Below are 115,343 nucleotides of genomic sequence, written 5' to 3'. Positions count from 1 at the left end.
CCGCCGCGCGGCCGTGGTCTTCCCGGTACAAGGGAGTCCCACGGTCAAGAAGAGCGTTGGTTGTCTGGTCATCACCGCCCATCCAAGCAGCACGTGGAGCAGCATGTAGATATGGCGGCGAGGGATTTGGTGTTCGGGGTGGGCGACCGGGTGCGGACCTGGGGGCGGTTCGTGGCCAGGGCGGATGGTGACTGGTTGGACTTGGCGCGCGTGAGTTATGGGACCCCGAGAGCACCGGATTGGAAGTCACATCGGTCGGTTCGGTTGATCTGGGCGGATGCCGCCGGCTCGGCCGCGAACCCCGGGCTGGGCTACCTCTCGGTGGTTGGGATCTGGGGCGACGAGAGCATCGAGGTCGAGGAGTTGTCGGCGGAGATCCCGCCCCGGGAGACGCGGGCAGTCTGGCGGGAGCCACCGTGCCCGCCGCCGCCCGGTGGCTGGCGGCATGGCGTGGTCGAGCTGGATGCCGACGTCCACGACCGCGGACCGTCCGGACCGATCGTCCACATCACGATCTTCCGTCCCTCCGCAGATCAGGAGGTCCTGGTCGTCGCTGCCACCGACGTGGACGCGGTGATCCGGCAACTGTCGCCGAAACTGCCAGGACAGTTGTGCGTGGTGCCCAGCCGGTTCACCCGCGCCCAGATCGACGAGGTGTACGACGTACTGCACGCCCGTTGGCGAGACTGGCGCCTGGAAACCTTCGGCACCGGCTCGGACGACCAAGCTCAGCCGTACATCCCGGCGACGATGTTCCGGGTCACCGCTGACCTGGCTGAATGGGTCGACGCCTTGCCCGAGGGTCTGGTCCGTCTCGAGCCGACGCTGGTCCCGGCGTCAATGCCGTACATCAGGATTCGATGATCAGCCGCGCGATGAGACCGTCGCGGAGCGTGAAGCGGAAGTGCAGGTCCGCGACGCCGCCCGGGAAGTTGCCCTCGAGGCGATGCAGGACATCAAAGTGGTCCTGGTCGCCGCGATAGGCAGCGGTGACTTTGCTTGTATAGGTGTACTCGGTGGCTGCACGGGCCAGCCAGGTGCGGATCTCTGCCGGTCCGTGGTAGTCGCGGCCGTCGTCGGTCACCACGGCATCGGTGGTGTACTGCGCGATCGCGGTATCGAGGTCACGCGTCTGGTGCGCGGTCAGGTAGGTGGTGATCAGCTCGGGGAGTTCATCCGGCGTGATCTTGGTCGCTTGGGTCCAATCGAACTGTTCCATGCCGTCCAAGCTGGGCTCTCTCTCCGGGAGAGGGTCAAGTCGTGGACTCTCTCCCAGCGGGAGGGTGCACAGTGGGGGCATGCACGCTGGGCTGACCATCGGAGAGTTCGCGACCCTCACCCACCTGAGCGTGCGCACGCTGCGCCGCTACCACGAGTCCGGTCTGCTGGAGCCCGCGACCGTCGACGCCGCCACGGGCTACCGGTACTACGCTGCGGCGCAGATCCCGTCCGCACAGGTGATCCATCGGCTGCGGCAGCTCGACGTACCGCTCGCCGAGGTGAAGCAGATCCTGGCGACGGACGATCCGCTGCTGCGCGCCGACCTGGTCGCGGCACACCTGCGGCGGCTGGAGGACACACTCGACCGAACCCGCGCCGCCGTCGTGTCCCTGCGCACGCTGCTTCGCACCGACACCGATGAACTGCCGGTGCGCCTGCGCTCTGATCCGGCTCGCACGGTCGCCGCTATCCGCGGCACGGTTGGATTTGACGGCGTTCATCAGTGGTACGCCGCTGCCATGGCGGAGCTGGACGCCGCGTTCTCGCCCGACGAGCGGACCGGACCGCCCGGCGGCCGATACGCGAATGAGCTGTTCACCGAGGGGTCTGGCGAGCTGACCGTGTTCCATCCCGTCCGCGAACCGCGGGCGAGCGGGCGGATCGAGGTTGTCGAGCTCCCGGCGGTCGAGCTCGCCATCGCCGTACACGCCGGACCACACGACGACATCGACGTCACCTACGGCCGCCTGGGCAGCTGGGCAACCACCCACACGATGACCGTGGCCGGCCCAGTCCACGAAACCTACTTGGTCGGTCCCCGCGACACCGACGAGTCCGCCCAATGGCGCACCGAAATCGGCTGGCCAATCTTCCGCCTGACTCCCGGCTGATCGCTGGTCAGTCGCGTGCGGCGTTGCGGGGCATGAGGGCGACCAGGGTTATTCCCATCGCGCGAGCGAGGTGCCTTTCGGGCTGACGTGCAGTCCGTCCTGCAGGAGAGCGACAGTACAAAGAGCAGGCCGTTGCCGGCGGCGACATGTCGAGAGGGTTTACGAGACGTCTGGTCTGGTCATCAGGGGGTGTTGGAGGTGGAGGGTGAGGTTGGGGCCGGTTAGGGGGACCGTGTTCCAGGTTGTTGTGGCTGTGTTGGGGTTGATGGTGAGGCGTACTCGGTGGGGTGTGGTGATGACGTAGACGTCGGCGATGAAGGTGTTGGATTGCCAGGCGGCGGAGGCGATCACGGGGCGGCCTAGGGGTGCGGATTCTTGCCAGTGGTTGTGGCCGGCTTTGATCGTCAGGTTGCCGAGTTGTAGGAGCCAGCCGTCGGGGGTGGGAGTGACGGTGACGGGGGTGCCGGCGGGGAGGGCGGAGGAGGGGGAGGGGTCAAGGGTTGCCTTGATGGAATGGCCGGTTGTGCCTGCTACGGGTGGGAAGGACAGGTGGCGGAGGCGGTCGGCGAGGACGTCGTCGTACCCGGGGGTTGCTGGGGCGTCGTCGAGGAGGTGGTTCCAGAAGAGGCCGGGGAGGGCGTCGGTGGGGGCGACGGACGCGGTGAGGGCGATGACGAGGTCGTGGGACGGGACGACTACGCAGTACTGGCCGAAGGAGCCGTGGCCGTGGTAGCCGTGGCGGGAGATCCAGAACTGGTAGCCGTAGCCGGACTCGAAGTCGGGGTTCGGGAGCCAGTTGGGGAGGGGGAGGGTATCGATGTGGCGTTTGGTTGCCAGGCCTACCCATTCGCTCGGGACGAGTTGTTGGTCGCCCCAACGGCCTCTGCGGAGTAGCAGTTCGCCGAAGGCGGCGATGGCCTCGGTGGTGAGGTGTAGACCGTGGAATCCGAAGGCGGCGCCGCTCGCTACGCGGTCCCATTCGGCGTGATCGATGCCCATCGGCTTGAAGAGGCGCTCGTCGAGGAACTCGGGAAGCCCACAGCCGGTGACCCGTTCGATCATGCGCGCCAGGATGAACGTGGTCGCGTTGTCGTAGTCGTGCTGCGTCCCCTCGACCGCGACGAACGGCGCGCGCAGGAAGCCCTTCACCAGGTCGTTCGGCTCCAGCTCCCACGCTTCCTCGAGGCTGTCCTTGCCGTGTCCGGTCGTCATCGAGAGCAGGTGGTGAACGGTGATGCGGCGGCCCTGCTCCGAAATGTCGGCCGGAACGTGCTCGGGCAGTACGTCGACCACCCGGTCGTCCAGCGACAGCAGCCCATCGGCGATTACCAGACCGACGGCGATCGACGTGAACGACTTGGTCAGCGAATACAGCAGATGCGGGCGGTCGGCGGAGTACGGCGTCCACCAGCCTTCCGCGACGACGTGACCGCGGCGTACGACCATGATCGAGTGACATTCGATGGACCGCGCTTCGAGCTCGTCCAGCAGCGCGAGGATCGAACTGGACGACATGCCCGCGGCGGCCGGCGTCGCCCGCGGCAGGAGGAAGCGCTGGGAACCCATCCGGGCAGATTAACAAGGCGTACGGTCGTTCGATGGGGAGTTTCGAGGACGGGCTTTGGCCGCTGGTGGAGGGCTTCGTCGCGTCGCATGACGTGGCCGGCCTGGCGGTTGCGGTCGTGCGGGACGGCGAGGTTGTCTCGCGTGGGTTCGGCGTTCGGGACGTCGGCAGCGGTACGCCGGTGACGCCGGAGACGATGTTCCACCTGGCGTCGGTGTCGAAGCCGTTCGTCGCGACGGCGGTCGTCCGCAAGCTCGACCTGGACGCGCCGATCACCGAATGGGTGCCAGAGTTCACGCTGGCCGACGGCCGGGCCGGGGAGGTGACGGCGCGGCGCCTGCTGAGCCACACGAGCGGTCTGCCCGACGTGTCGGACTACGCCTGGCACGATCCTCAGCTCGGCGACGACGCCCTCAGCGAGTTCGCTCGCAGTCTGTCGGGTTGGCGGCTGCGGGACGATTCGGCGTTCTCCTACTCCAACGCCGGCTACGAGCTCCTCGGCCTGGCGTTGTCGAGGGCCATGGGCACGACGTTCGAGGACGCCGTACGGCGGGAAGTCCTCGCGCCGGCCGGGATGCGGAACAGTACCTTCCTCCGCGCCGACGTACCCGCGGAGCTGGCTGCGTCACCGCACGTGGGGATGCCGCTGGCAGTGCCCGGCGACGCCTATCCGTACACCAGGCGGCACGCACCCAGCTCGACCCTGCATTCCAACCTCGACGAGCTCTCCCGCTGGATCACGAACGCACCAGAACTCGAGCTGATGTCGCAGCCCGTGGTGCAAGTCGGTCGTCCGCCGTGGGAGGAGGCGATGGGACTCGGCTGGGCGCTCGGGACCTATCGCGGGCACAGGACTCTGAGCCACAGCGGACTCGATCCCGGCTTCGGGGCAAGGATCGTGCTGGTGCCGGACCGACGTACCGGCGTGGTCGTGCTGGCCAACTCCAACACCGTCCCCGCCTCGTCCATCACGAAGGCGGCGCTCGACATCGCCCTCGTCGGCGAGCCGGGCGAGGGCGTGACGGAGCTGCGTACGTCGCAACGCCCAATCGCCGGCCCCGTCGCCGAGACGCTCGCAACCGAAGGGCCGGACGCGGCGAAAGCGACGTACGCCCGGCTGACCGCCATCGAGCAACCCGGCTTCGACGACGGGTTCGAAGACGCCGTGTGGGGCGCGATCGAGCTACACCGGACAGACCTCGTCTGGCCCCTCCTCCACCTGTGGACCGACCTGCGCCCGGCCTCATCCGCCGCCTCGACGATGACCGCCTGGGCCCACGAACTGGACGGCGATCCCGACCTAGCCCGGACCGCCGCCCAACGCGCCCTCACCCTCGACCCCACGAACGACGAGGCCACCGAAATCATCAGCAGACTCAGCGCTTCTTGGTGAAGGTTAGATGGGTGGTGCCGGAGGAGGTGGTGATCGGCTCGATGTTGTAGGTGTCTTCGAGGGCCTCCAGGCCGTCCCAGAGGCGGACGCCGCGGCCGAGGACGATCGGGACCACCGCGACATGCATGTAGTCGACGAGGCCCTCGGCGAGGAAGTCGCGGACTACCGTGGCGCCGCCGCCGATGCGGATGTCGGCGTCGCCGATGACTTCACGTACCTGCGCAAGGGTCTCGGTGGGCGTCGCGTCGAGGAAGTGGAAGGTCGTGCCGCCCTCCATCTCGATCGACGGGCGGGGGCGGTGGGTCAACACGAACGTCGGTGTGTGGTACGGCGGATTCGGCCCCCACCAGCCCTTCCAGTCCGGGTCGTCCTGCCACCCGGGCGGGCCGAACTTGCCGGCGCCCATGATCTCGGCGCCGATACCGGGGTTGTGCTGCGCCGCGAACGCGTTGTCGGCGCCGAGCGTGCCGCCGGCCAACTGGTCCCCCGCGTGGAAGAACTGCGTACCGATCAACCACTCGTGCAGCCGCTCCCCGGCGTGCCCGAACGGCGTCTCGAGCGCCTGACCCTCACCGGTGCCGAACCCGTCGAGTGAGATCGAGAAGTTGTGAACCCTGACCTGTGACATGAGATAGCTCCTCAGTTAGGTGAGAAGCCGCGGTCCGGCCTCTCACCCCCCAGTCGGAGCCGACCGACAGACCTTGACACGCCCCGGATATCTCGTGCCGGTCACGCGCGACAGATGGTGATGTTGCCGCCGTGGGTGCGGGCTCGGACGTTGATGGTGCGGTCGGTTGGCTCGTCGGCGTCGAGTTCGTTGAAGACGCGGCCGATCGAGGTGTGAGCGTCCAGTTGGGCGGCGACACCGACCGGTACGCCGATCGCAAGCGAGCCTGTAGCCGTGTACAAATCGGCCGCTCCGGTGCCCAGTTGGCCGACCCGGATGTCGCCGCTTGCCGTACGGGCGTTGACCGCCGCCCGCGCCACGTCGACGCTGATGTTGCCGGTGGCCGACTTGGCGCGCAGGTCGCCCGCAACCGTGCTGACCTGGATGTCGCCGTTCGCGGTCTTCAGCTGGCAGGCGCCGACCTCGCCGTCGACGACGTAGTTGCCCTTGGCGGTGTAGCCCTGGATGTCGGACCCGGTCGGGAGCTCGATCAGGACGGTCACCTCGCCGTACTTCTTGGAGAACAGCGTCCGCAGCTTCGGGTGCCTGACCTGCAGTTTTCCGTCGGTGAACTCGATGACGACCTGCTCGGCGGCCTGTACGTCGAGGTCCCAGGCCGGGTCGACCGGGCGGACCTCGACGACGGTGTCGGTCCGGTCGCCGGCCTTGACGGTGACGTTGCCGAAGATGATGTCGACGTCGGCGGAGATCGGTGCGGGAGTGGTGAAGATCGGCATGGTGTCCGTCCTTAACGAGTCGGTGTTGACGACAACTCTCGTGAGGACCGCTGACACCGCGCCGCCATGAGCGGGAGACACAGCTCCTGACACGGTGTAGGTGGCGTGTCAGGTGCGTGTCAGGGCGGCTGCCGAAGGTAATCCCATGACAACTTCGGCGATCGCGGTCTCAGGACTGCGCAAGACATTCGGCGACAAGACCGTGCTCGACGGCATCGACTTCGAGATCCCCGCGGGCACCGTCTTCTCGCTGCTCGGCCCGAACGGGGCCGGCAAGACGACCACGGTCAACGTGCTGACCACGTTGATCAAGGCTGACGGCGGCACGGTCCGGGTGGCCGGGCACGACGTCGCCACCGAGGCCAAGGCGGTCCGCTCGGCGATCGGCGTCACCGGCCAGTTCGCGGCCGTCGACGAGCTGCTGACCGGCCGGGAGAACCTGCAGCTGATGGTCGACCTGACCCGCGGATCGACGAAGGTCGACAAGCGGATCGTCGACAGTCTGCTGGAGCGCTTCGACCTGGTGGAGTCGGCCGACAAGTCCGCGGCGACGTACTCCGGCGGCATGCGCCGCAAGCTCGACCTGGCCATGACGCTGGTCGGCAGCCCGCGGATCATCTTCCTCGACGAGCCGACGACGGGTCTCGACCCGCGCAGCCGGCGGACGATGTGGACGATCATCCGCGAACTACTGGCCGACGGCGTGACGATCTTCCTCACCACGCAGTACCTGGACGAGGCCGACGAGCTGGCCGACCGGATCGCCGTACTCAACCAGGGCAAGTTGGTTGCCGAGGGCACCCCCGAGGAGCTCAAGCGGCAGATCCCCGGCACGCACGTGCGGTTCCGGTTCGCCACCATCGACGACCTCGACGTCGCCGCCGGAATCCTGCCGGAATCGACCCGCGACGACGACGCACTGACCCTGCGGGTCCCGAGCGACGGCGGCACCAAGTCGGTCCGTGCGCTGCTCGACCGCCTCGACGAGCACTCGCTCGACGCCGAGGAATTCTCTGTCCACACCCCTGATCTCGATGACGTTTTCCTGGCCCTGACCGGCCACGACACCGCGGAGGTAGTCGCGAAATGAAGAACCCCTCAGTGGTGATGCTGCGCCGCAACTTCAAGCACATCGCCCGCAACCCAACCTCGGTTTTCAACGCAGTACTGATGCCGGTCGTGGTCATGCTGATGTTCGTCTACATGCTCGGTGACGCCTTCAGCGTCGGCGTTCCGTACGTCGATTACGCGACGCCCGGCATGCTCCTGCTGGCGGTCTGCTACGGACTGGGATCAGTGGCCACGTCGGTGAACTCGGACATGACCAAGGGCATCATCAACCGGTTCAAGGTGATGGACGTACCGCGGGGTGCGGTGCTGACCGGTCACGTGATCGCCAGCCTGATGACCAACCTGGTCGCGATCGCGGCGATCATCGGCGTGGCCTTCGCGCTCGGGTTCAACCCGTCGGCGAGCTTCGTCCAGTGGCTCGGCGTGATCGGCATCGTCGTACTGCTCGGTCTCGCGACCGGCTGGTTGACCGTCGCGCTCGGTCTGTTCGCCAAGACTCCGGAGACTGCGGGTCTGGCCTCGGTACCGCTGATCATGCTGCCGTTCTTCAGTAGCGCGATCGTGCCGGCCGACAAGATGGGTCCAGGCGTGAAGCAGTTCGCGCAGTACCAGCCGTTCACGCCGATCATCGAGTCCCTGCGCGGGCTGCTGAACGGCTCGGCGGCGACCGGCGACCTGCTCGCTGCACTGGCTTGGCTCGTCGGGATCGCGGTCGTCGGCTACATCTGGGCGACCTCGACGTTCAAGAAGCGAGCGTGACCCGGACCAGTTCCGACCAGTCCGCCTGCCGTCCCTCTTCAGTCGCCTCGGTGAACCGCGTGTCACCGAGGCGACTGCGCGTTTCCTGCTCGATCCGGGTCAGGTCGGGGTTAGACAGATCCGGCAGACCACCGACGACGGCGCTCGCCGCGAGGAGTCGGGCGGCCTGCTCGTCCTGACCGGTGCGCAACGCCAGATCGGCGATTCCGACGAGCACCTGCGCGATGCTCGGGATGTGGCCGGTCTCGGTCGCCGCCTGGACCGCGGCGGTGCGGTGCTCCCAGGACTCGTCGAGATCCTCGGCCAAGTACCCGAGCACGTCGTGCCGGATCGTCCGCAGGCTGGCCCGCTCGGCCTCGTGCCCCAGCATCGTCGTCGCCACGGCTAGTTGCCGTCTCGCCTCATCGGCATCTCCGCTCCAGCGCGCGAGCTCCGCCTTCGACAGCGCCAGCTCGACCAGCGCCTCCGGCCAGGCGACCCGTTCGGCCGCCCGTTGCGCCTCGGCCATCGCGGTCGCGCTCGACTCCAGATCACCGGCCAGCCAGTACAGCTGGGCCTGCCGCGACCGCGTCCGTACGACGTCCTCCGTGGCGCCGACCTCGGTGGCGACCGCGATCGCCTGTTCGCAGTACTCGCTCGCGGCCGCGAAATCGCCGCGGACAGCGACCCGGTCCGCCAGCTCGGTCAGCGCGAACGACATGCCCCACCGCTCGCCGATCGCGCGGAACTCGGCCAGCCCGGCCTCGAGCAGGGCGTCCGCTTCAGGGTCGCCGTCGCCGAGCATGATCCGCATCTTGCCGGTCTGCAGGCGGGCCAGCGCCCGTACCCACGGATCGTCGTCGCCAAGCAGCGATTCGAACGCCGAGACGAACGCGCTCGGCCCATCCAGCAGCCGTTCCAGGGCGGTCGACAGCTTCACGGCCGGGTGCGGGTTCCGGACCCGGCGGCTGACGTCGGCAGCCTTGCGGATCCATTCCTCCGCGTTGTACTGGTCGCGTCCTCGCCCTGACGTCAGCAGGTTCGTGACGAACGCGTACACCACGGCCAGGATCTCGTCGTCCACTTCACCTGGTACGCCGGGAGCCGCCATCAGGTACTCGTTGCCCTCGACCTTGTGACCGGCGAACCACCAGTACCAGCCGGCCGCCGCGCCCAGCCGCATCGCTCCGTCGGCCTCCTGAGCCGCGAGCGCGCCCCGCATCGCCGCGGCGATGTTGTCGTGCTCCGGTTCGAGAATGGCCAGCCATTCGAGCTGTTCGGCGCGGCGCAGATGCGGGTCCGCGGTCTCGGCGAGCTCGGTGAAGTACGCGAGATGGGTACGGCGGGTCAGATCCGACTCGCCTGCCTCGTCGAGACGCTGCTGGGCGTACTCCTTGATCGTGCCGAGCATCCGGTACCGCGGGGCGCCCTCGTCCTTCGTGACCACGAGCGACTTCTCGGTCAACGCGGTCAGCAGGTCGAGCACCTCCCACGACTCGACCTCGCCACCGGCGCAGACCTGCTCGGCCGCCTCCAGGCTGGCGCCGCCGGCGAAGACCGAGAGTCTGCGCAGTACCGATCGCTCGGCATCGGACAGCAGTTCCCAGCTCCAGTCGATCACCGCGCGGAGCGTGCGGTGCCGGGGGAGCGCCGTACGGCTGCCGCCGGTCAGCAAGCGGAAGCGGTCGTCGAGGCGGTTGGCGAGCTGTTCCAACGACATGGTGCGCAAGCGGGCCGCGGCTAGCTCGATGGCGAGCGGCATACCGTCCAATGCCCTGCAAATGCGGGCCATCGTGGCCAGGGTCTGCGCGTCCGCCGTGAGGTCTGCGCGTACTGCGCCCGCGCGGTCCTGCAGCAGGCGAACCGCCGGCGAGGTGCCGATCTCGCTGCCGTCAGCGGGGACGGCCAGCGGTGCAACCGGCCAGAGGGCCTCGCCGGTGATGCCGAGCGGCTCCCGGCTCGTCGCGAGGATCCGCAGCCGCGGGCATTCGCCGAGCACCCGGTGGGCGAACGCGGCCGCCGACTCGATCACGTGCTCGCAGTTGTCCAGGATCAGCAGCATCGCCCGCTCGCGGACGGCGGCGATGACTCGGTCCGTCGGGTCCGCCTCCGGTACGTCGCCCAGCAGTGCGTCCCGGAGCGCGAGCGCGGACAGGGTCGCTTGGGCCACGTCGCCGTCGGGGCCGATGGCCGCGAGTTCGACCATCCAGGCTCCGTCGGGAAGGTCGCCGAGCAGGGTACGCGCGGTCTCGGCGGACAGCCTGGTCTTGCCCGAGCCGCCCGGTCCGATCAGCGTGGTGAGGCGGTGCTCGGCGATCAGGTCGCGGACGGCGGCGACGTCGGCGTCCTTGCCGACGTACGTCGTGAGCTCCTCGCGGAGGTTGGTGTTGCGCTTCTCATCCCGTCGTACCAGCTCGCCGCGGAGGAGGGCGACGTGGAGGGCGGACAGCTCCGGTGACGGGTCGACGCCGAGCTCGTCGGCGAGGGTCTCTCTGGTGCGCTCGTACACGCGGAGGGCCTCGGTGTCGCGGCCGGAGGCGACGAGGGCGCGCATCAGGGCGGCGACCAGGCGTTCGCGGACCGGGTTCGCGGCGACGAGATCGGTCAGCTCGGTGACCATTTCCGCGCCGCGGCCGAGCAGGATCTCAGCGTCGTACCGATCCTCCATCGCGGTCAGTCGGAGCCCGTCGAGCCGGGTCACGGCCGCGTCGAACGCGCCGCTCTCGGTGAGACCGACATCCTGCATCGCGGGACCACGCCACAACTCCAGCGCCTCACGCAGCAGCCGGACACCCTGCGGATCCTGATCGGTCCGAGCCCGCGCGACGAGCCGCTCGAACCGCACGGCGTCGACCGCGTCGGGATCCACCTGCAGCCGATAGCCGTCCGTGTGCCCCTCAACCGAGCCTTCCGGCAACACCTTCCGCAGCCGGGAAACCAACCGCTGCAAAGCATTCGCCGCGTCGGCCGGCGGCTGCTCCCCCCAGATCCAGTCAACCAGCGTCGCCTTCTGCACCACCCGCCCCGGGTCAAGGGCCAGCGCAATCAACAACCCCCGCAACCGCGCCCCCGGCACGTCGGCGACGCCACCATCGCCCGTACGCACCTCGAACGGCCCCAACAACCCAATCTGCACCTGCGAGATTGTGCCACGCGCCGTCGGCCGGCAACTTCCCCGCTAGCGGACGGCCTTCTTGACCAGGGCGATGAGCTTCTTCTCGATGGCCGGTGTCAGCTTCATGACGGCGTACGACGTGGGCCAGAGGTCGCCGTCGTCGATCTTGGCCTCGTCGCTGAAGCCGAAGGTGGCGTAGCGGGCCTTGAACTTGGCGGCGTCCTGGAAGAAGCACACGTTCTTCCCGCCGAGAGTCCAGCCGGGCATGCCGTACCAGAGCTTCGGCGACAGCTCCGGCACCTCGGCCGCGATCAGGTCGTGCAGCCGCTGGGCCATCTCCCGGTCGCCGTCGGCCATGCCCGCGATCTTCGCGAGCTGCGCCTCGGTCGGGTCCTCCTTGCCCTTGAGCTCCTTGGCCCGCTCCTTCATCGCGTCGCGCTCGGCCTCGCTGAAGCCCTCGTACGACTTGGTCTTGGCGGTGGTCTTCTTCGTTGCGGCCATCGGAGTGTCCTCTCGGGTCGGTCTGAACACTCCAAACACTAGAAGCCGCCGTACGCCGGGCGCTTCTTGAAAACTGATCGATCAGGTCAAGGCGGTCAGGCCCGGGTGGCGCTGGGCAAGGTACGCGCTGCGAACGATCGTCTCCTTGTAGCGGGCGGCGGCGCGCCCGGTGAGGACGGTCTTGCGCGGCGAGTCGTCCGCGTGGACGAACTGGATCAGCGCGTCGTTGCGCCCGAGGCTGATGCACTGGTTGATGTAGCGGAACCGCAGCGGCTTGGGCTCATGCCCCTCCAGACGAGCCGTCAGCGACCGTACGGCGTGCGCCGCCGCCGGCAGACCGGTCGCGCAGGCCATCCGCAGCTCCTGACCGCTGGTACGGCGTACCGCTGCAGCGTCGCCGACCGCGTACACGTCCGGGTGGGACGTGGAACGCAGCGTCGCGTCGACCTGCATCCGCCCATGTTCGTCGACCGCGAACCCGGCCTCGGCGGCCAGCGGCGACACCTCGAAGCCGGTCGTCCACACCACGACATCGGCCGCCACACGATCCCCGTCGTCCAGCTTCAGCCCGTCGGCGTCCACCGCGGCGACGCGGGCGTTCTCGACGAGCTCGATACCGAGCCGGTCGAACGCCCGGTGCAGGTGCTTGCGGCCGCGCTCCGAGAGCGCGGAGCCGAGTCGACCGCTGGTGACGAGCCGTACGACGCGATCCGGGTACGTCTCGGCGAGCTCGGTCGCGGCCTCGATCCCGGTCAGTCCGCCGCCGACGACAGCGATCGTGCCGCTGGTCCGCAGGCGCTCGCGGAGCTGGCCCGCCTGGTCCACATCGGCCACGGTGTACGCGTATTCGCTTGCCCCAGGCACCGAGTTCAGGTCGGCGCGGCTCCCGAGCGCATAGATCAGCACGTCGTACCGCAGCTCGCGATCACTCAGCACGACGGTCCGGTTCGCGGCGTCGATCCGCTGCACGCGATCGGCCACGAACTCGACCCCGGTCCCCTCGAGCAGGTCCTTGATCGGCCGCTCGGGCAGCTGCTGCCCGGACGCGAGCTGGTGCATCCGAACCCGCTCGACGAAGGTCTCCCGAGCGTTGACGAGCGTCACGGCCGAGCCCGTACGACGGGCCGCCAGCTTGGCCGCGACGAGACCGGAGTACCCAGCTCCCAGTACGACGATGTGCATGTCCGCACTCCTTTCGACGAACACCAGACACCGCCCACGACCCCAGATGTGACGTGACGCCCACCACACTCATACGCGCCGGGCTCGGGTTGCTGGCGATCGAGCTGCGGGGGACGGGGGAGTTCATCGGGTACTGCGGACTCACCGTCGGGAATGCGACGTTCGAGGAGCCTGAGATCGCGTACGAGTTGGCGGCGCGGGCTCACGGGCACGGGTACGCGACCGAGGCGGCGCGGGCCGTGGTCGAGGCGGCTCGGCGTACTGGCCGGCGGCGGTTGTGGGCGGGCGTGCGGGAGTGGAACGCGGCGTCGTTCCGCGTGCTCGAGAAGGTCGGCTTCGAGCGCAGCGGCCGGGTCGACGAGGATCCGGAACGGGGTGCGTCGGTCTGGATGACCCGTTCCCTGGATCAGCCGTTGGCGTAGAGGCAGAAGGGGTGGCCGGCTGGGTCGAGGAGGACTCGGACGTCGTCCTGGGGTTGGAACTCGGCGAGGGTGGCGCCCAGCTCGACGGCGTGCTTGACCGCGACATCGAGATCGCCGACCTCGATGTCCAGGTGCATCATCATCTGCTGCTCGCCCTCGGTGGCCGGCCAGACCGGGCGGGCCCAGGGGGCGGACGTCTGCGACTGGAACGCGAGGTACGTCTCGGAGTTTCCGGGGACCGCGAGTGCGAACTCGTCGGGCTCGTCCTTGTGGATCTCCCAGCCGAGCACCGCGTGGTAGAACATGCCGAGCGCCTGCGGGTCCGGCGCGTCGATCACCGTCCCGAACCAGTGGCCCTTGTCCGAACGCCCTCGCAGCATCGCAGTACCTTCCTCCGTCGTGGTCTGCCTGACACTAGACCCGTGAACCGACAGAACGATCTCGCCGCCGAGGGGGAGCCGGAGAAGGAGTTCAACCCCGGCATCGCCGCCCGCCTGCCGCGCAAGACAGCCGCCGGCGGCGCCCTCATCCGCGACCGCGCCGGCCGCATCCTCTTCCTCGAGCCCACCTACAAACCCACCCTCGACATCCCCGGCGGCATCGTCGAGTACGACGAATCGCCGTACGAAGCTTGCCGCCGCGAGGTCAAAGAAGAAATCGGCCTCGACCTAGAAATCGGCCCCCTCCTGGTTGTCGACTGGGTCCCCGCCCTAGGCCCCTGGACCGACGCCCTCGCCTTCATCTTCGACGGCGGCGTCCTCGACGACACCCCCCTCACCCTCGACCCCTCCGAGGCAAGAGCCCACCACTACCTAACCCTCGAAGCCGCCACCCCCCACCTCCGCCCCTCCATGACCCGCCGCCTAACCCTCGCCCAACAAGCCCTAACCACAGGCATCCCCACCTACTCCGACTTCGGCCGGGAGCTTCATCCAGAAAAATAGTAGCCATGTACTTAGTAGCCATGTACTTTATCTCGTATGAGTGAAGCTACTGCTGGGCATCTGGTGTGGCGGTTGTCTATGAAGTGGCGGGTGGCGGTGGATCGGGCGTTGGTGCATCGGGGGTTGACGCATGCGCAGTACGTGATGCTCGCGTCGTTGTACGGGCTGGAGCGGGACGGGCGGGTCCCTAGTCAGCGGGAGTTGGCTGATCACACGGGGCTGGAGGCGTTGTACGTCTCGAAGTTGGCGCGGAGTCTTGATGCCGACGGGCTGATGCAGCGGACCCGGGATGCCGTTGACACGCGCACGATGCGGCTCGAGTTGACCGCCAAGGGGCGCGAGGCCATCGAGCCCGCCATCGCGGAAGTTGCCGCTCTGCTGGACAAACTGCTGGCGCCGCTCGGTGGCCGCCGTGGCGCGCGGACGAAGACCTTCGTGCGCGATCTCACCGAACTACTCGACACTCCACTGTGAGGAACAGTCATGCCTGATATCGAACTGCTCGACTCGACCATCCACTATGAAGACACCGGCAGCGGCACGCCGATCGTCTTCCTGCACGGCAATCCCGCCTCGTCGTACGTCTGGCGCAACATCACCCCGCTCGTCGGCGAAGGCCGCCGCCTCGCGCCCGACCTGATCGGGATGGGCCGCTCCGGCAAGCCCGAGCTGGAATACAAGTTCGCCGACCATGCCCGCTACCTCGACGCCTGGTTCGACGCGCTCGAGCTCGACGACGTGATCCTGGTCGGCCATGACTGGGGTGGTGCGCTCGCGTTCGACTGGGCCACGCGTCATCCCGAGCGCGTGAAGGGCATCGCGTTCTTCGAGAGCATCGTGAAGCCGATGGCGTGGGAGGACCTCTCGCCGCAGGCCGCGGAACGCTCCCGCCTGATCCGTACGACGGGACCCGGCGAGGACCTCGTCCTCGAGAAGAACCTCTTCGTCCGCCAAGCCTTCACCGGCGGCGTCCTCATCCCCGTCCCGGACGAGGACCTGCAGACGTACCTCGCGCCGTACCCCACGCCCGAGACCCGCAAGCCCATCCTCGCCTGGGCCCGCCAGATCCCGCTCGGCGGCGATCCGGCCGAGCTGGTCGAGAGGATCGAGGCGTACGACGCGTGGCTGGCGGCGAGCGTCGACGTACCGAAGCTGCTGCTCACCTTCGAAGGCTCACCGACGCTGCTCATCAACGAGGACTACAAGAACTGGTGCGAGGCGAACATCGCCGCGCTCGACGTCGTACATGTCGGCGAGGCCGGCCATCACGCCGCCGAGGACCGCCCGAAGGAGATCGGCACCGAGATCTCCACCTGGATCGACAAGCACGGCCTGCGCTAACCGGAGAGCAGCTCTCCACTTCGTGCTACGCTGATAACCGGAGAACAGATCTCCGTTAAGCAGCGAGGTGGAGCAGATGGCTGAGACGGTGCTGGTGACGGGCGGGACCGGGTACGTCGGCGGCTGGGCGATCGTCGCGCTGCTCGAGCGCGGGTACGCCGTCCGCACCACGATCCGCAGCCTCACAAAGGCTGACGCGGTGCGCGCAGCGGTCGGCGAACCGGGAGACCGGCTGACGTTCGCGAAAGCGGACCTCATGGACGACGACGGGTGGGACGCGGCAATGGCAGGCGTCGACTACGTGCTGCATGTCGCGTCCCCACTCGGCGACGAAACCTCGAAGGACCCCAACGCCCTGATCATCCCGGCCCGCGACGGCGCCTTGCGCGTACTCAAGGCCGCGACGAGAGCCGGCGTCAAGCGCGTCGTGATGACGTCCGCCGCCAACGCAGCCAGCCCAGCGTCGTACGCCGAGGACGGCATCACCGACGAGACCCTCTGGACTGTCGACGACCCGAAGCTGCCCGCCTACAGACGCTCGAAAACCCTTGCAGAGAAGGCAGTCTGGGACTTCATGGCGTCGTACGACGGTCCGACCGAGCTCACCACGATCCTGCCCGGCGCGGTGCTCGGCCCGATCCTCAGCGCGGATAACGTCGGTACGACGCGGATCATCCAGCGGATGCTGTCCGGCAAGATGCCCGGTACGCCGAAGATCGGGCTGGAGGTCGTCGACGTACGCGACCTGGTCGACCTGCACATCCGCGCGATGCTGTCATCCGAGGCGGCCGGCGAACGGTTCCTGGGTACCGGCGAATTCGTCTGGATGCGGGAGATCGCGGCCGCGCTCAAGGCCGGCCTAGGCGAGCAGGCCAAGTCGGTGCCGACCCGTGAGCTACCGAACTTCGTCGTACGACTGGCGTCGCTCACCGACCCGTCGTTGCGAGCGCTGACGATCTCGCTCGGCCGGCGCAACCGCCACACCACCGCGAAGGCGGAGCGCCTGCTCAGCTGGAAGCCGAGACCAGCGGCCGAGACAGTCCTGCAGTGCGCGCAGAGCCTGATCGACCACGGCGTAGCTGCATGACCCGCAAAGACTCGGTGCGCAATCGGCAGCGGCTGGTGACGTCCGCGCGCGAGGTGTTCGCCGAGCACGGGTTCGGCGCGACCCTCGACGACATCGCGCGGCACGCCGGCCTCGGCACGGGTACGGCGTACCGGCACTTCCCGAACAAGCACGCGATCGCCGCCGAGGTACTGCGAGAGGCCACCGAGCAGATCGTCGTCGATGCCGAGGATGCACTGAGCATCGACGACCCGTGGGACGGACTCGTGCAGTTCTTCGAACGCACCGCCGCCCGCCAGGCCGCCGACCGCGGTCTGTACGAAACCCTCACCGGACAGGGTGACTACGACGAGCAGGCCCGGATCTGGCCGCGCATCGTTGCCTCGGTCACCGAACTCTTCACGAAAGCCCAACGCGCCGGCGCGATCCGAGCCGACGCCGCTCCGCAGGACGTCGCCGCGATCTTCGCGATGCTCGGCCCGGCGTTCGCGATGAGCCGGACCATCGACCCCGAGCTGTGGCGCCGCTACCTGGCTCTCATGCTCGACGCACTCAAGCCATCCAACGGCCCACAGCTCCCGGTCGGCCCGCCTCCGGCCGAAGCCCTCGACGCGATGCTGCGAAGCGGCAAAGGCTAGAACTTCAGCCGCACGATCACATTGTCGATCGTGCTCGGCGTACCGCCGTTCTTGTCGTCGTTCGTCGAGGTCAGCCACAGCCCGCCGTCCGGCGTCCGCGTGACACTGCGCAGCCGGCCCCAGCGACCCGAGAACACGGCCTGCGGCGTACCCACACCGTTGCCGGCGGCATTGATCTTCGTGACCCAGAGCTGCTCGCCGGTGACGCCGGCGATGTAGATCCAGTCGTTGACGATCTCGATGCCGCTCGGCCCGGCCTGCGAGGTCGACCAGGTCCGCTTCGGAGCGATGTACCCGCCGCAGTCGCCGATCGTGCCCTCGCACGACGGCCAGCCGTAGTTCCCGCCCTTCTGGATCAGGTTGAGCTCGTCCTGACTGTTCTCGCCGAACTCGGCGGCCCACAGCTGACCGCGCGAGTCCCACGCGAGGCCCTGCGGGTTGCGGTGACCCCAGCTCCAGACGTACCGCGCGTTGCCGCCGCTGCTGTAGAACGGGTTGTCGCTCGGCGGCGTACCGTCCGGGTTCATCCGCAGGATCTTGCCGTTGAGCGAGTTCTTGTTCTGCGCGTTACCGGAGTTCTTCGCGTCGCCGACGGTCGCGTACAGCTTCCCGTCCGGACCGAACGCGATCCGCCCGCCGTTGTGGTACCGGTTCTTGGCCAATCCAGTGAGCACCGGCGACGACGTCGTAGCGAGCTTGCCGTCCTCGTACTTCATCCGCACGATCCGGTTGTCGCCGGAAGCCGTGTGGTAGAAGTACACCCAGTGGTCGGTCGCGAAGTTCGGCGACAATGCCACGCCGAGCAGACCGCCTTCACCGCTGGTCGTCACCACCCCCGGCACCTTCCCGAGCGTCGTCTTCTGACCCGACGCCGTCACCCGCAGTACTTCGAACCGGTCCCGCTCGGTCACCAGCGCCGACCCGTCCGGCAGGAAGGCCACACTCCAGCCGAGATCGACCTTCGCGATGTCCTTGTCGTACGCCGGAATCCCGCCGGCGCCACCGGTCGACGTACGAACCGTGACAGCGTTGCTCGCCGCGGAAGCATTGCCGTCAGGATCACGCGCCTTGACGGTGAACGTGTACTCCGTGTTCGCCGTCAACCCGGTGACCGTCGTGGTGAGCGAGCCGGTCGTCGCGACCTTCGTCGATCCCTGATACACGTCGTACCCGGCGATGCTGCCGCTGTTATCGGTCGACGCGTTCCAGGCCAGTGAGACGCTGTTCGCGGTGACGCCGGTCGAATGCAGGTTCCCGGGCACCGACGGTGGCTGTGTATCACCGCTGCCCGGCGTGGTGAACGTGACCACATTGCTCTGCTGCGAAGCGTTGCCCGCGGCATCGAACGCGCCGACCGAGATGTCGTACGACGTGTTCGCCGTCAAGGTGTCCACGGTCGCCGCGAGAGTGTTGCCGTCGACAACCTTCAGGACGTTGCCGCCGCGATTGATCTCGTACCGGACGACTCCGACGTTGTCCGTCGCGGCGGTCCAGTGGAAGGTCGCGGCGTTCGACTTGATATCGCTGACGGTCAGGTTGCCGGGCGCCGACGGCGGTGTGCTGTCATCGGTGGTCGGAGTGACGGTCAGCTTGTCCGCGTTCGGTCCGCCGTCGGCGCTGGTCGCGCGAGCGCGGATCTTGTTCGTGCCGGCGGTGAGCTGGAGGCGGACGGTCTTGGTCTGCCAGGTCGTCCACGCACCCGTTCCGGGGAACGTGATGCCGACCGCGCCGGGCTGACCGTTGACGGTGAAGTCCATCGGCCGGGTGGCCGCCGTACCGTTCGCGTATCGCAGTGTCACGTCGGCCGGCCCGGCCGGAGCCGACATCGTCCACTCGACATAGCTGCCGACGAGATTGTCGTAGTTGACGAAGCCGCTGCCGGTGTAGCCGGCGTGGTTGGACTCGACCACACCTTGCGAGATGGTCGCGTCCTCGGCCTGGTAGTCGGTGGCGGCCGCGGTTGCAGCCGGGGGAGCGCTGAACCCGAGCGTGGCGACGGCCAGCGCGGTGACAGCCCAGATCGAGCGGGGTCTCATGAGGTCTCCTGGATTTCCGGGGCGGAGGAGCTGCAGGGGACTAACTATTAGGAAAGCTTCCTAACGATCATGGGTTCTGTCAACAGCACGAAGCCCCCGCGGCCAGGCCCGCGGGGGCATCGCTTCAAACGGTCAGACGGTGGCGAGCACCGTCGGGCGGTAGAGGGTCAGACCCGAGGTCTCGTCGACCACGGCGACCCGGACGGACTCCGGTGTGGAGTCATGATGCGGTACGGCGAAGACGGCGGTCGCACGGCGGCCGTCGTACCTGGCGATGTAGCTGAGGTAGCGCCAGTCGTCGTCGTCCCAGTAGTCGTGGATGTCGGAGCGCAGATACCCGTCGACCGCGCGGTACGCCGGGCTGAGCAGCACCCGTCGTTGCGTGGCGACGAGTGGTGCGGTGCTGGATGCCGTACCGGCGTACGGATGGCTGAGCCTGATCCGGAGTCGGCGGATGGGCAGCAACCAGTAGCGGTCGAGCTCGGCGGACAGCATGACGAACACAGCTGCCTCTACGACCAGAACCAGCACGGCCGGACCTGCTGACCACCAACCGGTCGACGCCGTCGTCGCCAGCGCAGTTGTTGCTAGTAGCAACAAAGCGCGGGCGATGGCACGGCGGCCGACGGGTTTCGCCGACTTTCCGGCACATCCACAGGAGGCCTCAGGCACGACGACCTTGGAGTAGATGAGGAAGCCGGTGAAGCCGACCGACAGCGCGACCGCGGCAACTGCCTCGATCGCCCAGACGGGTGGTAGGAGAAGCGCGAGGGCGATGAGGGCTTCGACCGCGGCCACGGCTTGGTAGGCGGGTTTTGCCCGGGAATCGCCTACCAGACGGGGGAGTGCGGTGCGCTCTACCTGTTCGAGGTTGGTGAACTTGCCGTACGACGACCAGAGCAGGAGCAACCCGATCAGCAGCGGCTGAGCAGCCGCGAAACCGGTGCCCATCTCAGTTCGACGTGTAGATCGTCGCGATGTCGATCTCGTTGGTACCCGGTCGCCAGGCTCCGATCACCTGGGCGTGCCGGCCGACCTTGAGCATCGACAGGTCCGATACCGCCGGCGTGCCGTTGTACACGGCTGCCGTCGTACCGGACTGGACGTGTCCGACGACCTTCTGGCCGTGGTGGTCGAACTGCACGCCGGAGCGGCTGATCGACGTGATCCCGACGGTCAGGTTGACGATGTTGACCCAGACGGCCTCGGCGGCCAGTACTCCGTCCGGCAACAGCACGCCACGCGCGTACAGGCCGTCGCCGATCTTGGCCTGGTCGATCGTGGTCGGGCGGAGCTTCCAGACGCTCGTCACGCCGGTCAACTGGATCCGGTGCAGCCGGCCGTCGGATCCCTGTACCTGCAGGAGATCCTGGTTGCGGCCCATGATCAGGCCCTCGGCGAAGTTCGGGTCCGGCTGACCCGCGTCCGCGAACTGCTGGGACGACGCGAACGCCGTCTCCGGCGCGAGCGATCCCATCGCGGTGGCAGCGACCAGTCCGGTCGCGCCGAGAGCGGCGCGGCTGAGCAGCGAGCGGCGATCCATCGTGGTTGTCATCTCGGTTCTCCTCTCAGGCCGCGTTGATCGTCACGGGGGACAGGCCGCTGTTCAGGCTGAGGCCGAGCGCGCTGAACGCGGCCGGCGTGAAGTCGATGACCCGGTTCGAGGCGCAGTTCCCGCCGCAGCAGGTGCGCTCGCCGCAGAACAGGTCGGTCTGCGGACCGCAGTCGGCGATCGACGTGACGATCCGCTTACCGGTGCACAGACTGGTCGTGGCGTGCTGGAAGCCGCAGGTCCGCCGGGACATCCCGGTGATCCCGCAGCTGTCCGGATGGGTGATGGCGAAGCACGAGTCCGAGGTGTTCGGCCACGCGTGCTGCATGTTTCCCGAGTTACAGGTGCCGCAGGCGCCGTGCCCGGCGCTTCCACAGGGTCCCCATGCGTTCCCGCAACAGAACCATGAGGCTTCAGCAGTGATTCCGGCCATGACAGATTCCTCCTAGGCCTAGGGGCGGTAAGACCTAACAGGAACTGTTTGTACTCCGATCCGGCGGAATCTCCCAGAGCTCAGCGCGGAAATGGAAACTTTTTGCCTAGTGTTCGTGCGTGCTCAGGGTTTGACCGCGCAGCAGGAACCACGCCGCGACCGCTGTTGCCAGCAGGACGACCGCTCCCACCCCGGCGGCAGTTGCGACGCCATCGGCGAAGGATTGACGGGCCGCATCCAGCAGGGCGGCAGCGGCGTCCGGCGGCAAGTGCCCCGCGGCCTCGACGGCACCGCCGAGCGACTCGTGCGCTGCTTCCGGCGTACCGGCCGGGCTCGAGAAGCCGCGGTAGATGCCCGTGACGATCGAGCCGAGCAGCGCGATGCCAAGCGCGGCACCGAGCTCGTACGCCGTCTCGGACACCGCGCTCGCCGCCCCAGCCTGCTCCTTCGGTACGGCGGCCAGGATCACGTCAGCCGTGACGGTGAACGAGAACCCAGCTCCTGCCCCGACCACGAGCAACGCCGCACCGAGCAACGGATACCCGGTCGTTTGGCTGATCGTGGTGAGCGCAGCCAGCGCCACACCGATCGCAGCCAGACCGCCCGCGACCACCGCACGTACTGAGAACCGCCGCGCCACGCGACCCGCCAGCAGACCCGCGACGACCGCCCCGATCGCGGCCGGCAACTCCGCCAGACCGGCCTCGATCGGCCGCATGCCCTGCACCAACTGGAGGTACTGCGAGAGGAAGAAGATCAGCCCGGAAAGCCCAAGAATCGTGAGCAGATCGGCCAGCACCGCGCTGCTGAAACCACGGCTGCGGAACAGGCGCAGGTCCAGCAACGGGATCGGCAGCCGACGCTGACGCCGTACGAATCCGTAGAGCCCGGCCACGCCGATGATCAGCGCCGCGAACGCGGTCCAGCCGAAGCCGTGCGCCGCGAACTCCTTGATCGCATAGACGACACCGATCATGCCGACCATCGACAGCACGACGCTGACCAGATCCCAGGGACCCGGCGCGGGGTTGCGCGACTCGGGCAGCAGCTTCGCGCCGACGACCACCAGCACCGCCATCACCGGCAGGTTGATCAGGAAGACCGAACCCCACCAGAAGTTCTCGAGCAGTACGCCGCCGACGATCGGACCGACTGCCATCCCGGCCGACGCGGCAGCGCCCCAGATGCCGATGGCGAGGCTGCGCTCGCGCGGGTCGTGGAAGATGTTGCGGATCAGGGCGAGCGTGGCCGGCATCAACGTCGCGCCGGCGACACCGAGCAGTGCGCGGGCGACGATCATCAGCTCGGCCGAGTTTGCGTACGCGTTGAGCACGGAGATCGCGCCGAACGCCGTCGCGCCGATCAGCAGGATCTTCTTGCGTCCGATCCGGTCGCCGAGGCTGCCCATCGAGACGAGCAGTCCGGCCAGGACGAACGAGTATGCATCGCCGATCCACAGCAGTTGCGTGCCGGACGGCTGCAGCTCCTCTGTGAGGAAAGGAGTTGCGAGGCCGAGGACCGTCGCGTCGACCGCGACCAGCAGCACGGCAAGCACGAGTACGCCGAGTGCCAGCCAGCGCCCCGGCCGGGTGACCTGCTGCTTCATTGCGTACTCCGTACTGCGCCGCCGAGGAGCAACTCGGTGATGTTCGAGGTGAAGTCATTGGATGCGACCCGGCCATCGGAGACGGCCCAGGCCGCGGAGACCAGCAGTCCGTAGAGCGCCTCGCTCAACCAGATCGGGCTGAGGTCGATCCGGAACTCACCGGCCTCCTGGCCGCGCCGGAACAGCGCGACCATGCGCGCGTCCAGCCGGGCCCAGCCCTCGTGCTGCCCGTCGCCTTCGAACAACTGGTTCTCCGAGTACAGGAACGCGAGCAGGCCCGCGGCCGGCTCCAGCTCCCGCACCAACCGCCGTACTGCGTCGGCGGCCGGACCGTCATCGAGACCGGCCTTCTCCACCGCGCGCTCACACTCGGCCAGCCCCAGCTCTTCGAGCGCGCGCACGAGCGCATCCCGGCCGGCGAACTGACGGTTCAGCGTCGCACGACTGATCCCGGCCGCCCGCGCGACCTCGTCCATCGTCGCCCCGGACTTGCGCATCAGCAGTCCGGCGGCATCCCGCAGTACCCGCTCCCGATCAACAGCCATGAGACAAGAATAACCCATTTGAGACATTCATGTCTCATCTCTAGCATTGGAGTCAGTATGCGGTATACGATTCTGAGCAGCGAGGCAGTGTGTCCGGGAATAGATCGGGACCGGATATGCTTGCACCGTTTGTGGAGGGGAGTATTCCGCCACGGCAGTGTCGTCATCACGGGAGGCCCTAGCGGCCGAACCGGTGCTGCCGGCCCAAGGGAACTTGGGTGGGAGAGACCTCCGGACCGAGCTAGAGGTATGCCCACGTCCGGAGGTTCGTCATGGTCTCAGTCATGCCACCAGTGGTCTGGGTGCTCACGATCGTCGGGTTGCTCGCGATCGTCGCGTTCGACCTGATCGTGATCGCGCGCCGAAACCACACCGTGACGATCAAGGACGCGACCCGGTGGGTGCTGTTCTACGTCGGCCTCGCCGGACTCTTCGCGCTCGGGCTGTTCCTGTTCAGTCCGGGGCAGAGCGGCAGCGAGTTCGTCGCGGGCTACATCACGGAGTACAGCCTCAGTGTCGACAACCTGTTCGTGTTCGTGATCATCATGGCGCGGTTCGCCGTCCCGAGCCTGGCGCAGGACAAGGTGCTGTACATCGGCATCGTGGTCTCGATGCTGCTGCGGGCGATCTTCATCCTGGCCGGCGCGGCGGCGATCTCGGCGGCGAGCTGGGTGTTCTACATCTTCGGCGCGTTCCTGGTCTATACCGCGATCCGGCTGGCGCTCGAGGGCGAGAACGACGAGAGCGACTTCCAGGAGAACGCCGTACTGCGGGGCATGCGCAGGATCCTCCCGCTCGCGCACGACTACGACGGCGACAAGCTGACCACCCGCATCGACGGGCGCCGGCTGCTCACGCCGCTGGTGATCGTGATCGCCGCGATCGGGATGGCGAACGTGATCTTCGCGCTCGACTCGATCCCGGCGATCTTCGGCCTCACCCAGGACGCGTACATCGTGCTGACCGCCAACGCGTTCGCGCTGATGGGCCTGCGCCAGCTGTACTTCCTGATCGGCGGCCTGCTGGAGCGGATCATCTACCTGAACGTCGGCCTGTCGGTGATCCTCGCGTTCATCGGCGTCAAGCTGATCATCGAGGCGCTGCACGGCTCGCACATCGACGACATCGGCGCGATCCACCTACCGCATATCGGCATCCTGACGTCGCTCGGCTTCATCCTCGCCACGTTGTTCGTCACGACCGTGGCCAGCCTGATCAAGTCGTCGTACGACAGTCGCCGCGAAGAGGTCCGGGTCAAGATCGACGACTGACCTCAGGGGTACGGCGTACGTCCTTGAGGCGCAGGTACAACACGGGGATCGGCGTCCAGATCAGCCCGGATGCCAGCAACGCGGCGCGCAGCGACGAGCGGCCCAACGCGCCCAGCGGCGGGCCGCCGACGACCTGACCGATCGCGTTCGCCTGGGAGACCATCGAGATCACCGTCGCGCGCGAGCGGGAGTCGACGTGGCGGTTCAGCCAGGCGGACTCGATCGGGTACGCCAGGGTGCCGGCGACGGTGTTGAGCCACATCGCGGCAAGCGCGAGCCAGAGGTTCCCGAGCAGGGCGAACGAGCAGATGCCGACCACCTGCAGTATCGCCAGCGTGGCGAGGATGCCGGTGGGATGTGCGGCGGACAGGCGGTCGGGGGAGAGCCGGTTCAGCACCAGGGATGTGAACAGCGACAACAGCGTCCCGACCAGTGCGAGCACGGTGAACCAGAACGCGGGGTCCGACGTACCGAAGACCGTCGGGAAGCTGAAGTTCAGGATCTTGACCGACCACAACCGGTCGAACGCCTCGCTCGCGAGGCCGGAGATCAGGCTGATGATCACCAGCGTGCGTACGACGGGACGCCGCCGGGCCGCCTCGAGCCCGCTCTTGAACGTCTCGGCCATCTGCCGGAACGTCTCGCGCTCCTCCTTCGGGGTCCGGTGGAAGTTCTGTTCGCGCATGAAGACCCCGAGCATCAGCGCGAGCAGGATCATCCCGGCGCCGGAGATCGCCATCGGCAGCGGCAGGCTGACCAGGCCGAGCGCGCCGGCGCAGATGATCCCGACGATCCTGCCGCCGAGCTCGAACTGCTGCGCCCGGACGAACACGGGCGCGGCGCGCTCGGTGCCGATCTCGTCGGTGATCCAGGCCTGGTCGGCGCCGGAGGTGAAGGTGAAGCCGACGCCCCACAGCACCTGCGCGGCGAGGATCGCCAGGAACGCGGGCACCAGGCCCTGGAGCAGGAAGCCGGCCCCGATCAGGACGAAGCCGATGATGATCGAGAGCCGGCGGCTGTACAGGTCGGCGACGATGCCGGTGGGGATCTCGAACAGGAAGCAGGCGAGCTCGAGCGTGGTCCCGACCAGGACCATCTGCAGCGGGTTCAGGCCGGCGTCGCGGACGTAGTACACCGCGCTGAGGGTGAAGGACAGCGCGGCGAGGAACGACCAGGCGGCGTTGTAGACGTAGTACGTCCGAACAGGGTCCGCGGACCGGTAGACAGACATCGCGAAGTGCTCCCGAAAGCGTGTGCGGGCATGACGAAGCGCGACCGGCGGTCAAGCGCTTGACGTGACGCACGACGGTGGCCCGGATCGGGCCGCGGAGGTGCGCTTTCAGGAGCGGGATTGCATGTCGCTCAGGGTAGAGGAGACCCGGCGCGTCCGCCTCCGAATTAGCCGACCACGGGCGGTGATCCGGGGTACTATCGATACTGCCTGGCCCGGCCGTTCCCCCGTGATGGTCGGGTCAGGTTTTTGCTGCATTGCGTAAGTATATTCTTACGCGTAAGGTCGGGCTTACCGATTGAAGGAGTGCTGTGGCGATCGAGGTCGGCGCCGTCCTGGCGGCGGTCGCCGATGCGTCCCGGCGACGGATGGTGACGCGGCTGGCGCAGGGTCCGGCGACGACCGGGCAGCTGGCCGAGTTGTTCCCGATCAGCCGGCCGGCGGTGTCGCAGCATCTGAAGATCCTGCAGACAGCCGATGTGGTGCGGACCACTCTGGTGGGTCGCCACCGCTGGCACGAACTGAACCCCGACGCACTCCACGCAATCGCCCACTGGGCCGTCGACGTGGCCACCCGTCACGACAAGGCCCCACCCCTGCGCCGTACCCCTGGAGATGGGTCGACACCGGCCTGATGCCGTCGCGCGACGGCCGGCCGCGAACGATTCCGGCCTCCATGCCTACGAAGTCAGGTCTTGACATTTGGCCTGGCGGGCGGGTTGACTGCCATATAGTTAACAGCAGAAATAAATTGTGGATCGGTCCGGTGTCGGCGGCTCAGAGCGACCCCGGGCTTGATCGGTGTATGCCCGGATCCGATGGCTGGCCATCGGATCATTTGGCGTTTGCCGTCCGGTAGTTGCTGCGGGCAACGCTGAATACTCCTTGTTTACAAGGGATTCAGTGGCATCGGTCACCGTCCGGTATCGACCGGGCCGGGAACTCTTCCGCTCCGCAGGGGTTGTGTGTCATCCTCCGGGATAGCGAAACCCGAGATCCTATCGGATATCGGTTCCACTCCAGCGCGTGAGGGAAAGGATGCGGAGTGAGCGCAACCTTCGAGGTGAAACCGGCGCCGGCGCCCCCGGCGTCGCGGGCGGGTGAGACGGCTGCCCGGAAGCCACCGCGAACATCCCGCCGGACCCAGGCCCGGCGGAGCCTGCGGCGGCATTGGCAGCTCTATCTGCTGATCGTCGTACCGCTCGCGTACTTCGTCATCTTCAAGTACATCCCGATCGCCAACGCGGTGATCGCGTTCAAGGACTACAGCCCGGTCAAGGGCCCGTGGGGCAGCGACTGGGTCGGGTTCAAGAACTTCGAACTGTTCTTCCAGAACCCGGTGTTCTGGACCCTGGTGAAGAACACGTTCCTGCTGTCGGTCTACACCGTGCTGGCCAGCTTCCCGATCCCGATCATCCTGGCGATCGCGCTGAACGAGATCCGCAACGGCCGGTTCAAGAAGACGGTCCAGCTGGTGACGTACGCGCCGTACTTCATCTCCACCGTCGTGGTGGTCTCGATGACGATCCTGGTGCTGTCCCCGCGGCTCGGATTCGTCAACGACGCGATCGGGCTGTTCGGCGTACCGTCGGTCGACTTCCTCGGGAACCCGAACTACTTCCGCCACATCTACGTCTGGTCCGACGTCTGGCAGACCACCGGGTACTCCGCGGTGATCTACCTGGCGGCGCTGTCGGGCATCGACCCGGCGCTGCACGAGTCGGCCCGGATCGACGGCGCCAGCCGGCTGCAGCGGATCCGGAACGTCGACCTGCCGGGGATCATGCCGACCGCGGTGATCATCCTGGTGCTCGGCGTCGGCAACATCATGTCGATCGGGTTCGAGAAGGCGTTCCTGCTGCAGAACCCGCTGAACACCCAGCAGTCCGAGATCATCGCCACCTACGTCTACAAGACCGGTCTGCTGAACGCGGACTTCAGCATGGCGACCGCCATCGGGCTCTTCAACTCGGTGATCAACCTCTTCCTCCTGCTCGGCGTGAACTTCGTCGCCAAGCGCATCACCGGAAACGGACTTTGGTCATGAGCATCACGTTGCAAGGCTTCCGGCGTACGGCGCCCCGCCCGGAGAGCTCGAAGCGGACCGCGATCGAGGAGACCCGCACCGACAAGATCTTCCTGGTCGGCGTGAAGGTCATGCTCTGGCTGGCGCTGATCATCGTCGCCGTCCCGCTGATCTACATCGTCGCGAACTCGTTCAGCAGCCCGTCGGCGGTGAGTGCCGGCCGGGTGCTGTTCTGGCCGATCGAGCCGAGTATCCGCGCGTACAAGGAGGCCTTCAGCGATCCGCTGATCATGAAGGGCTACCTGAACTCGTTCATCTACGCGATCGGCGGGACGCTGATCAGCGTCACGCTGACGATCGCGATCGCGTACCCGCTGTCCCGCCGGACGTTCTTCGGCCGGAACGTGATCATGAGCGTGCTGATCTTCACGATGCTGTTCTCCGGCGGCCTGATCCCGACGTACCTGGTGGTCCAGGACCTCGGGATGCTGAACACCCGCTGGGCGATGGTGATCCCGAGCGCGATCGGGGTCTGGCAGGTGATCATCGCCCGGACGTTCTTCCGGTCGACGATCCCGGACGAGCTGTACGAGGCGGCCACCATCGACGGGGCCAGCGACCTGCGGTTCCTGTGGTCGATCGTGCTGCCGCTGTCCAAGCCGGTGATCGCGGTGATCGCGCTGATGTACGCGATCTTCCAGTGGAACAGCTACTTCGATGCCCTGATCTACCTCAAGGACCCCGGTCTGTACCCGCTGCAGATCGTGCTCCGCAACGTGCTGATCCTGAACACCCTCACCGGATCCACCACCACGACGAACCTGGCCCAGCAGCTCGAACAGCAGCAGCTGGCCAACGTCCTCAAGTACGCGCTCATCGTCATCTCGAGCCTGCCCGTACTGATCATCTACCCGTTCGTCGCCCGCCACTTCACCAAGGGCGTAATGGTCGGCGCGGTCAAGGGCTGAGCCAAGAGGCTCGACCCACTTCAGAGAGGAACACAGCAATGCGCTCATCCGTGAGCAAGGTCGTCGCGCTGGCCGCCGCCGGCGCGCTCGTCCTGGCGGCGTGCAGTTCGGACAAAACGTCCAAGGGAGCGGCGAACGAGACCTCGTCCGACGGCAAGACCGTCATCGACACGTTCACGCCGTCGGACTCCAGCACCAACCTGACCACCAACGCGGTCACCAAGATCATGAGCGACAAGTTCAAGATCCAGTTCCGCTGGCAGACCACGACGTACGACGCCGGGCCGGCCAAGGAGAAGCGGCAGATCGCGCTCGCCAGTGGCGACTACCCGGATCTGTTCTTCCTGATCCCGTGGGTCGACGCGTTCACCCAGGCCGAGGTGCTCAAGCTCGGCCAGCAGGGCGTCGCGGTGCCGCTCGAGGACCTGATCAAGGAGAACGCGCCGAACATCCAGAAGGTGCTCGACTCCAACAAGGAGTACAAGGAGATGGCGACCGCGCCCGACGGTCACATCTACGCGCTGCCGCAGTGGGCCGACTGCTTCCACTGCACCTACCCGGACAAGCTGTGGATCAACAGCGCCTGGCTGAAGAAGCTCGGCCTGGCGGTGCCGAAGACCACCGACGATCTGCGTAACGTGCTCGAGGCGTTCAAGACCAAGGACCCGAACGGCAACGGCAAGGCCGACGAGATCCCGATGACCACCGACGTCCAGGACAGCAGCCTGATCGCGTACCTGATGAACGCGTTCGCGTACGACCCGGTCGGCGCCAACAACGGCGTACGGTCGCTGCTCACGCTGCAGGGCGACAAGGTCGTCACGCCGGTGACCTCGGACCAGTGGAAGGAAGGCCTGAAGTACATCCACGGCCTCTACAAGGACGGCCTGATCGACCAGGCGGCATTCACCCAGAACGCGCAGGCACTGCAGGCCCAGGGCAACGACCCGAAGGCGGTCAAGCTCGGATCGGTGCCGGTGCTGTGGCCGGGCATCTTCGTCCAGCTCGACTCCAAGGACGGCCGCGACAAGCAGTACGACTCGGTGCCACCGCTGACCGGTCCCGAGGGCAAGAGCTACACCGGGTACAACCACCCGACCTCGACCGGCTACACGTTCATGCTGACCAACAAGGCCAGCAAGGAGGCCCAGGTCGCGGCGATCAAGATGCTGGACTGGATCTACAGCGACGAAGGCCAGATGATCACCAACATGGGCCCGGAAGGTGTCGGCTGGACGAAGCCCGCCGCCGGTGACATCGCCCTCGACGCGAGCACCAAGCCGCTGTACAAGCCGGTGCAGAACGCGCCGAAGAACATCAGCTGGGGCGCGCTCGGCCAGTACAACAACACCTTGGCCTTCCGGAATGCGCAGGTCACGCCGAAGGACATCTACAGCGGCGCCGGCCTCGAGCGGCGGCTGTGGGACGCGACCAAGCAGTACGAGGGACATGTCGACAAGGCGCAGTGGTTCCCGCAGGCGTTCATGTGGCCGGACCCGAGCCTGAGCGGCGAGATCGCCACGCTGCAGACCAACCTGGACACGTACGTCAACCAGAACCAGCTGGCGTTCATCACCGGTTCGAAGAACATCGACACCGACTGGGACGCGTACGTGAAGGGTCTCGAGAGCACCGGCATGCCGCGGTACCTGGAGATCAACCAGCAGGCCTACGACAAGTACAAGTCCGGGAGCAAGTAACACCTCATGTCGCACGAACTGTGGTTCCGCACCCCTGCACCGGACTGGTTCGAGGCGTTGCCGGTAGGCAACGGGCATCTCGGCGGGAAGGTGTTCGGCCGGGTCGGCGAGGAGCGGATCGCGCTCAACCTCGACGACGTCTGGTCGGGCGACGGTCCGCGCACGTTGACCGTGCCGGACGGCCCGGCGGTGCTGGCCGACGTACGACGGTTGTTGCTGCAGGAAGGCGATCGGCTGGCGGCCACCGAGCGGACCCGGGCGTTGCAGGGTCCGTTGGTGGAGTCGTACCAGCCGCTCGCCGACCTGGTGATCCAGTCGGCGGGTTCGGCGACCGACTACCGGCGCAGTCTGGATCTGCGGACCGGGATCGTCGGTGTGGAATACACAGTGGATGAGACCCGGTTCCGGCGTGAGACGTTCGTGTCCACGCCGGACCAGCTGATGGTCTGGACGATCACGGCCGACCGGCCGGGTGCTGTCGATCTCGAACTGTCGTTGGAGAGTCAGCACCCGGTCCGGCCGGAAGTTGCCGATGGCACCTATGGCGTGGTCGGGCATGCGCCGTCGGATCTGACGATCGAGTACCGGGAGAGTCCGGATCCGATCCGGTACGAAGAAGGGCGTGGCATCGGGTTCGGTGTCGCTCTCCGTGTGCTGGCCGACGGCGGCACCGTCGATCCCTCCGCTGCCGGTGTCGCCGTACGCGGCGCCGACAGCGTGACGGTGCTGCTGTCAGCTGCGAGCACATTCGCCGGCTGGTCGGTGCCGCCGGGGCGGGATCCTCTCGTGGCGCTGCGGTCTGCGGTCGAGGTGCTGGATTCGGTTGCTGTGGACAAGCTTCGGGAGCGGCACGTCGAGGACCACGCGGCGTTGTACGACCGGGCTTCGCTTTCGTTGGGTGCGGCAAGTGACTTGCCGACCGACGAGCGGATCAAGGCGGTAGCTGCCGGGGGCAACGATCCGGACCTGGTCGCGTTGACGTTCAACGTCGGTCGGTACCTGTTGATGGCGTCCTCCCGCCCCGGGACGCAGGCGGCCAACCTGCAAGGCATCTGGAACCACGACCGCCGGCCGATGTGGGCCAGCGACTGGACCAACAACATCAACACCCAGATGAACTACTGGCCGGCCGACCTGACCGGCCTGCACGAGTGCTTCGACCCGCTGACGGATCTGCTCGAAGGACTGGCTGTTTCGGGTGCCGACACCGCTCGGATCTTGTACGACGCACCGGGGTGGGTGTCGCATCACAACTCGGACCTGTGGTGTGCGACCTGGCCGGTCGGCGCCGGTGGTGACGATCCCGTGTGGTCGATGTGTGCGACCTGTGGGGTGTGGTTGACCGCGCATCTGATGGAGCACTACCGATTCACGTTGGACGTGGACTTCCTGCGCGACCGTGCGTATCCGTTGATTGCGGGTGCGGCGGAGTTCGTGCTGTCGATGCTCGTCGAGGACGGTGACGGGGTGCTGCAGTTCATCCCGTCGACTGCGCCGGAGCATCATTTCATCTTGCCGTCGGGTGCGAAGGCGTCGGTTGATCTGACGTCTACCTATGACATCTGGTTGATCCGCGAGCTGTTCTCGAACCTGGTCGAGGCTTCTGAGGTTCTGGGGCTCGAGTCCGCGGTGGCTGCGCGTGCTGCGGCGGCGCGTGATCGGTTGCCTTCGGTGCGGGTGACGCCGGAGGGGCGGCTGTACGAGTGGCCGACCGACTGGCCGCCGTCCGAGCCGCAGCACCGGCATCAGTCGCATCTCTACGGCTTGTATCCGGGAGCGGAGATCGACCCGACGCGTACGCCGGAATGGGCCGCGGCTGCTCGTGCCTCGTTGGACCTGCGGACCGATGGTGCTGTGAACGGTGGTTGGACTGCGGCCTGGTTGGTCGCGTTGTGGGCACGACTGTTCGAGCCCTCGAAGGCTGCTGCGGTGATCCAGGACTACTTGAGCCGGCTGGTGTCGGACAACCTCCTGCATCGCGACGGCGACATCTTCCAGATCGACGCGAACTTCGGCATGACCGGCTGCATCCCGGAGCTGTTCCTGCAGAGCCACACCGACGTGATCCGCGTCCTGCCGGCGCTGCCTGCTGAATGGCCGGACGGGTCGTTCCACGGTCTGCGGGCGCGCGGCGGTCTGTCGTTCGACGTGACGTGGCGGAACGGCGTACTGACCGAGGCCGTCGTACGCGCGTCGCATGCGGGCACGCACCGGGTCGCGCTGCCGGACGGGGAGCGGACGGTGGAGCTCGCGGCCGGCCAACAGGTGGACCTGGTTAGGTCTGCCTAACCTTGGTTGTTGTAGGCTCAACGTCCGTGAAGAAGCTGATAGGCATCGTCGTGTCGGCCGCCGTACTGCTCGTCGCGGGTTGCGGTAGTGGCGACACCAAGAGTGCGGACACCGGGGTCGGGGACAAGGACGTGGCGACCGGTGGGCGGCTGTTCAGCACCGCCGACACCGAGACCGCGAAACTCGGCTCGGACGCGGCGCCTGGTGCGTTCCCGCGGACCGTGAAGGGCGCGCTCGGCTCCGTGCAGATCCCGGCCAAGCCGACGCGGGTCGTCGTACTGGACAGCGGCGAGCTGGACGACGTACTGGCGCTGGGCATCACGCCGGTCGGCATGGCCACGACCGCGGGGCAGAACGGCGTACCGTCGTACCTCGCCGACAAGGCGCAGGGGATCAAGACGGTCGGCGGTATCAGCGAACTGAACCTGGAGGCGATCGCGGCGCTGAAGCCGGACCTGATCCTCGGCAGCAAGCTGCGCGCGAACGACCTGTACGACAAGCTCAGCGCGATCGCGCCGACGGTGTTCAGCATCCGGCCCGGGTTCCCGTGGAAGGAGAACTTCCTGCTGGTCGCGGACGCGCTCGGCGAGGAGGACAAGGCCACCGGAATCCTGAACGACTACCAGAAGCGCGCCAACGACGTGAAGTCCAAGGTGCAGGGTACGCCGACGATCTCGCTGGTGCGGTTCCGGCCGGGGGAGATCCGGCTGTACGGCAACCTGTCGTTCATCGGCGTCATCCTGAAGGACATCGGCCTGCCGCGGCCGAAGATCCAGGACGTGCAGGATCTCGCGGTCGAGGTCTCCCAGGAGAACATCGGCAAGGCCGCCGGCGACTGGATCTTCTACTCCAGCTACGGCAAGCCCGACACCACCGACGAGAACAAGGTTGTCAACAGCAACCTATGGAAGTCCCTGGCCGCCGTGAAGGCAGGCAAGTCCGCCCGCGTCGACGACGAGGTCTGGTTCCTCGGCCTGGGCCCACTAGGCGCCATGGACGTCCTCTCTGACCTAGAAAAACTCCTCGGCCCGAAGGGTTAGTAACCCCCGCACGCTACGCAGGCGCTTTCTTCGCCGAGTAGATTCAGTCGTCCTTCACAGGCAGCAGGTTGCGTTCGGTGAAGACTTTTTTGGCGATGGTGATTGCGTTGAGGGCGCGGGGGAAGCCGGCGTAGCCGGCGGCGTGGGTGAAGGTTTCGACGATCTCGGTGGGCGTCAGGCCGACGTTCAGCGACGTGCGGATGTGGACCTCCAGCTGCGGTTCGCAGCCGCCGAGTGCGGTCAGGATGCCCAACGTGACTAGCTGACGCTGCTTGGGATCGAGCCCGGGCCGCGAATAGATGTCGCCGAAGCCGAACGCGACGATGTGGTGAGCCAGCGCCGGCGCGATGTCCGCAAGGCTCTCCATCACGGCGGGCGCGGAGCCGCCGTCGACCGCGTTCAGCACCTCCAGCCCTCGCTGGTAGCGGATCTGCTCGTCGGGACTGTTGATGTCAGGAGCCGTCATACCCCGACGCTAGCCCGCGACCGGCCGACGCCGCGGCCAGCAGGCTCAGTACCGGCGTCGTCCGCGTTGGTACGGCGTGAAGCCGGCGGGCTCCTCGTTGCCGACCCAGTCGCCGTCCTCGAGGCGGCGCAGGCTGGTCTCCAGCTCAAGAGACAGCCAACCGGCGAGCTGCGGATGGCTGGAGTGTTGCCACAGGCCGAAGGGGCCGCGCAGGGTCTCCAGATAGTCGACCAGCTCGCGGATCCGGCGGTCCTCCGGAGAAACGCCGCAGCGAGACGCGAGGTCGAGCAGGAAGGCAAGGTCGAAGGTCGCGTAGAACGTGATCTGCCCCATCGCCCGTTCGAGCCCGACAAGCCGTGATACCTCCCAACCGATGGTCGACGCATCCCGGCTCTCGCGGGCGAGTAGGTGGTCGACGCCGGTACGTGCGACCTCGGATCGCCGTCGCTCGGGATGCATCGCCAAGCAGGCGACAGCGCCGGTCGTCGCCGAACGGCAACCAAGCCCGCGCGGCAGCCGTCGATACTCCTTCTCCGGCGGCGCCGGTCGCCCCGCCTGCCCGAGGTCAGCTTTCGGACCGGCCGGCCACGATCCGTCGTTGAGGCGGACACCGAGGAGCCAGTCGTAAGCACGCTCGGCGCGAGGATCCGTCGCGAACCCGGCGGCGGCGATCCCGCGCAGCGGTACGACGGTATGCATCGTGACGAAGCGAGCCCCTTCGATCGGCCCAGGAACCGACCACGAGCCGTCAGGCCGTTGATGCTGAAAGATCGTCTCCACTGCAACCGCCATCGCAGGCCCGCGGTACCCGAGATAGGCCAGCCGACACAGCAGATAGCCTGCTTCATAAGGCCGAGCGTCGGCCAGCTCCGCGACTAGCGCATCGATCTCAGGGCTTCGATCAATCTCGGCACGCCATGCGACGACCTCCGCGTCCTGATCGTCGGCGCCCTCGAGCTCGCGGGCGGCCCGCCACCGCAAGGACGGGGACGGGTCTCCGAGCAGCAGGGTGCCGATGCTCATCGCAGTACCTCCAGGAGATGAGGCGCTGTCAGCGTGCCGGCGATCGCGTCGGGCGGGCCTTCGAAGACGATCCGGCCGCCGTCCGGTCCCGCGCCCGGTCCGAGTTCGATGAGCCAGTCGCAGGCGGCGAGGAAGGCCGGATCGTGCTCGACGACCAGCACGCTGTTGCCGGCAGCAACGAGCGTGTCGAGCGTTCGGACGAGTACTGCGACGTCCGTGGATTGGAGGCCGACGGTCGGCTCGTCGAGCACGTACAGGGCGGTTGCCTTCGTTTTGCGGGCGAACTCCTTCGCGAGCTTGAGCCGCTGCGCTTCGCCGCCCGACAGGCTCCAGCCCGGTTGCCGCAGTACGAGGTAGCCGAGTCCGAGTTCGGCGGCGGCGCCGCCAACCCGGCGTACGGCGTCAACGTCGCCGTACTCGTCGACCAGTTCGGTGATGGTGAGGGCGTCGATGTCGGCGAGACTCCGGCCCCGGTCGAGCAGAGCGGCGGCCTCGTGGCGGTACCCGGATCCGCCGCAGGGATCGCAGGTCTGGCGAACCGACGGCAGGAACGACATGTCCTGCTGCCACACCCCTTTGCCCTTGCAGGCATCGCAGTTGTAGGTCAGGTCCTTGATCGTGATGCCCTGTTCCATGGCTGCCTCGCTCGCGGCGAACTCCTTCCGGACCGCGCCGATCAGCCCGAGGAACATGCCCGGAGACGTGATCTCCGCGCGGGACTGGTCGGCCACAACCGTTCGCTCGGGCGCGCCGGAGATCGTGTCGTGGTCGCCGGGCCGGACGCGGACCACGCCGCGGCCAGGGATGTTGGTCTTCGGTTGGGCCAGACCGAGCGCGATGGTGTCGACGACGAGCGAAGACTTCCCCGACCCCGACACCCCACAGACCCCGACCAGTACGCCGAGCGGCACGCGAGCGTCGAGTCCGTCGAGGTTGTTCTCGCGCGCCCCGGTCACCTTCATCCAACCTGTCGGCTCCCGGCGGCGGTCGCGATGCGCCACCGGAACCTGTCCGTCCAGAACCGCCCGCGTCACCGACTGCGGGCTGTCCGGACCGACCACGCGACCGCCGGCCGGCCCAGCACCGGGACCGATCTCGATCACGTCGTCGGCCGCGCGGATGACGATCGGGTCGTGCTCGACGGCGATGACAGTGTTGCCGGCGGCCCGCAAATCGGTCAGCGTCCGGGCGAGAGCGGTCACCTCCGACGGATGCAGACCCCTGGAGGGCTCGTCCAGCAGTACCGTCATGCCGACGAGTCCGTCGCCGAGCACCGACGCCAGCTTGACCCGTTGCGCCTCGCCGGCCGACAGGGTCCAGGTGCTCCGGTTCAGCTGGAGGTAGCCCAGCCCGACGGCACGGAGGAAGCCGAGCCGCCGCAGCGCGATGGTCCGGGCATCTGCCGCCTGCGGATCGTCTGGCACGTCCATCGAGGTCAGTACGGTCTCCAGGTCGGCGAGCGAGGCTGCAAAGAACTCGTCCCGCGCGAGTCCCTGGAGACGGATCGTCAGGTACGGCGGACGCAGCCGCCGGCCACCGCACTCCCGACACGGAAAGGCCTGCGAATACTGGCCGCCGACGTCGTTCGATGCCCAGTGGTTCAGCCCCTCCCACGACCCGTCGCCGTACAGGACAGCCTGTCGGGCATCCTCGTCCAACTCCGCCCAAGGAGCGCGATTCAGGTCGAAACCGTAGCGCTCGGCCAGCAACTGAATCGGTGACCCGAGGCCTGCGCGGAACCAGGACAGCCCGGCGCTTGCGCGGAACCAGTTCAGGGCGCCGCCGAAGACGCCGTCGGCGATGGGCGCGTCCGGGTGCACGATCAGCTTGGCGAAATCGAACTCGTGCTCGACGCCGAGGCCGAGGCACTGCGGACAGATCGACATCGGCGAGCCCACGAGGTGGCGCGGCTCGATCGGTACTGCGCTGGTCCCGCAGTCGCTGCAGCTCCACGGCGCCTCCGGCTTCGGCGACGTCCGTCGTACCGTCTCGTGACCGCAGGCAAGGCAGGTGCGGACACCGGCCCTTGCGATGATCACGGCGAGCAGGCGGTCGAGGTCGGTGGACCGGCCAACGGTCACCCGGTCGGCATCCCAGACGTAGAAGCCCGGACCGCTCCCGTCGAAGCTCAGGCTGGACGGATCGATACTCATCGTCGGGCCCAGACCGGTCAATGAGTCGACGGGAGCCTCCGGCCCTTCACGGACCGACTGCCGCTCGTAGACGGACAAGCACTCGAGCAACCGCCTGGTCGCCTCCGACTCGAGAACGTCGTGGACCAGCGACGACTTGCCCGAACCCGACACACCGGTGACGACGGTGAACCGGTCCTTCGCGAAGTCGACGTCGATTCCCTGCAGATTGTGAGCGCGGGCGCCGCGCACGCGGATCGCGTTGCTGGACCGGCGGTCGGTGCGCGGCTTGCTGCGAGGTTGCACCGGCGGCTGCTTGTCGACGACGGGCGGTCCGCAGTGCTGGAGACGCCCGCCATCGGGACCGCCGCCCGGGCCAAGGTCGATGCGCCAGTCGGCGGCGGCGATCACGTCGGGCTGGTGTTCCACGACGACCACCGTGCAACCGCTGCCCGTCAGCCGGTCGAGTACTGCGAGCAACCGATCGAGATCGCCGGGATGCAGGCCTGTCGTCGGCTCGTCGAGCAGTATCAGGTCGCCGGACCGCGCCTTGGCCACCTCGCGGGCGAGCCGTACGCGTTGGGCTTCCCCACCGGACAGACTCGGAGACGGTTGCCCGAGCGTCAGATAGCCCAGCCCGACCTCCTGCAGAGGCTGCAGGATACGGCTCACCGACGAATGGTCGGCGAACACCTCGATGGCCTCGTCGACGCTCAGGGCCAACACATCGGCGATCGACCTTCCCGTCCAGGTCGCCTCAAGGACCTCGGGGCGGTATCGCCGGCCGTCGCAGGTCTCGCAGGGGATCCAGATCGGCGCCAGATAGCTCAGGCCGATCGCCACCGATCCCATGCCCTCGCAGGCCGGACAGGCGCCCTCGGCCCGGTTGAAGGTGAAGTCCGATGCGGACCGTCCGGTCTCGCTCGCGAAGACGTCGCGGATCCGGTCGAGCACTTTGGTGTACGTCGCCGGGTTCGACCGCGGGTTGTTGCCCAGCGGGGCTTGATCGACCGCGCGAGCACGTGTCGCCGGCGCGTCGAACGTCGTACATCCGACCGGGGCATGTTCGCGCAGGGACGCCAGCAAGACCTGCTGGCTCAGGGTGGTCTTGCCTGCGCCGGATGGACCGGTGATCACGGTCAGCGATCCGAGTGGGATCTCGCAGTCGACCGCGTGGAGGTTGCGTAGGTTCGCGCCGGTGATGCGGATCCGGTCGTTGGATAGCGGGCGTTGCGCTCGGGGGCGGCGTACGCCGGCGGAGAAGCCGATGCCGGATGCCGTGCCGGCGCGCCAGAGGTCCGCGGGCGGGCCTTGGAACACCAGTCGTCCTCCGCCATCTCCACCGCCGGGCCCGATCTCCACGACCTCGTCGGCCATCGCGACGGCCAGCGGGTCATGTTCGACCATCAACACCGGTCCGGGTAGGGCGGCGATGACGTCGAGCAGTCGGCTGAGATCGCTGTGGTGCAACCCGATCGTCGGCTCGTCGAGGACGTGCAGGAGGTCTTCGAGGCGCCCAGACAGTACGACGGCGAGCCGGGTACGTTGCGCCTCACCGCGCGAGAGGGTCGGCATCGATCGGTCGAGGGCGAGGTACCCGAGGCCTAGCTCCTGCAGCGGACGCAGGCGTCTGAGCAACTCGTCCTGGATGCGCCTCGCGGACGACCCGAGTGGGAGTTGCTCAATGAAGTCGAGGACCTCGGTCACCGATCGACCTGTCAGCTCCTGGAGTGTGACGCCGGCTATGCGGTGTGACGAGGTGTCGTTGTCGCCCCGGAAGGCTGACGGTGCGAGCGGGCGGACCCAGGCGCCGCACTGCGGGCAGATCGGTGCCCGGAGTACGGGTGTGCCTCCGAGCAGCACCTCGGGTTTGCCCAGCGCGTCGGCTCGTTCCAAGGTTGCGCGGACCTCGGCTGCGGACATGCCGGGGTGAAGGGTGGCGACTCGTACGACGACGTCGTGGGGGAGCGCTGGATCGAGGCGCTTCGTTGACTTCGCCGGCCTGGGGCGACCGTCGACGGTGACGTGGTCGAACCGTCCTCGGATGCCGGCGAGCAGACGCGCGTGACTTCCGATCAGCCCGCGCACGATCGCGACGTCGACGTCGACGTCGAGACTCTCGTCGCGGGCGAGCAGGTCCAGGGCGGTGGTGAGACGCTCCTCGGCGGAGATCGCCCGCACCGGCACGTGGCAGTGCGGGCACTCGACCTCGGCAAACCGCGAGTACAAGATCCGCAAGAACGGATGCAGCCCGACGGAGGTCGCGACCGTCGAGGCCGGATTCCGATTGAGCACGTTCTGTGCGACCGCTACCGCCGGCCCCAGCCCGTCGATCCGCCGGACCCGCGCGGCCGGAACCCGCGCTCCGTTGCCACCAAGCGCCAACGATTCAAGAAACCGCCGCCGAGCCTCGGCATAAACCACGTCGAACGCCAGCGACGACTTCCCCGACCCCGAAACCCCAACAACAGCCGTCAGCCCCGCCCCGAAAGCCACATCAACATCACGCAGATTGTGCTCAGCCGCCCCAACCACGTCGAGAATCCGCCCGCGCTCATGCCCCGGACCAGGAGCTGGCCCGACGCCATCCTCTCCCACGCCCCGGCGACCCACCCCGCCCATCTTTGCAGCTCCAGGGTTCCGGCCCGGTCCACAAGGCTGGGTGGAGCGCGCAGCACGCGGGCGGACGACAACACCCCCGGCGGCAGCCGGAAGACCCCGGCGGTAGCCGGAAAGGGATGTACGGCGATGAGCCGGGGGTGGGTGGGGTGCGCGCGTAGTAGTCGCGCTGAGGAGCGGAGCGACGAAGGAAGCGGCCGCGGAGCACGCGGGGGCTTCCCGCAGTACGCGGGGGGCTTCAACGGCAGTACGTCGTGAGTTAGTCCTCGACGCGGCCGCGGTTGGTTACCTGGATGTGTGGCGCTCGTTGAGCCACGGCGCTCACGAGTTCGTCGTAGGCGAGAGAGCGCCCGAGGATCTCGTGTGTCCCGGGCCACGGGCACGACGGTCCCCACGCCTTCGTACTGCGAGGAAGCGCCGCCTCATCCAGCAGCATCACCACCAGCCGCGGTTCCCAGATGTCGTCGCCCTCGTCGTTTACCTGGTGTCGCTCGAGCCGGCAGACCCCGCGGATCTCCCCCCAAGGGATCGTGCGAGGTTGCTCACCACCGAGATAGATCCCGGAGTCGTCCACAGTCAGCAGTACGTCCTCATCGTCCGACTCCCGCCGCTCCTCCAGCGCCGTGATCGCCCCCACAATCAACAGGATCGGCAAACCAACCGCGAAGATCAGCGGCGTACCGCCCCAAGCCAGCCAGACCGCCTCCAGCGGCTCCCGGATCGACTCCCCGCGAATCGCCTGCACGACGACGATCACCAGCGTCAGCGCAACCATCAGCCCGAACACCACAGTCCCCAGCGCCAGCGCGGTCGTCGTGGTGCCGATTCCGTGGCGTTTGACGACGAACGGCTGGCTGAGTTGATGCGCTGACGGCATACGGGCATTGTCTGCGCTGTCACTCCAAGGCACCAGACCTCTCACAGATTCCTCATCAGAACGGTCAGAACTGTCCTCCGGACGGATGAAATCGCCGCGCCTGACCGGCCATCGACTTTGGTCCGGGCCGAGTGTCCGCAACAATCGCTGCATGCCGGACCGCCAAACCGCAGTCGCCACCCGCCAGCCGCCGTCGCGCAGCAGCACGCGCCGACGGAAGAAAGGCGGCATGTGGCGACGTGGCTGGTTCATCGCGTTCCTGGCGATCCTGGCCGCGGCGACGCTGATCTTCCACCGCTACGTTCCGAACTCGATCGGCAACCTGGGCAGTCTGCTCGATACGTTCCTGCCCTGGGTCGGCGTCGCCGTGCCGATCCTGGCGGTCGCAGCCGTCGTACGGCGTTCCGCGACGGCCGGCGTCGCCCTACTCGTCCCCGCGCTCGTCTGGGGCGTGATGTTCGGCGACCTGCTGCTCCCGGGCAAGGGCTCCGGCGGCGCGTACGACCTGAGGGTCCTGACCCACAACGTCGACGCCGCCAACCCGGACCCGAAGGCGACCGCGAGCGATCTGCTCGGCGCCGACGCGGACGTGATGGCGCTCGAGGAGCTCACCGCCCAGGACCTCAAGATCTACAAGGCCGCCTTCGCCACGAAGTACCCGTACCAGGTGTCCCGCGACACAGTCGCCCTCTGGTCGAAGTACCCGGTCGTCGAGACCAAGTCGGTAGACGTCGGCTTCGCCTGGACCCGCGCGCTGCGCGCCGAGGTCAGCACCCCGGAGGGCAAGGTCGCGGTGTACGTCGCCCACCTCGCCTCCGTGCGCGTCGGCACCAGCGGCTTCACCTCGGACCAGCGCAACAACACGATCAAGGCGCTCGGCCGCGCGATCGCCGACGAGAAGCTGGCCGGCGTCATCGTGATGGGCGACTTCAACGGTACGGCGAACGATCGCAGCCTCGCCCCGCTGACAGCCGGACTGCGATCGGCGCAGGGCGCGGCCGGTACCGGATTCGGGTTCACCTGGCCGTCGAAGTTCCCGATGGCCCGGATCGACCACATCCTGGTGCGCGGCGTCACCCCCACCAAGGCCTGGGTGATGAACCCGACCGGCAGCGACCACCGCCCAGTCGTCGCCGAGCTACGAATCTGACGCGATCCCCTTGCGATAGGCGTACCGGACGGCTTCCGCGCGGTGCCGGGCGCCGATCTTCGCGAACGTGTTGTTGATGTGCGTCTTCACGGTCGCCTCGCTGATGAACAGCGTCCCGGCGATCTCCGGGTTGCTCAGCCCGCGCGCGATCAACCGCAGTACTTCGGTCTCCCGAGCGGTCAGCCCGTCGCCGCCCACACCAGCCGAGGGTGCGAGGCCGGCGATCAACCGCTTGGACACCTCAGGATCGAACGTCGACTGCCCGGCCGCCGTCGACCGCAGCGCGGCACCGATCTCGGCCCGGCCGGCGTCCTTGGTCAAGTAGCCGCGAGCGCCAGCACGCAGGGCGTTCGCGATCGACGCATCATCGGCGTACGTCGTCAGCACCAGTACGGCGACGTCCGGGAACTCGGCCGTGATCCGCGCCGTCGCCTCCGTACCGTCGAGCACCGGCATCCGCAGGTCCATCAGCACCACATCGACGTTGCCCCCAGCAACCAACTCGACAGCCGCCAGACCGTTCGCAGCAGCACCCACGACCTCGACACCGTCGATCAGCCCGAGCAGCGCCTCCAGACCTTCACGCACGACCTGCTGGTCGTCCGCCACCACCACGCGGATCGGATCACTCATTCGGCACCTCCGCGACAACCAGCCAGTCATCCCCGTCCGGACCCGCCGTCAGCGTCCCACCAACCAGCGCCAGCCGCTCTCGCATGCCAGCCAACCCGAACCCTTCGCCAGTCGTCGCACCCTTGTTCCGCACGGACAGCCTCACGCCGTCCGAGTAAGCAAGCACCAGCTCGACCGGTTGACCAGGCGCATGTCGAGCCGCGTTCGTCAGCGCCTCGCGGGCAGCGTTGAGCAAGGCAACAGTCACCCCCGACTCAGTCCGCGCAACAACGCCGGTCACGCTCAGTCGCACCGCCGTACCGTGGTCGTTCTCGTGCTGTTCCGCCAGCGCAGCAACTGCCTGATCAAGGTCCGGTACGGCGTCAGCTCGCAGCGCAGCCACCGCATTCCGCGCCTCCGTCAACCCTTGTACGGCGAGCCGCCGCGACCGCCGTACCCGCTCCAACGCCCCCTCGGTATCACCGCGCTCGTCGAGCAGCGCCTCGGCCACCTCGAGCTGAACGCTCAGTGCACCAAGCGAATGCGCGAGCACGTCATGCAGATCACGCGCAATCCGCCCACGCTCCTCCAGCGTCGCAGCCCGGGCGTGTTCGCTCTGCGCCAGCCGGGTCTGCTCGAGCAGCTGCTCGGTCTGCTGGGCCTGCACCTCGTACTGCCGCCGGTTCAACCCGAAGGCAATCAGTACGGCGGTCCACAACAACTGCGTGAAGTACCAGGTATCCGGCTGACCGAACAACCATGCCGATCCCGCATAAGCCGCCGCGACACCGATGCCGGCGGCAATGATCGGCCGATTGCCATGCCGCTTGAAGTCGATCACCGCGATGTCCGTGATGCCGACGAGCACCAGCGCCAGTGCGTTCGACTGCGGATACCCGGCGATCAGCGCGTTGGTCACCGCGACCGCGGACAGCAGCCCGAGGGCGGCGTACGGACGGGACGCCATCAGCACCGAGCCGATGCAGAAGACGACGAAGCTCAGGCTGAGTACGACCCAGACCCACGCGTCCGCGGGCCGCGCCGTCGCCAGTACGGCGACCACGACGCCGGCGGTGAGAACGCGGCCGACCCAGCCGCTCTCGCCGTGCGGCCGCATCGGCAGCAGCGCCTTCAGCTTCACCGGGTGCTGTACTCCTCTGCCTCGCGACGGGCCTTGTTCTGGATGACCACAGACTGAGTCAACAGGTTCGCACCCATCGACACCATCAGCGCGGGGCCACCGGACATCGAGGCGCCGAGCAGATGCCCGACCCCCGCCAGCCCGAGCCGGATGACCAGGTAGGCCACCATGATGCCGAGTCCGGGCATGCCCAGCCGGAAGAACACCTTTCCGGCGCGCCGCTCGACCTGCGCGACCCGGCCGGAGGCAGTCCCCGCGATCAGCGCGACCGCCGCGCCGATGACCAGCAGTACGACGTCGATGAAGCCCAGGCCGGTGTGCCGGTCGTACAACTGGTAGACCCCGACCCCCATCAGGACGAGCGGTCCGCGCCAGACGTCCGTGTCGGAGTTCTCCAGCTCGGACCAGGACAGCCGCCGGGCCAGGACGATCACGACGACGGCGATGACGACGAGTGCGTTGGGTAACGTTCCGAAGCTCATGTCACGGACGGTAGGTCTGACCGGTCTCTAGAAAGGACCGACCAAGGGTGGAGATCCGGGTGGAGAACCAGCGGGCGCCGGTGTCGCCGCCCGCATGATTGAAAGTAGGAGTAACGTTCCTCACCGGTAACACCACGATGCGTCACAAGCGACGATCCGGAGGGGCGATGCTTCCGCAACAATCCATCCTGAGACTGGATGCCACGGCGATCGACTACATCATCATCGCCTTGTACTTCGTCTTCGTGCTCGGCATCGGGTACCTGGCCAGACGCGCGGTGTCGAGCAGCCTGGACTTCTTCCTGTCCGGCCGTTCGCTGCCGGCCTGGGTGACCGGCCTGGCGTTCATCTCGGCCAACCTGGGCGCGATCGAGATCATGGGCATGTCGGCGAACGGTGCGCAGTACGGCATCCCGACCGTGCACTACTTCTGGATCGGCGCGGTGCCGGCGATGCTGTTCCTCGGCGTCGTGATGATGCCGTTCTACTACGGCTCCAAGGTCCGCAGCGTGCCGGAGTTCATGCTGCGCCGGTTCGGCAAGCCCGCGCACCTCGTGAACGCGATCAGCTTCGCCCTGGCGCAGGTGCTGATCGCGGGCGTGAACCTGTTCCTGCTGGCCACGATCGTGAACGTGCTGCTCGGCTGGCCGATCTGGGTGTCGGTGATCGTTGCCGCTGCCATCGTTCTGAGCTACATCACCCTCGGCGGTCTGTCCGCGGCGATCTACAACGAGGTGCTGCAGTTCTTCGTGATCGTCGCCGCGCTGCTGCCGTTGACGCTGGTCGGCCTGCACAAGGTCGGCGGCTGGCAGGGCCTGGTCGACAAGGTGAGCGCGTCGCCGGGCGGCGCCGAGCAGATGTCGGCCTGGCCGGGCAACGCACTGAGTGGCTTCAGCAACAACTTCCTGTCGGTGATCGGGATCGTCTTCGGCCTCGGTTTCGTGCTCTCGTTCGGGTACTGGACGACGAACTTCACCGAGGTCCAGCGCGCACTGGCGTCGAAGAACATGTCGGCGGCCCGGCGTACTCCGATCATCGGCTCGTTCCCGAAGATGTTCATCCCGTTCATCGTCATCATCCCCGGCATCATCGCCGCGGTGATCGTGCCCGAGCTGGCCCAGTTCAAGGCGAACGGCAGCGGCGAGGTCGACTACAACGACGCGTTGCTGCTGCTGATGCGCGATCTGCTGCCGAACGGCATGCTGGGCCTGGCCATCACCGGTCTGCTGGCGTCGTTCATGGCCGGCATGGCGGCCAACCTGAGTTCGTTCAACACAGTGATGTCGTACGACATCATCGAGCGCTACCTGATCAAGGACCGGCCGGACGAGTTCTACCTGCAGACCGGCCGGATCGTCACGGTGGCCGGCACAGTGGTCGCGATCGGCACGGCCGCGATCGCCTCCGGCTACAGCAACCTGATGGACTACCTGCAGCAGCTGTTCTCGTTCTTCAACGCGCCGCTGTTCGCCACCTTCATTCTCGGTATGTTCTGGAAGCGGATGACCGCGACGGCCGGCTGGATCGGCCTGGTCAGCGGTACGGGGACCGCGATCCTGGTCTTCGTCCTGTCCGAGAACGGCGTGATCAACCTGCCCGGTCAGGGCGCCAGCTTCGTCGGTGCGGGTGCCGCCTTCGTGATCGACATCATCATCAGTGTGCTGGTCAGTCTGGGGACGACGCCGAAACGGGACACCGAGCTGGTCGGCCTGGTGTATTCGCTGACGCCGAAGGAACAGCGCACCGAGGTCGCGGTCGCCGGCGACGGCGGCTGGTACCGCAAGCCGGTCCTGCTGGCCGGGATCTCGCTCGCACTGACCATCGTCCTCAACATCATCTTCGCCTGAGGGAGCGTTCGAGATGGCAGAGAAGAAGAAGGCCGGAGCCTTCGACATCCGGGTGATGATCGCGCTGCTGATCGGGATCTACGGCCTGGTGCTGACGATCCTCGGCATCGTCGAGAAGCAGACCGAGATCGACAAGGCCGCCGGCATCAACATCAACCTCTGGGGCGGCATCGGGATGCTGGTGTTCACCGCCCTGTTCGTGCTCTGGGCCCGGCTGCGGCCGATCGTCGTACCCGTCGAAGAAGACGCAACCGGGGAGTAACCCCGGCGCCCACGCCGTCGTTGTGGGACCAGTAGACCTACTGGTCCCACAGCTGGAGGACGGCGCATGGTCAGAACGGGAACCCTTTCCAGACGGGCGTTCCTCGCCCGGGTCGGCATACTCGGCGCGGCCGTCGGAGGCGGTGGGGTTCTGGCCCGCAGCCTGCTGGCGCCCGCTGACGCCGCCACCAACCCGTTGCTGCCGCCCGCCGTCGGCCTGATCAAGCCGGTCCTCGCGGAGCTCGCGCGGGACACGCTCAACGGGCTGACCGTGTTCGCGATGCCCGGCCCGGACGCGTACTCGCGGACCCAGGGCACGCCGAGCCCGACGCCCGGCGCCATCGAGGCCGGTGCGACCGACTTCATCATCAACTCGCTCGACAACTTCGTCCCGTTCCCGGACGAGCTCGCGCAGCCGATCGGGGCCGCCCTGGTGACCGGCCTCGCCGACTCGCGCATCGACCTGCCGGGCCTCGACGTACTCCCCGTGCAGCTGCACACGCTGGACAAGGCGCTGGCGGCGTACCTGGAGAGCGACGAGGCGCTGCCGCTGTCGTTCCCGATCGCCGGCCTGCTGAACCTGATGGCCACCCAGGTGAACCCGCTCGCCGTGAACGGCCCGCACCTGTCGCCGTTCGCCCGCCTCTCGTACGCCGAGAAGGCGCAGGCGTTCGAGCTGATCGAGAAGACCGACGCGGACCTGGTCGCGCTGCTCGACGTCCAGTTCCCGGAGCCGTTGAAGGAATCGGTGTCCGGGCTGCTGAAGTTCGTCGGCGGCGCGCTGATCGAGTTCGCGACGTTCGGTGCGTACGGCGAGTCGGCCGTCTACGACAAGGTCAGCCGCACGCTGCGGAAGCGACCGGTCGGCTGGGCTGCCACCGGCTACCAGCCACACGGACCGGTCGAGGGCTGGGACGACTTCATCGGTTACTACCAGGGGCGCCAGGAGGTGCACGACTGATGCGCGACGTCATCGTGATCGGAGCCGGTGGTGGTGGGCCGGTGGTGGCGAAAGAGCTCGCCGCGCAAGGGCTCGACGTACTGCTGCTCGAGGCCGGACCGCGGAACGCGCACCCGCGGGAGAACTGGACGACGTACGAGGACGACGCCAACAACCCGCTGACCGGGTACCTGCGCTGGGGCCCGTCGGACCGGTCGAAGCCGGCCTGGTTCCGCGAGTGGCCGCAGAACTCGTTCGTCTGGCAGCTGTCCGGCGTCGGCGGGACGACGCAGCACTTCTACGGCAACTACCCGCGCGCGTACCCGGGTGTCTTCGAGGGGTACGACGGCGCGGACAAGTCGCAGTACGACGTCAATCACCGCTTCCCGTTCACGTACGGCGAACTCGTGCCGTACTTCGAATGGGTCGAGGCGACCATGCCGGTCATGACCGCGGCGATGGGTCACAAGGAGCAGACGTTCTTCCGCGGGGCCGAGACGCTCGGGCTCCCGGTGCAGACGACGAAGACGACGCACCGGCCGTCGTACCGTCCGCAGGAGAACGCGATCCTGCAGCCTGGTGGTACGGCGGGGAAGACGTCTGACTCCAGCCTGCTCGTTCATCCGAAGGCGACCGGGTGCACGTTCTGCGGGTACTGCTTCCAGGGGTGCATGCGGCCGAAGGGGGCCCCGCGCAACCAGTTCGCGAAGCGGTCCACGGACAACAGCTACGTCCCGATGGCGTTGACCGCGGACGTTTGGTCGTCCGGGGGTAAGCCGGTCGAGTTGATCGCCGATGCGTTCGTCACGCGGGTGCATGCGGAGAAGGTCCACGGTCAGCTGACGGCGACCGGCGTCACCTGGCGATCCGGCGGTGAAGAGCATCGGGAAGACGCGCGCGTCGTGGTGATGTCGGGTGGGTGTACGGAGAACCCGCGGCTGTGGATGAACTCCGGTCTGCCGAACCCGAACGGCTGGGTCGGACGCGGGTACACCGACCACTTCTTCGACTGGGTGTTCGGCGTCTTCGACGACTACACCGGCAACCCGAAGGGAGTCGGCTCGAGCGCCCGCCTCGACTACCCGGGGTACGGCGGTCTGGAGAACGTCGGCCTCCCGCCCGCGCTGGCCGCCTTCGCGGGAACGCTGTCCGACAGCGGCATCCGCGGTCAGTACAAGAACGGCCGCGGCGCGACCGGGCCGTGGGACGGGCCGGCCGGACGGGTGATGGGTCCGGAGCTGAAGGAGGTTCTGTCGCACGGGCTGGATCACCTGCTCAGCGTGCTGGTGATCACCGACGACGACGTCGAGGCGCAGAACCGGGTCACGCTGTCCGCGCTGCCGGCCGACGAGAACGGCCCGATCCCGAAGGTCACCTTCAAGCAGCGGCAGCGCACCAAGCGCACGTTGCGGAACCGCGAGTTCATGGCGCGGAAGGCGGCCGAGCTGCTGCGTGGAGCCGGCGCCAAGAAGGTGTACCGGATCGACTGGGCGCCGCTGATCCTGCACGTCCAGTCGTCGATGCGGATGGGGTCGTCGTCCAAGAACTCAGTTCTCGACCCGCGCGGTGAGGCTCGTGGCGTGCAGAGGCTGTTCATCGCGGACAACTCGGCGCTGTCGAACGGGCTGGGCGGTCCGAACCCGACGCTGACGTCGCAGGCGCTCGCGACCCGGACCGCGGAGAACATCTTCAAGACGTACTTCGGCGGCGACCCGTGGGTCCGCTCCGGCGCCCCTGTCGTGTCCACGGATCCGCGGATCAGCGTGCGGATGGGGCAGCTCGGTCTCTAGAGCATGTCCGTTTGACGAACATCGGCGTCCGGGCGGGTCCTCCCGTCCGGACGCCGGCGTTCGTAGGCTCGAAGTACCCGATCAGGAGGAACTTCGAGATGACGATCACTTCTGACAGGCCCGACCTGTCGACCACGGCACAGCAGTACGCCGAGCAAGGCTTCGTGCTGGTGAAAGGCCTGCTCAGCAAGGAAGAAGCGGCGTACTACCGGCAGCGCAGCCACGACCTGCTGGCGCAGCTGAACCGGTCCGACGACCCCACCTGGGGAGCCGCCCGGGGGATGACCGAGGCGCCGACGAAGCTGCAGCACCTACACGACGCACAGTTCTACGACGCGGCGTTCTCGAAGCTGCTGGTGGACCCGCGGTTCACCGACGTGGCCGCCGCGGTGATGGGTGTGGACAACGTGCAGTTGCATCACACCAAGCTGTTCGTGAAGCCGCCGGAGAACGGTTCGCCGTTCCCGCTGCACCAGGACTACCCGTTCTTCCCGCACACGTACCACCGCGTCGGTGCGGCGATCTTCCACTTCGACGACGCACCGGTCGAGAAGGGCTGCGTGCGGGTGATTCCCGGTAGCCACAAGTCCGGTCCGCGCGAGCACGAGGCGGAAGGGTCGTACCACCTGCTCGAGCCGTCCTTCGACGAGGCGACGCCGCAGCCGGCCGAGGCGGGCGACGTACTGTTCTTCAGCTACTTCACCGTCCACGGGTCCGGGGTGAACACCAGCGACGAGGCCCGGACCACGTGGCTGATCCAGTACCGCGACCCGTCGGACCCGCCGGCGGTCAAGACGCACGACTGGTCGCTCGGTCAGGGCATGATGCTGCGAGGAGTCGACCCGACCGGCAGGAGTGCCGTTTGAGCCTTGCGTCCGTCGCTGCGGCGGATCGGTTCGTCGACCTCGCGGGACTACTGGAGTCCTGCGAGGTCGACGGCTTCCACGCGGACTTCCTCAGCTGGGGGCACTACCGGCCGGAGTACTGGCGCAACTACTGGCACACCCATTCGTTCCACGAGGTCTGCCTCGCGTACTCCGGCGAAGGCCGCTTCAACTCAGGCTCCGTCCAGTACGACGTCGCACCCGGCTCACTGTTCCTCGCCCGCCCCGGCGACGTCCACGAAATCGAGTCGTCGCGGGTGGCGCCACTGGGAATCGCCTTCTGGGGCTTCACCTTCCGCCCGGCCGCCTCAGGCATCCGAGCCGGGGAGGCGCCAACGCTCCCCAGCGCCGACCGCCGTCCGGCCGGCCCGCATCACCCCGGCGACAACCGCCGTGCAGCCGCCCCCGACCTTCCAGGGTGGTGGTCCGGGCTTACCCGGGCCGACGGGCCGGTGATATCCAGCCGGGGCGGCGCCATCCCATCGCTCATCTCGGCGCTCGCCGCCGAGGCGGCCGCTCCGGTTGCCGGCTACAGCACCGCACTCGGCGCCCTGGGTGCGACTCTGGTCCTGGAGACAGCTCGTGCATTCGCATTCGACGAAGACCTAGCTGTGGAGCCGGTCCGGCGTGACCGCGGTCCGTTGGTGGTGGAAGCGATGCAGCGACACCTCCGCGACAACCTGTCCCGCCCCATCACCGTCCGGGACGTCGCCGCCGCCGCGCACCTCTCCGAGCGTCACGCCGAGCGCCTCTTCACCCAGCAAACAGGTGCGTCGATCATGTCCACCCTCCGCCGCCTACGCCTCGAGCTGGCCGCCCAGCTCCTCCTCGACCCCACCCTCACCATCACCGACGTAGCCCACGCCTGCGGCTACTCCGACGTCCGCCCCTTCTCCACAGCCTTCCGCCGCAAATACGGCCGCACCCCCGGCAACCACCGCCGCGCCGGAGGCACGGAGTTCATCTAGAACGACGGCCCGACGCGCAGTGGTATTCTGGTTACATGCGAGTGAGCCTGCTCCTTATGTAGCCGTGCTGGCAGTGGTCAGTGCGGCGTCCCTTCCTGCGTGAGGGGCTTTTTTATGTCCAGGCGTGCCATCTGGCACATTAAGGCTCAACAAACACCCGAAGTATGGAGTAGGACCGTGAGCGAGCAGGTGGAAGACACCCCCATCGACAGGGGTGGCTACGACTTCAACGCCATGCAGGCCAAGTGGCGTCCGGTGTGGGAGAAGCTGGACCCGTTCAAAGCGAAGGACGACGGCTCGGCCGAGCGGCGCTACGCGCTCACGATGTTCTCCTACCCGTCCGGCGACCTGCACATGGGTCACGCCGAGGTGTTCGCACTGCACGACGTGCTGGCCCGCTACTGGTTCCAGCAGGGGTACGACGTGCTGAACCCGATCGGCTGGGACTCGTTCGGCCTGCCCGCCGAGAACGCCGCGATCAAGCGCAACGAGCACCCGGCGACGTTCACCTACGCCAACATCGAGACGCAGGCCGAGTCGATCCGGCGGTACGCGATCAGCTTCGACTGGTCCCGTCGGCTGCACACGTCCGACCCGGAGTACTACCGCTGGACCCAGTGGCTGTTCCTGCGGCTGTACGAACGCGGTCTGGCCTACCGCAAGGCGTCGTACGTCAACTGGTGCCCGCACGACCAGACCGTGCTGGCCAACGAGCAGGTGATCCAGGGACGCTGTGAGCGCTGCGGTCACGAGGTGACCAAGCGCGAGCTGACCCAGTGGTACTTCAAGACCACGGAGTACGCCCAGCGGCTGCTGGACGACATGGAGCTGCTGCAGTGGCCGGAAGAGATCCTGCTGATGCAGCGCAACTGGATCGGCCGGTCCGAGGGCGCGTTCGCGAACTTCGAGGTCGAGGGGCACGACGAGCCGATCAAGGTCTTCACCACCCGTCCGGACACGCTGTTCGGCGCCACCTTCATGGTGGTCGCGCCGGACGCGAAGCTGGCCGCCGAGCTGGTCACGCCGGAGCAGCAGGCGGCCTTCGACGAGTACCTGACCAAGGTCAAGGCGACCACCGAGATCGAGCGGCAGAGCACCGAGCGCGAGAAGACCGGCGTCTTCCTGGGGTCGTACGCGATCAACCCGGTGACCGGGCAACGGATCCCGATCTGGGCCGCCGACTACGTGCTGGCCGACTACGGCACCGGCGCGATCATGGCCGTGCCCGGCCAGGACACCCGGGACTGGGAGTTCGCGGAGAAGTTCGACCTGCCGATCGTTCGTACCGTGCAGCCGCCCGCCGATTTCGACGGCAAGGCCTACACCGGTGAGGGCGCCGCGATCAACAGCGCCAACGACGAGATCAGCCTGGACGGACTGGACATCGCCGACGCGAAGTCCCGCATCATCGACTGGCTGGACACCAAGGGCCTGGGCGAGCGGACGATCAACTACCGCCTGCGCGACTGGCTGCTCAGCCGGCAGCGCTACTGGGGCTGCCCGATCCCGATCATCCACTGCCCGTCCTGTGGCGAGGTGCCTGTTCCGGAAGACCAGCTGCCGATGGAGCTGCCGGACCTGCGCGGAGCGGACCTGCAGCCGAAGGGCGTCTCGCCGCTGGCCGCTGACCGCGAGTGGGTCGAGGTCGACTGCCCGAAGTGCGGCGGCAAGGCCGAGCGGGACACGGACACGATGGACACGTTCGTCGACTCGTCCTGGTACTTCCTGCGCTACCTGTCCCCGCAGTACACCGAGGGCGCCTTCGACCAGGCTGCCGCGGATCGCTGGATGTCCGTGTACCAGTACGTCGGTGGCAAGGAGCACGCCGTACTGCACCTGCTGTACGCACGGTTCTTCGTCAAGGCGTTGCACGACATGGGCCTGCTGAACGTCGTCGAGCCCTTCACCCGGCTGCTGAACCAGGGCCAGGTGATCAACAAGGGCAAGGCGATGAGCAAGTCGCTGGGCAACGGCGTGAATCTGGGCGACCAGATCGACGAGTACGGCGTGGACGCGGTCCGGCTGACGATGGTGTTCGCCGGCCCGCCTGCCGACGACATCGACTGGGCCGACATGTCGCCGGGGGGTTCGCTGAAGTTCCTGCAACGGGCCTGGCGGCTGGCTGCTGCGGTCGAGGCGCCGCTGGGCTCGGATCCCTCGACCGGCGACGTCGAGCTGCGCAAGCTGACCCACCGCACGGTGGCCGACGCGACCGAGCTGATCGACTCGCACCGGTTCAACGTGATGGTGGCCCGGATCATGGAGCTGGTGAACGCGACCCGGAAGGCGATCGACTCCGGTCCGGGTGCGGCCGACCCGGCGGTCCGCGAGGCCGTAGAGACGGTATCGATCCTGCTGAGCCTGGTCGCGCCGTACACGGCCGAGGACATGTGGGCCGAGCTGGGCCACGAGCCGACCGTCGCCAAGGCCGGCTGGCCGAAGGTCGCCCCGGCCCTGCTGGTCCAGGACACGGTCACCTGCGTGGTCCAGGTCGCCGGCAAGGTGAAGGACCGGCTGGAGGTCGCGCCCGACATCTCCGACGCCGATCTGGAGAAGCTGGCGCTGGACTCGGACGCGGTGCAGAAGGCGCTGGACGGTCGCGGTACCCGCAAGGTGATCGTGCGGGCGCCGAAGCTGGTCAACATCGTCCCGGCCTGAGCGCACGTCGCCCGGCCGCACGTCGTGGGGCCGGGCGACATTTGTCTTAGGGCTACGCTGCTGGGATGCGCTCTGAGCTGATCGACATCGCGACCGGCGGGACCGAGGTCGTGTTCGACCTGACGAGCAGGTGCGAGCAGTTCGTCGCCGCTGAGGCCCACCAGGCCCAGGGCGACGGGCTGCTGCACGTGTTCGTGCCGCACGCGACGGCCGGGGTCGCGATCCTCGAGACCGGTGCGGGCAGCGACACGGATCTGCTCGCGGTGCTGGACGAGTTGCTGCCGCGCGACTTCAGTTGGCGGCACCGGCACGGTTCGCCCGGACACGGCCGCGACCATGTGCTGCCGGCGCTGATTCCGCCGTACGCGTCGATTCCGGTGCTCGAGGGGCGGTTGATGCTCGGCACCTGGCAATCGATCTGCCTGGTCGACACCAATGTGGACAATCCGCAGCGCCAGGTCCGGCTTTCCTGGCTGCCCGGTTAACGGACCACCGGGTAACAATCATTCCCGGGATTTTGGTGACTTATCGTGATGTTGCCGATCGCGTTACGTTTGCGAAACACGACTCCGCTTGAATTGCCGCATGGCAGCCCTGGACACCTTGCGCGACGTCACCGTTGAGCTCCTGGTTCGCGCAACCCGAGGGGTTTGCGACGGCAGCTTGCTGAATGCCGACGCGGGTCGCGCCGACACCAGCGCACGCATCGACGACTGGTCCGGCATACTTTCTCTGTACGCCGCCGAAAATGAATCCCGCTCGGTTCGCGCGACTGCTTGAAACACGCATTTCTGATCCCGCAGGCTTTTCTCCGAGCTTTGCTTTTGTTGCCTTGATCAACAAGTTGGTGTGACCCAGGCCGCATCCCGCACGCCGGTCAGCCCCCGCACAGACGCCCCCGTCACGCTATGTTGTGACAGGAACGTGGGGCCTCCAGAGGGGTGACGTGCTGTGTCGGACACGGATGGCCGGGCTGACGGTCGGCGGGGTTTCGCCGATCTGTTGCTCGACCTCAGGGTCCAGGCCGGCCTCTCCCAGGAGGAGCTGGCCGACCGCGCCGGGCTGAGCGTCCGGTCGATCCGCGAGATCGAGGCCGGCCGGGTCGCGCGGCCGCGGAAGGACTCGGTCCGGCTGCTGGCGTCCGCACTCGGTCTGCAGGACCCTTCGCAGTTCCTCGCCGCGGCCGGGCACGGTACTGGGCGTCGGGTCGTGCAGCCTGCTGTCATATCCGTCGCCGATCCGGCCCCGACCGGTCTGCGCTGGCGCGGCACGCGGCCGATCCCAGACGGACTTGTCGGGCGCGAGCAGGAGCTGTTCGAGCTTGAGGGGCTGCTGCGGCAGAACCGGCTGGTCACGCTCGTCGGCCCCGGCGGAGTCGGCAAGACCGAGCTCGCGCTGGCGGCGGCCGACCGCTTCTCCGGCGCGGACACCACAGTCGTGGTCGTTGACCTCACCACAGTCCAGCGCGACGCCGCCGTACCGTCAGCCATCCTCGACGCCTTCGGCACAGCCCCGGGTACGTCGGACCTGGACGATGTACTGTCCGGCCGCCGACCCGGTGATCTGGTCATCGTCGAGGACAACGCCGAGCACGTTCTCGACGGTGTCGCGACCGTCGCCAACCGGATGGTCCGCAGCTTCCCGGGCATCGGCGTGCTGGTGACGTCGCGGATCCCGCTGGGGCTGCCGGATGAAGTCGTACGCCGGGTGCAGGTGCTCGGCGTACCGCCGAACGACGAGAACTTCGAGGAGATCGCGGCGTCGCCGGCCGTCGAGATGTTCTGCCGCCGGGTGGCCCGGGTACGGCCGGAATTCGTTCTGACACCTGCCAACGCTCCGACCGTGGCGCGCCTGTGCCGGCGGCTGGACGGGCTGCCGTTGGCGCTGGAGCTGGCGGCCGCGCGGGCGGGGTCGCTGTCCGTGGAGACGATTCTCGCGGCGCTGGACGACCGGTTCCGGTTGCTGTCGGGGCCGCGGCGATTCGGCGCACCTCATCAGCGGACGCTGGCGGACACGATCGCCTGGAGCGTCGACGCCCTGTCCGATGCGGCGCGGCAGTTGCTTTACAGGTGCTCGGTGCTGGGTTCGCCGTTCACGCTGGAGGCGGTGGCCGGGGTGTGTATGGGGGATCCGATCGACGGTCTCGACGTACCGATGCTGCTGGCCGAGCTGGTGGACAAGTCGCTGCTGCAGCCGGTGCTCGAGTTCGAGCAGCTGTACGGCTCGCGGTACAAGCTGCTGGAGACGATCCGGGAGCACGCGTACGCCGGTCTGACGTCGCAGGGTTCCGACTTGGTCGAGTTCCGGGACCGGGCGGTCACGTGGTGTTCGACGTACGTCGCGGGGCTGGACGGGGCGTGGTCGTCGCCGGACCGCGATCGGCAGTACCGGGCGGCGCATGCGAACTCTGCGCTGTTCGAGGTGGCGTTGGAGCGGGCCGCCGAGCTGGGGGAGTGGGACACGGCTGCGCGGATCGTGCTGGGGTTCCGGATCGCGTGGCAGTACCAGGCCAGTGTGGCCGAGAGCGGGATCCGCTGGGCGACGCTGTGCGCTTCTCAGGTGTCCGACAAAGAGATCAGTGGCCGGCTGCTTGCGATCGCGGGCCGGCTGTCCAGTCTGACCGGTGACATCCGTGGTGCGCGCCGGCACTACGAGGAGGCGCGGACGCTGATCCCGGGCGAGACCGAGATGGGTCTGGTCGCTCGTGGCGGCTGGGTATCGTCCGGTTCGCACCTGCTCGACACACAGAGCCTGGCCGAGATACCGGCGCTGGTAGATGACGCTCGCAAGCATGGCGACGTACAGCGGTCTGCGACCGTGCAGGCGACCTGTGGGCTCGCGCTGCTGCGGTGGGGTCGGTTGGTCGAGGCCAAGGAGCTCCTGCTCGCTTGGGAGGCTGCACTGGTCAACCCGGGCGTGTACCCCGACGAGATCGCGTACATGGCGCTCAGCCGCGTCGACCTCGAGCTGGGGAACCTGGCCGAGGCGCGTCACTGGGCCGTGCTCGCCCGCGACAGTCAGGCGTCGGACGATCCCGAGCGGACCAAGGTCGCCGGCTGTCTGGCGATGGTCGAGTTCCACGACGGCCGGTACGACGAGGCGCGGGCGCTGCTCGACCAGGCCGACGCCGACATCCGCGGCCACCGCGGGTACTTCGACTACCTCGTGATGCTGTACCGGTCCCGGCTGGCACGAGCCGCCGGTGAGGTCGAGCAGGCGCGGGTGTCGATCCGGGACGCCGTGAACCGGCTGCTGCTCGAAGGGCGGGTCGTGTACCTGCTCGAAGTACTGCCGGAGGCTGTGGCGGTGCTGCACGCGCTGGGACGCTCGGACGCGGGAGATGCGTTGTGCGGGCAGCTTTTGGCGTGGCAGCGGTCGATGGACCCGCCGATGCTGCCGACCGCGTGGGCGGTGCTGCAGGAGTCGTGTGAGAGCGCCTCGGCCGCGGACGGTTGGCCCGAGCCGGATCCGGCGGCCGCGGTGCAGCGGTTGGCGAACGACGTACTGACCGCTCTTTCCTGACGTGGATCCGCGGAAGCTGCCGGGTAACTGCCGGTTGATCTGCCTCGTCCTGACATGGCTGCCGGACCAAGAATTACAGCCGTAGGGCAGGTTCCACGAAGCAGAGTCCGACACCGGGCGGCGGCAGCGAAAGAGGTGGTGAACCATGAAGAGGCCATGGGACACCGCCGGACTGCCGGCCGGCGCGGCGAAGGCGACGCGGAGGGCATCCGGCGGCTGGTTGGTGGGGGCGCCGAGCGGCTGTCGAGAGCTCCGGGGTGCTGTGGAGTGGATCTGTCCTGCCTGTACCGGACGCTGTGCACCGTCAGGGCACCGCTTCCGGGGCGGGGTTCCAGCATCGGGTCAGGCACACGACACAGGGGACGAGTGTCACGACCCGGCCGGCACGGGTAACTGACGGGTTTGGTCACCTGTCGGCGGGCCGGCCGCTGGGACCTCCCGGAACCTCGACGAGCTCGCGGTCAAGGCCGGTCCTGCGCGGTACCGGATACGGGGAGTAGCTCGTCGAGGCTCCATCAACTTCAGGCTGACAACCAGGGGGAGTCAGCAGGACAGGCCGGGCTGATGACGCACGTGGGGACGCCACCAGCCCGGCAGCAGTCCCAAGCGAGGTGAAGGCCCGGGAGGGGTGGCCTTCACCTCGCTAATCTTTGAGAACCGCGGCCTTGTCGAACGCGTAGCCGACCATCCAGTGGGGCTGCAGCCGGCAGTAGACGATGTCGTCACCCCAGCTCGACGGTGAACTGCCGTAGTGGTTGGTGAGATGCTCCTCGATCTCCGCGAAGTCAGGGTGCTCCGGCGTCAGGAACTCGACGTCCCCGTGGCTGAACACCCCGATCCGCTCACCGTCGACGTACGAGAGGCTCGCCGCCGGCCGCTTCTTCAACTGCCGCGCCTTCGCCGCCGACCCGGATGTCGTGAACACCCACCGCGCGTGCAGGAAGTGCCCGTCCACCGCACTGATCCGCGGCTCACCCCGCGCCGTCACGGTGGCGAGATTCAGCGTGCACATCCCGGTCAGAACCCGCACCAGCTCCTCGGCATCCAGCCGGCGCTGGTCCTTGATGATGTTCCGCAGATGCTGGGTCGACCGCGCGTACGCCGTGTCCAGCAACCCCTGCATCTCGGTGACCTCCGCCACTGTCTCCTTCATAATCCGGAGTCTGGCACTCCGCTCAGACATTAACCGTCCGGTAACCTCGCTCCATGGCAGCCCGCGTGCAGGTCGTCACCGACTCCACGGCCGGTCTGTCCACGCATGAGGTGCTCCGTCACCCGCTGACCGTCGTACCGCTCCAGGTCGTGATCGGCGGCACGTCGTACGACGACGGCGCCACGTCTGCCGATGCGGTCGCGGAAGCGCTCAAGACCTTCACGCCTGTCTCGACCAGCCGCCCCGCCCCGCAGACCTTCGCTGACACGTACGCCGCCTGTGCCGCCGACGGCGCCGAAGCGGTGGTGTCGATCCACCTGTCCGGCGACATGTCCGGCACGTTCGAGGCCGCGATGATCGGGGCCAAGGAGTCGCCGATCCCGGTCCGCGTGGTCGACTCCCGCTCGCTCGGCATGGGCCTCGGCTTCCCGGTCCTCGCCGCGGCCGCCGCAGCCGCCGCCGGGGCGGACGCCGCCGCGGTCGAGGCAGCGGCGCGAGCCACGATGAAGTTCACCTCGGCGTACTTCTACGTCGACACCCTCGAGTACCTCCGCCGCGGCGGCCGCATCGGCGCCGCCCAGGCCCTCTTCGGTACGGCGCTCGCCGTCAAACCGCTCCTCACGATCAGCGGCGGCCGCATCGTCCCCCTGGAAAAGGTCCGCACCTCCAGCCGAGCCATCGCCCGCTTGGCCGACATAGCCGTCCAACGCGCCGGCGACGCCCCCGTCCAGCTGGCCGTCCACCACCTCTCCAGTCTGGAAAAAGCCCAATCCCTGGCCGACGACCTCTCCAACCGCCTCCCCAAAGCGGAAGAAGTCGTCCTCCGCGAGGTAGGCGCCGTAATCGGCGCCCACGTAGGCCCCGGCCTCCTGGCCGTAGTAGTCAGCCCCCGCTGACCACCCGCAGTTCTCCACAGGTCCGAAGTCGTCGTCCCGCAACCGCCCCGAACTCGTACTTTCTCTGCACGTGAAGGCCTTCCGCCGTACCCCACCCCCCGACCCCACCACCCGAGCCCGAGCCCTGGCCCGCCTAGCCGCCCGACCCCCCACCCACCCCACCACCACAGCCCTCCCACCCACCCACAACACCGCGCACCCCGCCCCCGCCCACCCAGCCGTCACCAACCACCCGACGCCCGACGCGAGCCACGCCGACGACCACCCGTCGTACGGCGTTGACAACAACGACGCCAAGCCCGCACCCACACCCGCCCAAGGCGTCGACCGCTCAACGCACGCCATCACCAGCGACCACGCCCAGCCGACGCACGACCTGACCCATGCCGTCGACCAACCGCCGCACGGCGTCGTCCGCGGCCACGACGAGCCCGCGCCTGCAGCCCCCCGGGCCGCCGACCGGTCCACGTACGACGTGTCCCGTACCAGCAACGAACCGCCGTACGGCGTGGGCGTTGACGACCAACCGGGGTACGACGCTGCCCGCGGCGGCACCCAGCTTGCGCCCACATTTGCCCGGGACGTCCACCAGTCTGCGCACGCCGTGACGCGCGGCAGCGACCAACCGGCGTACGGCGTGGACCGCCTCGGCAACGCACCGGCGTATGGCGTGAGCCGCGTCGGCGACCAACCGGGGTATGGCGGCGACGGGCCTGCGCCCGCAGCTGCCCGGGGTGTCGACCGGTCCGCGTACGGCGTCTCCCGCGACAGCGAGGCGGCGTACGGCGTGAGTCACGGCGGCGACCAGCCTGCGCATAGAGCAGGCCGAGGTGCCAACCAGCCTGCTGACGCAGTTGGTGGCGACACCGGCCAACGGGCGCGCAGCGGTGGCCGTGGCGGCGACCAGTCCACGCACGCGGTTGGACGAGGCCTGGGGCTAGCTGCGCACGTTGGTCGCGGCGATGGCGAGAACCTTCACAATCCGACCGACCCCAGTCGCGAGCACCCCCGCGACGACTACCTGGAGGAGCGTGATGACGAGGTGCGAGGTGGATGGATCCCAGAACAGGTCCGGCCCGAGCGACTCCGAGATGCTCGCTGGACCCTCACGCCACGGCACGTCCTCGTCCTGCTCGCTGTATTGGCCGTGGGCTTGTCCTGGGCCGCCTGGACCTTCCTTCGAGCCCGGCCCGAAACCCTCCCGAACGCCCAACCCAGCATCGCTACCACCGGCTCACCCGTCGCCCAGCCGACCTCCGGCCAAACCCAACCCGGCCAGACACAACCCAACACCGGCCAACCGGAACCTGGTGCCAGTCAGTCGCCAGGCACCAATCCGTCATCCGGCCCCAACCAACCGTCCGGCACTAACCAGCCTCCAGGCGCTAACCAATCCCCAGGCACCAACCAGTCGCCCGCCGCCGCAACCTCACCTGGCCAACCGCTGCTCGTGGTGTACGTCGCCGGCAAGGTCCGCCGTCCCGGCCTCGTACGCGCCCCGACGGGCTCTCGCGTGGCCGACGTACTCGCCCTAGCCGGCGGTCCGCTACCCGGCGTGGACCTCACCACCCTCAACCTCGCCCGCCAGATCACCGACGGCGAGCAGATCAACGTCGGCCTGCCGAACCAACCCCCACCCACCAACCCACCCGGCGCAACCACGTCATCCACGCCGACCACTGCATCCACAGACCCCGTCAACCTCAACACCGCCACCCTCGCCCAACTGGACGCCCTCCCCGGCGTTGGCCCCGTCCTCGCCCAGCGGATCCTCGACTACCGCACCCAGAACGGCCCTTTCACCACCATCGACCAACTCCAGGAGGTCCCCGGCGTAGGCCCCAAAAAGTTCGACTCCCTAAAACCCCATGTCCGCCTCTAACAAACAACCAGCCACCAGCCACGAACTCCCCACTAGCACCCCACCCGCCCCCAACCCACACACCTCGAACGCACCCACGGCCGACCCGCCTCTGACCGAGCCGCCTGTGGGTGAACCGCTCGATGTGCGGCTGTTGGCTCCGGCGGGGGTGGGTTGGGTTACTGCGGTTGTGTTGGTTGGGGAGCGGCCGGTTGTTGCTGTGGTTGTCTCCGGTGTTGCGTTTGCGCTTGCCGTCGCGCTTGGCCTGGTTCTGCGTAGTAGACCGACGCATCCGCGGCGGACGATCGGGTGGGCGGCGGCTGGGTCCTTGGTTGTTGTGGGTGGGTTGGGGATTGCCGCGGCGTTGCAGTCGGCGAGCCTTCGCGCGGGGCCGATTCGCGGGCTGGCTGCCGACTCGGCGAGCGTCAACGTTCGCCTCAAGATCGAAGGGGATCCATCACTTCGCCAAAGCACCACCAGTCGACGTCCGCCGTACGTGGTCGTCAAAGCAACCGTCGAGGAGGTGCGCACCCACTCCAGTTCCACCGGCACGACCACGACCCGCATCCGTACGCCGGTCTTCCTCATCGGGACGGCGAAGTGGCAGGCCGTCAGATACGGCCAGCATGTCGACGCCACCGGCAGGTTGGAGGCTGTCGAGGACGGCTCGGATGTTGCCGCGATGCTTTCGACCCGATCGCCGCCGCGGGTTGTGGATCAACCGCCGTGGTGGCTGCGGGCCGCTGAGCAGGTTCGTGCCGGCCTCCGGAAGGCTGTGGCCAACGAGCCTGATGATGTCCGCGGTCTCGTGCCGGCGCTGGTGATGGGCGACGTGTCCGGGGTGTCCGCCGAATTGAATGCGGACTTTCAGACAACCGGGCTCACTCACTTATCCGCGGTGTCGGGGACGAATCTGACCCTGCTCCTCGCATTCGTGCTTCCGCTGGCGCGGCTGGTCGGAGTGCGTGCGCGCGGTCTGACCGTGGTCGGCGTGTTGATGGTCGTGGTCTTCGTCATCCTCGCCAGGCCACAGCCGAGCGTTCTCCGAGCGGCCGCGATGGGCCTGATCGCGTTGGCCGCGATGACGAGCGGCGGAGCGCGGCGTCGCGCAGTACGCAGTCTGTCGGTCGCGGTGATTGTGTTGCTGCTCCTCGACACGTCGTTGGCGCGTTCGGCCGGGTTCGCGTTGTCGGTGCTCGCGACCGCGGGGATTGTCCTGCTCGGGCCTGGTTGGCGGGATGCCTTGGCGAGGTGGTTGCCGGGGTGGCTTGCTGATGCGATCTCGTGCCCGCTGGCTGCTCAGCTCGCGTGTACGCCGGTCGTCGCGTGGCTCTCGGGGCAGGTGTCCTTGGTCGCGGTTGCGGCGAACCTGTTGGCCGGACCAGCGGTCGGTCCGGCGACGATCCTCGGCTTTGTCGCGGCCGGAGTCGCCTTGCTAAGCACGGCATTGGCGCAGCTGGTCGGCTGGGCAGCGGGCTGGCCTGCACGCTGGATCATCCTCGTCGCCCGGGAGGGAGCCGGCCTCCCAGGCGCCGCGAACGCCTGGCCGGCAACAGCGCTCGGGATCGCCGTACTGACCCTGCTCTGCCTGGCGCTCGTGCTCGGCCTGCACCGCATCCTCGCCCGCCCGATCGCGATGATCCTGGCGGTGGTGGTGCTGGCGGTCGTCGTACTGCGCCCTGTCGGCTCGCTCGGTTGGCCGCCCGACGACTGGCTCTTCGTGGTCTGCGATGTCGGGCAGGGTGACGGCCTGGTACTGCGAGCCGGTGAGGGTACGGCGGTTGTCGTCGACACCGGCCCGGATCCGGCCGCGATGGATCGATGTCTACGGGACCTGGGGATCAAGCACATCCCGGTGCTTGTACTCAGCCACTTCCATGCCGATCACGTCGGCGGCCTGGCCGGCGTGCTGAACGGGCGGAAGGTCGATGAGATCGAGGTGACGCCGTACTTCTCGCCGCGGGCGGAGTACGACCGGGTGGTCGAGCTCGCATCGCACCATGGGGTCGGCCTGCGGACGGTCGCGTTCCACGAGAAGCGGGTGGTTGGCCAGCTGAGTTGGACGACGCTCTGGCCGGCGAAGGTACCGGCGTTGCCTGCGCCCGGCACGTCGTCCGCGACCTCGTCGGACGAAGGGTCGCCGGAGAACAACGCCAGCATCGCGATGATGGTCGAGGTCGCCGGTCTGCGCATCTTGCTCACCGGAGACCTCGAGCCCGAATCCCAACGGGCAGTCCTGGCATCAGGTGTCGATCTACGGGCCGACGTCCTGAAGGTCCCACACCACGGTTCTGCCCAGCAGGAGCCCGAATTCATCGCCGCCACCCACGCCCGCCTGGCTCTCATCTCTGCCGGCCGCGACAACGACTACGGCCATCCGGCCCCCAGGACTCTGGAGCTCCTGTCCCATGACGCTATCCGAACCGCCACCACCAACGTGAGCGGCACCCTCGCCGTCACCAACAACCACAACCAACTGGCGCTCACCGCAACACATCCCGCGCCGTGACGTTCAGGACCGGACGGTATGAGGTGCTGCCTGAACGCTCAGCGGCTCTTCGCCAACGCGTCGTACCGCACGTCCGTGAGTTGTTGGGATACCTCCCACAGCCGCCGTTGAGTCGCCGCGTCGTGTGACCGGGGCGTCGACTCGAGCCGCGTCGGTTGCCCCTTGAACTCGAACAGACCATCCGGCCCGTAGTACTCGCCGCCCAGCGCCCCCGGGTCGACCGCCGCGTACAGGATCGAAAGTGCCCCAATCTCCACCGGATGGGTGATCGGGCGGGCAAGTCCCCACGATGCGCCGCGGAACAGAAACGGCAGATTCCGGTTCAGTTCCGTGCGGGCGCCGCCGGGGTGGGCAGCCAGTGCCACGGTCGTCGCACCAGCCACCGCGAGTCGGCGCTGCAACTCGTAGGTAAAGAGGAGATTCGCCAGCTTCGACTGGGCATAGGCCGCCGATCGCCGGTACCGCCGTTCCGACTGCAGATCGTCGAAGTCGATTCGCCCCTGGCGGTGCGCAGGACTGGCGACGGTGACGACCCGCGAGCCGGCACCTGGCAGCAGTCGCTCCAGCAACAGCCCGGTGAGGGCGAAGTGACCCAGGTGATTGGTGCCGAACTGGAGCTCGAACCCGTCAGCCGTCGTACTGCGTGGGGGCCGCATCACGCCGGCGTTGTTGATCAGGACATCGATGCGATCGTGCTCCGCACACACCTGCTTCGCAGCCTCACGGATCGACTCCAGCGAGGCGAGATCGAGAGCGACTACGCCCACCCGAGCGGACGGCGTCACGGCTCGGATGTGATCCCGAACCGCAGCGCCCTTGGCGAGGTCACGGCACCCCAGCACTACGGTCGCACCGGCCGCGGCCAGCACGATCGCGGTCTGCCGGCCTACCCCGGCACTGGCTCCCGTGATGAACACGGTGCGGCCTGACTGATCAGCTATCGCCATCGGACCCTCCTGCTATTATCCGGGATGTGTATCCCGGATATGACGATACGGGACGGGCATCCCGTTTAGCAACGGTCCGACGCAGCGCTCGATGCGGAGTCGGATGCGAGGTCCGATGCGAGCTCCGAGTACGGGGGACCGATGGCTGAGTCGGGCAGGGCATTGCGAGCCGATGGACAGCGGAACCGCACTCGGGTGGTGGAAGTCGCCGAAGCCGCGTTCGCGACGAAGGGATTGGCTGTTCCGATCTCAGAGATCGCCCGACGCGCGGAGGTCAGCACCGGCACGGTCTCGCGCCACTTCCCGACCAAGGACGCTCTCATCGAGGCGGTCCTTCTCACGGTGCTCGAGCGCCTGGGCGTCGAGGCACGGGCTCTGGTGGTCGCCGACGGCCCCGGCCCGGCGTTCTTCGGCTTCTTCAAGCGGCTGGTCCTCGAGGGCACGACCAACAAGGCCCTGTTCGACACCTTGGCCGCGGCCGGCCCCGACAGCGACCTCAAGAGCGCCGTGGCATCGGCGGGCACAGACCTGATGGCAGCCCTCGGACACCTGCTGGTCCGTGCTCAACAGGCCGGCGACGCCCGGCCCGATATCACCGTCGACGACGTGTCGGCCATTCTCGTCGGCGCCCTCGCGATGCAGGCTCACAGCAGCACCAACACGCCATCCGCCCACCTGGCTGACCTGGCCACCGACACCCTCCGAGCCCACCCCTGACGCCTCCCCGCGGGTTCGCGACCAAGAGGTGGCGCGGCGAGGGTGATCCCACAACCCCGTCACGACGAAGGCGTCACTTCATACCGTCTAGAGCTGGGCGAAAGTGACGGATGCGGTTGGGATGGTGTTTTCGGGTTGGTCGCCCAGGGACCAGGCGGCTACTCGGGAGACGGTCTGGGCTGGGATCTTGTCGGATACGCCGTGGACTGCGGGGACGTCGTACGTGCCGTGGGCGTCGTGGGGAAGGAGGACGTGGTAGCCGCGGGCGAGGGCGGTCTTCGCGGTCGCGTGGACGCACATCTCGGACATGACGCCGCAGATGGCGAGTGAGCGGACGCCGGCGGTGACGAGGATCTCGCCGAGTGGCGTTGCATCGAAGCCGTCGTCGCGGGGCTTGCGGACGACGTGCTCGCGTGGGCCGGGTTTCACCGGGAGGTAGAGCTCCCAACCGGGCGTCTCCGGCTCGTCGTCGGCGCCGGGCGGGCCGTCGTTCTGCAGATGTACGACGACTGCGCCGGCTTCGCGTGCTCGGTCGAGCAGCTCGCCCACCCGATCCAACAGCTGACCAGCTCCAGGCACGGCATCCGGGCCCGAGACGAATGCGGTCTGCATGTCCACGACGATCAAAGCGTCGGCAGGTTGGGTCATGGGGTCATCTTGGTTGGTTCGGCGAGGGTGCGCACTTGGATTGTCGGAGTGGCGTGGGATGCTGGCCGCGTGGCTGCTCGTAGGGGTTCTGCGCCGAAGCTCGGTGATGTGTTGCTGGTGACCGGGACCGAGTCGTTCCTTGCGGATCGGGCGGTGCGGTCGGCGATCGCGGCGGTGTCGAAGGGCGCCTCCGAGGTCGAGGCAACCGACGTCGACGCGGCCACGCTGGATGTCGGGGTGTTCGCGGAGCTGACCGGGCCGTCGCTGTTCGCGAGCGAGCGGGTGCTGGTTATGCGATCGCTGGAGAATCTGCCGAGCGAGATGGTGCCGCATCTGCTCGAGTACGCCGGTTCGCCGTCGGACGACGTACTCGCGGTGCTGGTGCACTCGGGAGGCCAGAAGGGCAAGGGCGTTCTCGACAAGTTGCGGAAGGCATCGGTCAACGAGGTCGTCGCGACGGCGCCGAAGGCTTGGGAGCTGCCGCAGTTCGTGGCGGGGGAGATCCGGCTGCACGGCGGGACCGTTGACGAGGGCGCGGCGTCGGCGCTGGTGGACGCGGTCGGGCATGACCTGCGGGCGTTGGCCGGGGCGTGTTCGCAGCTGGTGTCGGACTCCGGCGGTCAGGCTGTGACGGCCGAGCTGATCGGGCAGTACTTCGGTGGGCGCGCCGAGGTCACGAGCTTCGCGGTCGCGGACGCGGCGATCGCCGGGCGGACCGAGCCGGCGCTGGAGCAGTTGCGGTGGGCGCTGGACTGCGGGGTTGCGCCGGTGCTGGTCACGAGTGCGATGGCGGGCGGGTTGCGCGGGCTGGCGAGGTACTCGAGTGCGCCGAGCGGGATGCGCGAGGCGGATCTGGCGCGTGAGGTCGGCGTACCGCCGTGGAAGCTGAAGCAGCTCAAGCAGCAATCCCGTGGCTGGACTCCTGGTGGGCTCGCGACCGCGATCAAGGCCGTCGCTCAGGCCGACGCCGACGTCAAGGGTGCGTCGGGCGACGCCGGGTACGCCCTCGAGCGGATGGTCCTCACCGTCACCCGAGCCCACGGCCGCCGCTGACACAGAGTCGCGCACCCCGGCGTCTCGCGGCGCCGGCTGCGCGAGCCGACCAACCCCGGATCCTCCGCCGAGAGCCGGTGCCGAGAGCCGGTGCCGAGAGCCGGTGCATCAACCTGGTTCGGGCACGCAAAAACGATCGGCCGGTCGTTGGGGACGGGCCGATCGTTCGGGGGCCGCGCGGCAGGCGCGCGGCCGGGGCCTCAGAGGGAGGCGGCCTTCTTGAAGAGGGCCGACTTCCGGTTGGCAGCCTGGTTGGCGTGGATGACGCCCTTGCTGACGGCCTTGTCGAGCAGGCGGCCGGCCTTGCGGGCGGTCTCCTGGGCCTTGTCGGCCTCACCGGCGTCGACGGCCTCGTGGAAGCGGCGCACAGCCGTCTTGAGGGTCGACTTCACCGACTTGTTGCGAAGTCGCGCAGCCTCGTTCTGGCGGTTGCGCTTGATCTGGGACTTGATGTTCGCCACGAAGAAGAGCCTCGATCAGGTGTGTGCGGTCAATACGGAAGGTGTCGCGGCGCACGGCTATACACCGCCCGTGGGCGCGCGAAGAGCCAGATTACCAACAAGGCGACCCCAGCTCCAAACTCACTCCGGCCGCGCCACCGGCTCGGCGGTGGATTTCAGCCGCGTGAGGGTGGTGTGGATGCCATCCGCGTTGCGCGGGGTGCGATTGCCGAAGATCGGCCGGAACAGCGCTCGCAGGACGCGGGGGCGGTGGTCGGTCCAGGATTCGGTGACCTCGCAGCCGGCTTCGGTCGGGGTGAACTCGTAGTCCCAGAGCGAGATCGGGATGGGGCCGAAGTGGATGGAGAAGGCGAACCGGCGGCCGGGCTCGGCGGCGACCACCCGGCCGAAGGTGAACCAGCGGACAGCGCCGGCCCGGTTGTGACCGATGAATCGCGCCCCGACCAAAGGCCCGCTGGAAGGCGTCGGGGTGGCGGGTTCGGTGGGCGGGGCGGTGGGGTCGGAGTGGCGCGACCAGGTGACTCGGGTGCACTCCGGGCTCCACTCGCGCATCCGGGGTAGATCGCTGACCAATGAATAAAGGGTGTCGGGCGAGGCGGCTACCGAGATGGACTCGGTCAGATCGGGCATCGGGTTTTCCCTTGCTGTCGGCATCCGTCCGGTCCGAGGGTGACATCGAGGCGGGCGCGACGGCATACTCGGGGCCCCGCGAGCCCCCAGCTCCACCATCGCGCTGCCCAAGCCCTGGAGGAACTCCGTGACCCGCAAACGCCCGGCGATCATCGTCGCCACGGCCCTGATCGCCGCGACGGCCGGCGTACCGCTGCTCGTCAACGCCGCCAACGCCAGCCAACCGGCGGCGACACAGGCAACCCCCGAGCTCAAGCGCTCCGAGACCGGTTCGTACATCGTCCAGCTCGACGACTCCCCGGTGGCCGAGTACGACGGCGACATCGCCGGCCTCGCCGCCACCAAGGTCGCGCCCGGCGGCAAGCTGCTGAAGACCGCCGCCCCGGTGATCAACTACGTCAAGCACCTCACGAACGAGCGTGACGAGCTGCTCAGCAAGAGCAAGATCACCAAGCTCTACGACTACAACTACACGTACGCCGGCTTCTCCGCCCAGATGTCGTACGACGAAGCCGTCAAGCTGGCCAAGCAGTCCGGCGTGAAGAGCATCGAGCCGAGCGACATCGTGCACGCCGACACCGTCGACACCCCGCGCTTCCTGGGCCTGTCCGGCAAGGGCGGCGCGTGGCAGCAGGCCGGTGGTATCGACAAGGCCGGCGACGGCGTGATCATCGGCATGATCGATTCCGGGTACACCCCGGAGCGCCCGAGCTTCGCGCCGATCAAGACCACCAAGCAGTCCGACGCGATCATCGCGAAGAAGTGGAAGGGCACCTGCCAGGCCGGCGAGGAGGCGCCCGTCACCTGCAACAACAAGGTGATCGGCGCCCGGTACTTCGACAAGGGCATCGGCACCCGCCCGATCCCGGAGGAGTACAAGTCGCCGCGTGACTACGGCGGCCACGGCACGCACACCGCGAGCACCGCGGCCGGCAACTACGGCGTCGAGATGAGCGTCATGGGCCGCGACTACGGCAAGGGCTCCGGTATGGCGCCGCACGCCCGCCTCGCGATCTACAAGGCGCTCTGGGCGGTCGACGCGACCGGTGGCGGCAGCGGTACGGACGCCGACATCGTGGCCGCGATCGACGCCGCGGTCGCGGACGGCGTGGATGTCATCAACTACTCGATCTCCGGCAGCGGTTCGTCGTACGTGAATGCCACCGGGCTCGCGTTCCTCCGGGCGGCCAAGGCCGGCGTGTTCGTCGCCACCAGCGCCGGCAACACCGGTCCGGGCGAGGCGACGGTCGGCAAGACGTACCCGTGGGTGACATCAGTTGCCAACGGCACCCATGACCGCGACATCCAGACCAAGCTCACCCTGGGCAACGGCAAGACGTACACCGGTGCGGGCATCGGCGCCGGCGTACCGAGCGCGCCGGTGATCCTTGCCAAGGACGCTGGGCTCCCGGGTGCCGACCCGGCCAACCTCACGCTCTGCCAGGCCGGAACGCTCGACCCGGCGAAGGCCACGGGCAAGATCGTCGTCTGCGACCGTGGCGTGAACGCCCGCGTCGACAAGAGCCTGCAGGTGAAGAACGCCGGCGGCATCGGCATGATCCTGCTCAACCTGACCCCGAGCACGCTCGACTCCGACCTGCACTCGGTCCCGACCGTCCACCTCGACGACAAGGCTGCTCCCGAGGTCAAGGCGTACGTCAGCGGCACCGCCAACCCGACCGCGACGATCAGCGCCGGTACGCCGGTTCGCGTGACTGCTCCGATGGTGGCCGCTTCGTCCAGCCGCGGCCCGTCCCCGGCCGGCAACGGTGACCTACTCAAGCCGGACGTCATGGCGCCGGGTACGAACGTCCTCGCCGCGACGACCGCGTTCAGCGCGGCCGGTGGCGAGTACGCGTTCATGAGCGGTACGTCGATGTCCACGCCGCACATCGCGGGCATCGCCGCCGTACTGAAGGCCAAGCACCCGACGTGGTCCCCGATGGCGATCAAGTCCGCGATGATGACGACCGCGACCGACAAAGACACCGTGGGCAAGCCGATCAAGAACGACTCCGGCTCGCAGGCCAACCCGTTCGGGTACGGCGCCGGCCTTGTCCAGCCGAAGCTGGGGATGGATCCCGGCCTGGTCTACGACTCGACGTACACCGACTGGACCAAGTTCGTCTGCGGCTCAGGCCAGGTCCCGGCCACCCATGAGCTGTGTGCGAACGGCAAGATCGACCTGAGCGACCTCAACTACCCGACGATCGCGATCGGCGACCTGGCAGGCAAGCAGACCGTCACCCGGACCGTGACGAACGTCAGCAAGCTGCCGGAGATCTACTTCCCGAAGGTCGAGGGCCTGAAGGGTCTCAAGGTGACGGTGTCGCCGCGGATCCTGATCACGCTGCCCGGCCGCAGTACGACGTACAAGGTGACGTTCGAGAACAACGGCGCTCCGCTCGAGCAGTACTCGTTCGGCCGCCTGGTCTGGAAGTCCGCGAAGCACTCCGTGGCCAGCACGCTGGCGATCAAGCCGCTCACGGTCAAGGCGCCGACGCAGGTCAACGGCTCCGGTGTCAGCGGCTCGGTCCAGGTGCCGGTGACGGCCGGGTACTCCGGGACGCTCAACACGACTGCGATCGGTCTGGACGCGGCCGCGGTCGGCGAGGCGGCGCTGAAGAACCCGGGCGGCGTGGCGTTCCCGACGACGGCTCCGAAGGCGAACGACCACGTCGCGAAGTTCACGGTCAGCGTCCCAGCCGGTACGACGCACGCCAGGTTCTCCACGTTCGACGCGGACTACCCGGCGGGCACTGACCTGGATGTGTTCGTCTACCAGGCCGGTACGACGACGCTGCTCGGCAGCAGCACAGGTGGTTCGGCAGAGGAGGAGGTCAACCTCCCACGGCCGGCAGGCGGCCAGGTGGACGTGTACGTCGACCTGTACGCCGGAGCGAACGAGCAGACCGTCAAGCTCAACCACTGGGAACTGCAGAAGGCCGCCGGCAACCTGACGGCCACGCCGGCGAGCCAACAGGTAACAGTCGCCGGCCAGACCAGCATCACTGCGTCCTGGACCGGCCTGACACCCGGCACCCGCTACCTGGGTCAACTGCGCTTCTCCGACGGCGCAGACGGCTCCGGCTCCACCATCGTCCGAGTAGACAGCTGAACAAGACATCGGCTCAGCACCCAACCGCGTGCTGAGCCGATGTCCCACAATCAGGGCTGTACTTGCTGGATCATCTCGTCGGACTTGGCAACCGCGACCTGCTTGCACTCACCGGTCGCGACCGCACACCGGAACAGCTTCTGAGCCGGCCCGGACTCGTCGACCACGATGATGTTGTCCGGGTCCTCGAAGAGCGCGTCCTCGAACCACTTCGTCGTGGCCGGAAGCCTCATCTTCGTGACCTTCCCGGTGGCGATGTCGACGGCGACCCCGATGTTGCTGATGGTCATCGTCGCCCCGTCCGGCGACACCGTCACGTACGCCGCGGCCACCGGGGCCTTGAAGCAGTATTCACGCTTCGCCTCGAGCCCCTTGGCTGCCAGCGTGGCAGCGGTGACGCAGGACTGGCCGCCCTTGAAGGTGATGTGCGTGACGATGTTGTTGCTGCGCGTCATGTGCAGGCTGCCGGGGCCGAATGTCCCGACCGTCCGGACATCCTTCGATCCGGGCTGCCAGAGCTTCACGGGCACCGGGTCCGGAGAGTGCTCGCCGAACCAGATTCCGTCCTTGTTCCAGCCGACGAGTTCGAGGTTCGGGGTCTTGACGGTGAGGCTCGACACCTCCTTGCCGGTCCGGATGTCGACGACGACCACCCGATTCTCGGCCCGGCCGTACTTCGAGAGCGCGACCGCGAACTGTTGCCCGTCGGGTGAGACCCGCGGGCCGAAGCCCCCGAGCGGCCCGACCGGCCGGACCTTGCCGCTCGTCGAGACGACGGCGACCTGCGCCTTGTCCGGATCGGGGTAGCCGGTGTTGACGAGCCAGCCGCCCTCGGTCCGCGCGACGACATTGCCCTTCACGCCCGGGTTCTTGACGGTCTTCCCGCCGTCGTGGATCGCCGCCCACCAGGTGTCGAGCGGGTTGTCCGGGTTGTTCTGGACGAGAGTCGTGTACGGGATCTTGGGAGCTCCGGCCGAAACCGGACCTCGGGCCGGCAGACCGCTGACGGACGGCTGGTCGTCGTGCGTGACCAAGCCGTGCAGGAACGGCACGGACAGGGTCAGCACCGCCGCGATGCCGGCCGCGGCCAGTGCCATCGGCGCCCAGCGTCGGCGGGTGGACGTACCGGTGCTGTCCAGCTCCAGGCCGGGGCCGTGGGCGGAGTCCGGGACGGTGTCGGCCTTGGCGTTCAGGTAGTCGCGCAGACGGGTCTCGGTGTCGTTCATCGCAGTTCCTCGAGTTTCTTGGTGAGAGCCGTGAGGCCGCGCGACGCGGTCGCCCTGGCGGTGGATGGGCTGATGCCGAGGAGGTCGGCGATCTCGTCGAACGGGAGGTCGAGGTAGTAGCGCAGTACGAGCACCTCGCGAGCCCGCGTGGGCAGGCCCTGGAGTGCCCGGCGTACCTCCTCGCGCTGCTCCCCGAGTACGGCGGTGCTCTCGGCGGAGTCCTGTGGCGCCTGGTGCGGCGGGGTGTAGAGGCGTGCCACCCGGCGGCGCCGCAGCGCGGACCGGCTCCCGTTGAGCACGGTCGAGCGCAGGTATCCCAGCGCCTTGTCGGAGTCCCTCAGCGGCCATCGCCGGTACAGCTGGGCGAACGCCTCCTGGACTATGTCTTCGGCTGTTTGTCGGTCATCGATCACCAGGACGGCCAGGCGCACGAGACCGCGCCACTCCCGGCCGTACAGCGCTGTCACGGCGTCACGTGCCTCGTCGCCGGCCGCCACCTGGTGAGGATGCTGATCGATACTCACCACTAGATTCGTCACACCCTGAGAGACGTCCGTCCGCCGGGGATGCTGCATCAGAGCCGGTCGCGGACCCAGTCGAGGTGGACGAGGGCGCTCTCCCGCTGCCAGGTGCGGATCGTCGGCAGCCCGGGCGGCGCCGGCTGGGCGGCACCCCACCAGAGACCACCGGCCACAGCTGTGATGAACCCGGTGATCCCGATGTCATCAGGCAGTTCCGGGAGTACGACGGACGCGCGCATCTCCGCCTGCAGGATCACCCTGTCGGTCCAGCGGGGCCCCAGCCCCGGGTGCGCCCAGTCGATGAACACCACCCGGTCGTCGGTCAGGATGATGTTGTCCGCCCGGAGGTCGTAGTGGACCAGCGCCTTGCCCTCGGCCAACTCGCGGAGTCCAGTCTGCGCCAGCTCGGCGAACTCCTCGACCCGGCCATTCATCCAGGACGGTACGGCGAGACCGTCCTCGAGCACGTTGTTCCACCGGCTCAGGAAGTCATGGCTGCGTACGGCGATGACCGGTGCGTCCGGCCACGGCGACGGGTCCAGCGCGTCGGTCAGTTCGGCGACGGCGTCCAGGACCCGCTCAGCGTCCGCCTGCTCCCACGGATGAGCGGGCAGTCGCCCGTCGATGTCCTCGAACAGCATCCCGACCCAGTCGCCGTCGTCGTACACGTCGTACAGTTGCGGCGCCATCGGGAGGGGGCCGATGGCCTGCATGGCGGTGATCTCCTGCCGGAACAGCTCCGGCGTCTTCGGGTTGAGCGACGTACCGACGGCCTTCACGAAGGCTCGGCGGCCCGAGGCGGTCACCAGGCGGGCGGCCACGCCGGGCGAGAAGCCGCCCTGCTGGGTGGAAGCCGATACCACCGCTGAGCCGAGCGCACGCTCCACCCAGTCCCGGACCGACACGGGCATCTTCTCGTAGGGCAGCCTGACCCCAGCAGCGTGCGCCATACCTCACCACGCTAGCGGGCCCTCGCTAGTGATTTTCGAATCTGCTGGACCCGCATGGGATGATTGACCGGATATCACCCAAGACCAGAACTGGATCCCCTCCGTGCCCGTTGGCCCCACGAATGTGCCGCAGCCGGGTCGCACCGACCCGTCGCTGATCCGGAACTTCTGCATCATCGCCCACATCGACCATGGCAAGTCGACGCTGGCCGATCGGATGCTGCAGATCACCGGCGTGGTCGACGACCGCTCGATGCGGGCGCAGTACCTCGACCGGATGGACATCGAGCGCGAGCGCGGCATCACGATCAAGTCGCAGGCGGTCCGCCTCCCGTTCGCGCCTGGTCCGGACACCCCGGGCGGCCTGCTGGCCCCGGACGGGACGACGTACATCCTGAACATGATCGACACGCCCGGCCACGTCGACTTCACCTACGAGGTGTCGCGGTCGCTCGAAGCGTGTGAGGGCGCGGTCCTGCTGGTCGACGCCGCGCAGGGGATCGAGGCGCAGACCCTGGCGAACCTGTACCTCGCGCTGAACGCCGACCTGCACATCATCCCGGTGCTGAACAAGATCGACCTGCCGAGCGCCCAGCCGGAGAAGTACGCCGCGGAGCTGGCCCACATCATCGGGTGCGACCCGTCCGACGTACTCAGGGTCTCCGCGAAGACCGGCGAGGGCGTCGAGGACCTGCTGAGCGAGATCGTCGCGCAGGTCGAGCCGCCGAAGGGTGTGAAGGACGCGCCGCCGCGGGCCCTGATCTTCGACTCGGTCTACGACACGTACCGCGGCGTGGTCACCTACGTCCGGGTGGTCGACGGCGAGCTGGTCCACCGCGACCGGATCAAGATGATGTCGACCGGCGCTGTGCACGAGATGCTCGAGGTCGGGGTGATCTCGCCGGAGCCGATGAAGACGCCGAGCATCGGCGTGGGTGAGGTCGGTTATCTCATCACCGGCGTGAAGGACGTTCGCCAGTCCCGGGTCGGTGACACCGTCACCGCGGCCGTCCACGGTGCGACCGAGGCGCTCGGCGGCTACAAGCACCCGCAGCCGATGGTGTACTCCGGGCTGTTCCCGATCGACGGCGACGACTACCCGACGCTGCGCGATGCGCTGGAGCGCCTGCAGCTGAACGACGCGGCCCTGCAGTACGAGCCGGAGACCTCGGGCGCGCTCGGGTTCGGCTTCCGCTGCGGGTTCCTCGGCCTGCTGCACATGGAGATCGTGCGGGAGCGGCTCGAGCGCGAGTTCGACCTGGACCTGATCTCGACCGCGCCGAACGTGGTCTACCGGGTCGAGATGGAGGACGGCAAGGAGTACGTCGTCACCAACCCGAGCGAGTTCCCCGAAGGCAAGATCGCCGACATCTACGAGCCGGTCGTCCGCGCGACGATCCTGAGCCCGAAGGACTTCATCGGCGTCATCATGGAGCTCTGCCAGTCCAAGCGGGGCAACCTGCTCGGGATGGAGTACCTGTCCGAGGACCGGGTCGAGCTGCGCTACACGCTCCCGCTGGCCGAGATCGTGTTCGACTTCTTCGACCAGCTGAAGTCGAAGACCAAGGGCTACGCGTCGCTGGACTACGAGCCGACCGGCGAGCAGTCGGCCGCGCTGGTCAAGGTCGACATCCTGCTGCAGGGCGAGACGGTGGACGCGTTCTCCGCGATCGTGCACCGCGACAACGCCTATGCGTACGGCGTGGCGCTGGCCGGCAAGCTGAAGGAACTGATCCCGAGGCAGCAGTTCGAGGTGCCGATCCAGGCCGCGATCGGGTCCCGGATCATCGCCCGCGAATCGATCCGCGCGATGCGCAAGGACGTCCTGGCGAAGTGCTACGGCGGTGACATCACCCGGAAGCGCAAGCTGCTCGAGAAGCAGAAGGAAGGCAAGAAGCGGATGAAGATGGTCGGCCGGGTCGAGGTCCCGCAAGAGGCCTTCATCGCCGCCCTCCGCACCTCCGAACCGGTCGAGAAGGCAGGCAAGAAGTAGGTGCCGGTCGAGATCCCTGCTGGCCTGCTTGCGGTTGCGACTCGCGGGCAGGACTGGGCGGACTGGCTTGATCGGCTGCCGCGTCTCACGCGGGACCTGCTCGGTGAGTGGCAGTTGCGCGTCGACGGCGCGTCGTTCTACGGCAACTGTGCGCTGGTCGTGCCGGTCACCACGGCCGACGGCCAGCGCGCAGTGCTGAAGGTGCAGTTCCCGCATCTGGAGGCGGAGACCGAGCACCTGGCATTGCGGACCTGGGCCGGTAACGGCGCCGTGCAGCTGCTGCGGGCCGACCCGCGGCGATTCGCCTTGCTGCTCGAGCGGTTGGAGTCGCGGGACCTGACCACGATCGACGCGCTCGACGCCTGCGAGATCGTTGGCCAGACCTACAAACGACTGCATGTCGCCGCGGGTCCGCAGTACCGGTCGTTGTCGGGGGAGCTGAAGCGTTGGGTGGAAGGCTTCCGCAGGTTGCCCGCGTCGGCGCCGGTCCCGCATCGGTACGTCGAGCAGGCGATCTCGTTGTCGGAGGACTTCATCGCGGACCCCGCGACCGACGGCCGGCTGATCCACACCGACCTGCACTACGAGAACATGCTGGCCGCGGAACGCGAGCCCTGGCTGGTGATCGACCCGAAGCCGCTGTCCGGTGATCCGCATTTCGAGGTCGCACCGCTGATCTGGAACCGCTGGGAGGAAGTAGTTGCCGCCGGCGACCTTCGGTTCGCGGTCAGGCAACGGTTCTACACCGCGATCGACGCGGCCGGCCTGGACGAGGACCGTGCTCGCGACTGGGTGATCGTCCGGCAGATGGTCAACGTCCTCGGCACGCTCGAGAACACCGACGGCACGCTGCCGCAGGACTGGCTCACTCGCAACATCGCCATCGTCAAAGCCATCCAGGACTAAACTCCGGAAGATGACCGTCGAGAACCGCAGAGCCCGGAGCCCACGTGGCTCCGGTGACGACCTGCGGGACGCGCTGGTCACCGCGACGGCCAAGCTCCTCGAAACCCACGACCTCAACGCGTTGTCGGTCCGCACGGTCACCTCGGCGACCGGCGTCAGCCCGACCGCGTTGTATCTGCACTTCACCGACCTGCCGGAGTTGCTGCGAGCCGTGAAGGCGCGCTTCTTCAGCGACCTCCGCGATCGACTCACAGCAGTGGACGGCACCGGTCGAGACCGGGTCAAAGCGCTCGCGCTCGCCTACCTCGCCTACGCGCGCGAGTACGAGGGCCGGTACGCCGTGATGTTCCACGCCCACCGTCGTACCGACGCGCCGAGCACCCCGGCCGCCGAGTTGGTCGAGCTGGGCTGGGCCGCGTTCGAGCCGCTGATCGCCGCGGTCGGCGCCGTACTCCCGGACGCGTCGGTGGACGAGATCCGCGAGACCTCCCTGGAGTTGTGGCTTGCCTTGCACGGGCGGGCGCAGCTGAGCGTCGCGATGCCGTGGTTCGAGCTGCCGGACGAGGACCGATACGTCGACCGCCTCGTCCGGCAAGTCCTCGGTTAGCCCGCGTACGCCGTCTTGCCGCCGTCGATGACGAGCTGGGACGCGGTCAGGTAGGGGAAGTCGTCGGACGCGAGCGCAAGCGCGAACACGGCGATCTCGTTCGGCGTCGCCATTCGTTGCAGGCCGTGGACGTGGGTCTTGCCCCAGTTCGCGGCCAGGGCGTTCCAGACCGGGTCCGGGACGTTCATCATCCCGGCGAGCCGGCGTACGAGCTCGGTGTTCGTCGTACCGGGGATGAGCGTGTTGATCCGGATGCCACGCGCCGCGTAGTCGTGGGCAGCTGACTGGACCAGGCCGACCAGACCGCGCTTGGTCGCCGTGTACGCCGCACGCTTCTCGGTCGTCGCGATCGCATTGGACGACGACGTCACCACGACCGTCCCGCCGCCCCGCTCGAGCAGGTGCGGCACCTCGTACTTCAGCGCGAGGAAGTTGCCGCGCAGGTTCGTGTTCGTCACGTCGTCCCACTCGGCCGTCGTGTACTCGTGCAGTGGCCGCTCGATGCTGATCCCGGCATTGTTGAAGCAGACGTCGAGCCCGCCGTACTTGCCCGCGATCCCGTCGACGAACCGCCGTACGTCGCTCTCGACGCGGACATCCGCCTTGACGTACGTCGCTTGGCCGCCCGCGGACCGGATCTCCGCCTCGACCTGCTGGCCGAGTTGCTCCCGCCGACCGCAGAACCCGACCCTGCCGCCCTCGGCCGCGAACAACAGCGCCGCAGCCCGCCCGATCCTGCTGGTCGCACCGGTGATCAGCACGACCTTGCCGTCGAACCGCCGTCGAGCGGAGGCCTGGATCGGCGGCGGCGCATCCCCGCCCTGGACGAACGCCGCACCGGCGATCGCTCCAGCGGCTGCGGCGGTGACGCCGGCCACGGCACCGGTAGTGATCACGCGTCGGCGGGTGAATCGCTGGTCTGTCATCGTCCCCACTCCCTCGAATCCTGGTTTACGACTGTAAATATACACACGTAAACATAATCGAGGAGACATTGAAGTTACTAGTTACTACCTACTAACTTCATCGGTATGCGAATGACTGGGCGAGAACGGCGCGAGCAGATCCTCGGGATCGCGGAAGAGGAGTTCGCGACCGCCGGTTTGTACGGCGCGTCGACCGAGACGATCGCCCGGCGGGCGGGGATCACGCAGGCGTACGTGTTCCGGCTGTTCGGGACGAAGAAGCAATTGTTCCTGGCATGCGTGGATGCCGCGTTCGGCCGGATGGCGCTGGCGATGCTGGCGGCTGCTGGCGGGTCGCACGGGATCGAGGCGCTGACGGCCATGGGGCAGGAGTACAACGAGATGCTCGCCGATCGGACGACGCTCCTGCTCCAGCTTCAGGGCACCGCGGCCGCGGCGGCCGGCGACGGCGAGGTGCGCGACGCCGTACGCGCAAGTTTCGCGCGGTTGTGGCAGGCCGTCGCCGATACGGCGCAGCTCGATCCGGTGACGATCAAGTCGTTCCTTGCCTTCGGCATGCTTCTCAACACGAACGCGGCGCTCGACCTGCCGCAGGTCGACGAAGCGTGGTCCCACCAGGCCAGAACCCGAATAAAACCAGGCCTTTTCAACCACATCACCACCGAGACGAACCAATGACCACCGCGAGCCCCGCCCAGCGACATGCCCCCGCGCTGGCGGGATTCCTGGTCTCCGTCGGACTGGCCGGCGCGGTCATCGGCAGCCTCGGCGCACCCTTGATCACGGCGGTCGCCGAGGCGTACGACGTTTCGCTCGCGGCCTCGCAGTGGACCCTGACGATCGCGTTGCTCGCCGGGGCCGTCGCAACGCCTGTGTTCGGTCGGCTCGGGGCCGGACCGCGGCGGCGTACCGTCGTGCTCGGGATGCTCGCCGCCATGGTCGTCGGCAGCGTCCTGACCGTGTTGCCGTTGCCGTTCGCGTTCCTGCTGGCCGGGCGGGCGCTCCAGGGATCGGGACTCGGGCTGGTCGTGCTGATGATGGCGGTCGCGCGCGATCATCTGGACGAGCAGCGGGCGGCGCGGACGATCGCCTTGTTGTCGGTGGCATCGACCGCGGGGATCGGGATCGGCTACCCGTTGTCCGGCTTCCTCACGGACGTGGCCGGCGTGCGCGCGGCGTACGGGCTCGGGCTCGTCATTACTGCCGCCGCTCTGGTCGCCGCCTTCTTCGCGCTGCCGGAGGCGCCGTCACGCCCGTCGACCCGTCTCGACCTGCGCGGGGCGATCCTGCTGGCGATCGCCTTGCCCGCGCTGCTGCTGGTCATTGGCGACACCGACCTTTGGCGCCACCACGCCGCCACGGCCATCGCCATCCTCGCCGCCGCGATCCTGCTACTGATCGGCTGGACGTTCCTGGAGGCCCGCACCGAGCAGCCGCTCGTAGACGTACGCCTGCTGCGTCACCCCGCGGTCGCCGCCGCGAACCTGGTGATGCTGACCGGCGGCGTCGGCATGTACCTGCTGTTCAGCCTCATCACCCGCTATGTCCAAACCCCCGCGACAGCCGGCTACGGCTTCGGCCTCAACACCTTCGAGGCCGGTCTCGTCCTCGTCCCGTTCTCGATCCTCGGCTTCGTCGCCGGCCGTCTCGTCCCCGGCTGGCGGGACCGCCTCGGTGCCCGATGGTTGCTAGCGGCAAGTACTGCGGTCGTCCTCGCCGCATTCGTACTCTTCGCGGTCGCCCGCTCACACCTGGTCGAACCGATCCTCGCCATCGGCATCCTCGGCTTCGGCGTCGGTGCGTTCTCAGCAGCTATGCCCGCCGTCATCCTCGCTGTGACGCCGAAATCCGAGACGGCCAGCGCGATGAGCGTGAACGCCGTCGTACGCAGCGTCGGCTTCTCCACCGGCAGCGCCCTCGGCGGACTCATCCTCGCCGCCCACACCACCGGCGTCTTCCCCAGCGAGTCCGGGTACGCCGCGGCCGCCTGGATCGGCGCGGCCGCGACCGCAGCGACCCTGGTGATCATCGCCATACTCCCGCTCAAGCGCGGATAAACCGGTGGATCGCGGCCAGTCGCCGGGAGAGGATGCCGGTATGCGGTTGCTGACGGTCAATGTCGTGGAGAAGCTGATTCCGGGTCCGAAGGAGACCGGCCTCACCGCCATTGACAAGCGACCGCAGCCCGGCCGGATCCGCGTCGGCGAGCTCGGCCTGGCCGGCGACCGCGTCTGCGACACCAAGAACCACGGCGGCCCGGATCTCGCCCTCTACGCGTACGCCGAGGAGGACGCCGACTGGTGGGCCGGCCAACTCGGTCGCGACATCCCGACCGGGTTGTTCGGCGAGAACCTCCGCACCGAAGGGCTCGACGTCAACGGAGCCCTGCTGGGTGAGGTGTGGCGGATCGGTGACGAGGTCGAGGTGATGGTCCGCGCACCCCGCATCCCGTGCATCACTTTCCAGCACCGCATGCAGGAGCCGCACTGGGTCAAGCGCTTCCACCAGGCGTGCCGGCCCGGCGCGTACCTGAAGGTGCTTCGCGAAGGCACGATCGGTGCCGGCGACCCGATCCAGATCGTCAGCCGTCCGGACCACGAGGTCACCGTCGCGCTGATGTTCGCGCAGCAGGACCCCGCGAAGATGCAGCGGATGCTCGATTCGGATGTCGACCTGATGGAGGAGCTCCGCGACACCGCGCAGCGCGTGGCAGCGCGCGGATGAGCGCACAGACGACCGTACGACGGGGAATCCTGCCCGAGCCGGGGCCGTTGCGGCCGCTGGCGTTGGCGACTCTGCTGAGCCGCGTCGGCAACGGCCTGCTGATGACGGTCAGCGTCCTGTACTTCAACCGGATCGTCGGCCTGTCGATCGCACAGGTCGGCCTCGGCCTCACGGTCGCGGGGCTGTTCGGGCTGCTGTCCGCCGTACCGCTCGGACATCTGGCGGATCGGCGTGGGCCGCGCGGCCTGTTCGTCGTGCTGAGTCTGATGGTGTGCGGGCTGTCGCTGCTCTACCTCGTCGTGAACAACTTCTGGCAGTTCCTGGTCGTGAGCATCGTGCTGACGATGATCGACCGCGGCGCGGGTGCCGTCCGGGCCGCGTTGATCGCCGCGGTGACCGTCGGCGCGGGCCGGGTCGCGGCCCGCGCGTACCTGCGGGCGATCACGAACATCGGCATCATGGCCGGCGCCGCGATCGGTGCGTTCGCGCTGCATTTCGACACCGCCACGGCGTACCGGGTGATGTTCGTCCTCGACGCGGTGTTGAGCAGCATCGCGGCCTTCGTCGTACTGGCAATCCCGCGCGTCGCGTCGCAACATCGTGACGACGACGGACCGGTCTGGATCGCGCTGCGCGACCGTGGCTACCTCGCCGTCGCGGCGCTCAACGCGGGCATGAGCATCCACTTCGCCGTACTCGATGTCGCGATCCCGCTGTGGGTGGTCGACCACACGGACGCGCCGCGCTGGACGGTCGCATTGCTGCTGATCATCAACACCGTGGTGGTCTCGCTGTTCCAGGTACGGTCGTCGCGCGGCATCGCCGATCCGACAACTGCCGCTCGTGCCACCCGCACCGCAGGATGGTTGCTGCTGGCATCGATGGTCCTGCTGGCCGGTGCCACCTGGGGGAATGCGCTGATCGCAGTCGCGCTGCTGGCCGCTGGAGCACTGGTCCAGGTGATCGCAGAGTTGATGCAGTCGTCGGGCTCGTTCCTGCTCAGCTTCGACCTGGCGCCGAACCACGCACAGGGCCAGTACCAAGGTGTATGGAACACCAGCATGTCGATCAGCACGATGATCGCTCCGACGGTCCTGGCCCTACTACCTCTCGGCCTCGGCGTCCCCGGCTGGATCATCCTCGGCGTCTGGTTCGCCCTGACCGGTGCGCTGTTCGTCCCGGTCGTCCGTTGGGCGGAGAGCCGTCGTCCCGCACCGGTGGCGGCGTAGCGTCAGTTCGTCGGTTCGCGGTAGCCGAGCGCGGCGGAGATCTTGCGGGCGGCCTCGATCGCGGCCGGCGCCATGAGTGCTACCTGGGCGATCGACTGCTCCAACGACAAGGTGGAGATGCTCACGGCCGCGATCGCGGCGCCGGTGTGGTCGTGGATGACCGCAGCGACGCAGCGGATGCCGGGTTCGTTCTCTTCGTCGTCGAGCGCGTAGCCACGGGTGCGGACCTGCGCGAGATCGGTCTTCAGTGCGGCGGCGGTCGTGTGTGTGAGCGGCGTACGAGCCGGAAGACCAGTCCGGGTGATGTGGAGGTCGAGGGCGTCTTCGTCCTTCTCGGCGAGGAGCGCCTTGCCGATGCCGGTGCAGTGCAGCCAGATCGCCTTGCCGACGCGCGACGGCATCCGGTACGGCTTCGGGCCGTCGAGGCGGGCGACGTAGATCGCCTCGTCGCCGTTCAGCAGCCCGACATGCACCGTGCAGCGCGTCTGCGCGACGAGATCCGCGAGCACCGGACGAGCGACCGTGGCCAGATCGACGTTGGTCAAGGCGTGCCCGGCCAGCCGCAGCGCCTTCGGCCCCGGGTGGTACGAGCCGTCGTCGGCCTGGGCGACGAACTCGTGCTCGACCAGCGACGCCATGATCCGGTGCACGGTCGACTTGGCCAGACCGGTTGCGTTCACGACATCGGTGAACCGCGAGTGCTCCAGTACGGCGTCCAGGACCATCAACGTCTTGTCGATGGCCGAGGGCGAACTCATGTCGCTCATCCTGCTCTCCTATCTGGCGAGCCAGCCGCCGTCGACCGCGAGCACGTGCCCGTTGACGTAGTCCGCGGCCGCCGAGGCGAGGAACACCGCCGCGCCGACGACATCCTCCGGCCGTCCCCAGCGTCCGGCCGGGATGCGCTGCCGGATCGCGGCCTCGCGCGCCGGGTCCGCACGCAGCTCGGTGGTGTTGTCAGTACTGATGTACCCGGGCGCGATCGCGTTCACCTGAACCCCGGCCGGACCCCACTCGTTGGCCAGCGCCCGGGTCAGTCCCGCCACCGCATGCTTGCTGGCAGTGTAGGCCGGAACGGTGATTCCGCCCTGGAAGCTCAGCAGCGAGGCGATCGTGACGATCTTCCCGGTACGGCGTTCTGCCATCGCCGCCCCGACCGGGCGGGTGACTGCCCAGGTGGAGTTGAGGTTCACGTCGATCACGTGTTGCCAGTCTGCGGTCGTGGTCTCGGCCGCCGGCGCCCGGCGGATCGTGCCGGCGTTGTTGACCAGGATGTCGATGTGCCGATCCCTGGCCAGTTCGACGGCTGCCGCCTCGACCGCGGCCGGGTCGGCGAAGTCGGCGATCACGACGGTGGCCTGCCCGCCGCCGTTCTGCTTGATCGCCTCGAGGGTGTCCTCGAGCGCCGCGTCCCGGGCCATCAGGATCAGCTCGGCGCCGGCCGCGGCGTACCCCGCTGCGATGGCGGCACCGATGCCACGACGCGCGCCGGTCACGAGCGCAGTACGCCCTTCGAGGCTGAACGTCACCGCAGATCCTGTACGTCGACACCGTCCATGTCGCCGAACGCCTGGTTCTCGCCGGCCATCGCCCAGACGAAGCTGTACGACGAGGTGCCGCAGCCGGAGTGGATCGACCAGCTCGGCGAGATGACCGCCTGCCGATCCGCTACGAGCAGGTGCCGGGTCTCGTCGGGCTCGCCGAGGAGGTGGACGATCCGCTCGGTCTCGGGGAGACCGAAGTACAGGTAGCACTCGGTACGGCGGTCGTGGGTGTGGGCGGGCATGGTGTTCCAGGTGCTGCCCGCGTGCAACGTGGTCACGCCGAGCACGACCTGGCAGCTCTGTACGCCGTCCGCGTGGATGTACTGGTCGATCGTGCGACGGTTCGCGGTCTGCTGGTCGCCGAGCTCGAGCCGATTGCCCTCGCCGGGGTTGACCTGTGCGGTCGGGAAGTCGGTGTGCGCGGGCGCGGAGAACACGTAGAACGCTGCGTCGGTTCCCTCGAAGGCGACCTCGCGGACGCCGCGTCCGACGTACAGACAGGCGCCGGTGGCCAGCTCGTACTTCGTGCCGTCCGCGGTGACCGTGCCGGGGGTGCAGACGTTGACGATGCCGGCCTCGCGGCGTTCGAGGAAGTACTCGCTGCGCAGCTCGGGGTAGGTGTCCAGCGTCAGCGGGCCGTTCGACGGACGGACGCCGGCGAGCACGATCCGGTCGTGGTGGGTGAGCACCGCGGTGATCGCGTCCGGGACGAAGAGGTCGTCCACCAGATAGTGGCGGCGCAGCGCGGCGGTGTCGAAACCGGGGAGCTGCTCGGGATGGGTGGCGTGCCTGATCTGCAGAGTCACGGAACTAGGTTCTACATCATGGAACCGGTCGTCAAGCCTGGAACCTGATTCGAGATTGTTCCGGGTTCCGTCTCTTGACACGCAGTTCTGTTCAATGGAACCTTCCAGTCAGTCACCCCATCGCCCCTGGGAGGATCCTCATGACCGCTCTGGACTGGACTGTCCTGGTCGCGTATTTCGTGTTGATGGTGCTGATCGGCGTCTGGTCGCGCACCAAGATCAAGACCGTCGTGGACTACTTCACGACCGGTGGCCGGATTCCCTGGTGGTTGTCCGGCATCTCGCATCACATGTCCGGCTACAGCGCCGTCATGTTCGTCGCCTTCGCGGCCGTTGCCTACAGCTACGGCATCACGGTCTACGTGTGGTGGGCCATGACGATCGGCATCGGCGTGGGCATCGGTGCGTTCCTCTTCGCCGCCCGCTGGAATCGTCTCCGCGCCAAACACGGGGTTGTGTCGCCACTGGAGTACCTCGCCCGCAGGTACAACCTGCCGACCCAGCAGGCGCTCGCGTACTCCGGTGCCGCGCTGAAGGTCGTCGACATCGCGTCGAAGTGGGTCGCGATCGCCATTCTGCTGAACGGATTCACCGGCGTGCCGATGCGGTGGGGGATCCTGCTCACCGGCGTGGTGACGATGCTGTACGCGACGCTCGGCGGGCTGTGGGCCGACGTACTCACCGACTTCGGGCAGTTCGTGATCCAGTTCGGCGCCGGCATCGCGATGTTCATCGGTGTGCTCGCGCATCTGGACGGCGTACCGACGTTGTGGACGATGTGGGACCAACTGCCGGCCGGCCACGGGCATGCACTGAACGGGCCGTACACGCCGATCTTCCTGATCGCGTTCCTGTTCATCAAGACCTTCGAGTACAACGGCGGCATGTGGAACCTGGCACAGCGGTACATGGCCGCGCCGTCCGGATCCGCGGCGAAGAAGTCCGCGCTGTTGTCATCGGCGCTCTGGCTGGTCTGGCCGCTCGTGCTCTTCATCCCGATGTGCGCGGCGCCGCTGCTGGTGCATCCCGGCAAGCCGGAGCAGTCGTACGTCGAGCTGTCGCAGCTGCTCCTGCCGAGCGGGCTGATCGGGCTGGTGCTGGCCGGGTTCTTCTCGCACACGATGGCGATGGTGGCGTCCGACGCGAACGCGATCTCGTCGGTGATCACGCGGGATCTCGCGCCGGTGCTGGTGCCTCGCGTACGCCGGCTGACCGATGCGGCGACGCTGAAGATGGCGCGGATCGTCACGTTCACGTTCGTCACGGTGAGCATGCTGATCGCGATCGCCACCAACGGCGAAGGCGTCGTACTGAAGATCGTCGTCGACCTGGTCGCCGCGACGATGGGACCGATCGCGATCCCGCTGATGCTCGGACTGCTGCCGTGGTTCCGGCGGAGCGGGTCACGTGCCGCGCTGGCATCGTGGGCGATCGGGCTGATCGCGTGGGCGATCGTCAAGTACGGCGTCGGGTCCACCGACCAGACCTTGGTCGTCGCGTTGCCGCTGGCAACTTCCCTGGTGGTGTACGTCGGCCTCGGCCTGCTGCTGCCGGAGAACCGCCCGGAGGTCGACGAGCTGGTCGACTCGCTCAACACCGACCCGGACGAGACCGCCGCCCGCCCCGCCGCGGTCCTGTCCTGAAACACTGGCCCCAACCTCAACCCCTCAGGAGAACCATGCCGAACATCACCGTCGAACTCCTCTCCGGTCGCACCCTCGACCAGCGCCGCGAGTTCGTCGCCGCCGTCACCGACTCCGCCATCGCCATCCTCGGCGCCAAGCGCGAATCGGTCCGCATCGTCTTCACCGAGATCGAGAAGACCGACGTCGCCAACGGGGGCACGTTGGCCGCGGACCTCTAGTCCGTTCCCTGAAATCTCGGTACGTCCACGCCGCCGACCTACTACTGTTTCAGCATGCGAGTAGGTGTTTTCGGTGCTACGGGTCAGGTCGGCGGCGTGATGCGGGAGTTGCTGGTCGAGCGCAACTTCCCGGTGGACGAGGTGCGGTACTTCGCCTCGGCCCGGTCGGCGGGGAAGACGTTGCCGTTCGGGGATCGGGAAGTTGTCGTGGAGGACTCCGCGACGGCTGACTTCTCCGGGCTCGAGTTGGCGTTGTTCTCCAACGGGAAGACGGCGTCGAAGGAGCTCGCGCCGAAGGTCGCCGCGGCGGGTGCGGTTGTCGTGGACAACTCGTCCGCCTGGCGGATGGATCCCGACGTACCGCTCGTTGTCTCCGAGGTGAACCCGGGGGACCTCGACAGCCTGCCCAAGGGCATCGTCGCGAACCCGAACTGCACCACGATGGCCGCGATGCCGGTCCTCGCCCCGCTGCATCGTGCGGTTGGGCTGACGCGCCTCGTTGTCTCCACCTACCAGGCGGTCTCGGGCTCCGGCGGCGTTGGTGTGCAAGAGCTCGAGGACCAGGCTCGTGCGCTCGCCGAGGTCGGCGGGAAGCTTGCCCGGGGCACCGAAGGCATCACCCTCCCCGAGCCCAAGGTGTACGCCGGGCCGATCGCCTTCAACGTTCTCCCGCTCGCCGGATCGATCGTTGCCGATGGCACCGGTGAGACCGACGAGGAGCAGAAGCTCCGCAACGAGAGCCGCAAGATCCTGCACATCCCGGACCTCCCGGTCGCCGGCACCTGCGTCCGCGTTCCGGTCTTCACCGGCCACTCGCTGAGCATCCACGCCGAGTTCGCCGACCCGATCAGCCCGGAGCGCGCCACCGAGATCCTGGGTGCCGCGCCCGGCGTGGCTCTCGCCGACCTTCCGACCCCGCTGCTCGCCGCCGGCCAGGACCCGTCGTACGTCGGCCGCATCCGTCAGGACCAGTCCGTGCCGGGTGACCGCGGTCTCGTCCTGTTCGTGTCGAACGACAACCTGCGGAAGGGCGCCGCCCTCAACGCCGTACAGATCGCAGAACTCCTCGCCCGGCGATAAGCAGTACGACCCTGGGTGGAGACGATCAGCACGGATAGTGAGACGAAGGCCACCCGCCGTGTGTGCATGTTGCGGAAACGTAATGGAGAAGGTGCACCCGGGCGAGCGAGTGCCATGGTCAGGACCGGTCGCTTGCGATTACCCTCCGGTTACTTGACCCCCGATGGAGGCCAGTTATGAAGCCTGTCGCCGATCCCGGCCAGCTCGCTCTTCTGAGCAACCGCAAGGACACGATGGCCCAGATGTTCCTGGAGCGGGTCGAGGCGACCCCTGCGCGGGAGGCGTTCCGCTTCCCTCGCGGGGAGCAATGGACGTCGGTGAGCTGGCGGGAGACCGAGCAGCTGGCCCGTCGGCGGGCGGCCGGGCTGGTCGCGCTCGGCGTCGAGCCGGAGCAGCGGGTCGCGATCGCGTCCAGCACGCGGATCGAGTGGATCGAGTGCTACCTGGCCGCCGTACTCGCGGCTGCGGCGACGACCACGATCTACCCGACGACGATCTCGTCCGACGTGGCGTTCATCGTGGCCGATGCCGATGTACAGCTGGTGTACGCCGAGGACGCGGGCCAGGTCGACAAGCTCCGCGAGCACCGGTCCGAGACGCCGTCGCTGCGCAAGGTCGTGCTGATCGACGGTACGCCGGAGGAGAGCGACGGGGACTGGGTCATCGCGCTCGGGGATCTCGACGCGCTGGGCGACGAGTACCTGGCCGAGCACCCGTCCGCGGTCGAGGAGCGGATCGCGGCGATCAAGCCGGACGATCTCTGCACGCTGATCTACACGTCCGGTACGACGGGACGGCCGAAGGGCGTGCGGTTGCCGCACTCGGCGTGGACGTACGAAGGCGCCGCGGTCGAGGGGATGCGGGTGCTGTCGCCGGACGACCTGCAGTTCCTGTGGTTGCCGTTGTCGCACGTGTTCGGGCAGGTGCTGCTCGCCGTACAGTGCCAGATCGGGTTCGCGACTGCGGTGGACGGGCGGATCGACAAGATCGTCGACAACGCGGCCGTCGTACAGCCGACGTTCATGGCGGCGGCGCCGCGGATCTTCGAGAAGGCGCACGCGCGGATCCGGACGATGATCCAGTCCGAGGGCGGGGCGCGGGCGCGGATGTTCGACTGGGCTTTCGGGGTCGGGTCTCGGGTTTCTGCGTTGCGGCAGGCCGGGCGGGAGCCTTCCGGGTTGCTGGCGGCGCAGTTCGCGGCGGCGGATCGGTTGGTGCTGTCGAAGATCCGGGCGCGGTTCGGTGGCCGGATCCGGTTCTTCGTGTCGGGTTCGGCGGCGCTGGACAAGACGCTGGCCGAGTGGTTCCACGCGGCCGGGTTGCTGATCCTCGAGGGGTACGGGCTGTCCGAGACGTCGGCGGGGTCGACGTTGAACCGGCCTTCGCAGTACCGGCTGGGCAGCGTCGGGCCGGCGTTCCCCGGGACGCAGTTCAAGATCGCCGAGGACGGGGAGATCCTGATCAAGGGCGACGGGGTGATGAGCGGGTACCACAATCAGCCGGCGCAGACGGCCGAAGTACTGGACGCCGACGGGTGGTTTCACACCGGGGACATCGGGCACTTCGAGGACGAGTTCCTGTTCATCACCGACCGGAAGAAGGACCTGTTCAAGACGTCGGGCGGCAAGTACGTCGCGCCGCAGGTGATCGAGGGTCGCTTCAAGACGATCTGCCCGTACGCGAGCCAGTTCATCGTCCACGGCAACAAGCGCAACTTCGTCTCGGCGCTGGTCACGCTGGACCCGGATGCTGTCGTCGGGTGGGCGTCCGCGAACGGCCTGGGCGGCAAGCCGTACGCCGAGATCGTCACATCGGACGCGGCCCAGGCGATGGTCCAGGGCTACGTCGACGAACTCAACGCAACCCTCAACCGCTGGGAAACCATCAAGAAGTTCACCGTCCTCGACCGGGATCTCACCGTCGAGTCGGGTGAGATGACGCCGAGCCTGAAGCTCAAACGCAAGTACGTCGAAACCGAGTACGCCGAAGTACTCGACAAGATGTACGAGTAGGTCTCAGCGGCCGAGGAACTTGCGGATCGACTCGACGTACTTCGTCGGTTCTTCCTGGTCGATGGAGTGGCCGGACTTGTCGAAGATCTCGAGTGTGGCTTGGGGGAGGCGGGTGGTTAGGTCGCGAGGGATGTCGAAGCCTACGTGGCGGTCCCAGAGGGCGGCGAGGACCAAGGTCGGGATGTCGAGGGTGGCCAGGTCGTCGGCCAGGGTGGGGCGTTCGGTGCCTACCAGGGCGAGGGCCAGCTCCATGTTGGATTCGGGAGACTCGGGATCATCGGCGGGGATGTTGGCCGGGTCGTAGTAGAAGAAGTCGACCGCGTTCTCGCTCTGCGCGATCGCGCCGATGGCCGCGACCGTGCGTTCGATCGGGTCGGTGAGGGGCTCGAGTTGGGCGCGGAGGGCGGTGCGCTCGGCCGGTGTGAGGATCGGGTCGACCGCGGCGGGGCGCATCGTCCACACGCCGGGATGGAGCGGGTCGGTGATCGGGGGAGCGTGCAGGATCAGCCGGTCGACATGGTTGCTGTGGGCAACGGCGTACTCCGCGGCCAGCAGGCAGCCGTAGGAGACGCCCCAGGGCGCGATCCGCTCGACGCCCAGCGCCGTACGCAACTCGTCCAGATCGGCGACCAGCTGCGGCATGGTGTACGTGCTCGGGTCGGACCGCGCCGTACGACCGCAGCCGCGCTGGTCGTAGAAGACGACCGGCGCGAACTCGGCGACCGCGTCACCGACCGACTGCTCGATCGAGTACGAGCTCTCGCCCGGCCCGCCGTGCATCAGCACCAGCGGTACTCCGTCATGGGAACCGCCCGCGATCCGGACCCAGTGATCGACCCCACCCGCGGAGATCGTCCGCACTCCGTCACTCAGCATGGGTGCGAGGATACGGGTCAGCGGTTCAGGTAGGCGAGGACGGCCAGCACGCGACGGTTGTCGTCGTCGGACGCCGGCAGGTCGAGCTTGGCGAAGATGCTCGCGATGTGTTTGGTGACGGCGCTGATGGACAGCGCCAGTTGTTGCCCGATCGCAGCATTCGACCGGCCCGCGGCCATGAGTTCGAGTACGTCGCGTTCGCGCGGAGTCAGCTCCGCGGTACGCCCCCGTGCATCGCCCCGGCTGAGCAACTTCGCGACGACCTGCGGATCCATCGCAGTACCACCCTCAGCCACCGACCGAACCGCCTCGATGAACTGCTCGGTGTTGAAAACCCTGTCCTTCAACAGATAACCGATCGCACCGTTGCCATCAGCAAGTAGCTCGCGCGCGTAGAGCTGCTCGACGTACTGCGACAACACGAGCACCGGGAACCCAGGTCGTTGCCGCCGCGCCTCGATCGCGACCTGCAGCCCCTCGTCGGTGAACGACGGTGGCAGCCGTACGTCGACCACCGCGATATCCGGCTGCTCATCTACCAATGCCTTCCGCAGCGACGGGCCGGTGTCGACCGCGGCGACGACCGTGAACCCGTGCTCGGCCAGCGTCCGGACGAGCCCGTCGCGCAGCAGGAACAGGTCCTCGGCGACCACTACACGGATCGGATCGCGCACGGCACCTCCAGCTGGACGCGGGTCGGCCCGCCGACGGGACTGTCGACCTCGACCGTACCGTCGAAGATGGCCAGCCGGCTCTCGATCCCACGCAGGCCGGTCCCGTTCATGGGATCCGCCCCGCCCGGGCCGTCGTCGGTGACGTCACAGCGCAGCACGCCGTTCTCGTACTGCAGCGTGATCGACACAGTGGTCGCCGTACGGGCGTGCTTGGCCGCGTTGGCGAGCAGCTCGTTGACGGCGAAGTACACCGCGGACTCGACCGGCAACGACGGCCGGCCCGGCAGGTCGGACGTGACCTCGACCTCGAGCAGCGAGTCGAGTGCCAGGGCGCGGATCGCGTCGGCGAGACCGCGGTCCGCGAGGACGGGCGGATGTACGCCGCGGACGAGGTCGCGCAGCTGGTCGAGCGCCCTGGACGAAGCCTCGCGGGCCGCGATCACCAGGTTGCGAGCCGCCTCCGGATCCTCGTCGAACAGCCGCTCCGCGTTGCTGAGGCTCATCCCGAGCGCCACCAGCCGCGCCTGCGCACCGTCGTGCAGATCCCGCTCGATCCGGCGCAGCTCAGCGGCCTGGGCGCCGGCGCTGTCCGCGCGGCTCTCGACCAGTGTCTCGACGCGCTCCTCCAACGCGGCCGTGCGCGAGGGGCCGAGCAGGTCGGCGGACCAGCTGGCGCGCAGCGTGAGCAGCAGCGGGCCGAGGTACAGACCGGCGGCGATCATCGCGAGGCCGACCGGGATCGCGGCGATCGCGGTGCCGGTCGAGGTCACGTGGATGGGGCCGAAGGAGTTGACGCCGCCAGCACGCTCGTTGGCTCGCCACACGAACGGCTGTACGACGGCGCCGTACACCCCGAACAGCGGCAGCGCGATCGCGAGCGCGGTCGCCCAGGTCCCGATGAGCGGGTCGATGAAAGCCCAGAGCACGTCCCGCCACGTACTGCGTGCCTTCAGCAGCGCGACCGCTCCGCGCTCGGTCCCGTACGGCCGCTCGACATACACCCCGGCCATCCGCGCCAGCCCGCGCGCCGCGTCGGCAACCTTCCGCAAGAGCCGGACGGCAAGCGGTACGGCGTACAGCCCGATCCCGACCAGGACGAGCGCGCTGCTGACGAGCACGAGCACCGCGGCGGCGACTCCCGCGATTGACAGGAGCATCGTCGCCAGCGCCCGCACCGGAGTGAAGAGCCTCGCCCTCATTACCCCAACCGTAGACATACTCCGACCCTGCCGCCTCCCGGCGCTCACTCCATTGCGTTTCCCTGCCCTACCACCCTGTACCTATCTCCACCTATGACTGTTCGAGGAGCTGCTTCAGCGCGTTCAGGTTGGCGGCCACGGCTGACTTGATCCGACCTGCGGCGATGGGTGCCACGAGGTTCAGCGGGCGAGGCGGGCGGAGGTCGACCGAATTGGTGAGTGTGGTGGCGTCACCTTTCGCGTCGAGCGTGTAGGTGAGGGTGGCGGGGAGACCGCTGAGGGTGCCTTCGACGGTGAGCTTCTGGTCCGGGACGAGCTCGATGATCTCCAGGGACTCGACCGCGTGGGTGGGGATCGTGCGGGTCTGCCGGTAGCGGGTGCCGACGCTGCGTGGACCGGGGGTCAACTGCTGGGTCTCGGCCAGCGCGTAGTTCCACTGAGGGAGGTTCTCGAGGTTGGCCAGGTAGGCGAAGACCGCGGTCGCGGACCGGTTGATGGTGATCGTGTTGGTGAACTTCATCTCGGCCGCCGTGAGCTGTCGACGAGGCGCTGGGCTGCGGTCGGGTCGTGGGCGGGGAGGATGACCAGGCCGGGGAGGTGCTCGGCGAGGGCCAGGACCTTGTCGGTGGTGGAACCGAGTTCGCCGCGGTTGCCGACTCCGGGGAGTTGGCGGCGTTCGAGCAGGGCGGCCTCGTAGGTGAGGTCGCCGACCATGAGGAGCGGTGGCAGGTCGCGCCGGCGTACCAGCATCGAGATCGAGCCCGGAGTGTGACCGGGCGTGCGGAGCAGCACGATCGATCCGTCGCCCATGACGTCGAACGACTCGGTGAACGGATCCAAAGCGGTGCCCGTGAAGTCGATGTGCTTCCAGCGCGCCCCCGGTACGTCGATGTGCGCGCGGAGGAATCCACGGGCCTCGGGGGAGAATCCGGACAGCTGGGCCCATTCCTCCGGCGTGATCAGGAGCTCGCTGCCGCCGAGCTGGGGGATCCCGCCGATATGGTCCTGGTGCAGGTGCGAGATGACCGCCTTGTCGACGTCGGCAACGGAGTACCCGAGGGTGCCCAGTTGCGCGTCGAGCGTCTCGTCCTCGGCGATGTGGAACTTGGCCAGCCGGTCGTACACGACTCCGTTGAACCCGCCCGGGAAGTACGACGGGTCGGTCACCGAGGCGCGGTCCTGGCCGGTGTCGAACAAGACCAGCCCGTTCGCGTGCTCGACGACGTACACGTTGATCGGGCGGGGTGGCAGCCACCGGCGGGACGTGAGCAGCCACCAGTAGAGCGGCTTCTTCGAGCCCTGCGCGTGTTCGGGGTGGATCTCGACGCTGCCGGTGCTGATCACCGACACCGCTCGGACCGGGTCCCCGGTGCCGGTGCGCGCGGGCAGTCTTGTTGCTTCCGTAGACATCTGAACTCCTGAAGTGCGATCGTCCCCGACGGATTCGGGGCCGAGGGCATCAGTCTTCGCCGGAGGTCGTGGGCACGTCTGTGACTTTTGTTGTGCGCCGGAGTAACCGAGGTCACGCCTCGTCGGGGTTCCAGGTCTGGTCGTGCAGCCCGGCGGGATCGAGGATGTGGACCGCGTCGGCGGAGGTAGCGACCAGCTGGGCCAGCCGGAAGTCGCGGAGCACGCGCGCCACCACCTCGCGGACCGAACCGACGGCATCCGCGAGCTCCTGCTGAGACACCCGGGCGACGAGTTCGCCGCGCGGACTCTGCTGGGTCGAGGCCAGATCCAACAGGTGCGCGGCGACCCGCTGCCGCACGGTGCCGAAGGCGTTGACCGCGGTCTGCTGCAGATTCTCGTACAGCCGCCGACCGAGCTCCTCCGCCATCGCCCAACCGACCCGGCTGTCAGTGCGCGCGGCGCCCGTCAGCAGCCCGGCGTCGATCCGCAAGAGCGTGCACTCCGACAAAGTCTGCACGCCGACATCCGCCGGCCCCGCCACGAGTACGGCGATCCCGAGCACGTCGCCGCCTCGCGCGTACCGGACCGTCACCTGACGCCCTTCCGGCGAGGACATGTAGACGCGCAGCAAGCCGCGAACGACCAGCAACGCCCGCGGCGAGGACCGCTCCCGGTACAGCGTGCTACCCGCCGGGTAACCAACTCGCTCACCCGACGTCAGCAACCGCTCGATCAGCTCACCCGGTAGCCCTCCGAGGAAGCTTCCAGCCAGAGCCGCCGCCACGTCCCCATCAGCCACCCCTCAAGCATGGGCCACTGACTCCGGCGAAGCTACTGGGTGCTCGTGGCCGCCAGGGCGGCGTGTTTGCCGGTGGTGAGGGATTGGCCTTGGTCGATCATTTGTTCGGCGATGCGGTCGACGGCCTTGGAGAAGGCCTCGGAGTTGTCCGGGTCCCAGTCGGTCAGGCGGTCGAGCATCCAGACCCGGAAGGCGCCGACGAAGCGCTGGAACATCTCCAGGCCGAGGGTGGTGAAGCGGTAATGGCCCAACGTCTCGGACAAGTAGCCCTCGGCAACCAGTTGGGACGCCAGGGGTTCCAGTACGCCGGGTGGCATCCGCAGGTCGCCGGTGATCTCGGCCAGCGTGGCGGAGCCCTGCTCGGCGCCGCCGCGGAAGACGCGCATGATCATCCAGGCCTCGGCGTGGCTGAGCGGAAGCCCGGACTCGGCCAGGACCTCGGGTGCGGGGTTGCGTTTGTGGTGCTGTACGACGAGGGCCGCGAGCTTCTGGAGTTCGTGTTCGGAGTCGAACGACGAGGGCGCCGCGAAGTTCTCGCCGACGTCGGACGCGGCCATCCGGGCGCTGTCGCGGAGCGGGACCTCCTTCAGCAGCAACGCGGTCAGGAACCCGAGCCCCGCAACCGGCACGGCCCACAGGAACACGGTGTGCAAGGAGTCCGCGTACGCCGCCGTCACCGCCGATCGCATCGACTCCGGCAGGTTGCGGACACCCTCGACCGTCGTCACCACCCGGGGATCCGCGCCGGTGGCCCGGACGGCTTCAGCCAGGTGAACCGGCAGCTGATGGGAGTAGATGGACCCGAACACGGCAACCCCGAACGAGCTGCCCATCGTCCGCAGGAAGCTCACGCCGGACGTCGCGACCCCGAGATCCGCGTAGTCGACGGTGCTCTGCACAACCACGGTCGGGACCGGCATACACAGCCCCACACCCACGCCGAGAACGACCATATAGCCGGCCGTCACGACGTACGACGTGGTGTTGTCGAGCAACGACAGCAGGAAGAGCCCGATACCGATCAGCACCGTGCCGACGATCGGGAACAACCGGTACCGGCCCGTCTTGCTGATGACCTGCCCGACCCCGACCGACGCCACCAGCAGACCCAGCACCAGCGGCAGCATCTGCAACCCGGACTCGGTCGCCGACGCGCCGTGGACGAACTGCAGGTACGTCGGCAGATAGGTGACCCCGCCCAGCATCGCGAACCCGATGATGAAGCTCAGCACCGAGCACACCGTGAACACCTGGGACCGGAACAATCGCAGCGGCAGCAACGGCTCCGCGGCGCGACGTTCGACCAGGATAAAGATGCCTAGCGCAACGATAGACCCGATCGTCATCGAGATGATGACGGGCGAGGTCCAGTCGTACTCGTTGCCGCCCCACGTCGTCACCAGCGTCAACCCGGTCGCGGCCAGACCTATGAACAGGATGCCGAGGTAATCGATACTCGGCTTCACCGCGGCCTTCACCGACGGCAACGTGATCGAGGCGACGATCAGGACGACGATGCCGAGCGGGATGTTCACGTAGAACGCCCACCGCCAGCTCAAGTGGTCGACGAACAGTCCACCCAGCAGCGGCCCGGCGACGGTCGAGACCCCGAACACCGAGCCCATCACGCCCTGGTACTTGCCGCGTTCACTCAGCGGTACGACGTCCGCGATCACCGCCATCGCGGTCACCATGATTCCGCCGGCGCCGAGGCCCTGGATCGCACGGGAGCCGACCAGCCACAGCATCGAGTCGGCCATCCCGCACAGCGCGGAGCCGGCCAGGAACAGCACGACGCTGATCAGGAACATCGGCTTGCGTCCGTACAGGTCGCCGAACTTGCCGATCAGCGCGGTCATGATCGTCTCGGCGAGCAGGTACGACGTGACGACCCAGGACAGGTGGTTGGCGCCGCCGAGGTCGCTGACGATGGTCGGCAGCGCGGTCGCAACGATCGTCTGATCGAGGGCCGCGAGCAACATTCCGAGCATGATCGCGACCACGACCGCGTTCCGGGTACGACGTCCGACCGGCTGAGCCTCGGTGTCCATAAGCCGAATGTAGCTATTTCCGGACATCCTGTGACCACGAAACGACGGAGATCCGATCAAGAAATAAACGGTCCGTACGATGGGTGGGTGCCGTCAACATTGCCCGAGGGGGAGGTTGCGCCCCGGGACGGGGCGTTGCCGGAGTCCGCCGTCCGCGAGGCCGCGAGCCGGCCGCTGGGGTTCTACCTGCACGTGCCGTTCTGCGCGTCGCGGTGCGGGTACTGCGACTTCAACACCTACACCGCGAAGGAGCTGGGTGGCGGCGGGTCCCAGGCGTCGTACGCCGAGACCGCGGTCGGCGAGGTGCGACTCGCCCGGCGGGTGCTGGGGGAGCTGGACCGGCCGGTCGACACGGTCTTCTTCGGCGGCGGTACGCCGACGTTGCTGCCGGCCGCTGATCTGGCCAAGATGCTCGCCGCGGTGCGGGACGAGTTCGGTCTCGCGCCCGGTGCGGAGGTGACGACCGAGGCGAATCCGGAGTCGGTGGACCCGGCGTACCTGGAGGCGCTGCTCGAGGCCGGGTTCACCCGGGTGAGCTTCGGCATGCAGAGCGCCTCGACCCATGTGCTCAAGATCCTCGACCGCCAGCACACTCCTGGGCGCGCGCTGCAGGCCGTCAAGGAGGCGACGGCGGCCGGCTTTCAGCATGTGAATCTCGACCTGATCTACGGGACTCCCGGCGAGACACTCGACGACTGGCGGGCCTCGTTGGAGTCCGCGCTGTCCGCTCAGCCCGACCACGTGAGTGCGTACGCGTTGATCGTCGAGGACGGCACGCAGCTGGCGCGACGGATCCGGCGCGGCGAGCTGCCGATGCCGGACGACGACGACCTGGCCGACAAGTACGTCCTCGCCGACGAGCTGCTTTCGGCCGAGGGCCTGCGCTGGTACGAGGTGTCCAACTGGGCCCGCAGTACGGCGGCCCGCTGCCGCCACAACGAGCTCTACTGGCGCGGCGACACCTGGTGGGGCATCGGCCCGGGCGCGCACAGCCACGTCGCCGGCACCCGCTGGTGGAACGTGAAGCACCCCACGGCGTACGCCGAACGCCTGAACGCCGGCGAAAGCCCCGCCCACGCCCGCGAAACCCTCGACGAAGAAACCCGCCGCATCGAACGAGTCCTCCTCGAGGTGCGCCTGGAGGCCGGTCTCCCGCGAGAGGTCCTGGACGACGCCGGCCGCGCCGCAGCCGAACAGGTGGTCGAGGACGGCCTCGCGGTGCTGGATGGTGAGCGGCTTGTGTTGACTGATCGGGGGCGGCTGCTCGCCGACGCGGTGGTTCGCGACTTGCTGCCGTAAGGCGGTCACGCACAGCTAACTGCCAGGGTCTGCGGCCCTGGGTGATCATCGTGATTCGCAGCGTGACCAGCGATGACACTATGTCAGGACCTTGTGACGCTCGTATCTCAGCGTGACCGCGGAGAGCTTGACATATCTGGTTTGGACGAATGAGACTCAGGTCACTTTCGCGATCCGAGAGCGCTCTCAACTCCGTCCAAGTTCCAGGGAGCACGTGACATGCGGCCCAGTGCCCGCTATCGCCCCATAGCCGGACTGCTGGCCTGCGCCGCGGTCCTGCTCGTGACCGCCGCCTGTGGTGGTGGTTCCAGCACGTCCGGTCCGACCGCCGCCAAGACGGACGGCCCGAAGATCGAGCTGACCATCGCGACCTTCAACGAGTTCGGGTACGACGACCTGTACACGGAGTACGAGGCCGCGCATCCGAACATCACGATCGTCGAGCAGCACGCCAAGACGGTCGACGACCACGTCAAGAACCTCGACGCGAACCTGGCGTCCGGGACCGGTCTGGCCGACATCGAGGCGATGGAGGTCAGCTGGATCTACAAGTACCTGGCCAAGGCCGACAAGTTCGTCGACCTGCGCCAGTACGGCGCGGACGACCTGAAGGACCGCTGGCTCGACTGGAAGGTGGCCGGCGCGACCACCCAGGACGGCAAGATCATCGGGTACGGCACCGACATCGGTCCGGAGGCGATCTGCTACCGGCGCGACCTGTTCGCGAAGGCCGGGCTCCCGACCGACCGTACGCAGGTCGCGAAGATGTTCCAGGACTGGCCGTCGTACTTCGCGAACGGACGGAAGTTCAAGCAGAGGGTGCCCGGCTCGGCCTGGTACGACTCCGCCGTACTGACCTGGGAGGCGATGCGCAACCAGCTGATCCAGGCGTACTACTCGAACCAGGACCGCTTCCTCGCCGCTGAGAACCCGCGGTTGAGGTCGACCTGGAACCAGGTGGTGGCCGGTAGCAAGGACGGCCTGTCCGCCGGGCTGGTCGCCTGGAGCGACGAATGGAACGCCGCCTTCCGCACCGACAAGTTCGCGACGATGGCGTGCCCGGGCTGGCTGCTCGGCGTGATCCAGGACAACGCGGGCAGTTTCGGCAAGGGCAAGTGGGACGTCGCTGACGTGTTCCCCGGCGGCGGCGGTAACTGGGGCGGCTCGTACCTGACCGTGCCGATCCAGTCGCCCCAGCCGGAGGAGGCCGCGAAGCTGGCCGCCTGGCTGACCGCGCCCGAGCAGCAGGTGAAGGTCTTCAAGAAGATCGGCTCGTTCCCGTCGACGCTCGACGCGTACAACGACCCGCAGGTGAAGTCGCAGGTCAACGCGTACTTCAACAAGGCGCCGGTCGGCCAGATCTTCATCAACCGGGCCCGGAACGTGATCCTCAAGCAGCACAAGGGTCCCCGCGACGGCGAGATCAACCAGATCTTCAGCGCGGCGCTGGCCCGGGTCGACGACGGCAAGCAGTCGCCGGACGCGGCGTGGGCGCAGGCCGTCGACCAGGCGGAGAAGGTTGCCGACACCCGGGTCGGCAACTGAAGAAATCTGTCAACACACCCCGGCGGGTGGCCAACGGCTGACGCGCGTTCGACCTAGGACGTACTACCGTGTGAACGCAGGCCGATCGACAGCCGAGGAGGGCCGATGGAAGGGTCTGGTTCTCCGACGTTGGAGCAGGTTGCGGCGGTCGCCGGGGTGTCGCGGGCAACGGTCTCGCGGGTCGTGAACGGCTCGCCGAAGGTGTTGCCGGAGACGGTCGCCGCGGTCGAGCAGGCGATCCGGCAGTTGGGGTACGTACCGAACCGGGCGGCTCGCGCGCTGGTGACCCGTCGTACGGATTCGGTCGCGATCGTCGTACCGGAGCCGGACAGCCGGGTGTTCTCGGACCCGTTCTTCGCCGGCATGCTGAGCGGCGTCAGCCGGACGTTGGCGCCGACGTCGTCGCAGTTGGTGCTGCTGATCGAGCCGGCTGAGGGGGATGACCAGCGGTTCATCCGGTATCTGCGCGGCGGGCATGTCGACGGCGCGATCATCATCAGCCACCACGGGCGCGACAACGTGCTGCAGGAGTTGGCGCAGTTGCCGTTGCCGATCGTGTTCAGTGCGCGGCCGCTCGGTGTCGACGTACCGGTGGCGAGTGTGGACGTGGACAACGTGGCTGGGGCGCGGACCGGTGTCGAGCATCTGCTGGCGATCGGGCGGCGGAAGGTCGCGACTGTTGCCGGACCGCTCGACATGACGGCCGGGATCGACCGGTTGACCGGCTACAAGGACGTGATGAAGGAAGCCGGGCTGCCGGCTCTGGTCGAGTACGGCGACTTCACAGCCGACGGCGGCGAGCAGGCGACGCTGCGCTTGCTGGATCAGCATCCGGACCTTGACGGGCTGTTCGTCGCGTCGGACCTGATGGCGACTGCCGCTCTCCGCGTCCTCTCCCAGCACGGCCGTCGCGTGCCCGCCGATGTCGCCGTAGTCGGCTTCGACGACTCGGTCCTCGCGACCATGACCACTCCGAAACTCACCACCGTCCGCCAGCCGGTCGAGCAACTCGGTGCCCGGTTGGCCGAGATCCTCCTGGCGAAGATCGGCGGGGCGCACCTCACCAGCCCCGAGATCTACAACACCGAGCTGATCATCCGCGACAGCGCCTGACGCTCTCACCCCACCGTGTCACGTTGGGGGTTGTGTGCGTGAGTTATGTTGGTGGTGCCAACGTTGGCGCTACCAACATAATGATCTCTGGAGTTCAGATGAACGACGAAGCTGCTCGTGTGCTTGTGGTCGGGCGTAGTCCGAGCGTGTTGGAAGAGGTGGTGGGGAGGTTGCGGGGGGCCGGGTATCGGGCCGACGTGACGAATCAGTTCGGGGAGGTGCTGGAGGACTACGACGCCGACGGGATCGATGTACTCGTGTTCGGGGGGATGGTTCCGCCGGATACCAAGGAGTTCTTGAGGGAGGAGATTGGTAAGCGGAACACCTCGGTGACCGTCGTGCAGGGGATGGTCGGGATTCCGGGGGTGCTTGCCGCTCAGGTTGATGCCGCGACCCGCGGGAGCGGGGCCGCCGTTGTCGAATACGACGAGGAGGAGCGGACCATCCGCCTCGAGTTGCCGGAGGATGCGTGGGTGACTGTGGAGGCGTTCTGGATGACCTCGTGGACGCCGCCGGAGCCGGGCAGTACTTCGTCGATGGTGTTCGAGGGGGAGCTAGCCGCGGGGACACGTGAGGTTGCTCTTCCGGATCGGGTGCCGGGTGAGGCGGCGTTCGTGGTGGTGAGGGTCGGCGGCGACGCGCGGGTGTTCGCGGTCGGCTCGATACCTCAAGCGGTCACGCGGATGGTTCCGAAGTCGGCAGCGGATCAGCGGTTGCCTGAGGTTGCGAAGGTCAGCACGCGGACGTTCAGTTGAGGCGGGCGTCGGGCAGGCCGTAGAGGATGTACGCGAGGCCGAGCGGGTTGCCGAGTCTGAGTAGTTCCAGCCGGGCCGCTCGGAGCGCGGAGCCGAGGCTGGTTTTGGGGGTGAGGGCGCCGTCGAGGAACGTCTTCGCGAACGCGTACGCGAGGCTCGGGAAGATGGCCGTCTCAGTACCGATGACAGCGCCGGCTCCGTTGTAGGTGAAGCCTTTGACGAGACTGATCGCCTTGTCCGGCTCGAGGGCGGCGGTATCGCAGGCATTCAGCACGACGAGCGGCCGGTGGTCGAGTGCGACGTGCTTGGCGGCGAGGTTCGACTTGGAGATCGCCGCGCGTCCGAGCTTGTCCAGGACCAGCACCGGTCCGCCGCGGTCGCGCTGCTGGCCGTGGCACAGGAAGTACAGGATCGGGTACGTCGCCGGCTTGGCCGCCTCTTTGAACCAGAGGTTCCGGTCGGTGACGTGCACCGATCCGGGCAGTCGGTTGATCACATCGCCGGCGTGGTTCGTCACGCCGGCGACGACAGTGTCGGGCACAGTGCCGATCAAGGCCGCGCGCGGCGAATCACCGCCCAGATCCAGGCGTGGTGTCGCGTCGTCGTCGTTGTTGTCGGACAGCGGTACGCCGACATCGTGGCGCAGACCCCAGAACCCGCTGGGACAGACGACCTCGGTGTCCGCGTGCTCGCAGCCGTCCGCCCCGAAGCAGGCGGACTCCAGCAGCGGCGTCCGCAAGCGGAGCGCCTCCTCGGCCTCCGGGCAGAGGGCGAGCGGGACGTTCGGATCGGTGTCCAGGTCGAAGTCGTAGAGGCCGGCCATCGGCGGTACGAAGGTGGAGTCGTTGCGAGGAGCGATGTCGACCACCCCACCGGGACGGCGCATGAGTTGCTGAAGCTCGCGGCGGCGCGTGGAGTTGGCGAAGTGACTGGAGATCTCCTCCCACGCGTCGTACCCGCTCCGGGCGAGCTCGATCAGATCCTTCCGCAGGCCCGTGAATGAGCCGAACGTCCCGTCCGGGAGTCGCGAGTACTTGTACGCCGTCGCCTTCGGCGGACTGTCCGATCCCCAGGCCGCGATCCGCAGGCCGCCGCGGATCATCTGTAACAGGTCCTTGACCTCGAGACCGTCGAAGACAGCCGACATCGACACCTCTTGTTCGTCGTCGGCGCCACGGAAGAAGAACCCGTGCGTGCCGTCACCGACGCTGTTGGTGTAGATGCTCAGCCGGCGTTCGGCGAGGCGGCTGACATCGGTGGTGGTGGGAGACGAAGCGATCGCGTACGGGGTACCGACCTTGAACCGCGCGGTCTGGCGGCCGATCGACAGGACCAGGTGATGCACTCGGAGCAGTGCGCCGTGATGGTAGAGGCAGACGCGAAGGTGGGACTGCCCGGGCTCGGTCGGGGTGTGGAAGCGGAAGTACAGCCGGGTCCTCCGCAGGTCGTCCGGTACGTCGACGTCGTCGGCCGGCTCGCCGACGCCCAGCGGGCGGCCGCTGCCGAGCCGGAGCGTACCGCTCGAACTGTTGCCATCGGCATCGAACAGGACCACCTCGAGGGTGTCGCCGGCAACCATCCGGGACAGATCGATACCGCCCATCGGGTCCGGCAACGCATCGGGATCCGCCGGCCCGACGCTCGCCCAGACGAGATAGTCCTGATCGGGTTGCAACGAACGGTTGACCAATGCGACCGCCGGTGTGTCCGCACGGGCCAGACCGACGTTGAACTGATCGGGCTCGCCCAGGTCGGTCCTGAAGTCCGAGAGATGGTTCAGGGTCGGCAGCCAGGCGGCGTAGCTCAGCGCGCGTCCGGGCGAGTACGTCCTGGGCTCGATGACCATCATGCGGTGCACGGTCTCGGAATCCAGTCCGGCGGTGACGCCGGTGACGAAATGAGGAAACGCGCGCTGGGCAACGGATATCTGACTGTCGAGCGCTGATGGGATCCGCGTGAGGTGCCCGGTGAGGGTCAAGCGCGCGGCATCGGCGAGCTGCCGGACATCATCCGTGGTGTCGTCGGCGGCCGTGGTCAGCGCTTCGCCGAGGTACTCGCGGCTGACGGCGCTGGCTCGCTGCAGAATGCCTTCGTTCAGCTGCAGCAGCTGTCCGGCGATGGCACGGACCGCGGCGTCGCGGCCGAGGGGATTGTCGTCCGACGTCAGCTCGTCGAGTACGTCGACCGCCGAGGTGAGCGCGGGCACCGTCTGACCCGGGTCCGCCAGCGCTTCGACCTGGAGCCTGCGCACGAGCAGCGCCGGCACCGTCGACAGATCGGATTGCGTCGCGAGGTTCTTCCACAGCTCCTTGTAGATCAGCTCGAGGACGTCGGGACGCACCCGCGATCCCAGCTCCTCGTTGGTCGTCCGGACGAGCCGGTACCAGGTGAGTTCGCGGTCGCGACGCATCGGCATCTGCGCCTTGGTCGTCAGTGTCGTCGCGACGTCCAGAACCCTGGTCAGGGACGCAGGATCTCCCACCCGTATGACCATTCGAGCCCCCCTCAAACGGTTACGGAGAGCGTACGCTCTGATCAGGTCTTTGCACGAGGGGGGAACCATGGGAACAGAGACCACTGTTGAGTACCGGCTGCCCGTGACCAAGGTCCGGCTGCAGGCCACGGTCACCGAGACGGTCGACACGATCGTCACCGAGAAAGCACCTGACGGGACCACCCGTCAGGCGAAGTCGCGGACAGCCGAGCGCAGCTTCACGCTCGTCACCGTGGCCGATCCGACTCCGTGCCTGCAGGTCAAGGTCGAGAGCGGATTGATGCGCGACTACGCGTTCGAAGTCGGTCTCACCGATGACGGACGCCTCACCAGCACGTCGATCGAGACAACCGGCCATCTCGGCCAGGTCCTCACCGCGGGCGCGACGCTCGCAGGCACAGCCCTGGCGCTTGCGACCGGCAACGTCCCGTTGGCCGCGCTGCTGGGAGCGGCCGGTGCCAACGCCGCTGTCGAGGAGCCGCTCGGCGACGGGGGCGACGACGTACCAGCGGAAGAAGAGCCGGCGGACGAGGAGCCGCTGTCGCCGGAGCAACAGGTGTGGCAGGCGTACGTCGCAGCGTTTCCCGAGCAGGCCACGCGCCAGACCGAGCTGACCGAAGAGCAACAGACGTTGGTGGGCGCCCTCGACGCAGCCCGCCGCCGGCTGCGGCTCGCAGTACCGGACCCGGCGAAGATGAAGTCCGAGCGGGAGGCGGTCGCAACGCTGGCCCGGTTGAAGGCTGACAACGAGCGCGAGCTCGATCGCGCGAACCAGCTCTTCGCCGCGTGGCGGGCCGGCACGCTGACCGAGACGAAGCTCGTGTACGACGAACTCGTCGATCTGGCCTCGTTGCCGACCTGGTACGCCGGAGTGCTGACGTTCGGGGCCGATGCCGAAGGCAAACGGGTCGAAGCGTTCTTCGAGAACGCCCTCGGCGTCGCCGCCCTCGTCACCGAGAACGGCACGGCCACGCCGACCTCCACCACGCCGACGTACAAGACCGACCGCTTCTACTACCGAACACCACGCCGGGTTCAGATCGGCCACGCGGTCGGCACGGCGCAGAAGTCGGCGTTGACCTCGAGCGAACGTGTCCTGGTGATGGACCGCGCCGGCGAGCTCGTCGACGTACCGATCCGCAAATCTCTCAGCGGGAAGCGCTCGACCGGCATCACGATGTCCGAGCTCGGCGCGATCACCAAGATCAACTATGGCGGAACCGCGAGCGCCGACGCGGGACTGCAAGCGCTCGCCGGCGTGCCCGCTGCGTTCGGCGGCGCCTACGAGACAGTGTCGAAGGCGCTCACTGCCCCGCAGCAGCGCGAGCTCGACAACCTCAAACGTGCCGTGGAGCTGGAGGAGCAGCGGCTGAAGCTGGCCGGTCAATCGGCAACGGCGACGGACTACGCGGAGCTCGCCCGGTTGAAGCAGGAAGCCGAGATCGCCGAGCTCCGCGCCAAGCTGCGGCAGCAGGGCGGCTAGGGCGGGTCGTTCTGGAACTGGAACTGGACCCGGATCGAGTCGTCCAGGGGGACGACGACGGTGGTGTTGGAGGCCGACCAGGTTTGGGGGACGAGGAAGAGGCGGTTCTGGCCTACGACCAGGAGGCGGAGGCCGCGGTAGCGGTAGTTGAAGGTCTGGCCGGTGCCGGCGCGGAGGGTGGTTTCTTCGATGCCGGGGGAGCGGAGGGCGAGCTTCTCCTTGGTGTCGAGGATGACGACCGGGAAGCGGTTCAGGTGCCGGGCGTCGGCGCGGGCCAGGCCGCGGCCGGAGTACTGCGCGGTTGTCGCGGTCGCCCAGAACGCACAGGTGACCGTGACGACTGCGAGCAGGGCGATGAGGATGCGTTGCGGGCCGAGGGTCGGGTCGGCCTTGCGGCGTAGATAGGTGAGGTAGGCAAGCGCCGCCGCGGAGAAGCCGATCACCCCGGGGACGATGAGGGCGTAGTACGGCACGTGGCCGATGAGCGGATACGCGAGGAGGCCGGCTACTCCGAGGACGAGCACCAGTACGGCGACGCGGGCGGCGCGGCGTACTGCGACCGGGGTCGGACGGATCGCGTTGTGCAGAAGGAGTGCCGCCACCGCGAGCAGCGTGATCACGAGCAGCGGGACGAGCAGGGGCTGGGGACTGCGCATCACGTAGTCCTGGGTGCTCAGGCCGATCGTGTCGACGTCGATCCCGAAGTACGCGTACTGCGAACGCGACGAGACGTAGCCGAAGTAGAACAGCAGCGCGCTGAGCAGCGTCACCGGCGTGATGATGCCGGCGGCGAAACTGATCCAGCGCTCGGCCTGCGACCGTTCGTCGGCCATCTCAGCTCGTCGGCGTCTCGGGTGTCTCGCTCGGCTCGGGGTTCCCCAGCGCACGCGTGTCGAATCCGATCGAGCTGGTGTTGTTCTGCTTGATCGACGCGCAATCCTCGGCGCTGGCGCAGGTAGCGGTCGCCGGAACGACCAGCGTGGCGTGCTGACCCTCGTCGGGAGTGACCTGACGTACGCCGACGTAGCAGGCCGGCTGGTCGTCGGCGGTGACTTTGTTGCCGGGGCACTCCGGCCCCTGGCCGCCGCAGGCCGACTGGTCGAGTTCGAACAATGCCGGATCGACGCCAGGCGTGCCGTAGGTGAGCGTGGTGCCGTGCGGAAGGTCCAGCCCGGTCAGGCTCACGCCGACGCACTGCTTCGATTGGTCGGACGGTTGATCCGCCTGTGCTCCCGGGCCGATCGGGAGCGAGACGATGCTGATTGACGGCTGTTTCTGTTCGGGTTGGGTCGACTCGGCATCGGTCGGTTCGGGCGCCGGTTCGGTGGTGTCGTCGGCGGTCGCGGTCACCACCGGCGTCGGCGTACCGCCGTCGGTCGACGAACACCCTGTCAGCAACAGGACTGTCACCGATACCGTCGCAACCAACGCCCGCATGACAACCACCCCCAGGACCCAGAATGACCCTCTGTGCAGACTGCGACAACCTTTTGTTCACTCTCCGCTGCGACAACGGTGCATTCGTGATATCCCTAACTGCGAAGGGGGACTGTGAATGACCGACCACGAGATCCGGATCGCGCTGGTTCTGAACGGCGGTGTCAGCCTGGCGGTCTGGATGGGCGGGGTGACGCACGAGCTGGATCTGATCCGGCGTGCGTCCGGCGGGTCCGACGCGCCGGAATCCCAGCCGTACGACGCTGTCCTGGCCGACCGTTGGCGCGAACTGTGCCACCGCGGCGAGGAGCGGCGGCGCGTGGTGGTCGACGTGATCGCGGGGACGAGTGCCGGCGGCCTGAACGGTTCGTTGCTGGCGACAGCGATCGCGAACGGTTCGACGCTGGACCCTGACGGTGACAACGGTCCCTGGCTGCGGCAGAAGTGGGTCGCGCTCGGATCGCTCGACGTGGGCAAGCTCGTGCCGTCGGCCGGCGTGAAGTCGAGTTCGGTGCTCGACGGCAAGTACTTCCTGCAGCAGCTCGAGGATCTGCTCAAGGGCGTGGCCGACGCGGGCGACAGCGATGCCGAGGAGCCGGTGACGTTGTTCGTCACGGCGTCCGGGCTGGGTGTGCAGCAGTTCAAGGCCAGGGACGCGGCCGGGCAGGCGTTCGTCGTACCGGATCATCGGTATCTGTACGGGTTCACCAGCGAGGACGCGCCGACGTACGACGGTGCCAAGCGCAAGTTCTCGGTCAAGGAGACGAACGGGTTGCAGGACACCGAGCTGCTCGCCCGAGCGGCGCGGGCGTCGGCGTCGTTCCCGGCGGCGTTCGGTCCGGTGCTGGAGACGCCCGAGCTGGCCGCGAGTCCGCCGCGGATGCAGCCCGGTCCGGCCGAGGCTGGGTCGTGGCTGGTGGACGGCGGCGTACTCGACAACGCGCCGTTCGGGCCTGTGCTCGACGTGGTCGCCCGCCGGCCGGTGACAGGCAAGGCGACGCGGTACGTGCTGTACGTCGTACCGTCGGCCGGGATCGGGCACGCCGCGACCGCCCTGCCTGGTGCGAAGGAGCCGAGCTGGCGGGTGACGGCGTTGTCGGCTGTGCAGTTCCCGCGTGAGGTCGACTTCCGCTCGGATGTCGAGCAGCTGGAGCGGTTGCTGCTGGAGGCCGATGCGTCCTGGTCCGACACCCAGCGGCTCTTTGATCGTTGCCTGAAGCAACCAGAAGAGCGAGTCCGGTTGAAGGCGGCTGCCACGGCGCTGCAACCGGCGTACTCGCGGGGTCGGGCGGCCGGTGGGGTCTGGGAGGCCGTGACGATCGCGAGCCACGACCAGTCGACCGTGCTGGACGCCGCGACCGCGCTGTCGGAGCCGGAGATCGACGAGATCCTCGCGACCAAGCATCCGTGGGTGCCGGGGCCGGACGGTTCGACGACCGCCGTACGCGACGATGCCGACGGCAACCCGAGCTGGCTGTGGGGGACCGGCGCGGCCGAGCGGATCGTCCGGCTGATCCTGCGTTCGCTGCGGAATCGGATCAGCAAGGCGCCGGGGGCCGAGCGAGCGGAGCTGGACAAGCGGCTGACCGCGACCAGCGACTGCCTGATGAAGGTACAGGCGGTCCGCGACGCGCTCGACGTCGAGCTGGCGGCGGCCGATCTGGACCTGCGACCGGCCGGTGGCGCGGAGGCCGTCGCGGTCGGGCTGAACGACATCTTCGAGAAGTTGCAGATCCAGCGCGCGCTCGGTGACGCGTTCGCCGAGCTGGTCACGGTGGTCGGCTGGGAGCTCGTCGACACCGCGCTCGAGGTCGAGATCGTCTCTCGTTGTACGTCGGCACGCACTCCGCAGCAGCGCAGCGCGCCGTTCCAGTTCCTCCGGCTCGGGCCGGATATTCCGCTCGCCGTACTCGACGAGCTGCAGGAAGGCTCGATCGCGAACCAGCTCAACGAGCGCATCCTCTACGGCAGTCAGGTCGGGCACTTCGGCGCGTTCGGTGCGGCCGACTGGCGGCGGTGGGACTGGTTGATGGGTCGCCTGCACTGCGTCGCGCATCTGGGCTCGATGCTCGGTGCGGACGCGGCCTGGATCCGCGAGACCCAGCGGCAGGTGCTGCAGGCCGAGGGCTGGGAGATCAACGCGGTCGCCGAGCGGATCGAACGGCTGGCCAAGGACTTCCCGGTCGACGCCGGGATGGGCGCGCTGGTGACTATGCGGAACGAGCTCAACGCGTCGCCCGAGGGTCGTGCGATCACCAAGGGCATCGCCGACCGGATGGTCGACGTCTCGTCCGGTCTCGGGCCCGAGGTCGGCAACTGGGTGAAGGCCGCCGCGGGCCGCAAGCATCAGCCCGGATCGTGGCTGTTGCGCACGGCGCGCTGGTTCACCGAGCCGGCCCGACAGACGGCCTGGGAGCGGATGGTCCGCGGCGCCAAGCTGAGCCCGGCGCAGCGGCCGCAGATCTTCGAGCCATGGTTGCCTGCGGCAACGGCTGTGATCGGGATCCTGCTGCTGATCCTGGCGGGCACGGTCGACGCCGTACGTCTCGTCGCGGCGCTCCTCGCCGGGGCCGTGCTGGCGCTGAGCGCCGTGCTCGGCGTGGTCACCTGGTACGTACGGCGTGCCCGTCGGCGGATCCGTGCGTGGCTCGAGCAGCGGATGCCGGAGATCAGTCCAGAGTCACGAAATCGATGAGCTCCTCGACCCGGCCGAGCAGCGCCGGGTCGAGGTCCGCGAAGCTGTTCACCTTGGACACGATGTGCTTCCAGGCCGCCGCCACGTCGGCCTGATCGGTCGCCGGCCAGCCGAACGACTGCAGCACGCCCTTCTTCCAGTCCTGCCCGTGCGGGATCCGCGGCCACGCCTTGATCCCGACCGACGACGGCTTCACCGCTTCCCAGATGTCGATGAACGGGTGACCGACGACATGCACGTAGCGGTTGCTGACCTGGGCGGCGATCTTCGACTCCTTCGACCCCTCGACCAGGTGGTCCACGAGTACGCCGAGCCGCCGGCCGGGAGCGGGCTGGAACCGGTTGACGATCTCGACCAGGTCGTCGACGCCTTCGAGGTACTCGACCACGACGCCCTCGATCCGCAGGTCGTCGCCCCAGACCTTCTCCACCAGTTCGGCGTCGTGCCGGCCCTCGACGTAGATCCGGCTGGCGCGCGCGACCTTGGCCCGGACGTTGTCGACCGCGACCGAGCCCGACGCCGTCCGCGTCTTCTTCGGTGGGCCGGCCTTCTTCGGCGGCTTCAGGCTGACCGGTTTGCCGTCGATCCAGAAGCCCGGACCGAGCGGGTACGTGCGGATCCTGCCGTGCCGGTCCTCGAGATCGACGACGCCGTGCTCCCAGCGCACGATCGCGCCGACGAACCCGGACGTGGGCTCCTCGACGACCATCCCCTTCTCGATCTCGACCTCGACGGTCCGCCCGTTCTTCGGCTTGCGCCAGTCACCAGCTAGTACGTCGTTCCCATACCTGTCAGCCACCCGGCCAACTCTAGTAACTAGGAGCCGCGTGCGACGCCGTTGACTGGCGGCTCGGCGCGGTGAGCGTGAGAGCGACGTACGCGAGGAAGCCGACCACCAGGCCGACTGCCCACGAATAGTCGTAGAGCGGTTTGAGGAACGGGATCAGGCCGTCCTGCGGGAACGGGCCGGCGCCCGGGTTCGAGTAGGCGCCGCCGACCGCGAGCAGGGAGCCGAGGAGGGTTGCCACGACACCGCGCCAGTTCCAGCCGGCGGCGTACCAGTAGCGGCCGTTCGGTTGGTAGAGGTCGGCGAGGAACAGGTTGGTCCGGTCGATCAGCCAGTAGCCCGCGATCAGCACACCGGCCACCGACGCGAGCAGACCGCCGTAGAACGACAGCCAGACGAAGATGTAGATCGACGGGTCCGAGATCAGCCGCCACGGCTGGATCACCACGCCGATCACTCCGGTCACCAGGCCCGCGGTCTTGAAGTTCAGCCAGCGGGGCAGCGCGTTCGCGAAGTCGTACGACGGACTCACCACGTTGGCCGCGACGTTGCAGGACATCGTCGCGAGGATCGCCATGATCAGGCCGATCGTCACGATCACCGGGTTCTCGAACCGGCGGGTCAGCTCGACCGGGTCCCAGATCGCCGAGCCGTACAGCACGACCGTGCCGGAGGTGGTGATGATCGAGACCAGCGCGATGAACGACATCGTCGTCGGCAGGCCGATGATCTGGCCCCAGACCTGTTGCCGCTGGCCCTTCCCGAACCGGGTGAAGTCCGGCATGTTCAGCGACAGCGTGGCCCAGAACGCGATCATGCCCATCAGCGACGGCGCGAAGATCTTCCAGAAGTCGGCGTCCCAGCCGAGCTTCGACGGCTGCGACAGGATCGGCCCGAAACCGCCGGCCTTGACCAGGATCGCGACCATCAGCGCGACGAACGCGACCGTCACCAGCGGCGCCGCCCAGTTCTCGAACCGGCGCAGACCCTCGATACCGCGGAAGATCAGCGCCATCTGCAGCACCCAGAAGAACGCGAAGCTCAGCCACATCGTCCACGGATGCCCGCCGATCGCGGACGCGTTCAACCAGCCGTTGCCGAACAGCTCGCCGACGATCACGTAGATCGCCTGGCCGCCGATCCAGGTCTGGATGCCGAACCAACCGCAGGCGATGAATGCCCGCAGCAGCGCCGGGAAGTTCGCGCCGCGGACGCCGTAGAACGCGCGGGCGAAGACCGGGAACGGGATGCCGTACTTCGTTCCCGCGTGGCTGTTCAGCAGCAGCGGGACGAGCACGATCAGGTTCCCCAGCGTGATGGTGAGGAACGCCTGCAACCAGTTCATCCCGATCGCGACCAGACCGGACGCGAGCAGGTAGCTGGGGATGTTGTGCGCCATCCCCATCCACAGCGCGGCGTAGTTGTACGTCGTCCACGTCCGCTCCGGCAACCGCGTCGGCGCCAGCTCGGCATTCGCGTACGGGCTGTTGGCCAGCGCATCGGGATCGGTCAGCTCGACCCGACCATCGGAGTGAACAGTCTGCTCGGTAGTGGCCACAGGTCCCACCTCATCCGGTCGGGCGATGTCCGTTCCGAACAAGTTGCGCGACGAGGTGACGTCGTGTCAACGGACAACTACCCGAAAGGGTCATCCCGGGCCGAGCAAGGGCAGACTTGGGCGTTGCGGCGCACCCAGAGCCTGGTAGCCGCGACGGATCGCGTCCTGGAGTTTCTCGACCGGCCATGGCCAGTCCTCGGTGTGCTTGAGGGCATCGTCGAGCGGCGTGCCGGCGTGGTGCAGCGTGGAGATCGTATTGGCGACCTTGCCCAGGTCGATCGCCTGGTCGCGAGCGAACTCGACGTCGACGACCGCGCCGTGACCGGGAACGATCTTGGTTGCCGCGGTCATCATCCCGACCGCGGACTCGAGGGTGTCCGGCCATTCGAGCGGGAACGAGTCCTCGCCGTACGACGGCGGCGCGGACTCCTCGATCAGATCGCCGAGGAAGACCACGTCCACATCCGGTACGACGACGACCGTGTCGCCGGACGTGTGCGCGTTGCCGACGTGCAGGAGCTCGACGCGGCGGTCGCCCAGGTCGATCACCTTGGCGGCGGCGAACGTCGTACCTGCGAGGTCTTCTTCGGTTGCTGCGTTCTCGTGGAGGTAGACCGTGGCGTCGGCGAAGACGCTGTTGCCGGCGACGTGGTCGAAGTGTGCGTGGGTGTTGACGACCCACTTGACCGGCGCGTCGGTGAGCTCGCGGATGTGTACACGCAGCTGCTCGGCTTCGTCGGTGGTGGCGCGGGTGTCGATCACCAACGCGCCGTCGGATCCGACGACCAGGCCGACGTTCAGGTCCCACTCGTCGTACCGCCGAACCCAGGTCCCATCGCCGATTTCCGTCCACGTGCTCATGCGGTCGACATTACTTGAGCCTGGTGGTTGGCAAGCCCTCTCCCTCGCGCTTAGGCTCGCAAGTGTTCCGATCGGAACATCGAAACTTTCGAAGGGTGGTCGTTGTGACCGAACGACGTGCACTGGTGGTCCGGGGCGGCTGGGAAGGTCACTCCCCGGTCGAGGCGACCGACCTGTTCATTCCGTACCTGAAGGAGAACGGGTACGACGTCACCGTCTCCGACACGACCGAGAGCTACCTCGACCTGGACGGCGTCGACCTCGTGCTGCAGTGCGTCACGATGAGCCAGATCCCCGCCGACCACGTCAAGGCGCTCGACGCCGCGATCCGGACCGGCACCGGACTGGCCGGCTGGCACGGCGGGATCGCGGACTCGTTCCGGGACAGCGCCGACTACAACTTCATCGTCGGCGGGCAGTTCATCTCGCACCCGCACGGGTTCACCGACTACCGGGTCGACATCGTGCCGGAGAAGGCCGATCACCCGATCGTCCAGGGCATCTCGCACTTCGACGTGCACACCGAGCAGTACTACGTGCACTACGACCCGACCGACAACGTGCTCGCCACCACCACGTTCGACTCGCACCCGGACTACCCGTGGATCGAGGGCGCGGTGATGCCGGCGGTCTGGACCCGCACCTGGGGTGAGGGCAAGGTCTTCGTCTGCACGGTCGGCCACAAGCTGGACGACCTGGAGACTCCCGAAGTACGCACGATCATCGAGCGGGGGCTGCTGTGGGCGAGCAAGTGACCAACATCGGCATCGTCGGTACCGGAGTCATCTCCGGCACGTACCTCGACCACCTGGGCAAGCTGCCCGGCGTCGACGTGGTCGCGGTCGCCGACCTGGACCGCACCCGCGCCGAGGCGATCGCGGACCAGCACGAGGGCATCCGCGCGCTCACCCCGGACGAGCTGTACGCCGCGGACGACGTCGAGATCGTCCTCAACCTGACCATCCCGGCCGCGCACGCTCCCGTGCATCAGGCCGCGATGGAGGCCGGCAAGCACGTGTACGGCGAGAAGCCGCTGGCCGTCGACCGCACCGCCGCCGAGCCGCTGCTCAAGTACGCCGCCGCGAACAACCTCCGCGTCGGCTGCGCACCGGACACCGTGCTCGGCACGGGCACCCAGACCGCTCGTGCAGTGATCGACCGCGGCGACATCGGCGTACCGCATGCTGCTTTCGCGGCCTTCACCACACCAGGCCACGAGCTATGGCACCCGGCGCCCGAGTTCTACTACCAGCCCGGTGGCGGCCCGGTCCTCGACATGGGGCCGTACTACGTGACCAGCCTGGTCACCCTGCTCGGTCCGGTACGCCGGGTCACCGCGCGGGCCGGTCAGTCGAAGCAGGAGCGGAAGATCCACACCGGTCCGCGGGCGGGTACGACGTTCCCGGTAGAGGTGCCGACGCATGTCACCGGCGTACTGGAGCACGAGTCCGGTGCGCTGACCACCGTCCTGATGTCGTTCGACGTCTGGGCGGCCCGCCTGCCGCGGATCGAAGTACACGGGACCGAGGGCAGCCTGTCGGTGCCGGACCCGAACGGCTTCGACGGCACGGTCGAGATCGCCACGGCCGAGCAGCGCGAGTGGACCGAGGTCCCGGTCGCCGGTGGGTACGCCGGTGCGGGCCGTGGTGTCGGCGTGGCGGATATGGCGCGGGCGCTTCGTCGCGGTGAGCCACACCGCGCTGACGGAGCGTTGGCGTACCACGTGCTCGACGTACTCGAGTCCCTGCTCGACGCGGCAGTCCAGGATCAGCCTGTGGACGTCGCGAGTACGGTCCAGCGGCCTGCCGCCGTACCGTTGGGAGCGTCGCCCGAGACAGCCTGAGGTCGAGGCTGAGACCCGCCCCACGCCGTAGTGCGTCGGCGTGGGTACTACGGCTCGGTAGACTGGCACTCGGAACTTTCGAGTGCCAAGGGTCGATCGAGAGAGGGTGATGCGCGTGCTGGACGACCGCAAGCTGGATGTTCTCCGCGCCATCGTCGAGGACTACGTGGCGACCCATGAGCCGGTCGGGTCGAAGACGCTGGTCGATCGGCACAACCTCGGCGTCTCGCCGGCGACGGTCCGCAACGACATGGCCGCGCTGGAGGAGGAGGGGTACATCACCCAGCCGCACACCAGCGCCGGCCGGATCCCGACCGACGCCGGGTACCGGCTGTTCGTCGACAAGCTCAGCACGGTCAAGACGCTGTCGATCGCCGAGAAGAAGGCGATCACGTCGTTCCTGGCCGGAGCGGTCGATCTGGACGACGTCGTCCGCCGTACCGTCCGGTTGCTCGCGCAGATCACCCGCCAGGTCGCGATCGTGCAGTATCCGTCGCTCAACCGCTCGAGCGTCCGGCACATCG

103 protein-coding genes (2 of these 103 only partly in view) are annotated in these 115,343 nt (G+C 67.9%); 55 read left to right on the top strand and 48 right to left on the bottom strand.

All coding sequences use genetic code 11. The features are described from left to right. Positions 1-72: the 5' portion of an ATP-binding protein gene (locus ACFWUU_RS04025; protein ID WP_380172506.1), read on the bottom strand. The gene continues 468 nt to the left of window position 1, outside the view; the window shows 72 of its 540 coding nt (coding positions 1-72); its start codon is at positions 70-72; its stop codon lies beyond the left edge, outside the window. Between the two features lie 192 nt (positions 73-264). Here ACFWUU_RS04025 and ACFWUU_RS04020 point away from each other — a divergent pair, with 192 nt between their 5' ends. After that, positions 265-864 (top strand): hypothetical protein, encoded by a 600-nt coding sequence (locus tag ACFWUU_RS04020; protein ID WP_380172504.1) that lies wholly within the window; start codon positions 265-267, stop codon positions 862-864. Here the strand turns inward: ACFWUU_RS04020 and ACFWUU_RS04015 are convergent. Next, positions 851-1,219, bottom strand: coding sequence for a nuclear transport factor 2 family protein (locus ACFWUU_RS04015; protein WP_380172502.1), 369 nt, complete (start codon positions 1,217-1,219; stop codon positions 851-853). The genes ACFWUU_RS04020 and ACFWUU_RS04015 overlap by 14 nt on opposite strands. 79 nt (positions 1,220-1,298) lie before the next feature. Here ACFWUU_RS04015 and ACFWUU_RS04010 point away from each other — a divergent pair, with 79 nt between their 5' ends. Continuing rightward, entirely contained in the window at positions 1,299-2,111 is an 813-nt protein-coding gene (locus tag ACFWUU_RS04010) for a MerR family transcriptional regulator (protein WP_380172500.1), read from the top strand. A gap of 159 nt (positions 2,112-2,270) precedes the next feature. Here ACFWUU_RS04010 and ACFWUU_RS04005 read toward each other — a convergent pair whose 3' ends face one another. After that, positions 2,271-3,677 (bottom strand): serine hydrolase domain-containing protein, encoded by a 1,407-nt coding sequence (locus ACFWUU_RS04005; RefSeq protein WP_380172498.1) that lies wholly within the window; start codon positions 3,675-3,677, stop codon positions 2,271-2,273. Positions 3,678-3,709: 32 nt separating this feature from the next. Here ACFWUU_RS04005 and ACFWUU_RS04000 point away from each other — a divergent pair, with 32 nt between their 5' ends. Then, positions 3,710-5,068, top strand: coding sequence for a serine hydrolase (locus ACFWUU_RS04000; RefSeq protein WP_380172496.1), 1,359 nt, complete (start codon positions 3,710-3,712; stop codon positions 5,066-5,068). Here the strand turns inward: ACFWUU_RS04000 and ACFWUU_RS03995 are convergent. After that, the gene (locus tag ACFWUU_RS03995) at positions 5,052-5,696 is read right to left on the bottom strand and encodes a dihydrofolate reductase family protein (protein WP_380172495.1); all 645 of its coding nucleotides are present in this window, start codon (positions 5,694-5,696) and stop codon (positions 5,052-5,054) included. The genes ACFWUU_RS04000 and ACFWUU_RS03995 overlap by 17 nt on opposite strands. A 101-nt stretch (positions 5,697-5,797) precedes the next feature. After that, the gene (locus ACFWUU_RS03990) at positions 5,798-6,472 is read right to left on the bottom strand and encodes a DUF4097 domain-containing protein (RefSeq protein WP_380172493.1); all 675 of its coding nucleotides are present in this window, start codon (positions 6,470-6,472) and stop codon (positions 5,798-5,800) included. Between the two features lie 145 nt (positions 6,473-6,617). On the opposite strand from ACFWUU_RS03990, the gene ACFWUU_RS03985 reads away from it, so the two are divergent. Together ACFWUU_RS03985 and ACFWUU_RS03980 are read left to right on the top strand one after the other, a co-directional pair. Beyond that, the gene (locus tag ACFWUU_RS03985) at positions 6,618-7,562 is read left to right on the top strand and encodes an ATP-binding cassette domain-containing protein (RefSeq protein WP_380172491.1); all 945 of its coding nucleotides are present in this window, start codon (positions 6,618-6,620) and stop codon (positions 7,560-7,562) included. Continuing rightward, the gene (locus ACFWUU_RS03980) at positions 7,559-8,302 is read left to right on the top strand and encodes an ABC transporter permease (RefSeq protein WP_137253712.1); all 744 of its coding nucleotides are present in this window, start codon (positions 7,559-7,561) and stop codon (positions 8,300-8,302) included. Before ACFWUU_RS03985 ends, ACFWUU_RS03980 begins: the two co-directional genes overlap by 4 nt. On the opposite strand, the gene ACFWUU_RS03975 is transcribed toward ACFWUU_RS03980, so the two are convergent. The 3 genes from ACFWUU_RS03975 to ACFWUU_RS03965 form a co-directional block, all read right to left on the bottom strand. Next, positions 8,286-11,417 (bottom strand): BTAD domain-containing putative transcriptional regulator, encoded by a 3,132-nt coding sequence (locus tag ACFWUU_RS03975; protein WP_380172489.1) that lies wholly within the window; start codon positions 11,415-11,417, stop codon positions 8,286-8,288. The two genes, ACFWUU_RS03980 and ACFWUU_RS03975, sit on opposite strands and share 17 nt — an antisense overlap. A 42-nt stretch (positions 11,418-11,459) precedes the next feature. After that, positions 11,460-11,897 (bottom strand): iron chaperone, encoded by a 438-nt coding sequence (locus ACFWUU_RS03970; RefSeq protein ID WP_137253714.1) that lies wholly within the window; start codon positions 11,895-11,897, stop codon positions 11,460-11,462. An 81-nt stretch (positions 11,898-11,978) separates the two neighbouring features. Further along, positions 11,979-13,079: an NAD(P)/FAD-dependent oxidoreductase gene (locus ACFWUU_RS03965; protein ID WP_380172487.1), complete on the bottom strand. Its 1,101-nt coding sequence runs from the start codon at positions 13,077-13,079 to the stop codon at positions 11,979-11,981. 53 nt (positions 13,080-13,132) lie between these two features. Between ACFWUU_RS03965 and ACFWUU_RS03960 the strand changes: the two genes are divergently transcribed. After that, positions 13,133-13,501: a GNAT family N-acetyltransferase gene (locus ACFWUU_RS03960; protein ID WP_380172485.1), complete on the top strand. Its 369-nt coding sequence runs from the start codon at positions 13,133-13,135 to the stop codon at positions 13,499-13,501. Here ACFWUU_RS03960 and ACFWUU_RS03955 read toward each other — a convergent pair. Continuing rightward, positions 13,486-13,881 (bottom strand): VOC family protein, encoded by a 396-nt coding sequence (locus ACFWUU_RS03955; protein ID WP_137253717.1) that lies wholly within the window; start codon positions 13,879-13,881, stop codon positions 13,486-13,488. The two genes, ACFWUU_RS03960 and ACFWUU_RS03955, sit on opposite strands and share 16 nt — an antisense overlap. Before the next feature lie 42 nt (positions 13,882-13,923). On the opposite strand from ACFWUU_RS03955, the gene ACFWUU_RS03950 reads away from it, so the two are divergent. The 5 genes from ACFWUU_RS03950 to ACFWUU_RS03930 all read left to right on the top strand — a co-directional run bounded on the left by ACFWUU_RS03950 (position 13,924) and on the right by ACFWUU_RS03930 (position 17,490). Beyond that, on the top strand, positions 13,924-14,445 hold the full coding sequence (locus ACFWUU_RS03950; protein WP_380172483.1) for an NUDIX domain-containing protein: 522 nt from the start codon (positions 13,924-13,926) through the stop codon (positions 14,443-14,445). A 36-nt stretch (positions 14,446-14,481) separates the two neighbouring features. Then, positions 14,482-14,919, top strand: coding sequence for a MarR family winged helix-turn-helix transcriptional regulator (locus ACFWUU_RS03945; protein WP_380172481.1), 438 nt, complete (start codon positions 14,482-14,484; stop codon positions 14,917-14,919). A 9-nt stretch (positions 14,920-14,928) separates the two neighbouring features. Continuing rightward, positions 14,929-15,786, top strand: coding sequence for a haloalkane dehalogenase (locus tag ACFWUU_RS03940; protein WP_380172479.1), 858 nt, complete (start codon positions 14,929-14,931; stop codon positions 15,784-15,786). A gap of 76 nt (positions 15,787-15,862) precedes the next feature. After that, positions 15,863-16,873 (top strand): NAD-dependent epimerase/dehydratase family protein, encoded by a 1,011-nt coding sequence (locus ACFWUU_RS03935; protein WP_380172477.1) that lies wholly within the window; start codon positions 15,863-15,865, stop codon positions 16,871-16,873. Beyond that, positions 16,870-17,490: a TetR/AcrR family transcriptional regulator gene (locus ACFWUU_RS03930; RefSeq protein ID WP_380172475.1), complete on the top strand. Its 621-nt coding sequence runs from the start codon at positions 16,870-16,872 to the stop codon at positions 17,488-17,490. The genes ACFWUU_RS03935 and ACFWUU_RS03930 overlap by 4 nt, the downstream gene beginning before the upstream one ends. Here the strand turns inward: ACFWUU_RS03930 and ACFWUU_RS03925 are convergent. The 6 genes from ACFWUU_RS03925 to ACFWUU_RS03900 all read right to left on the bottom strand — a co-directional run bounded on the left by ACFWUU_RS03925 (position 17,487) and on the right by ACFWUU_RS03900 (position 23,662). After that, positions 17,487-19,526 carry a PQQ-dependent sugar dehydrogenase gene (locus tag ACFWUU_RS03925; RefSeq protein WP_380172473.1) on the bottom strand — a complete coding sequence of 680 codons (2,040 nt, stop codon included), beginning with the start codon at positions 19,524-19,526 and terminating at the stop codon, positions 17,487-17,489. The genes ACFWUU_RS03930 and ACFWUU_RS03925 overlap by 4 nt on opposite strands. 132 nt (positions 19,527-19,658) lie before the next feature. Next, positions 19,659-20,477: a MauE/DoxX family redox-associated membrane protein gene (locus ACFWUU_RS03920; RefSeq protein WP_380172471.1), complete on the bottom strand. Its 819-nt coding sequence runs from the start codon at positions 20,475-20,477 to the stop codon at positions 19,659-19,661. 1 nt (position 20,478) lies between these two features. Next, on the bottom strand, positions 20,479-21,081 hold the full coding sequence (locus tag ACFWUU_RS03915) for a cell wall protein (RefSeq protein WP_380172469.1): 603 nt from the start codon (positions 21,079-21,081) through the stop codon (positions 20,479-20,481). 13 nt (positions 21,082-21,094) lie between these two features. Continuing rightward, positions 21,095-21,406, bottom strand: coding sequence for a septal ring lytic transglycosylase RlpA family protein (locus tag ACFWUU_RS03910; protein WP_233714619.1), 312 nt, complete (start codon positions 21,404-21,406; stop codon positions 21,095-21,097). A 211-nt stretch (positions 21,407-21,617) separates the two neighbouring features. Beyond that, positions 21,618-23,117, bottom strand: coding sequence for an MFS transporter (locus ACFWUU_RS03905; RefSeq protein ID WP_380172466.1), 1,500 nt, complete (start codon positions 23,115-23,117; stop codon positions 21,618-21,620). Beyond that, positions 23,114-23,662: a TetR/AcrR family transcriptional regulator gene (locus tag ACFWUU_RS03900; RefSeq protein WP_380172464.1), complete on the bottom strand. Its 549-nt coding sequence runs from the start codon at positions 23,660-23,662 to the stop codon at positions 23,114-23,116. The genes ACFWUU_RS03905 and ACFWUU_RS03900 overlap by 4 nt, the downstream gene beginning before the upstream one ends. A 284-nt stretch (positions 23,663-23,946) precedes the next feature. Between ACFWUU_RS03900 and ACFWUU_RS03895 the strand changes: the two genes are divergently transcribed. Next, on the top strand, positions 23,947-24,933 hold the full coding sequence (locus ACFWUU_RS03895; RefSeq protein ID WP_380172462.1) for a TerC/Alx family metal homeostasis membrane protein: 987 nt from the start codon (positions 23,947-23,949) through the stop codon (positions 24,931-24,933). Here ACFWUU_RS03895 and ACFWUU_RS03890 read toward each other — a convergent pair. Continuing rightward, positions 24,917-26,164: an MFS transporter gene (locus ACFWUU_RS03890; RefSeq protein WP_380172460.1), complete on the bottom strand. Its 1,248-nt coding sequence runs from the start codon at positions 26,162-26,164 to the stop codon at positions 24,917-24,919. The two genes, ACFWUU_RS03895 and ACFWUU_RS03890, sit on opposite strands and share 17 nt — an antisense overlap. 311 nt (positions 26,165-26,475) lie before the next feature. On the opposite strand from ACFWUU_RS03890, the gene ACFWUU_RS03885 reads away from it, so the two are divergent. The 6 genes from ACFWUU_RS03885 (at position 26,476) to ACFWUU_RS03860 (ending at position 34,187) form a co-directional block, all read left to right on the top strand. Beyond that, positions 26,476-26,799, top strand: coding sequence for an ArsR/SmtB family transcription factor (locus tag ACFWUU_RS03885; protein WP_380172458.1), 324 nt, complete (start codon positions 26,476-26,478; stop codon positions 26,797-26,799). 410 nt (positions 26,800-27,209) lie between these two features. Then, positions 27,210-28,211: a sugar ABC transporter permease gene (locus tag ACFWUU_RS03880; protein WP_137253733.1), complete on the top strand. Its 1,002-nt coding sequence runs from the start codon at positions 27,210-27,212 to the stop codon at positions 28,209-28,211. After that, entirely contained in the window at positions 28,208-29,158 is a 951-nt protein-coding gene (locus ACFWUU_RS03875) for a carbohydrate ABC transporter permease (protein ID WP_137253734.1), read from the top strand. Before ACFWUU_RS03880 ends, ACFWUU_RS03875 begins: the two co-directional genes overlap by 4 nt. A gap of 38 nt (positions 29,159-29,196) precedes the next feature. Continuing rightward, entirely contained in the window at positions 29,197-30,858 is a 1,662-nt protein-coding gene (locus ACFWUU_RS03870; RefSeq protein WP_380172456.1) for an ABC transporter substrate-binding protein, read from the top strand. 6 nt (positions 30,859-30,864) lie between these two features. Then, on the top strand, positions 30,865-33,147 hold the full coding sequence (locus tag ACFWUU_RS03865) for a glycoside hydrolase N-terminal domain-containing protein (protein WP_380172454.1): 2,283 nt from the start codon (positions 30,865-30,867) through the stop codon (positions 33,145-33,147). Between the two features lie 26 nt (positions 33,148-33,173). Continuing rightward, complete coding sequence (locus tag ACFWUU_RS03860; protein ID WP_380172452.1) at positions 33,174-34,187, top strand: ABC transporter substrate-binding protein; 1,014 nt, start codon at positions 33,174-33,176, stop codon at positions 34,185-34,187. Positions 34,188-34,230: 43 nt separating this feature from the next. Here the strand turns inward: ACFWUU_RS03860 and ACFWUU_RS03855 are convergent, their stop codons facing one another. The 4 genes from ACFWUU_RS03855 to ACFWUU_RS03840 all read right to left on the bottom strand — a co-directional run bounded on the left by ACFWUU_RS03855 (position 34,231) and on the right by ACFWUU_RS03840 (position 41,304). Then, positions 34,231-34,653 carry a carboxymuconolactone decarboxylase family protein gene (locus ACFWUU_RS03855; protein WP_380172450.1) on the bottom strand — a complete coding sequence of 141 codons (423 nt, stop codon included), beginning with the start codon at positions 34,651-34,653 and terminating at the stop codon, positions 34,231-34,233. A gap of 45 nt (positions 34,654-34,698) precedes the next feature. Further along, the gene (locus ACFWUU_RS03850) at positions 34,699-35,676 is read right to left on the bottom strand and encodes a hypothetical protein (RefSeq protein ID WP_380172448.1); all 978 of its coding nucleotides are present in this window, start codon (positions 35,674-35,676) and stop codon (positions 34,699-34,701) included. Continuing rightward, positions 35,673-40,304, bottom strand: coding sequence for a hypothetical protein (locus tag ACFWUU_RS03845; RefSeq protein WP_380172447.1), 4,632 nt, complete (start codon positions 40,302-40,304; stop codon positions 35,673-35,675). Before ACFWUU_RS03845 ends, ACFWUU_RS03850 begins: the two co-directional genes overlap by 4 nt. A 382-nt stretch (positions 40,305-40,686) precedes the next feature. Next, complete coding sequence (locus ACFWUU_RS03840; protein ID WP_380172445.1) at positions 40,687-41,304, bottom strand: hypothetical protein; 618 nt, start codon at positions 41,302-41,304, stop codon at positions 40,687-40,689. Positions 41,305-41,533: 229 nt separating this feature from the next. Between ACFWUU_RS03840 and ACFWUU_RS03835 the strand changes: the two genes are divergently transcribed. Then, entirely contained in the window at positions 41,534-42,454 is a 921-nt protein-coding gene (locus ACFWUU_RS03835; protein ID WP_380090505.1) for an endonuclease/exonuclease/phosphatase family protein, read from the top strand. Here the strand turns inward: ACFWUU_RS03835 and ACFWUU_RS03830 are convergent. From ACFWUU_RS03830 to ACFWUU_RS03820, 3 genes are read right to left on the bottom strand one after another with little or no spacing between them, the layout of a single operon-like run. Further along, the gene (locus ACFWUU_RS03830) at positions 42,443-43,087 is read right to left on the bottom strand and encodes a response regulator (RefSeq protein WP_380172442.1); all 645 of its coding nucleotides are present in this window, start codon (positions 43,085-43,087) and stop codon (positions 42,443-42,445) included. The genes ACFWUU_RS03835 and ACFWUU_RS03830 overlap by 12 nt on opposite strands. Then, positions 43,080-44,207 (bottom strand): sensor histidine kinase, encoded by a 1,128-nt coding sequence (locus ACFWUU_RS03825; RefSeq protein WP_380172439.1) that lies wholly within the window; start codon positions 44,205-44,207, stop codon positions 43,080-43,082. Before ACFWUU_RS03825 ends, ACFWUU_RS03830 begins: the two co-directional genes overlap by 8 nt. Beyond that, entirely contained in the window at positions 44,204-44,689 is a 486-nt protein-coding gene (locus tag ACFWUU_RS03820; RefSeq protein ID WP_380172437.1) for a hypothetical protein, read from the bottom strand. Before ACFWUU_RS03820 ends, ACFWUU_RS03825 begins: the two co-directional genes overlap by 4 nt. Positions 44,690-44,856: 167 nt before the next feature. Between ACFWUU_RS03820 and ACFWUU_RS03815 the strand changes: the two genes are divergently transcribed. The 10 genes from ACFWUU_RS03815 (at position 44,857) to ACFWUU_RS03770 (ending at position 57,559) form a co-directional block, all read left to right on the top strand. Beyond that, entirely contained in the window at positions 44,857-46,536 is a 1,680-nt protein-coding gene (locus ACFWUU_RS03815; RefSeq protein WP_380172435.1) for a sodium:solute symporter family protein, read from the top strand. Positions 46,537-46,549: 13 nt separating this feature from the next. After that, positions 46,550-46,798, top strand: a complete 249-nt coding sequence (locus ACFWUU_RS03810) for a hypothetical protein (protein WP_137253746.1) — start codon at positions 46,550-46,552, stop codon at positions 46,796-46,798. 66 nt (positions 46,799-46,864) lie between these two features. Next, positions 46,865-47,758: a hypothetical protein gene (locus ACFWUU_RS03805; RefSeq protein WP_380172433.1), complete on the top strand. Its 894-nt coding sequence runs from the start codon at positions 46,865-46,867 to the stop codon at positions 47,756-47,758. Then, positions 47,758-49,527, top strand: coding sequence for a GMC family oxidoreductase N-terminal domain-containing protein (locus ACFWUU_RS03800; protein ID WP_380172431.1), 1,770 nt, complete (start codon positions 47,758-47,760; stop codon positions 49,525-49,527). Before ACFWUU_RS03805 ends, ACFWUU_RS03800 begins: the two co-directional genes overlap by 1 nt. A gap of 98 nt (positions 49,528-49,625) precedes the next feature. Continuing rightward, positions 49,626-50,393 (top strand): phytanoyl-CoA dioxygenase family protein, encoded by a 768-nt coding sequence (locus ACFWUU_RS03795; protein WP_380172429.1) that lies wholly within the window; start codon positions 49,626-49,628, stop codon positions 50,391-50,393. Further along, entirely contained in the window at positions 50,390-51,379 is a 990-nt protein-coding gene (locus tag ACFWUU_RS03790) for a helix-turn-helix domain-containing protein (RefSeq protein ID WP_380172427.1), read from the top strand. The genes ACFWUU_RS03795 and ACFWUU_RS03790 overlap by 4 nt, the downstream gene beginning before the upstream one ends. Before the next feature lie 177 nt (positions 51,380-51,556). Then, positions 51,557-54,037 (top strand): leucine--tRNA ligase, encoded by a 2,481-nt coding sequence (leuS, locus tag ACFWUU_RS03785; RefSeq protein ID WP_380172425.1) that lies wholly within the window; start codon positions 51,557-51,559, stop codon positions 54,035-54,037. Positions 54,038-54,102: 65 nt separating this feature from the next. Continuing rightward, positions 54,103-54,522 carry a YjbQ family protein gene (locus tag ACFWUU_RS03780; protein ID WP_137253751.1) on the top strand — a complete coding sequence of 140 codons (420 nt, stop codon included), beginning with the start codon at positions 54,103-54,105 and terminating at the stop codon, positions 54,520-54,522. Between the two features lie 100 nt (positions 54,523-54,622). Beyond that, positions 54,623-54,817 carry a hypothetical protein gene (locus ACFWUU_RS03775; RefSeq protein ID WP_380172423.1) on the top strand — a complete coding sequence of 65 codons (195 nt, stop codon included), beginning with the start codon at positions 54,623-54,625 and terminating at the stop codon, positions 54,815-54,817. A gap of 171 nt (positions 54,818-54,988) precedes the next feature. Continuing rightward, positions 54,989-57,559, top strand: a complete 2,571-nt coding sequence (locus ACFWUU_RS03770) for an ATP-binding protein (RefSeq protein WP_380172421.1) — start codon at positions 54,989-54,991, stop codon at positions 57,557-57,559. 643 nt (positions 57,560-58,202) lie between these two features. Here ACFWUU_RS03770 and ACFWUU_RS03765 read toward each other — a convergent pair. Beyond that, the gene (locus tag ACFWUU_RS03765) at positions 58,203-58,712 is read right to left on the bottom strand and encodes a pyridoxamine 5'-phosphate oxidase family protein (RefSeq protein ID WP_380172419.1); all 510 of its coding nucleotides are present in this window, start codon (positions 58,710-58,712) and stop codon (positions 58,203-58,205) included. A gap of 53 nt (positions 58,713-58,765) precedes the next feature. Between ACFWUU_RS03765 and ACFWUU_RS03760 the strand changes: the two genes are divergently transcribed. The 3 genes from ACFWUU_RS03760 (at position 58,766) to ACFWUU_RS03750 (ending at position 63,978) form a co-directional block, all read left to right on the top strand. After that, positions 58,766-59,608 carry a DegV family protein gene (locus tag ACFWUU_RS03760; RefSeq protein ID WP_380172418.1) on the top strand — a complete coding sequence of 281 codons (843 nt, stop codon included), beginning with the start codon at positions 58,766-58,768 and terminating at the stop codon, positions 59,606-59,608. A 70-nt stretch (positions 59,609-59,678) separates the two neighbouring features. Next, positions 59,679-61,490: a helix-hairpin-helix domain-containing protein gene (locus tag ACFWUU_RS03755; protein WP_380172416.1), complete on the top strand. Its 1,812-nt coding sequence runs from the start codon at positions 59,679-59,681 to the stop codon at positions 61,488-61,490. A 169-nt stretch (positions 61,491-61,659) separates the two neighbouring features. Further along, positions 61,660-63,978 (top strand): ComEC/Rec2 family competence protein, encoded by a 2,319-nt coding sequence (locus ACFWUU_RS03750; protein WP_380172414.1) that lies wholly within the window; start codon positions 61,660-61,662, stop codon positions 63,976-63,978. A gap of 38 nt (positions 63,979-64,016) precedes the next feature. Here the strand turns inward: ACFWUU_RS03750 and ACFWUU_RS03745 are convergent, their stop codons facing one another. After that, entirely contained in the window at positions 64,017-64,925 is a 909-nt protein-coding gene (locus tag ACFWUU_RS03745; RefSeq protein WP_380172412.1) for an oxidoreductase, read from the bottom strand. A 198-nt stretch (positions 64,926-65,123) separates the two neighbouring features. Between ACFWUU_RS03745 and ACFWUU_RS03740 the strand changes: the two genes are divergently transcribed. Then, entirely contained in the window at positions 65,124-65,642 is a 519-nt protein-coding gene (locus ACFWUU_RS03740; protein ID WP_380172410.1) for a TetR/AcrR family transcriptional regulator, read from the top strand. An 87-nt stretch (positions 65,643-65,729) separates the two neighbouring features. Here ACFWUU_RS03740 and ACFWUU_RS03735 read toward each other — a convergent pair whose 3' ends face one another. Further along, the gene (locus tag ACFWUU_RS03735; protein WP_380172408.1) at positions 65,730-66,290 is read right to left on the bottom strand and encodes an isochorismatase family protein; all 561 of its coding nucleotides are present in this window, start codon (positions 66,288-66,290) and stop codon (positions 65,730-65,732) included. Positions 66,291-66,359: 69 nt separating this feature from the next. On the opposite strand from ACFWUU_RS03735, the gene holA reads away from it, so the two are divergent. After that, on the top strand, positions 66,360-67,343 hold the full coding sequence (holA, locus tag ACFWUU_RS03730; RefSeq protein WP_380172406.1) for a DNA polymerase III subunit delta: 984 nt from the start codon (positions 66,360-66,362) through the stop codon (positions 67,341-67,343). 200 nt (positions 67,344-67,543) lie between these two features. Here holA and rpsT read toward each other — a convergent pair whose 3' ends face one another. Next, positions 67,544-67,804 carry a 30S ribosomal protein S20 gene (rpsT, locus tag ACFWUU_RS03725; RefSeq protein ID WP_130447203.1) on the bottom strand — a complete coding sequence of 87 codons (261 nt, stop codon included), beginning with the start codon at positions 67,802-67,804 and terminating at the stop codon, positions 67,544-67,546. A gap of 120 nt (positions 67,805-67,924) precedes the next feature. Next, positions 67,925-68,434: an SRPBCC family protein gene (locus tag ACFWUU_RS03720; RefSeq protein WP_380172404.1), complete on the bottom strand. Its 510-nt coding sequence runs from the start codon at positions 68,432-68,434 to the stop codon at positions 67,925-67,927. A gap of 127 nt (positions 68,435-68,561) precedes the next feature. Between ACFWUU_RS03720 and ACFWUU_RS03715 the strand changes: the two genes are divergently transcribed. Beyond that, entirely contained in the window at positions 68,562-71,552 is a 2,991-nt protein-coding gene (locus ACFWUU_RS03715) for a S8 family serine peptidase (RefSeq protein ID WP_380172403.1), read from the top strand. 50 nt (positions 71,553-71,602) lie between these two features. Here the strand turns inward: ACFWUU_RS03715 and ACFWUU_RS03710 are convergent, their stop codons facing one another. Genes ACFWUU_RS03710 through ACFWUU_RS03700 form a run of 3 tightly spaced genes read right to left on the bottom strand, consistent with a single transcriptional unit; the run spans position 71,603 to position 74,249 of the window. Next, the gene (locus ACFWUU_RS03710; protein WP_380172401.1) at positions 71,603-72,778 is read right to left on the bottom strand and encodes a hypothetical protein; all 1,176 of its coding nucleotides are present in this window, start codon (positions 72,776-72,778) and stop codon (positions 71,603-71,605) included. After that, complete coding sequence (locus ACFWUU_RS03705; RefSeq protein WP_233714624.1) at positions 72,775-73,302, bottom strand: RNA polymerase sigma factor; 528 nt, start codon at positions 73,300-73,302, stop codon at positions 72,775-72,777. Before ACFWUU_RS03705 ends, ACFWUU_RS03710 begins: the two co-directional genes overlap by 4 nt. Before the next feature lie 50 nt (positions 73,303-73,352). Then, a complete protein-coding gene (locus ACFWUU_RS03700) occupies positions 73,353-74,249 on the bottom strand; it encodes an aminoglycoside phosphotransferase family protein (protein ID WP_380172399.1) in 897 nt (298 codons plus the stop codon). Positions 74,250-74,352: 103 nt separating this feature from the next. On the opposite strand from ACFWUU_RS03700, the gene lepA reads away from it, so the two are divergent. The 3 genes from lepA to ACFWUU_RS03685 are packed head-to-tail and all read left to right on the top strand — an operon-like array spanning position 74,353 to position 77,755. After that, complete coding sequence (gene lepA / locus ACFWUU_RS03695; RefSeq protein WP_202877610.1) at positions 74,353-76,242, top strand: translation elongation factor 4; 1,890 nt, start codon at positions 74,353-74,355, stop codon at positions 76,240-76,242. Beyond that, a complete protein-coding gene (locus tag ACFWUU_RS03690) occupies positions 76,243-77,148 on the top strand; it encodes an aminoglycoside phosphotransferase family protein (protein ID WP_380172397.1) in 906 nt (301 codons plus the stop codon). Positions 77,149-77,158: 10 nt separating this feature from the next. Then, positions 77,159-77,755, top strand: a complete 597-nt coding sequence (locus tag ACFWUU_RS03685) for a TetR/AcrR family transcriptional regulator (RefSeq protein WP_380172395.1) — start codon at positions 77,159-77,161, stop codon at positions 77,753-77,755. On the opposite strand, the gene ACFWUU_RS03680 is transcribed toward ACFWUU_RS03685, so the two are convergent. After that, entirely contained in the window at positions 77,752-78,681 is a 930-nt protein-coding gene (locus ACFWUU_RS03680; protein WP_380172394.1) for an SDR family NAD(P)-dependent oxidoreductase, read from the bottom strand. The two genes, ACFWUU_RS03685 and ACFWUU_RS03680, sit on opposite strands and share 4 nt — an antisense overlap. Positions 78,682-78,786: 105 nt before the next feature. Here ACFWUU_RS03680 and ACFWUU_RS03675 point away from each other — a divergent pair, with 105 nt between their 5' ends. The 4 genes from ACFWUU_RS03675 to ACFWUU_RS03660 are packed head-to-tail and all read left to right on the top strand — an operon-like array spanning position 78,787 to position 82,634. Further along, positions 78,787-79,359, top strand: a complete 573-nt coding sequence (locus ACFWUU_RS03675) for a TetR/AcrR family transcriptional regulator (protein WP_202877612.1) — start codon at positions 78,787-78,789, stop codon at positions 79,357-79,359. Further along, complete coding sequence (locus tag ACFWUU_RS03670; RefSeq protein WP_380172392.1) at positions 79,356-80,738, top strand: MFS transporter; 1,383 nt, start codon at positions 79,356-79,358, stop codon at positions 80,736-80,738. The genes ACFWUU_RS03675 and ACFWUU_RS03670 overlap by 4 nt, the downstream gene beginning before the upstream one ends. Positions 80,739-80,778: 40 nt before the next feature. Then, positions 80,779-81,405 (top strand): MOSC domain-containing protein, encoded by a 627-nt coding sequence (locus ACFWUU_RS03665; RefSeq protein WP_380172390.1) that lies wholly within the window; start codon positions 80,779-80,781, stop codon positions 81,403-81,405. Continuing rightward, on the top strand, positions 81,402-82,634 hold the full coding sequence (locus tag ACFWUU_RS03660; protein ID WP_380172388.1) for an MFS transporter: 1,233 nt from the start codon (positions 81,402-81,404) through the stop codon (positions 82,632-82,634). Before ACFWUU_RS03665 ends, ACFWUU_RS03660 begins: the two co-directional genes overlap by 4 nt. Before the next feature lie 2 nt (positions 82,635-82,636). Here ACFWUU_RS03660 and ACFWUU_RS03655 read toward each other — a convergent pair whose 3' ends face one another. Genes ACFWUU_RS03655 through kduI form a run of 3 tightly spaced genes read right to left on the bottom strand, consistent with a single transcriptional unit; the run spans position 82,637 to position 84,984 of the window. Further along, on the bottom strand, positions 82,637-83,401 hold the full coding sequence (locus ACFWUU_RS03655) for an IclR family transcriptional regulator (RefSeq protein WP_380172386.1): 765 nt from the start codon (positions 83,399-83,401) through the stop codon (positions 82,637-82,639). Positions 83,402-83,410: 9 nt separating this feature from the next. Continuing rightward, positions 83,411-84,163 (bottom strand): SDR family oxidoreductase, encoded by a 753-nt coding sequence (locus ACFWUU_RS03650; RefSeq protein ID WP_380172384.1) that lies wholly within the window; start codon positions 84,161-84,163, stop codon positions 83,411-83,413. Beyond that, positions 84,160-84,984, bottom strand: a complete 825-nt coding sequence (gene kduI, locus ACFWUU_RS03645; RefSeq protein WP_380172382.1) for a 5-dehydro-4-deoxy-D-glucuronate isomerase — start codon at positions 84,982-84,984, stop codon at positions 84,160-84,162. The genes ACFWUU_RS03650 and kduI overlap by 4 nt, the downstream gene beginning before the upstream one ends. Before the next feature lie 140 nt (positions 84,985-85,124). Between kduI and ACFWUU_RS03640 the strand changes: the two genes are divergently transcribed. The 4 genes from ACFWUU_RS03640 (at position 85,125) to ACFWUU_RS03625 (ending at position 89,940) form a co-directional block, all read left to right on the top strand. After that, positions 85,125-86,627, top strand: coding sequence for a sodium:solute symporter family protein (locus tag ACFWUU_RS03640; RefSeq protein WP_380172380.1), 1,503 nt, complete (start codon positions 85,125-85,127; stop codon positions 86,625-86,627). A 35-nt stretch (positions 86,628-86,662) separates the two neighbouring features. After that, on the top strand, positions 86,663-86,848 hold the full coding sequence (locus ACFWUU_RS03635; protein ID WP_134000222.1) for a tautomerase family protein: 186 nt from the start codon (positions 86,663-86,665) through the stop codon (positions 86,846-86,848). 54 nt (positions 86,849-86,902) lie between these two features. Further along, on the top strand, positions 86,903-87,928 hold the full coding sequence (locus tag ACFWUU_RS03630; RefSeq protein WP_380172378.1) for an aspartate-semialdehyde dehydrogenase: 1,026 nt from the start codon (positions 86,903-86,905) through the stop codon (positions 87,926-87,928). A gap of 176 nt (positions 87,929-88,104) precedes the next feature. Then, positions 88,105-89,940 carry an AMP-dependent synthetase/ligase gene (locus ACFWUU_RS03625; protein WP_380172376.1) on the top strand — a complete coding sequence of 612 codons (1,836 nt, stop codon included), beginning with the start codon at positions 88,105-88,107 and terminating at the stop codon, positions 89,938-89,940. 3 nt (positions 89,941-89,943) lie between these two features. Here the strand turns inward: ACFWUU_RS03625 and ACFWUU_RS03620 are convergent, their stop codons facing one another. The 7 genes from ACFWUU_RS03620 to ACFWUU_RS03590 all read right to left on the bottom strand — a co-directional run bounded on the left by ACFWUU_RS03620 (position 89,944) and on the right by ACFWUU_RS03590 (position 96,949). Then, entirely contained in the window at positions 89,944-90,816 is an 873-nt protein-coding gene (locus tag ACFWUU_RS03620) for an alpha/beta fold hydrolase (protein ID WP_380172374.1), read from the bottom strand. 17 nt (positions 90,817-90,833) lie between these two features. Beyond that, positions 90,834-91,478: a response regulator gene (locus tag ACFWUU_RS03615; RefSeq protein ID WP_380174263.1), complete on the bottom strand. Its 645-nt coding sequence runs from the start codon at positions 91,476-91,478 to the stop codon at positions 90,834-90,836. After that, positions 91,469-92,689 (bottom strand): histidine kinase, encoded by a 1,221-nt coding sequence (locus ACFWUU_RS03610; protein WP_380172372.1) that lies wholly within the window; start codon positions 92,687-92,689, stop codon positions 91,469-91,471. Before ACFWUU_RS03610 ends, ACFWUU_RS03615 begins: the two co-directional genes overlap by 10 nt. Before the next feature lie 91 nt (positions 92,690-92,780). Next, a complete protein-coding gene (locus tag ACFWUU_RS03605) occupies positions 92,781-93,209 on the bottom strand; it encodes an SRPBCC family protein (protein ID WP_380172370.1) in 429 nt (142 codons plus the stop codon). Continuing rightward, the gene (locus ACFWUU_RS03600; RefSeq protein ID WP_380172368.1) at positions 93,206-94,099 is read right to left on the bottom strand and encodes an N-acyl homoserine lactonase family protein; all 894 of its coding nucleotides are present in this window, start codon (positions 94,097-94,099) and stop codon (positions 93,206-93,208) included. The genes ACFWUU_RS03605 and ACFWUU_RS03600 overlap by 4 nt, the downstream gene beginning before the upstream one ends. Positions 94,100-94,211: 112 nt before the next feature. Continuing rightward, positions 94,212-94,898: a Crp/Fnr family transcriptional regulator gene (locus ACFWUU_RS03595; protein WP_380172366.1), complete on the bottom strand. Its 687-nt coding sequence runs from the start codon at positions 94,896-94,898 to the stop codon at positions 94,212-94,214. Positions 94,899-94,930: 32 nt separating this feature from the next. Beyond that, complete coding sequence (locus tag ACFWUU_RS03590; protein ID WP_380172364.1) at positions 94,931-96,949, bottom strand: DHA2 family efflux MFS transporter permease subunit; 2,019 nt, start codon at positions 96,947-96,949, stop codon at positions 94,931-94,933. An 87-nt stretch (positions 96,950-97,036) separates the two neighbouring features. Here ACFWUU_RS03590 and hemW point away from each other — a divergent pair, with 87 nt between their 5' ends. The 4 genes from hemW (at position 97,037) to ACFWUU_RS03570 (ending at position 101,661) form a co-directional block, all read left to right on the top strand. Beyond that, on the top strand, positions 97,037-98,248 hold the full coding sequence (gene hemW / locus ACFWUU_RS03585; protein ID WP_380172362.1) for a radical SAM family heme chaperone HemW: 1,212 nt from the start codon (positions 97,037-97,039) through the stop codon (positions 98,246-98,248). A gap of 219 nt (positions 98,249-98,467) precedes the next feature. Then, entirely contained in the window at positions 98,468-99,793 is a 1,326-nt protein-coding gene (locus ACFWUU_RS03580) for an extracellular solute-binding protein (protein ID WP_380172360.1), read from the top strand. 105 nt (positions 99,794-99,898) lie between these two features. Then, complete coding sequence (locus ACFWUU_RS03575; RefSeq protein WP_380172358.1) at positions 99,899-100,906, top strand: LacI family DNA-binding transcriptional regulator; 1,008 nt, start codon at positions 99,899-99,901, stop codon at positions 100,904-100,906. Positions 100,907-100,929: 23 nt separating this feature from the next. After that, entirely contained in the window at positions 100,930-101,661 is a 732-nt protein-coding gene (locus ACFWUU_RS03570) for a hypothetical protein (RefSeq protein ID WP_380172356.1), read from the top strand. Here ACFWUU_RS03570 and ACFWUU_RS03565 read toward each other — a convergent pair. Continuing rightward, complete coding sequence (locus ACFWUU_RS03565; protein ID WP_380172354.1) at positions 101,654-104,143, bottom strand: CHAT domain-containing protein; 2,490 nt, start codon at positions 104,141-104,143, stop codon at positions 101,654-101,656. The genes ACFWUU_RS03570 and ACFWUU_RS03565 overlap by 8 nt on opposite strands. 79 nt (positions 104,144-104,222) lie before the next feature. Here ACFWUU_RS03565 and ACFWUU_RS03560 point away from each other — a divergent pair, with 79 nt between their 5' ends. Then, positions 104,223-105,638: a hypothetical protein gene (locus ACFWUU_RS03560; protein WP_380172352.1), complete on the top strand. Its 1,416-nt coding sequence runs from the start codon at positions 104,223-104,225 to the stop codon at positions 105,636-105,638. Here the strand turns inward: ACFWUU_RS03560 and ACFWUU_RS03555 are convergent. Next, on the bottom strand, positions 105,635-106,471 hold the full coding sequence (locus tag ACFWUU_RS03555; protein WP_380172350.1) for a hypothetical protein: 837 nt from the start codon (positions 106,469-106,471) through the stop codon (positions 105,635-105,637). The two genes, ACFWUU_RS03560 and ACFWUU_RS03555, sit on opposite strands and share 4 nt — an antisense overlap. Before the next feature lies 1 nt (position 106,472). Next, entirely contained in the window at positions 106,473-107,075 is a 603-nt protein-coding gene (locus ACFWUU_RS03550) for a hypothetical protein (protein WP_137253790.1), read from the bottom strand. 118 nt (positions 107,076-107,193) lie between these two features. On the opposite strand from ACFWUU_RS03550, the gene ACFWUU_RS03545 reads away from it, so the two are divergent. Continuing rightward, positions 107,194-109,770: a DUF3376 domain-containing protein gene (locus tag ACFWUU_RS03545; RefSeq protein ID WP_380172348.1), complete on the top strand. Its 2,577-nt coding sequence runs from the start codon at positions 107,194-107,196 to the stop codon at positions 109,768-109,770. On the opposite strand, the gene ACFWUU_RS03540 is transcribed toward ACFWUU_RS03545, so the two are convergent. From ACFWUU_RS03540 to ACFWUU_RS03530, 3 genes are all read right to left on the bottom strand, one after another. Next, entirely contained in the window at positions 109,745-110,569 is an 825-nt protein-coding gene (locus ACFWUU_RS03540) for a DUF3097 domain-containing protein (RefSeq protein ID WP_380172346.1), read from the bottom strand. The two genes, ACFWUU_RS03545 and ACFWUU_RS03540, sit on opposite strands and share 26 nt — an antisense overlap. Positions 110,570-110,579: 10 nt before the next feature. Further along, positions 110,580-112,115: an NCS1 family nucleobase:cation symporter-1 gene (locus tag ACFWUU_RS03535; RefSeq protein WP_380172345.1), complete on the bottom strand. Its 1,536-nt coding sequence runs from the start codon at positions 112,113-112,115 to the stop codon at positions 110,580-110,582. A gap of 90 nt (positions 112,116-112,205) precedes the next feature. Next, a complete protein-coding gene (locus tag ACFWUU_RS03530) occupies positions 112,206-112,976 on the bottom strand; it encodes an MBL fold metallo-hydrolase (protein WP_380172343.1) in 771 nt (256 codons plus the stop codon). Between the two features lie 104 nt (positions 112,977-113,080). Here ACFWUU_RS03530 and ACFWUU_RS03525 point away from each other — a divergent pair, with 104 nt between their 5' ends. The 3 genes from ACFWUU_RS03525 to hrcA form a co-directional block, all read left to right on the top strand. Continuing rightward, positions 113,081-113,731 (top strand): ThuA domain-containing protein, encoded by a 651-nt coding sequence (locus tag ACFWUU_RS03525; protein WP_380172341.1) that lies wholly within the window; start codon positions 113,081-113,083, stop codon positions 113,729-113,731. After that, a complete protein-coding gene (locus tag ACFWUU_RS03520) occupies positions 113,716-114,819 on the top strand; it encodes a Gfo/Idh/MocA family protein (protein WP_380172339.1) in 1,104 nt (367 codons plus the stop codon). The genes ACFWUU_RS03525 and ACFWUU_RS03520 overlap by 16 nt, the downstream gene beginning before the upstream one ends. A 109-nt stretch (positions 114,820-114,928) precedes the next feature. Continuing rightward, positions 114,929-115,343, top strand: the 5' end (the start) of a protein-coding gene (gene hrcA / locus ACFWUU_RS03515; protein WP_170989656.1) for a heat-inducible transcriptional repressor HrcA. The gene runs 614 nt beyond the window's last position; 415 of the gene's 1,029 nt are visible here — the first part of the coding sequence; its start codon is at positions 114,929-114,931; its stop codon lies off the right edge, out of view.

This window comes from Kribbella sp. NPDC058693, assembly GCF_042715335.1.
Taxonomy (GTDB): domain Bacteria; phylum Actinomycetota; class Actinomycetes; order Propionibacteriales; family Kribbellaceae; genus Kribbella; species Kribbella jiaozuonensis.
This window is presented reverse-complemented; position numbering and strand designations above follow the sequence as displayed.

Bases quoted from the DNA above. Each gene is read 5' to 3' on its own strand.
- ACFWUU_RS03635 (WP_134000222.1), top strand. From the start codon at position 86,663: ATGCCGAACATCACCGTCGAACTCCTCTCCGGTCGCACCCTCGACCAG.
- ACFWUU_RS03940 (WP_380172479.1), top strand. From the start codon at position 14,929: ATGCCTGATATCGAACTGCTCGACTCGACCATCCACTATGAAGACACC.
- ACFWUU_RS04005 (WP_380172498.1), bottom strand. From the start codon at position 3,677: ATGGGTTCCCAGCGCTTCCTCCTGCCGCGGGCGACGCCGGCCGCCGCG.
- ACFWUU_RS04010 (WP_380172500.1), top strand. From the start codon at position 1,299: ATGCACGCTGGGCTGACCATCGGAGAGTTCGCGACCCTCACCCACCTG.
- ACFWUU_RS03985 (WP_380172491.1), top strand. From the start codon at position 6,618: ATGACAACTTCGGCGATCGCGGTCTCAGGACTGCGCAAGACATTCGGC.
- ACFWUU_RS03600 (WP_380172368.1), bottom strand. From the start codon at position 94,099: ATGTCTACGGAAGCAACAAGACTGCCCGCGCGCACCGGCACCGGGGAC.
- ACFWUU_RS04015 (WP_380172502.1), bottom strand. From the start codon at position 1,219: ATGGAACAGTTCGATTGGACCCAAGCGACCAAGATCACGCCGGATGAA.
- ACFWUU_RS03925 (WP_380172473.1), bottom strand. From the start codon at position 19,526: ATGAGACCCCGCTCGATCTGGGCTGTCACCGCGCTGGCCGTCGCCACG.
- ACFWUU_RS03560 (WP_380172352.1), top strand. From the start codon at position 104,223: ATGGGAACAGAGACCACTGTTGAGTACCGGCTGCCCGTGACCAAGGTC.
- ACFWUU_RS03685 (WP_380172395.1), top strand. From the start codon at position 77,159: ATGACCGTCGAGAACCGCAGAGCCCGGAGCCCACGTGGCTCCGGTGAC.
- ACFWUU_RS03545 (WP_380172348.1), top strand. From the start codon at position 107,194: ATGACCGACCACGAGATCCGGATCGCGCTGGTTCTGAACGGCGGTGTC.
- ACFWUU_RS03660 (WP_380172388.1), top strand. From the start codon at position 81,402: ATGAGCGCACAGACGACCGTACGACGGGGAATCCTGCCCGAGCCGGGG.
- ACFWUU_RS03955 (WP_137253717.1), bottom strand. From the start codon at position 13,881: ATGCTGCGAGGGCGTTCGGACAAGGGCCACTGGTTCGGGACGGTGATC.
- ACFWUU_RS03865 (WP_380172454.1), top strand. From the start codon at position 30,865: ATGTCGCACGAACTGTGGTTCCGCACCCCTGCACCGGACTGGTTCGAG.
- ACFWUU_RS03920 (WP_380172471.1), bottom strand. From the start codon at position 20,477: ATGGGCACCGGTTTCGCGGCTGCTCAGCCGCTGCTGATCGGGTTGCTC.
- ACFWUU_RS03850 (WP_380172448.1), bottom strand. From the start codon at position 35,676: ATGAGCATCGGCACCCTGCTGCTCGGAGACCCGTCCCCGTCCTTGCGG.
- ACFWUU_RS03700 (WP_380172399.1), bottom strand. From the start codon at position 74,249: ATGGCGCACGCTGCTGGGGTCAGGCTGCCCTACGAGAAGATGCCCGTG.
- ACFWUU_RS03760 (WP_380172418.1), top strand. From the start codon at position 58,766: ATGGCAGCCCGCGTGCAGGTCGTCACCGACTCCACGGCCGGTCTGTCC.
- ACFWUU_RS03895 (WP_380172462.1), top strand. From the start codon at position 23,947: ATGCCACCAGTGGTCTGGGTGCTCACGATCGTCGGGTTGCTCGCGATC.
- ACFWUU_RS03875 (WP_137253734.1), top strand. From the start codon at position 28,208: ATGAGCATCACGTTGCAAGGCTTCCGGCGTACGGCGCCCCGCCCGGAG.
- ACFWUU_RS03710 (WP_380172401.1), bottom strand. From the start codon at position 72,778: ATGAACGACACCGAGACCCGTCTGCGCGACTACCTGAACGCCAAGGCC.
- ACFWUU_RS03900 (WP_380172464.1), bottom strand. From the start codon at position 23,662: ATGGCTGTTGATCGGGAGCGGGTACTGCGGGATGCCGCCGGACTGCTG.
- ACFWUU_RS03555 (WP_380172350.1), bottom strand. From the start codon at position 106,471: ATGGCCGACGAACGGTCGCAGGCCGAGCGCTGGATCAGTTTCGCCGCC.
- ACFWUU_RS03855 (WP_380172450.1), bottom strand. From the start codon at position 34,653: ATGACGGCTCCTGACATCAACAGTCCCGACGAGCAGATCCGCTACCAG.
- ACFWUU_RS03945 (WP_380172481.1), top strand. From the start codon at position 14,482: ATGAGTGAAGCTACTGCTGGGCATCTGGTGTGGCGGTTGTCTATGAAG.
- ACFWUU_RS03905 (WP_380172466.1), bottom strand. From the start codon at position 23,117: ATGAAGCAGCAGGTCACCCGGCCGGGGCGCTGGCTGGCACTCGGCGTA.
- ACFWUU_RS03530 (WP_380172343.1), bottom strand. From the start codon at position 112,976: ATGAGCACGTGGACGGAAATCGGCGATGGGACCTGGGTTCGGCGGTAC.
- ACFWUU_RS03810 (WP_137253746.1), top strand. From the start codon at position 46,550: ATGGCAGAGAAGAAGAAGGCCGGAGCCTTCGACATCCGGGTGATGATC.
- ACFWUU_RS04000 (WP_380172496.1), top strand. From the start codon at position 3,710: ATGGGGAGTTTCGAGGACGGGCTTTGGCCGCTGGTGGAGGGCTTCGTC.
- ACFWUU_RS03780 (WP_137253751.1), top strand. From the start codon at position 54,103: ATGCGCTCTGAGCTGATCGACATCGCGACCGGCGGGACCGAGGTCGTG.
- ACFWUU_RS03840 (WP_380172445.1), bottom strand. From the start codon at position 41,304: ATGCCGTCAGCGCATCAACTCAGCCAGCCGTTCGTCGTCAAACGCCAC.
- ACFWUU_RS03800 (WP_380172431.1), top strand. From the start codon at position 47,758: ATGCGCGACGTCATCGTGATCGGAGCCGGTGGTGGTGGGCCGGTGGTG.
- ACFWUU_RS03550 (WP_137253790.1), bottom strand. From the start codon at position 107,075: ATGCGGGCGTTGGTTGCGACGGTATCGGTGACAGTCCTGTTGCTGACA.
- ACFWUU_RS03965 (WP_380172487.1), bottom strand. From the start codon at position 13,079: ATGCACATCGTCGTACTGGGAGCTGGGTACTCCGGTCTCGTCGCGGCC.
- ACFWUU_RS03675 (WP_202877612.1), top strand. From the start codon at position 78,787: ATGCGAATGACTGGGCGAGAACGGCGCGAGCAGATCCTCGGGATCGCG.
- ACFWUU_RS03620 (WP_380172374.1), bottom strand. From the start codon at position 90,816: ATGCTGAGTGACGGAGTGCGGACGATCTCCGCGGGTGGGGTCGATCAC.
- ACFWUU_RS03805 (WP_380172433.1), top strand. From the start codon at position 46,865: ATGGTCAGAACGGGAACCCTTTCCAGACGGGCGTTCCTCGCCCGGGTC.
- ACFWUU_RS03655 (WP_380172386.1), bottom strand. From the start codon at position 83,401: ATGAGCGACATGAGTTCGCCCTCGGCCATCGACAAGACGTTGATGGTC.
- ACFWUU_RS03775 (WP_380172423.1), top strand. From the start codon at position 54,623: ATGGCAGCCCTGGACACCTTGCGCGACGTCACCGTTGAGCTCCTGGTT.
- ACFWUU_RS03590 (WP_380172364.1), bottom strand. From the start codon at position 96,949: ATGGACACCGAGGCTCAGCCGGTCGGACGTCGTACCCGGAACGCGGTC.
- ACFWUU_RS03980 (WP_137253712.1), top strand. From the start codon at position 7,559: ATGAAGAACCCCTCAGTGGTGATGCTGCGCCGCAACTTCAAGCACATC.
- ACFWUU_RS03870 (WP_380172456.1), top strand. From the start codon at position 29,197: ATGCGCTCATCCGTGAGCAAGGTCGTCGCGCTGGCCGCCGCCGGCGCG.
- ACFWUU_RS03890 (WP_380172460.1), bottom strand. From the start codon at position 26,164: ATGTCTGTCTACCGGTCCGCGGACCCTGTTCGGACGTACTACGTCTAC.
- ACFWUU_RS03910 (WP_233714619.1), bottom strand. From the start codon at position 21,406: ATGCAGCACGCGTGGCCGAACACCTCGGACTCGTGCTTCGCCATCACC.
- ACFWUU_RS03795 (WP_380172429.1), top strand. From the start codon at position 49,626: ATGACGATCACTTCTGACAGGCCCGACCTGTCGACCACGGCACAGCAG.
- ACFWUU_RS03720 (WP_380172404.1), bottom strand. From the start codon at position 68,434: ATGCCCGATCTGACCGAGTCCATCTCGGTAGCCGCCTCGCCCGACACC.
- ACFWUU_RS03735 (WP_380172408.1), bottom strand. From the start codon at position 66,290: ATGACCCAACCTGCCGACGCTTTGATCGTCGTGGACATGCAGACCGCA.
- ACFWUU_RS03835 (WP_380090505.1), top strand. From the start codon at position 41,534: ATGTGGCGACGTGGCTGGTTCATCGCGTTCCTGGCGATCCTGGCCGCG.
- ACFWUU_RS03915 (WP_380172469.1), bottom strand. From the start codon at position 21,081: ATGACAACCACGATGGATCGCCGCTCGCTGCTCAGCCGCGCCGCTCTC.
- ACFWUU_RS03830 (WP_380172442.1), bottom strand. From the start codon at position 43,087: ATGAGTGATCCGATCCGCGTGGTGGTGGCGGACGACCAGCAGGTCGTG.
- ACFWUU_RS03820 (WP_380172437.1), bottom strand. From the start codon at position 44,689: ATGAGCTTCGGAACGTTACCCAACGCACTCGTCGTCATCGCCGTCGTC.
- ACFWUU_RS03605 (WP_380172370.1), bottom strand. From the start codon at position 93,209: ATGAAGTTCACCAACACGATCACCATCAACCGGTCCGCGACCGCGGTC.
- ACFWUU_RS03575 (WP_380172358.1), top strand. From the start codon at position 99,899: ATGGAAGGGTCTGGTTCTCCGACGTTGGAGCAGGTTGCGGCGGTCGCC.
- ACFWUU_RS03640 (WP_380172380.1), top strand. From the start codon at position 85,125: ATGACCGCTCTGGACTGGACTGTCCTGGTCGCGTATTTCGTGTTGATG.
- ACFWUU_RS03930 (WP_380172475.1), top strand. From the start codon at position 16,870: ATGACCCGCAAAGACTCGGTGCGCAATCGGCAGCGGCTGGTGACGTCC.
- ACFWUU_RS03670 (WP_380172392.1), top strand. From the start codon at position 79,356: ATGACCACCGCGAGCCCCGCCCAGCGACATGCCCCCGCGCTGGCGGGA.
- ACFWUU_RS03765 (WP_380172419.1), bottom strand. From the start codon at position 58,712: ATGAAGGAGACAGTGGCGGAGGTCACCGAGATGCAGGGGTTGCTGGAC.
- ACFWUU_RS03680 (WP_380172394.1), bottom strand. From the start codon at position 78,681: ATGACAGACCAGCGATTCACCCGCCGACGCGTGATCACTACCGGTGCC.
- ACFWUU_RS03630 (WP_380172378.1), top strand. From the start codon at position 86,903: ATGCGAGTAGGTGTTTTCGGTGCTACGGGTCAGGTCGGCGGCGTGATG.
- ACFWUU_RS03580 (WP_380172360.1), top strand. From the start codon at position 98,468: ATGCGGCCCAGTGCCCGCTATCGCCCCATAGCCGGACTGCTGGCCTGC.
- ACFWUU_RS03970 (WP_137253714.1), bottom strand. From the start codon at position 11,897: ATGGCCGCAACGAAGAAGACCACCGCCAAGACCAAGTCGTACGAGGGC.
- ACFWUU_RS03625 (WP_380172376.1), top strand. From the start codon at position 88,105: ATGAAGCCTGTCGCCGATCCCGGCCAGCTCGCTCTTCTGAGCAACCGC.
- ACFWUU_RS03990 (WP_380172493.1), bottom strand. From the start codon at position 6,472: ATGCCGATCTTCACCACTCCCGCACCGATCTCCGCCGACGTCGACATC.
- ACFWUU_RS03815 (WP_380172435.1), top strand. From the start codon at position 44,857: ATGCTTCCGCAACAATCCATCCTGAGACTGGATGCCACGGCGATCGAC.
- ACFWUU_RS03935 (WP_380172477.1), top strand. From the start codon at position 15,863: ATGGCTGAGACGGTGCTGGTGACGGGCGGGACCGGGTACGTCGGCGGC.
- ACFWUU_RS03610 (WP_380172372.1), bottom strand. From the start codon at position 92,689: ATGAGGGCGAGGCTCTTCACTCCGGTGCGGGCGCTGGCGACGATGCTC.
- ACFWUU_RS03995 (WP_380172495.1), bottom strand. From the start codon at position 5,696: ATGTCACAGGTCAGGGTTCACAACTTCTCGATCTCACTCGACGGGTTC.
- ACFWUU_RS03665 (WP_380172390.1), top strand. From the start codon at position 80,779: ATGCGGTTGCTGACGGTCAATGTCGTGGAGAAGCTGATTCCGGGTCCG.
- ACFWUU_RS03745 (WP_380172412.1), bottom strand. From the start codon at position 64,925: ATGGCGATAGCTGATCAGTCAGGCCGCACCGTGTTCATCACGGGAGCC.